Origin of the sequence: Sinorhizobium fredii USDA 257 (assembly GCF_000265205.3) — a bacterium.
In the GTDB taxonomy this organism is placed as follows: domain Bacteria; phylum Pseudomonadota; class Alphaproteobacteria; order Rhizobiales; family Rhizobiaceae; genus Sinorhizobium; species Sinorhizobium fredii_B.
The window spans coordinates 56,710-172,052 of record NT_187163.1; the positions used below are offsets into that span (position 1 = coordinate 56,710).

At 60.6% G+C, this 115,343-nt stretch carries 90 protein-coding genes and 11 pseudogenes (2 of these 101 only partly in view); 41 read left to right on the top strand and 60 right to left on the bottom strand.

Annotated elements, in window-relative coordinates; genetic code table 11:
• The 11 genes and pseudogenes from USDA257_RS38645 to USDA257_RS38135 form a co-directional block, all read right to left on the bottom strand.
• A protein-coding gene (locus USDA257_RS38645) for an HAD-IC family P-type ATPase (protein ID WP_332908283.1) crosses the window boundary here: on the bottom strand, positions 1 to 436 show its 5' portion. The gene continues 554 nt to the left of window position 1, outside the view; only the first 436 of its 990 coding nucleotides appear in the window; its start codon is at positions 434 to 436; its stop codon lies beyond the left edge, outside the window.
• Positions 372 to 821, bottom strand: a complete 450-nt coding sequence (locus USDA257_RS38650) for a cation-transporting P-type ATPase (RefSeq protein WP_014857875.1) — start codon at positions 819 to 821, stop codon at positions 372 to 374. The genes USDA257_RS38645 and USDA257_RS38650 overlap by 65 nt, the downstream gene beginning before the upstream one ends.
• Positions 822 to 1,087: 266 nt before the next feature.
• The gene (locus USDA257_RS30655; protein ID WP_014857877.1) at positions 1,088 to 1,336 is read right to left on the bottom strand and encodes a DUF5335 family protein; all 249 of its coding nucleotides are present in this window, start codon (positions 1,334 to 1,336) and stop codon (positions 1,088 to 1,090) included.
• Positions 1,337 to 1,355: 19 nt separating this feature from the next.
• Complete coding sequence (locus tag USDA257_RS30660; RefSeq protein ID WP_014857878.1) at positions 1,356 to 1,568, bottom strand: ChaB family protein; 213 nt, start codon at positions 1,566 to 1,568, stop codon at positions 1,356 to 1,358.
• A gap of 715 nt (positions 1,569 to 2,283) precedes the next feature.
• A complete protein-coding gene (locus USDA257_RS30665; RefSeq protein WP_014857880.1) occupies positions 2,284 to 2,766 on the bottom strand; it encodes a pyridoxamine 5'-phosphate oxidase family protein in 483 nt (160 codons plus the stop codon).
• Positions 2,767 to 2,846: 80 nt separating this feature from the next.
• A complete protein-coding gene (locus USDA257_RS30670) occupies positions 2,847 to 3,608 on the bottom strand; it encodes an NAD(+)/NADH kinase (RefSeq protein WP_014857881.1) in 762 nt (253 codons plus the stop codon).
• Positions 3,609 to 3,807: 199 nt separating this feature from the next.
• A complete protein-coding gene (locus USDA257_RS30675) occupies positions 3,808 to 12,081 on the bottom strand; it encodes a GH36-type glycosyl hydrolase domain-containing protein (protein ID WP_223843483.1) in 8,274 nt (2,757 codons plus the stop codon).
• Positions 12,082 to 12,260: 179 nt separating this feature from the next.
• On the bottom strand, positions 12,261 to 13,289 hold the full coding sequence (locus USDA257_RS30680) for a universal stress protein (protein ID WP_014857883.1): 1,029 nt from the start codon (positions 13,287 to 13,289) through the stop codon (positions 12,261 to 12,263).
• 305 nt (positions 13,290 to 13,594) lie between these two features.
• Positions 13,595 to 13,798: a hypothetical protein gene (locus USDA257_RS30685; protein WP_014857885.1), complete on the bottom strand. Its 204-nt coding sequence runs from the start codon at positions 13,796 to 13,798 to the stop codon at positions 13,595 to 13,597.
• 25 nt (positions 13,799 to 13,823) lie between these two features.
• A complete protein-coding gene (locus USDA257_RS30690) occupies positions 13,824 to 14,093 on the bottom strand; it encodes a hypothetical protein (protein ID WP_014857886.1) in 270 nt (89 codons plus the stop codon).
• 15 nt (positions 14,094 to 14,108) lie between these two features.
• A pseudogene (locus USDA257_RS38135) lies at positions 14,109 to 16,431 on the bottom strand (Orn/Lys/Arg family decarboxylase).
• 436 nt (positions 16,432 to 16,867) lie between these two features.
• Between USDA257_RS38135 and USDA257_RS30705 the strand changes: the two are divergent.
• On the top strand, positions 16,868 to 17,083 hold the full coding sequence (locus USDA257_RS30705; protein WP_014857891.1) for a hypothetical protein: 216 nt from the start codon (positions 16,868 to 16,870) through the stop codon (positions 17,081 to 17,083).
• 485 nt (positions 17,084 to 17,568) lie between these two features.
• Positions 17,569 to 18,363 carry a ZIP family metal transporter gene (locus USDA257_RS30710; protein ID WP_014857892.1) on the top strand — a complete coding sequence of 265 codons (795 nt, stop codon included), beginning with the start codon at positions 17,569 to 17,571 and terminating at the stop codon, positions 18,361 to 18,363.
• Between the two features lie 197 nt (positions 18,364 to 18,560).
• Here the strand turns inward: USDA257_RS30710 and tnpC are convergent.
• The 8 genes and pseudogenes from tnpC to USDA257_RS30745 form a co-directional block, all read right to left on the bottom strand.
• Positions 18,561 to 20,131: pseudogene (gene tnpC / locus USDA257_RS30715) on the bottom strand (IS66 family transposase).
• Positions 20,132 to 20,199: 68 nt separating this feature from the next.
• Entirely contained in the window at positions 20,200 to 20,523 is a 324-nt protein-coding gene (tnpB, locus tag USDA257_RS36380; RefSeq protein WP_037456730.1) for an IS66 family insertion sequence element accessory protein TnpB, read from the bottom strand.
• A gap of 167 nt (positions 20,524 to 20,690) precedes the next feature.
• Positions 20,691 to 20,948, bottom strand: coding sequence for a transposase (locus tag USDA257_RS37425; RefSeq protein ID WP_080579812.1), 258 nt, complete (start codon positions 20,946 to 20,948; stop codon positions 20,691 to 20,693).
• Between the two features lie 166 nt (positions 20,949 to 21,114).
• Positions 21,115 to 21,882 (bottom strand): ABC transporter permease, encoded by a 768-nt coding sequence (locus USDA257_RS30725; RefSeq protein ID WP_014857896.1) that lies wholly within the window; start codon positions 21,880 to 21,882, stop codon positions 21,115 to 21,117.
• Positions 21,879 to 22,700 carry an ABC transporter ATP-binding protein gene (locus USDA257_RS30730; RefSeq protein ID WP_014857897.1) on the bottom strand — a complete coding sequence of 274 codons (822 nt, stop codon included), beginning with the start codon at positions 22,698 to 22,700 and terminating at the stop codon, positions 21,879 to 21,881. The genes USDA257_RS30725 and USDA257_RS30730 overlap by 4 nt, the downstream gene beginning before the upstream one ends.
• Complete coding sequence (locus USDA257_RS30735) at positions 22,700 to 23,689, bottom strand: ABC transporter substrate-binding protein (protein WP_014857898.1); 990 nt, start codon at positions 23,687 to 23,689, stop codon at positions 22,700 to 22,702. Before USDA257_RS30735 ends, USDA257_RS30730 begins: the two co-directional genes overlap by 1 nt.
• Entirely contained in the window at positions 23,686 to 24,633 is a 948-nt protein-coding gene (locus tag USDA257_RS30740) for a 1-phosphofructokinase family hexose kinase (RefSeq protein WP_231698949.1), read from the bottom strand. Before USDA257_RS30740 ends, USDA257_RS30735 begins: the two co-directional genes overlap by 4 nt.
• A 36-nt stretch (positions 24,634 to 24,669) precedes the next feature.
• Entirely contained in the window at positions 24,670 to 25,350 is a 681-nt protein-coding gene (locus USDA257_RS30745) for a CBS domain-containing protein (RefSeq protein WP_014857900.1), read from the bottom strand.
• A gap of 615 nt (positions 25,351 to 25,965) precedes the next feature.
• On the opposite strand from USDA257_RS30745, the gene USDA257_RS30750 reads away from it, so the two are divergent.
• Positions 25,966 to 26,943: a ribose-phosphate diphosphokinase gene (locus tag USDA257_RS30750; protein ID WP_014857902.1), complete on the top strand. Its 978-nt coding sequence runs from the start codon at positions 25,966 to 25,968 to the stop codon at positions 26,941 to 26,943.
• Here the strand turns inward: USDA257_RS30750 and USDA257_RS30755 are convergent.
• Positions 26,926 to 27,837 (bottom strand): hypothetical protein, encoded by a 912-nt coding sequence (locus tag USDA257_RS30755; protein WP_100209357.1) that lies wholly within the window; start codon positions 27,835 to 27,837, stop codon positions 26,926 to 26,928. The genes USDA257_RS30750 and USDA257_RS30755 overlap by 18 nt on opposite strands.
• Before the next feature lie 161 nt (positions 27,838 to 27,998).
• Positions 27,999 to 28,826: a universal stress protein gene (locus tag USDA257_RS30760; protein ID WP_014857904.1), complete on the bottom strand. Its 828-nt coding sequence runs from the start codon at positions 28,824 to 28,826 to the stop codon at positions 27,999 to 28,001.
• A gap of 178 nt (positions 28,827 to 29,004) precedes the next feature.
• Here USDA257_RS30760 and groL point away from each other — a divergent pair, with 178 nt between their 5' ends.
• Together groL and USDA257_RS30770 are read left to right on the top strand one after the other, a co-directional pair.
• Complete coding sequence (gene groL, locus USDA257_RS30765; protein WP_014857905.1) at positions 29,005 to 30,627, top strand: chaperonin GroEL; 1,623 nt, start codon at positions 29,005 to 29,007, stop codon at positions 30,625 to 30,627.
• A 47-nt stretch (positions 30,628 to 30,674) separates the two neighbouring features.
• The gene (locus tag USDA257_RS30770; RefSeq protein ID WP_014857906.1) at positions 30,675 to 31,004 is read left to right on the top strand and encodes an ATPase inhibitor subunit zeta; all 330 of its coding nucleotides are present in this window, start codon (positions 30,675 to 30,677) and stop codon (positions 31,002 to 31,004) included.
• A 13-nt stretch (positions 31,005 to 31,017) separates the two neighbouring features.
• On the opposite strand, the pseudogene ppsA reads toward USDA257_RS30770, so the two are convergent.
• Positions 31,018 to 33,401: pseudogene (gene ppsA, locus USDA257_RS30775) on the bottom strand (phosphoenolpyruvate synthase).
• Between the two features lie 187 nt (positions 33,402 to 33,588).
• On the opposite strand from ppsA, the gene USDA257_RS30780 reads away from it, so the two are divergent.
• From USDA257_RS30780 to USDA257_RS30810, 7 genes are all read left to right on the top strand, one after another.
• Positions 33,589 to 34,263, top strand: coding sequence for a glucokinase (locus USDA257_RS30780; protein WP_157783891.1), 675 nt, complete (start codon positions 33,589 to 33,591; stop codon positions 34,261 to 34,263).
• A 464-nt stretch (positions 34,264 to 34,727) separates the two neighbouring features.
• Complete coding sequence (locus USDA257_RS30785) at positions 34,728 to 35,255, top strand: Hsp20/alpha crystallin family protein (protein ID WP_014857908.1); 528 nt, start codon at positions 34,728 to 34,730, stop codon at positions 35,253 to 35,255.
• An 88-nt stretch (positions 35,256 to 35,343) separates the two neighbouring features.
• Positions 35,344 to 36,174, top strand: coding sequence for a universal stress protein (locus USDA257_RS30790; protein ID WP_014857909.1), 831 nt, complete (start codon positions 35,344 to 35,346; stop codon positions 36,172 to 36,174).
• A 42-nt stretch (positions 36,175 to 36,216) separates the two neighbouring features.
• Entirely contained in the window at positions 36,217 to 36,663 is a 447-nt protein-coding gene (locus USDA257_RS30795; protein ID WP_014857910.1) for a baeRF12 domain-containing protein, read from the top strand.
• Positions 36,664 to 36,731: 68 nt separating this feature from the next.
• A complete protein-coding gene (locus USDA257_RS30800) occupies positions 36,732 to 37,451 on the top strand; it encodes an ABC transporter ATP-binding protein (protein ID WP_014857911.1) in 720 nt (239 codons plus the stop codon).
• Between the two features lie 5 nt (positions 37,452 to 37,456).
• A complete protein-coding gene (locus USDA257_RS30805) occupies positions 37,457 to 39,820 on the top strand; it encodes an ABC transporter permease (protein WP_014857912.1) in 2,364 nt (787 codons plus the stop codon).
• Positions 39,821 to 39,823: 3 nt separating this feature from the next.
• Complete coding sequence (locus tag USDA257_RS30810) at positions 39,824 to 41,023, top strand: efflux RND transporter periplasmic adaptor subunit (protein ID WP_014857913.1); 1,200 nt, start codon at positions 39,824 to 39,826, stop codon at positions 41,021 to 41,023.
• Positions 41,024 to 41,076: 53 nt separating this feature from the next.
• Here the strand turns inward: USDA257_RS30810 and USDA257_RS30815 are convergent, their stop codons facing one another.
• The 4 genes from USDA257_RS30815 to argF all read right to left on the bottom strand — a co-directional run bounded on the left by USDA257_RS30815 (position 41,077) and on the right by argF (position 45,937).
• Complete coding sequence (locus USDA257_RS30815; protein WP_014857914.1) at positions 41,077 to 42,408, bottom strand: trypsin-like peptidase domain-containing protein; 1,332 nt, start codon at positions 42,406 to 42,408, stop codon at positions 41,077 to 41,079.
• Positions 42,409 to 42,474: 66 nt separating this feature from the next.
• The gene (locus USDA257_RS30820) at positions 42,475 to 43,059 is read right to left on the bottom strand and encodes a hypothetical protein (protein ID WP_014857915.1); all 585 of its coding nucleotides are present in this window, start codon (positions 43,057 to 43,059) and stop codon (positions 42,475 to 42,477) included.
• Positions 43,060 to 43,108: 49 nt separating this feature from the next.
• On the bottom strand, positions 43,109 to 44,704 hold the full coding sequence (locus USDA257_RS30825; RefSeq protein ID WP_037456734.1) for an MBL fold metallo-hydrolase: 1,596 nt from the start codon (positions 44,702 to 44,704) through the stop codon (positions 43,109 to 43,111).
• A 207-nt stretch (positions 44,705 to 44,911) separates the two neighbouring features.
• Positions 44,912 to 45,937 carry an ornithine carbamoyltransferase gene (argF, locus tag USDA257_RS30830; RefSeq protein WP_014857917.1) on the bottom strand — a complete coding sequence of 342 codons (1,026 nt, stop codon included), beginning with the start codon at positions 45,935 to 45,937 and terminating at the stop codon, positions 44,912 to 44,914.
• Between the two features lie 376 nt (positions 45,938 to 46,313).
• Here argF and USDA257_RS30835 point away from each other — a divergent pair, with 376 nt between their 5' ends.
• Positions 46,314 to 46,757: a hypothetical protein gene (locus USDA257_RS30835; protein ID WP_014857918.1), complete on the top strand. Its 444-nt coding sequence runs from the start codon at positions 46,314 to 46,316 to the stop codon at positions 46,755 to 46,757.
• A gap of 107 nt (positions 46,758 to 46,864) precedes the next feature.
• Here USDA257_RS30835 and USDA257_RS30840 read toward each other — a convergent pair whose 3' ends face one another.
• Positions 46,865 to 47,605, bottom strand: a complete 741-nt coding sequence (locus USDA257_RS30840) for a response regulator (protein WP_014857919.1) — start codon at positions 47,603 to 47,605, stop codon at positions 46,865 to 46,867.
• 138 nt (positions 47,606 to 47,743) lie between these two features.
• On the opposite strand from USDA257_RS30840, the gene USDA257_RS30845 reads away from it, so the two are divergent.
• Together USDA257_RS30845 and USDA257_RS30850 are read left to right on the top strand one after the other, a co-directional pair.
• Positions 47,744 to 48,493, top strand: coding sequence for a Crp/Fnr family transcriptional regulator (locus USDA257_RS30845; protein ID WP_014857921.1), 750 nt, complete (start codon positions 47,744 to 47,746; stop codon positions 48,491 to 48,493).
• A gap of 10 nt (positions 48,494 to 48,503) precedes the next feature.
• On the top strand, positions 48,504 to 50,381 hold the full coding sequence (locus tag USDA257_RS30850) for a PAS domain S-box protein (protein ID WP_014857922.1): 1,878 nt from the start codon (positions 48,504 to 48,506) through the stop codon (positions 50,379 to 50,381).
• Between the two features lie 28 nt (positions 50,382 to 50,409).
• Here USDA257_RS30850 and mgtA read toward each other — a convergent pair whose 3' ends face one another.
• Complete coding sequence (gene mgtA, locus USDA257_RS30855) at positions 50,410 to 53,034, bottom strand: magnesium-translocating P-type ATPase (RefSeq protein ID WP_014857923.1); 2,625 nt, start codon at positions 53,032 to 53,034, stop codon at positions 50,410 to 50,412.
• Between the two features lie 172 nt (positions 53,035 to 53,206).
• Between mgtA and USDA257_RS30860 the strand changes: the two genes are divergently transcribed.
• The 3 genes from USDA257_RS30860 to USDA257_RS30870 all read left to right on the top strand — a co-directional run bounded on the left by USDA257_RS30860 (position 53,207) and on the right by USDA257_RS30870 (position 57,924).
• On the top strand, positions 53,207 to 55,906 hold the full coding sequence (locus USDA257_RS30860) for a bifunctional acetate--CoA ligase family protein/GNAT family N-acetyltransferase (RefSeq protein WP_014857924.1): 2,700 nt from the start codon (positions 53,207 to 53,209) through the stop codon (positions 55,904 to 55,906).
• Between the two features lie 76 nt (positions 55,907 to 55,982).
• Complete coding sequence (locus tag USDA257_RS30865) at positions 55,983 to 56,807, top strand: universal stress protein (protein ID WP_014857925.1); 825 nt, start codon at positions 55,983 to 55,985, stop codon at positions 56,805 to 56,807.
• A 283-nt stretch (positions 56,808 to 57,090) separates the two neighbouring features.
• Positions 57,091 to 57,924, top strand: a complete 834-nt coding sequence (locus USDA257_RS30870) for a universal stress protein (RefSeq protein WP_014857927.1) — start codon at positions 57,091 to 57,093, stop codon at positions 57,922 to 57,924.
• Positions 57,925 to 57,984: 60 nt separating this feature from the next.
• Here the strand turns inward: USDA257_RS30870 and USDA257_RS30875 are convergent, their stop codons facing one another.
• Entirely contained in the window at positions 57,985 to 58,440 is a 456-nt protein-coding gene (locus USDA257_RS30875; RefSeq protein ID WP_014857928.1) for a pyridoxamine 5'-phosphate oxidase family protein, read from the bottom strand.
• 148 nt (positions 58,441 to 58,588) lie between these two features.
• On the opposite strand from USDA257_RS30875, the gene USDA257_RS30880 reads away from it, so the two are divergent.
• Complete coding sequence (locus USDA257_RS30880) at positions 58,589 to 59,263, top strand: BON domain-containing protein (RefSeq protein WP_015633538.1); 675 nt, start codon at positions 58,589 to 58,591, stop codon at positions 59,261 to 59,263.
• A gap of 14 nt (positions 59,264 to 59,277) precedes the next feature.
• Positions 59,278 to 61,968, top strand: coding sequence for a cation-translocating P-type ATPase (locus tag USDA257_RS30885; RefSeq protein ID WP_014857930.1), 2,691 nt, complete (start codon positions 59,278 to 59,280; stop codon positions 61,966 to 61,968).
• A gap of 14 nt (positions 61,969 to 61,982) precedes the next feature.
• Here the strand turns inward: USDA257_RS30885 and USDA257_RS30890 are convergent, their stop codons facing one another.
• On the bottom strand, positions 61,983 to 63,503 hold the full coding sequence (locus tag USDA257_RS30890; RefSeq protein WP_037461162.1) for a bifunctional aminoglycoside phosphotransferase/ATP-binding protein: 1,521 nt from the start codon (positions 63,501 to 63,503) through the stop codon (positions 61,983 to 61,985).
• Between the two features lie 194 nt (positions 63,504 to 63,697).
• Here USDA257_RS30890 and USDA257_RS30895 point away from each other — a divergent pair, with 194 nt between their 5' ends.
• Positions 63,698 to 64,525, top strand: a complete 828-nt coding sequence (locus USDA257_RS30895; protein WP_037456727.1) for a 3'(2'),5'-bisphosphate nucleotidase CysQ family protein — start codon at positions 63,698 to 63,700, stop codon at positions 64,523 to 64,525.
• Positions 64,526 to 64,745: 220 nt separating this feature from the next.
• Here USDA257_RS30895 and USDA257_RS30900 read toward each other — a convergent pair whose 3' ends face one another.
• Complete coding sequence (locus USDA257_RS30900) at positions 64,746 to 65,996, bottom strand: MgtC/SapB family protein (protein WP_014857933.1); 1,251 nt, start codon at positions 65,994 to 65,996, stop codon at positions 64,746 to 64,748.
• A gap of 219 nt (positions 65,997 to 66,215) precedes the next feature.
• A complete protein-coding gene (locus USDA257_RS30905; protein ID WP_014857934.1) occupies positions 66,216 to 66,893 on the bottom strand; it encodes a YoaK family protein in 678 nt (225 codons plus the stop codon).
• A gap of 165 nt (positions 66,894 to 67,058) precedes the next feature.
• Here USDA257_RS30905 and USDA257_RS30910 point away from each other — a divergent pair, with 165 nt between their 5' ends.
• The 6 genes and pseudogenes from USDA257_RS30910 to USDA257_RS30940 all read left to right on the top strand — a co-directional run bounded on the left by USDA257_RS30910 (position 67,059) and on the right by USDA257_RS30940 (position 72,907).
• Complete coding sequence (locus USDA257_RS30910; protein ID WP_174900829.1) at positions 67,059 to 69,386, top strand: heavy metal translocating P-type ATPase; 2,328 nt, start codon at positions 67,059 to 67,061, stop codon at positions 69,384 to 69,386.
• A 114-nt stretch (positions 69,387 to 69,500) separates the two neighbouring features.
• Entirely contained in the window at positions 69,501 to 70,538 is a 1,038-nt protein-coding gene (locus USDA257_RS30915; protein WP_086018071.1) for an alpha/beta fold hydrolase, read from the top strand.
• A gap of 12 nt (positions 70,539 to 70,550) precedes the next feature.
• Positions 70,551 to 71,132: an NAD(P)H-dependent oxidoreductase gene (locus USDA257_RS30920; protein ID WP_014857937.1), complete on the top strand. Its 582-nt coding sequence runs from the start codon at positions 70,551 to 70,553 to the stop codon at positions 71,130 to 71,132.
• A gap of 282 nt (positions 71,133 to 71,414) precedes the next feature.
• Positions 71,415 to 71,705, top strand: coding sequence for a hypothetical protein (locus USDA257_RS30925; protein WP_015633543.1), 291 nt, complete (start codon positions 71,415 to 71,417; stop codon positions 71,703 to 71,705).
• A 454-nt stretch (positions 71,706 to 72,159) separates the two neighbouring features.
• Positions 72,160 to 72,591: a YeeE/YedE family protein gene (locus tag USDA257_RS30935; RefSeq protein WP_014764615.1), complete on the top strand. Its 432-nt coding sequence runs from the start codon at positions 72,160 to 72,162 to the stop codon at positions 72,589 to 72,591.
• Positions 72,588 to 72,907 (top strand): annotated as a pseudogene (locus USDA257_RS30940) (DUF6691 family protein). Before USDA257_RS30935 ends, USDA257_RS30940 begins: the two are co-directional and overlap by 4 nt.
• Positions 72,908 to 73,163: 256 nt before the next feature.
• Here USDA257_RS30940 and USDA257_RS30945 read toward each other — a convergent pair.
• The 7 genes and pseudogenes from USDA257_RS30945 to USDA257_RS30975 form a co-directional block, all read right to left on the bottom strand.
• Positions 73,164 to 74,405 carry an efflux RND transporter periplasmic adaptor subunit gene (locus USDA257_RS30945; protein WP_014857941.1) on the bottom strand — a complete coding sequence of 414 codons (1,242 nt, stop codon included), beginning with the start codon at positions 74,403 to 74,405 and terminating at the stop codon, positions 73,164 to 73,166.
• 4 nt (positions 74,406 to 74,409) lie between these two features.
• The gene (locus USDA257_RS30950) at positions 74,410 to 76,773 is read right to left on the bottom strand and encodes an ABC transporter permease (protein ID WP_014857942.1); all 2,364 of its coding nucleotides are present in this window, start codon (positions 76,771 to 76,773) and stop codon (positions 74,410 to 74,412) included.
• Between the two features lie 3 nt (positions 76,774 to 76,776).
• Positions 76,777 to 77,181, bottom strand: a pseudogene (locus tag USDA257_RS30955) (ATP-binding cassette domain-containing protein); the annotation flags it as partial.
• A gap of 147 nt (positions 77,182 to 77,328) precedes the next feature.
• Positions 77,329 to 77,583 carry a DUF2933 domain-containing protein gene (locus tag USDA257_RS30960; RefSeq protein ID WP_014857944.1) on the bottom strand — a complete coding sequence of 85 codons (255 nt, stop codon included), beginning with the start codon at positions 77,581 to 77,583 and terminating at the stop codon, positions 77,329 to 77,331.
• Positions 77,584 to 77,627: 44 nt separating this feature from the next.
• Positions 77,628 to 78,263, bottom strand: a complete 636-nt coding sequence (locus USDA257_RS30965; RefSeq protein ID WP_014857945.1) for a Spy/CpxP family protein refolding chaperone — start codon at positions 78,261 to 78,263, stop codon at positions 77,628 to 77,630.
• Positions 78,264 to 78,356: 93 nt separating this feature from the next.
• Positions 78,357 to 80,732 (bottom strand): phosphoketolase family protein, encoded by a 2,376-nt coding sequence (locus USDA257_RS30970; protein WP_014857946.1) that lies wholly within the window; start codon positions 80,730 to 80,732, stop codon positions 78,357 to 78,359.
• Positions 80,733 to 80,952: 220 nt separating this feature from the next.
• On the bottom strand, positions 80,953 to 81,609 hold the full coding sequence (locus USDA257_RS30975; protein WP_014857948.1) for a CBS domain-containing protein: 657 nt from the start codon (positions 81,607 to 81,609) through the stop codon (positions 80,953 to 80,955).
• A gap of 335 nt (positions 81,610 to 81,944) precedes the next feature.
• On the opposite strand from USDA257_RS30975, the gene USDA257_RS30980 reads away from it, so the two are divergent.
• The 3 genes and pseudogenes from USDA257_RS30980 to USDA257_RS38140 form a co-directional block, all read left to right on the top strand.
• Complete coding sequence (locus tag USDA257_RS30980) at positions 81,945 to 82,139, top strand: hypothetical protein (protein ID WP_014857951.1); 195 nt, start codon at positions 81,945 to 81,947, stop codon at positions 82,137 to 82,139.
• Between the two features lie 8 nt (positions 82,140 to 82,147).
• Entirely contained in the window at positions 82,148 to 83,746 is a 1,599-nt protein-coding gene (locus tag USDA257_RS30985) for an ABC1 kinase family protein (RefSeq protein WP_014857952.1), read from the top strand.
• Positions 83,747 to 83,808: 62 nt separating this feature from the next.
• Positions 83,809 to 83,985: pseudogene (locus tag USDA257_RS38140) on the top strand (methionine adenosyltransferase); the annotation flags it as partial.
• Between the two features lie 480 nt (positions 83,986 to 84,465).
• Here the strand turns inward: USDA257_RS38140 and virB11 are convergent.
• From virB11 to USDA257_RS31055, 13 genes are read right to left on the bottom strand one after another with little or no spacing between them, the layout of a single operon-like run.
• Positions 84,466 to 85,455 (bottom strand): P-type DNA transfer ATPase VirB11, encoded by a 990-nt coding sequence (gene virB11 / locus USDA257_RS30995; protein ID WP_014857954.1) that lies wholly within the window; start codon positions 85,453 to 85,455, stop codon positions 84,466 to 84,468.
• Positions 85,456 to 85,465: 10 nt separating this feature from the next.
• Positions 85,466 to 86,638 (bottom strand): type IV secretion system protein VirB10, encoded by a 1,173-nt coding sequence (gene virB10 / locus USDA257_RS31000; protein WP_037457198.1) that lies wholly within the window; start codon positions 86,636 to 86,638, stop codon positions 85,466 to 85,468.
• A gap of 9 nt (positions 86,639 to 86,647) precedes the next feature.
• Positions 86,648 to 87,502 (bottom strand): P-type conjugative transfer protein VirB9, encoded by an 855-nt coding sequence (gene virB9 / locus USDA257_RS31005; RefSeq protein WP_014857956.1) that lies wholly within the window; start codon positions 87,500 to 87,502, stop codon positions 86,648 to 86,650.
• A complete protein-coding gene (locus tag USDA257_RS31010; protein ID WP_014857957.1) occupies positions 87,502 to 88,173 on the bottom strand; it encodes a virB8 family protein in 672 nt (223 codons plus the stop codon). The genes virB9 and USDA257_RS31010 overlap by 1 nt, the downstream gene beginning before the upstream one ends.
• A gap of 4 nt (positions 88,174 to 88,177) precedes the next feature.
• Positions 88,178 to 88,453 (bottom strand): hypothetical protein, encoded by a 276-nt coding sequence (locus USDA257_RS31015; protein ID WP_014857958.1) that lies wholly within the window; start codon positions 88,451 to 88,453, stop codon positions 88,178 to 88,180.
• A gap of 36 nt (positions 88,454 to 88,489) precedes the next feature.
• Positions 88,490 to 89,425, bottom strand: a complete 936-nt coding sequence (locus USDA257_RS31020) for a type IV secretion system protein (protein WP_014857959.1) — start codon at positions 89,423 to 89,425, stop codon at positions 88,490 to 88,492.
• A gap of 5 nt (positions 89,426 to 89,430) precedes the next feature.
• Entirely contained in the window at positions 89,431 to 89,661 is a 231-nt protein-coding gene (locus tag USDA257_RS31025; protein WP_014857960.1) for an EexN family lipoprotein, read from the bottom strand.
• Positions 89,658 to 90,356, bottom strand: coding sequence for a P-type DNA transfer protein VirB5 (gene virB5, locus USDA257_RS31030; protein ID WP_014857961.1), 699 nt, complete (start codon positions 90,354 to 90,356; stop codon positions 89,658 to 89,660). Before virB5 ends, USDA257_RS31025 begins: the two co-directional genes overlap by 4 nt.
• Complete coding sequence (locus USDA257_RS31035; RefSeq protein WP_014857962.1) at positions 90,356 to 92,737, bottom strand: VirB4 family type IV secretion/conjugal transfer ATPase; 2,382 nt, start codon at positions 92,735 to 92,737, stop codon at positions 90,356 to 90,358. The genes virB5 and USDA257_RS31035 overlap by 1 nt, the downstream gene beginning before the upstream one ends.
• Entirely contained in the window at positions 92,730 to 93,071 is a 342-nt protein-coding gene (locus USDA257_RS31040) for a type IV secretion system protein VirB3 (RefSeq protein WP_014857963.1), read from the bottom strand. The genes USDA257_RS31035 and USDA257_RS31040 overlap by 8 nt, the downstream gene beginning before the upstream one ends.
• A gap of 4 nt (positions 93,072 to 93,075) precedes the next feature.
• Positions 93,076 to 93,375 carry a TrbC/VirB2 family protein gene (locus USDA257_RS31045; RefSeq protein WP_014857964.1) on the bottom strand — a complete coding sequence of 100 codons (300 nt, stop codon included), beginning with the start codon at positions 93,373 to 93,375 and terminating at the stop codon, positions 93,076 to 93,078.
• Positions 93,372 to 94,043 carry a lytic transglycosylase domain-containing protein gene (locus USDA257_RS31050; protein ID WP_014857965.1) on the bottom strand — a complete coding sequence of 224 codons (672 nt, stop codon included), beginning with the start codon at positions 94,041 to 94,043 and terminating at the stop codon, positions 93,372 to 93,374. The genes USDA257_RS31045 and USDA257_RS31050 overlap by 4 nt, the downstream gene beginning before the upstream one ends.
• Positions 94,044 to 94,046: 3 nt before the next feature.
• Entirely contained in the window at positions 94,047 to 94,565 is a 519-nt protein-coding gene (locus USDA257_RS31055; RefSeq protein WP_014857966.1) for a hypothetical protein, read from the bottom strand.
• 96 nt (positions 94,566 to 94,661) lie between these two features.
• Between USDA257_RS31055 and rctA the strand changes: the two genes are divergently transcribed.
• Positions 94,662 to 95,030 carry a conjugative transfer repressor RctA gene (gene rctA, locus USDA257_RS31060; protein ID WP_014857967.1) on the top strand — a complete coding sequence of 123 codons (369 nt, stop codon included), beginning with the start codon at positions 94,662 to 94,664 and terminating at the stop codon, positions 95,028 to 95,030.
• Between the two features lie 218 nt (positions 95,031 to 95,248).
• Here rctA and traI read toward each other — a convergent pair.
• Positions 95,249 to 95,927 (bottom strand): annotated as a pseudogene (traI, locus tag USDA257_RS34800) (acyl-homoserine-lactone synthase TraI).
• Between the two features lie 387 nt (positions 95,928 to 96,314).
• Between traI and repA the strand changes: the two are divergent.
• The 3 genes and pseudogenes from repA to repC (USDA257_RS31080) all read left to right on the top strand — a co-directional run.
• Positions 96,315 to 97,502, top strand: a complete 1,188-nt coding sequence (gene repA / locus USDA257_RS31070) for a plasmid partitioning protein RepA (protein WP_014857970.1) — start codon at positions 96,315 to 96,317, stop codon at positions 97,500 to 97,502.
• Between the two features lie 74 nt (positions 97,503 to 97,576).
• Positions 97,577 to 98,563: a plasmid partitioning protein RepB gene (gene repB, locus USDA257_RS31075; protein WP_014857971.1), complete on the top strand. Its 987-nt coding sequence runs from the start codon at positions 97,577 to 97,579 to the stop codon at positions 98,561 to 98,563.
• 155 nt (positions 98,564 to 98,718) lie between these two features.
• A pseudogene (gene repC / locus USDA257_RS31080) lies at positions 98,719 to 99,030 on the top strand (plasmid replication protein RepC); the annotation flags it as partial.
• Here repC (USDA257_RS31080) and USDA257_RS31085 read toward each other — a convergent pair.
• Positions 99,028 to 100,107: an IS630 family transposase gene (locus USDA257_RS31085; protein ID WP_037446536.1), complete on the bottom strand. Its 1,080-nt coding sequence runs from the start codon at positions 100,105 to 100,107 to the stop codon at positions 99,028 to 99,030. The pseudogene repC (USDA257_RS31080) and the gene USDA257_RS31085 overlap by 3 nt on opposite strands.
• Here USDA257_RS31085 and repC (USDA257_RS31090) point away from each other — a divergent pair.
• The 4 genes and pseudogenes from repC (USDA257_RS31090) to USDA257_RS31100 all read left to right on the top strand — a co-directional run bounded on the left by repC (USDA257_RS31090) (position 100,085) and on the right by USDA257_RS31100 (position 102,407).
• On the top strand, positions 100,085 to 101,080 hold the full coding sequence (repC, locus tag USDA257_RS31090; protein WP_223843484.1) for a plasmid replication protein RepC: 996 nt from the start codon (positions 100,085 to 100,087) through the stop codon (positions 101,078 to 101,080). The genes USDA257_RS31085 and repC (USDA257_RS31090) overlap by 23 nt on opposite strands.
• A gap of 229 nt (positions 101,081 to 101,309) precedes the next feature.
• Positions 101,310 to 101,674 (top strand): annotated as a pseudogene (locus USDA257_RS38885) (NYN domain-containing protein); the annotation flags it as partial.
• Positions 101,675 to 101,821: 147 nt separating this feature from the next.
• Positions 101,822 to 102,041: pseudogene (locus USDA257_RS38890) on the top strand (OST-HTH/LOTUS domain-containing protein); the annotation flags it as partial.
• A gap of 159 nt (positions 102,042 to 102,200) precedes the next feature.
• Positions 102,201 to 102,407, top strand: coding sequence for a cold-shock protein (locus USDA257_RS31100; protein ID WP_015633548.1), 207 nt, complete (start codon positions 102,201 to 102,203; stop codon positions 102,405 to 102,407).
• A gap of 503 nt (positions 102,408 to 102,910) precedes the next feature.
• On the opposite strand, the pseudogene USDA257_RS38145 reads toward USDA257_RS31100, so the two are convergent.
• Positions 102,911 to 103,282 (bottom strand): annotated as a pseudogene (locus USDA257_RS38145) (tyrosine-type recombinase/integrase); the annotation flags it as partial.
• A 542-nt stretch (positions 103,283 to 103,824) separates the two neighbouring features.
• Between USDA257_RS38145 and USDA257_RS31115 the strand changes: the two are divergent.
• On the top strand, positions 103,825 to 104,979 hold the full coding sequence (locus tag USDA257_RS31115) for an RHE_PE00001 family protein (RefSeq protein WP_014857976.1): 1,155 nt from the start codon (positions 103,825 to 103,827) through the stop codon (positions 104,977 to 104,979).
• Between the two features lie 149 nt (positions 104,980 to 105,128).
• Here the strand turns inward: USDA257_RS31115 and USDA257_RS31120 are convergent, their stop codons facing one another.
• From USDA257_RS31120 to USDA257_RS31140, 5 genes are read right to left on the bottom strand one after another with little or no spacing between them, the layout of a single operon-like run.
• On the bottom strand, positions 105,129 to 105,833 hold the full coding sequence (locus tag USDA257_RS31120; protein WP_014857977.1) for a competence protein CoiA: 705 nt from the start codon (positions 105,831 to 105,833) through the stop codon (positions 105,129 to 105,131).
• Between the two features lie 14 nt (positions 105,834 to 105,847).
• Complete coding sequence (locus USDA257_RS31125; RefSeq protein WP_014857978.1) at positions 105,848 to 109,351, bottom strand: DEAD/DEAH box helicase; 3,504 nt, start codon at positions 109,349 to 109,351, stop codon at positions 105,848 to 105,850.
• Complete coding sequence (locus USDA257_RS31130) at positions 109,338 to 110,120, bottom strand: HamA C-terminal domain-containing protein (RefSeq protein WP_014857979.1); 783 nt, start codon at positions 110,118 to 110,120, stop codon at positions 109,338 to 109,340. Before USDA257_RS31130 ends, USDA257_RS31125 begins: the two co-directional genes overlap by 14 nt.
• Positions 110,121 to 110,135: 15 nt before the next feature.
• Positions 110,136 to 111,155 carry a nucleotidyl transferase AbiEii/AbiGii toxin family protein gene (locus USDA257_RS31135; protein ID WP_014857980.1) on the bottom strand — a complete coding sequence of 340 codons (1,020 nt, stop codon included), beginning with the start codon at positions 111,153 to 111,155 and terminating at the stop codon, positions 110,136 to 110,138.
• On the bottom strand, positions 111,148 to 111,741 hold the full coding sequence (locus USDA257_RS31140) for a DUF6088 family protein (protein WP_014857981.1): 594 nt from the start codon (positions 111,739 to 111,741) through the stop codon (positions 111,148 to 111,150). Before USDA257_RS31140 ends, USDA257_RS31135 begins: the two co-directional genes overlap by 8 nt.
• 316 nt (positions 111,742 to 112,057) lie before the next feature.
• On the opposite strand from USDA257_RS31140, the gene USDA257_RS31145 reads away from it, so the two are divergent.
• Both USDA257_RS31145 and USDA257_RS31150 read left to right on the top strand, forming a co-directional pair.
• Positions 112,058 to 112,978, top strand: coding sequence for a hypothetical protein (locus USDA257_RS31145; protein WP_014857983.1), 921 nt, complete (start codon positions 112,058 to 112,060; stop codon positions 112,976 to 112,978).
• Positions 112,979 to 113,085: 107 nt separating this feature from the next.
• Positions 113,086 to 115,343, top strand: the 5' portion of a protein-coding gene (locus USDA257_RS31150; RefSeq protein ID WP_014857984.1) for a DEAD/DEAH box helicase. 1,183 nt of this gene lie beyond the right edge of the window; 2,258 of the gene's 3,441 nt are visible here — the first part of the coding sequence; its start codon is at positions 113,086 to 113,088; its stop codon lies off the right edge, out of view.

Genomic DNA, 115,343 nt, shown 5'->3' on the forward strand with positions numbered 1-115,343 from the left:
CCTGCCAGATCGACAGTCCTGCCTCAAATCCGATGGCGAAGAAAGCCAGGCCGAGACCGAAAGCAAGCACGGCGATGACGCGGCTGAGGGAGGCGACTTCGTTCAGCAGCGGCGAACGGACTTCTGTGCCGCTCTGCGCCAGTCGCGCGATCTTGCCGAACTCGGTGTGCGAGCCCGTGGCGAAGACGACGGCGACGCCGTCACCGGCAAGCACGGACGTGCCGGCAAGCAGGGCGTTGGTGCTGCGCAGGATATCCGATGCATCGGATGGGGCGGCGGAACGGTCGATCGGCATCGCCTCGCCGGTCACCGTGGCATTGCTGACACGCAGTGCGAACGCCTCGATCAGACGGCAATCTGCCGGCACCATGTCACCCTGCCCCAGCAGGATGACATCCCCCAGGCACCAGTTCATCGCCGGGGACAGTGGCGACACTTTCCCCGCGCACTACCTTGACCTGCGAGGGCAGCAGCTTCGCCAACTCGGCTAGAGTCCGCTCGGCTCGAAATTCTTGCCAAAAGGCAAAGAGCCCGTTCACGAGGATGACGCCAACGATCGCATAGCCCAGCGTCGCCATTCCGAGGTTTGGCTCGATCAGGTGCCCGATGAAAGCGATCGCCGCGGCAAACCACAGCAAAAGCGCCAACAGATGCGTGAGGGTTTCGATGGCACGCTTGTGGAGAGGTTTGCCGCGGATCCTTTCGACGGCGTTGGGCCCGTACTCCGCCAAGCGCCTCGCGGCCTCTTTCGAAGAAAGGCCGGCTCCGCTGGTCCCGAGGCTCTCGAGGACTTCTTCGCTAATGGCGCGAAACACATTCATCGGCAAGACTCCGGAAGGACCGGAGAGAGGACTCCCGCGAGCAAATCTATGGCCGGGCCTTAGCCCCACTTCGCCGCCCCGGCATGATGCCTCAGCAGCTCAAGGTTGAGACGCAGGTCGCTGACTTTGAGGCTTCTAGCTGGCCGGGCCTGTCGGCGGCCCTTCAACTGCGCTCAACGTCCGGCGCCGGAAGTCTCAGCGGGCTCGCCAATGTGACGATCTGGCGGTACTGATCGGCATCGACAATCTCCAGGCCATTCAGGCCGTCAGGCCACTTCGTCAACGGCTATGCTGTTCGGCTTGCGAACGAGATGATCGAGGCCCTCCAGAGCTATTTCCACGAGATCATTCTTCTGGTCATAGGTAATGCCAAGCAGCGGGACCCACTTCGCCTCGATCTGGTCGCCGAGCCGGAGCCCCGTCACTTCGACTTGCGCGCGCTTGCCTTCCAGGGCGCCCGCGATCCGTTCGAAGTAGAAATGCCATTCGGGCTTAGCCAAGAAACGACTTGCCATAGTTCACCACTCCTGTTGGTCAGCCATCCGAGGCAACCCATTCGTTCCCGATCTTCGAATAAGAGCGTTTCACCGCCGCCCAGGCGATCCGGCGCGATGCCTCTTCCTGACGCGGATCGCCGACATGGGCGGCAAATGCGTGATTGAACGCTTCACGGTAAATGTCCTGTGCGTGCCGGGGCAAGGATTGCCTGACGGCCGGCGGCAGGTCGGCGTTGGAAGTATAAGGCATTGGCTCCCCCCAATTTCGCTGCATGCGCTCTTAAAGCATTTCCCTTCTTGCATGACCTGACATTGATTTTGATCAAAGGGCCTGCTGTTGCGCAGGAGTTCAAATGCCGCCACCGCAAGTGGCAGGCGGCGTAAAGCCTTTGAATCCGAGCTTCGGACAATCGCAACGTTCATCAAATTGCGACGGCGGCTGGGTCCGCTCGCAGGCCGGATCGGTTTTGTACGCATAGCCCGGCAGACTGACATAGCGGCTGGTTTGGTGCATCCTGTCAGGGCGGCGCATGCAAGGATCAACAGGAGGGCAGTCTTCATAACCAGACCTTCGAACGCAGACTTAAATCAAGCTCGCTAATCATCGCGCATGAAGGCCGCTCCAGCTTTGTCCACGATCAAAGACCCGACATTGCTCCGATATTCCGCCGTTCACCTCGGTTTCGGTTAGCGGAACCCGTCGCCATCTGGAAAATCACGAAACATGCTGTCGGCGGCATATGCGTTCTGTGATCAGGCGTCCCACGAGCGTAAAACGCCGCGGCGCGGGGGCCGGAAAATCATCCCTTCATGCCATAAGGGGACGCATGCGCGCGACGCATAGACGCGCCCGTTCTCGTGCGGGCTGTATTCGGGGCGATTGCCCGCTCGGCAGGCGTGCCCCTGCCGTTGCGCATCATAGACCGGGCGGGAAAGATTGAGACTTGACCAGACAGGTGCAGATTTCAGAGAGGGCGCGGCGCGGGACCACCACCTGCGTCTTCTGCCACGGCGGCGCGCCCTGTCATCTCGTCGATACAGATACAGTAGAAGAGATGGGGGGAAGCCCCGACGATAGGTTGGGGCGCCGGTTTCAAGCCCCCCGGCTCCCACCAGTTAACGTGCTTCTCGAGAAGGGACCATGCATGAAGGCATTCACGATGCCATCGTGCCGTATCCGGAAGTTCCTGATAACGCCCATACGCCACCACGCTCCTCCACTGCTTTCCGGTGACAAGCCCGTCGACCTGCACACAAACGTGAGGATTGGCGCGCATCCATTCGATCTTCTGCCCGGGCATGGAAAAAGCGTAGAGGCATTTGCCGGCATATGCGTAGTAGACTGGGACGACATAGGGCTGGTTGTCTTTCGCACACGCGAGCCTCGCCAGCCGCTCTGCCGAAAGAAGCGCGATGCACTCCTCTTCGGTCATTTCCCTGATGAACATGGTTCAATTCCTTCATCGAAGAAGAGTTTGAGTTTAATGCTGGATCGGCGCGCCCGCCTTGACGCAACGCAAATGGGGCGTCAGCACGAGCGGCCAAAGGCCGTCCAAGAATCGTTCTGAGCCACGCGATCGAAGAGCAGCGTCGCCTCGCGTTCGCGATTGCAAAACAGCTGCGCACGACGAATGTCCGGGACGGCGTCAATGGCGGTCTCTATGCGAACAGGATGGTGAGAGGCCTCAACGACCTCTACATCCAGGATCGCGCGATCACTCAAGACAATGTGAGACCAGTCGGCGGGACGCCGGATGGCAATGCCTGTCAGCGTTAAAAGCGAAGACCTGAGCGGCAGACGCGGACCGCCGAGCGAGCGACTATAGGCCGTGCTGCCGAGTGGCGTCGCCAGCATCAAACCATCCCCCGAGATGATCATCGGGTTTGCTTGTCCGCCGAGGGCAACGTGCAATTTGGCCTCTTGGAGTCGTTGTCGGATAAGGACGATTTCGTTGATGCCGAAGAGGACCCGGCGGCCCCCTCCCGTCTCCTCGATCTCCGCTTGGAGCACAGGCAATTCCAGGCTGACAGCCGAGTGCAGCCGTTCGGCCAGGCCATTCGTCCGCAACGGATTGCAGAGAAATCCGACGGAACTTTCCGTGCGCATGGCGAATACGGGCTTTGCCGGCATTGGCAGCACCGCATGGAGCGCCTTCAGGACGGTACCGTCTCCACCGATGGTCACGATGCAGTCGGCATCTACCGCAGCGGTTTGGCCGTAGCGGCCCGTAAGTTCCTCGAGCGCGCCTTGAGCGGCTGGCCTCGGTGATGCCAGGAATGCGATCTTCATGGTCGAACCTTCAAGTCAAAACCGCTGGCTACCGCTTTCAAAAGAGCGATTGAGCAAAGGCAGCCGAGGGGGCCGAACATTGTCGCGCCAAGCCACGCTGAGACGCGACCATCCGGTCGCCGCTGCTTGCTCCGGCAACTCTTGGAGACGTTTCCATCGCACCACAATTCGATAGCCCGACACCGCACTTTAGTATGCCTTAGGACTTCGCCGCCGTAGAGGCTTTTTTCCGAAGGCGCACCCGGACCCGATGCGTCGAGCCATCGGTTGGAAGCGCCACGATAATGTCCATGTGTCGGATCCCATCAACTTCCACCTCAATCTGGCCCTTGCCGATCCGCTCCGGATCCTCGACGCGGATTGCAAGACTGCCCTTCGGGCCCTTGATTTCAGCCTCAAACGAACCCCAGTGCTTCGGCAGACAAGGGTCGATGAGAAGGTTCCCTTCGTGCAGCCTGAGGCCGAGGATCGCCTCGACGCCGAGCCGCAAGATCCAGGCGGCAGACCCCGTGTACCAGGTCCAGCCGCCGCAACCTGTGTGAGGAGCGACACTCGCGATATCGGCCGCCACCACGTATGGCTCCACACGATAGTGTTCCATGTCGGTCCGAGTGGATGCATTGCGGATCGGATTGAGCAGATCAAAAATATGCGCCGCCTGGTCACCGTCGCCGAGGCGGGCAAAGGCGTGTCCGAGCCATGCGGCAGCGTGCGTGTATTGCCCTCCATTTTCCCTGACGCCCGGCGGATAAGCCTTGATATAGCCAAGATCCTGAGGCGTGGCATCGAAGGGTGGCCAAAGGAGTCGGATAAGTCGCTGGTCCTCACGAATGAGCTCCCGAACAGCGTTCTCGACGGCTGTTTTGCCTCGCTCGGAAATGCCGTCGCTCGCGAGAACGGCCCAGGACTGGGCAATCGAGTCGATGCGGCACTCCTTGGCGCGCGCCGAGCCAATCGGAAGCCCATCATCGTCGAAGGCGCGTACATACCACTTCCCGTCCCATGCGATCGCCTCGATGGCCTGCTCGAGCTGTCCGACGCGATCACGCCAGAGCCCGGCCAAGTCGTCGCGTCCCATACGCAGAGATAGCGCTACAAATCGCTTGATCGTGGCGACGGCGAACCACGCAAGCCAGACGCTTTCTCCCCGACCCTTGCGCCCGACGCGGTTCATCCCGTCATTCCAATCGCCAGTTCCGATCAGCGGGAGGCCATGGGCGCCCTGCGTCACGCCGCGGGCCAGGGCCCGTTCGCAATGCTCGAAAAGCGAGCGCGGCTCCGAAACCATGTCGAAGCGTGCGTAGCGATCCTCTTCCTCGGGCGTGAGCGGCACCGCACGCAAGAATGGGACCTTTTCGTGCAGGATCGAAGCGTCACCGGTCGCCTCGACATAGCAGCCCGCAACATAGGGCAGCCACAGCAGGTCGTCGGAGCAGCGCGTGCGAACCCCGCGGCCATTAGGCGGGTGCCACCAGTGAAGCACGTCGCCTTCCTCGAATTGACGCGCAGCAGCAGTGAGGATGTGAGCCCGCACCCGCTCCGGCTCAGCGTGGAACAACGCGAGCACATCCTGTAGCTGATCACGGAAGCCGATGCCGCCGCCCGCCTGGTAGAAGCCGGCGCGCGCAAGGATGCGAGAAGCCAGGGTCTGGTAGAGAAGCCAGCGGTTTACCATCAGGTCGAAGGCGGGGTCAGGCGTCTTGACCTGAACGGCGCTGAGCCGCCTGTCCCAGTGTTGAGCAAGTTCCTCGAAAGCGTGATCCGCGCGCCCCGGCTCCTGCCAACGACGCGCAAGTTCGACTGCATGGGCCTGATCGTCTCCCTGTCCGAGCACGAAAACGACCTCGGTCCCGTCGCCGGCGCCGATATCGAGATGGACCTGAAACGCGGCGCAAGGGTCCGCGCCCGCCTCGACCCGCCCGCCGAGATCCCAGCGCTTGAGCCCCGTCGGGGCCCTGAGATTGCCCTCGCGGCCCAGAAAGTCCCGGCGATCCGTGGTCAGGCTATGAGGGGGACGGGTCGAGGTCAGGAACGCCACGCGCTCGCAAAAATCGGGATTCCAAGGATTGCGCGCAAGCAGCGCGTGGCAGGCGGGATTGTACTCGCACACGACGAAGGATCGTGCCTTGCCGCTGAGCGAACCGAGCAGCCACTCGGCATAATAGGTGGCGGTGATCCGCCGCGTTCGAATGCCGGGATTGCGAAGCTTGAGCCGCACGATCTTGGCTGGATCATCCGGAGGCACGAAGACAAGAAGCTCCTGCTCCACTCCGCAATCCACGCGCCGCCAGACCGTATAGCCCGCGCCATGGCGAATCTCACAGGCCGCCCCTTCTCCCGCCGGGCTTGGCGTCGGCGTCCAAATCTCGGCGGTCTCCTCATCCCTGAGATAGAGCGCCTCACTTGGTGGATCCGCAACTGGATCATTGGTCCAGGGGGTCAGCCGATTTTCGCCGCTGTTGATTGCCCAGGTGAATCCGAGACCGGTCTCGCTGACGATTGTGCCGAAGCGCTCGTTTGCAAGCACATTGCACCATGGCGCCGGTGTCTTCTCACCCGGCTGGAGGTGAATAACGTATTCACGGCCGTCACCAGTAATGCCACCGAGACCGTTGTCAAAAACAAGATCGGCGGGATGGGGCAGGATTGCCGCTGTCTCGACCGGTTCGCGACGTCCAGTCGGTTCAAGGCGCGGCGGCCGCGGGCGCGACTCCGTCGCGGAAGCGATCTGCCGAGCGAGTGGGCCCTTCGAAGCATCGAGAATGGCCTGCGCACTGGCTTCGACAAGGCGCCTTTCCTCGTCGTTCACCTCATCGGCGAGGATCAAATGGATTCCGCCGTTGCGGCCAAGAAGTTCAAGCGCGCTCATGTCCTGCAGGAGAGTGGTAAGTCGTTCCCTGAACGGCTCCAGATAGCCGGTCGCACCGCCGCGTAAGACTACAAGATCGACGTGAATTCCGCGCCTGCGCCAGAGCTGATGTCCTGCGACAAGCGTGTGCAGGAGATCCATCTCTTTGGGATCGCCCGCATGAACAAGCAGGACCGGATGATCGCCAGAGATGCCGAGAGCCCACAGCCGCGGCTGGCCGAGCTTGTTTGTGGCAAGCACTTCCGGAGCAGCACGTAGCGCGTGATGCCGATAGACGAGCAACGAAGCGAGCACCTGCAGGTCGGGCAGCCAAGCCCCATCGAGCCCGAGCTGCTGCGCCTCGCGCGCGGCTTCCGCCGCCGCATCGTTGAGCGCCCAGTCGACAGAGGCAAGCGTCGCATATCGCTGGGCCGTGGTGAGGAGCGTTTCCCGCGATCCGTCGGCCATAGTCAGGAAGGCGAACTGACGCCGCTCGTGCGGCTCCAGTGCGACCTGCACCTGAAGGGCCATCACCGGGTCAAGCGTCCAGCCTGCCGTCCTTGAAAGCCCCACTTTTACGGCATAAGGACGCCTGGCATCGCCCTGGCGCCCCAGGAAATGCCGGCGGTCGGTCTCGAAACCGGCGATTTCGACGCCGGCTTCGTCAAGAACGACCCAGTGGAGAAGCACCGGCGGATTTTCTTGCGGATGACGGCGACGGCGCGAGAAAAGCAGCCCGTTCAAGGCGGGCAGGTGCTCGCTCCCGACGAATAATTTGCTGAAACAGGGATGGCGCTCGTCCTCAAGGGGCGGGGCAAGCACCACCTCACCGTAGCTGGTAAAGCGAAGGCGCCTTGGCCGCTCGCCCTCATTGACCACGCGCATGCGCCGGATTTCCAGGTCATCGCCGGGAACGACGCCGACCTCCATACTGATGCCGACGCCATGGTCATGGCGATGGAACTCTGCCATATGGGGATGGAACATGACGCGTGCATCATCTGGCGCCACGCCGGTCGGTTGCCGTCCGACGGACCAGACAGACCCGTCCTCCTCATCGCGGACGTACATCCAGAGTCCGTGGTTGTCGCGGGTGGCATCGGGTAGCCAGCGCGTCAGTGCATGATCGTGCCAGCTCAAACGTCCGCCCCCAGCCTCGGTGATCCAGCTCGCCAATCGCCCATTTCCGAGCGCATGCATTTGCGGAAAGGCTTCTGCCGAACGCGGTTTCCAGGGTTGCGGGGCCGGTATGCTCGTCCGCCGCTTCGGTGATACCCGGCGCTTTTCGAGCGTGCGGACCGAAGGGGGCGTCTCCCAAGGTACCCGCTCGTGAACGAGGAGCTCGACCGCCCGGACGCGCGGGTCGGCATGGAACCGACGGATGAGAGCCTCATCGCATAGCGCATTGTCGAGCGCCGCCAGCGTCATGCCCTGGTGGTGCGCCATATAGGCGCGGACTGGCGATAAGCAGACGCCTCTCGCAACGCGCTCGGGCGTGAAGTCGGCCGCTTCGAAGAGGCCGTAGCTTCCGGCGAGCCCGAGGCGCGCCAACGCGCGCAGGTTCCTGACGGCCGCTTTGGCCGCGATCGGCAGTGCGAGCGCTGTTGCATAGGGGGCGACGACGAGATCGCGCGAAAGTCCGCGCCGCAAGCCAAGCTCGGCTATCCCGAAACCGCTATAGCGGTAATTGTGATTTGCGTCCCGCGAGGCAAAGGCCGATTCCGACGTCCCCCAGGGAATTCCCCTTTGGTCGGCATAACGGCGCTGCGCATCGACCGCTGCGCGTTCGCTCTGGCCAATCAGCGTCTTGATACCGCTCCGAAGAAGAAGGCCCGGCATAAGATACTCGAACATCGACCCGCCCCAGGAGACCAGGGAGAGCCCTGATTTCGCCCGAACCGTTAGCCGTCCGAGATGGAACCAGTGCTCGAAGGCGACATCGCCCTTGGCAATCGCAAAGAAGCTCGCCAGGCGGGCCTCGCTGGCGAGCAGATCGTAGTGGGAGGGATCGATCCGATCGGTACTGACGTTGTAACCGATGCGGAACAGCCGGGCCTCCACGTCGTACAGCGACCTGAAGTCCATCGCGAATGCCATTGCGCCGGACCTCTGCGAGACATCCAGCAATTCCCTGCGGAGCGCTGCCTGCGCCTGGGCACCCGCTTTCAGGGCCGCATCGACCTTGGCGAGCCATTGTGCTGCTGCCGCCGCCGACGGCATCGCTGCCTCCAGCACCGCATGTGCGCTGGCGCAGCGGGTCTCGACATCCGATATCGAAACAGGGACCGCTATCAGTTCCGCAATATCATGTGCCAGGCCTTCGCAGCCCGGAGCAGGTGTTTCGATGAGGGGAATCCACGGAGCCAGCGTCTCGATATCCCGCTTCATGCTTGAAAGGTGGTGACGGGTGCGCCCGAGCCAGCTCTGGATATCATGCAATGTCTCCGGTTGCGGCTCCGCTGGCTGCGCAACGATGCCCGCGATTGCGGCTTCGAGTTCGGGGAAAGTCCGTTCGCAAATCTCTGTCAACACGGAAGATGTCACCGAGACGTGGCTGCGGGCATGGTCGATGCGTTCCATCATCGCAGCCAGACAGGCTCGAAGCTCGTTGCTCGGCTTTTCCGGAAAACGTTCCGTCGCTTCTGCCAGCGCGCCGAGCGTGTCGGCAAGACCGTCCCATCGCCCGGGCCCTACTGCCGGAGCACAGGCCGCCTCTCGACACCCCTCCTTGAGCGCCAGCAGGGATACGGCGAGGTTGCCGCTGTCGACCGTCGAGACATAGCGCGGCTCAAGCGGCTTCAGGCGCTGCGTGTCGTACCAGTTGAGGAGGTGGCCACGATAGCGTTCGAGCCGGTCGAGCGTGTCGAGGCCATTTCGGATACGCACCGCGAGATCCGTCGATCCCACATAGCCGAGGTCCCAGGCGGCGAGGGAGGAAAGGAACATCATGCCGATATTGGTGGGTGACGTGCGGTGAGCGATGGCATAAGGCTCCATCTGGACATTGTCCGGCGGCAGCCAGTTGTCGGCGGGACCGACAAAGGTTTCGAAAAAGAGCCAGGTGCGCCGAGCCAACTGGCGCAGAAACGCGAGGTCGTCCCGACCAAGCTCCTCCGTGCGCCAATCACGAGGACGGCTGAGCCAGGCGGCGATCTCCGGCGCGGCGAACCACAGCAGCAGCAGGGGGGCCGCAGGCAGGAGGACCGATGGATTGAGCAAGGCGACGGCGGAAGCTGCAGCCGCGGATAAAGCCGAAGCGGGCCACATATATCGCCATGCTGCGGCACGAGGACTGCGGCTGTTGACGGCGTTTGCCAGTTGCGCAGCCGATGTCCATTCGAGAAGATGCCTGCGCGACACGATCAATCGCCAGAACGTCCTTGCGACGGCATCTAGCGCCACGATCGCATCGTTCGCCAAAAAGACGACGGCAAGCAGCCAACGTCCCGCGGGATCGCTCAATTGATGGAACGCCCCCCGCACGGCCTCGCGATACCGGCTACGGCCAACGGCCGTCAGCAAATCGGTAAGAAAGTGGCATCCCGGGGTGGCCACAGCGAATGCCATCCACACCCACGGTTCGCCTGGCAGGCCCAACCAGCCGGCTGCTGAGAGCAGCAAGAGGGAGGGCGGAACGAGGCTGCGCTGCAGATTGTCGAATACCTTCCAACGGTCAAGGAGGGTCAAGGGATTCTTGCGCCACTTGCCGCCGGCGCCGGGTACCCGTCTTGCAAGCCAGGGCAGCAGCTGCCAGTCACCGCGGACCCAGCGATGCCAACGGCGGGCATATTCGACATAGCTGATGGGAAAATCCTCATAGAGCACGATGTCGCTTGCGAGTGCTGCGCGCCCTTGAATGCCCTCGAAGAGATCATGGCTGAGAAGGGCGTTCTCGGGCACCCGTCCATCGAGGCTGCGATGGAAGGGAGCGACCTCGTAGATCCCCTTGCCTGTATACATGCCGGAACCGAAGAGATCCTGATACACGTCGGACACCGCCCGCGTGTAAATATCGATTGCGGTGTTGCCGGCATAGAGGCGTGCGAAGAGAGACCGGTTGCCGTTTTCAGGCGAGATCTCGACACGCGGCTGCAGGACCGTGTAGCCGGCTCGAACTCGGCCAGTCCGTTCATCGAAGCGGGCGCTGTTCAGCGGATGGGCAAGCGCCCCGACGAGACGGGATACGGAACCGGGCGGAAGGACCGTATCGGCATCGACGGTCACGACGAAACGAGTCCGGCCAAGCTCGGCTGCATTACCTTCGCGCAGGGAAAATCCGCCTGTGTCACCGTCGAGAATGAGGCGGTTGAGCGCTTCAAGCTTGCCGCGCTTGCGCTCCCACCCCATCCAGCGACCTTCCGAGGGGTTGAAGCGCCGCGGGCGATGCAAAAGATGGAAGGGACCGTCACGTGTCTGTCCGTACCGGCTGTTGAGCCTTTGAATGCCCGCCAACAGCACCTGTTCCGTCTCCTGGTCACCCGGCATATACCCGGCCGGGGCATCGGAAAGGTCGCTGAGAACCACGAAGCGCAACGATCGATCACGGTTGGACAGCCAATGCCGTTCCAGCCGCTCCATCACATGCGGAACTTCGTCGGCGCCATGAAGGATGACGGGAACAACCACTGCCGTGGCGCAATCGGCCGGGATCGCCTTTTCAAAATCCAGCTTCGGCAGTCCCTGGGGACGGACGACCAGTGCAAGGATCCCGTGCACGGCGGCGACCCCAAGGACTGAAGCCGGCAACAGCGTGAGGGCGATGCCGAGGATCCATCCGCCTGACCCCGCCCCAACAACCGAGAGATACGTCGCTGGAACGAGCAGCGCGGTGGCTGTGGCCGCAATCAGTGCAGCGGCGTAAAGTACCCCGGCGTGGCGACGGAGCCAATGGCTGCAGACGGTTAACCGCGGACGACGCAGGCCAATCAGGGTCTCGAATTCACCGCGCCCTTCGCCAACCAGCCAGTAGCCGACGTGATCATGCGGAGAACCTTTCGCCTGGCGCGCCCGAAAGACGGCGCACTCCGCGATTTCCATCTCTGGCCGGCCGGCGCATGCGGCGATTTCCTCAACCGCTTTGCGGTAGCGGTCGCGGGAATCGAAATCCATCAATTGGTAAGCTCTAGCCGGTTCATCGCGCAGAATCGCCTCGACAGAACTGGCCCGGTCAAAAAAGTCCTTCCACTGTATGGACGAGATCACGCCGAGATTGGCCAGCGCTCGCGATATGCATTCGGTATCGTCGAAACGGTCAAGTAGCGCCACAAGCTGCGTCGGTGCGAATGGAGGCTTCAGATCCGGAAAGAGCCTCGCGCAGCGACAGGCGAGGATTTCCAGGCAGGCAAGCCGCAACATCGTCGGAAGCGCCCACAATTCCGCGATCGTCAGCGGGGTACCTTCCTGGTAAGACCGAATGAACCTGACCACCGTCGTCAGCGAAAGCTGGAGGTGCGATGCCTGGAGGAGGCCATAGCCGATCGCAAAGATACGCGGCACGCCTTCACTCCCAGAATCCTCCAGGCTCGGCAGCCGCTCGTAAAACCCTACCGGCAAGTCCGGTTCGATCTGCAGCACCGCGCGCTGAACCTGGTAGTCGTTGTCGAGCAGCCACTCGGCGGCCCTCACAGCCCCCGACGGGGGGTCAGACGCGGCAGTCCGCGCCCGCTGGAGCCATCCCTCTATTCGATACAGCTCCGACCAAGGTGCAATCGGCCGAGGTTTCAGTCTGGATGTTGCGTGCCGCTTTTGCAATTGCCGCGCGGCTAACGTGAGAGTGTCCGATTCGGAGAACTCAACTTGTGCGCTCATAGCACCGCACGACCAGGAGGCCGCCCATCTGATTTTTCTGTAGAAGCACTGCTACCGGCCCCCGAACCGCGCAGCACAATCAGCAGCGGCGTCGCCGTATGCGTCACCAGAAAGGATGCAATGCTGCCGCACGAGACATCAGCACGATCGCCGCGACCGTGCGCGGACATGATGACAAGATCCGCCGCCTCCTCGACGGCAAGGCGAGAAAGGCTGCCGCGAACGTCCCCATCGCGGAGAATCACATTGACGGCAAGGCCTTGTTCCGCAATGCGGGCGCGGATGCGCTCGAGATATTGACGTGCAACCCGCTCGTTTCGGCGGATCACCGCATCCTTCAGCTTGATGTCCTCGACCTCGAGGGGACCAATCTCCGTCAGTTCGGGAACGGGAATGATGTGGGTCAGTAGCAGCTCGGCGTCTTGTTCCCTGGCAAGACGCGTTGCGAGGGCAAGAACGCTTTCCGCTCGAGATGAGCCGTCGAGTGGCACAAGCAGGCGCCGGTAATGCACGACATCCGCATCGGAAACCGAAGATGGGACAAGCAGAAGTGCGCCTGAACACGTCTCGACCAGTTTGCGGGCCGTCTCGCCCAATGCCCAGTCGGCCGCTCCGCTATCTCCATGTGTGCCCACCGCTATCAGACCTACCTTTTGGTTGCGTGCCCAAAGACAGATCTGTTCAGCCGGCTGTCCCTCGACGACGATCGTATCGATGTGGAAGGTTTCGTCGCCTCGTTCGCTTGCCAACCGCCTGATGTAGTCATGGGCCGAGCGGCGCCGAACGTCCCATTCAAATGGATCCAGGGGAACATCGGTCTTGGGCGCCACTTCCAGGACATGAAGCAGCGTGAGTGAGGCATGAAGGGCGTGTGCAATGGCTGCCGCATGCGGAATGACCTTGTGCGAAAGCCATGACGTATCCAAGCAGGCTACGACTCCGCCGTCGACAGGACTGGCCGGATGTTCCGACGCGCTGCGACGATGGTTTGCGTCACCGCCTGTTTCAGTGATAGATGCCGGCATGGTCACCTCCCTTCTCCCGTGCGAGGCGCTAGGTTCGCGGCCACTGCGAGCCGCGAGTCCCGACTGCGAGGATCGGCAACGGATACTTGTCAGTCATTAGGGCCAGGATAGCCTGTCGCATTGCGCCTATTATCAATTCCTCATGATCACCCATGCCGCTCGTACAGCGTCCGAAAGTTCGGTTGAATCGCCACGACTGACCTCTTCCTCCATCACGCGGCTGCAATGCCCATTTGCGAAACACTGCGGATGCACCCTTTTGTTCCGGCGCGGGAGCTTATGAGCAACCGCGCTAGTTACGGCCCTCAGGGGGTCATGGCCTTCTTCCTGCTGCGGATGAGCTCCTGTACGGCTTCGATCTCGTCCATACGGCCCATTTCGTAGGCCTGCTGGCAAATCCGCCGCATCTCATCAGCGAGGACATAGGGGTCGGAAGAGAAGCTCTCCGGCAGCTTGATCAGGGTCTTCGTGCCGCCACCGATCTGTTCAATCCAAATTTCGTGTGCCATGGTCCGTCTCCGGCCAACATTCTGCTCAACTCAGCCTGGGTGACGCCTCAATCGCGTCGAGCAGCGTATTTCCGATCTTTCGCGAGACCTCGAAATCGGTGCGATTGGCAGCGATCGCGAAGCGCAAGAGAACCGCTTCGAGATAGTCGACATACAACACGGCCCTTTGCCTATTGGCGATGCGGCTCGTCGCCCGCAGCACGAGTTGCTTACCGCTGTAGAGATCAATCTGCGCATCAACTGCCAGGAGCGCACGAAGCTCAATAACAGCTGCGGTTGATGAAACATCGTACATGGTTACATCCGCGGTTTATTGGTCGACTCGTGAAACCACCTTTAGCTGCTGCGAAGGCGACTGCGATGGGCAGGCGGTGACATCTGCTGTGTTCTCCTTAAGACAATCCACAAGGTACCGCCTTTCGCCTGGTTCTCTTACGAAACGGATCCCATGGATGTCAGTCTCAAAGCCTGGGAATTTTGGTCGAATTCACGGGCGTATACGAGATAATCCTGGATCGACTTCGTTGCCCTCGTGATCCGTTCGCCCGGCATGATGAGCGGAATGCCCGGCGGGTACGGCGCGATCATCACCGCCAGCGTCCGCCCCATCAACTCATCGATGTCGACGCTTTCCACACGTCCCTTGACCAGCTCGTTATAGGCATCCGCCGGCCGCAAGATCACGTCGGGCAAAACCGCGTACATTTCGCGCTCGGCCCGGGGCACGTCGTCTTTGCGGTACACCTCGTGAATCTGCCGGCAGAGATCTTTGAGGCCGAGCGTCCCGTATGCCTCCGTATGTCCCGTCACAAGGTCGGGAAGCACGCGTGTCAGAGGCGCATTGGCATCGTATAGATCCTTGAAGTTCAGAAGCTCGGTGATGAGCGTGCTCCACTTGCCCCGGGTTACTCCCATGGAGAAGAGGACCAGAAATGAGTAGAGGCCCGTCTTCTCGATTTCGATCCGGCGGGAGGAGAGAAATTTTGTCACGACAGCAGCGGGAATGCCGTGCTCGTCCATTGTGCCGCCAGCTGTCAGTCCAGGCGAAAGGATCGTGACCTTGATCGGATCGACCATCACGTGGTTCTCGGCAACCCCTTCGAAGCCGTGCCAGCTGTCGCCTGGCTTCAGCAGCCACTCCGCCCTCGTGTCGCTTGGCGTCTCATCCGCAATGGACGGCTCCCAGACCCGGAACCACCAGGAATCCTCCATCTGTTTCCTGACGTTGTTCATGGCTCTGCGGAAACTCATCGCCTCGTCGATGGTCTCCTGCACCAGGGCGCGCCCAGCGGGCTGCTCCATCATCGCTGCGGCGACGTCACAGGAAGCGATGATGCCGTACTGCGGAGAGGTCGAAGTGTGCATCATGAACGCCTCGTTGAAGCGCCGATATCGAGCTGCTTCGTCTCGGCGTGCTGCACATGAATCATCGACGCCTGCGAGAAGGCCGCCAGGAACTTGTGCGTCGATTGTGTGGCGACGGTTATCGCATGCGGCGACCGTGAGGGACGTGACGAGGAGATCGCGTGGTAGCCATCATAGAACTCGTGAAAATTGGCATAGGCATACCAGGCCTCATCGAAATGCAGGACATCCACTGTATCGCCAAGAGATTCTTTTATTCCGTCGACGTTGTAGCAGAGACCATCGTAGGTGGAGTTGGTCACCACCATTAGGCGCACCTTGCCATTCGCCTTCCCGGCGAACGGGCTGGCTGCAATCTTCTGAGCAATGGCTTCAGGCGTGAACTGATCCTGGGCGATCGGCCCGATGATGCCAAGACCGTTACGCGACGGCGTCAGGTAGATCGGTACCGCACCCGTCATGATGAGCGCGTGCAGGATGGATTTATGGCAGTTGCGGTCACAGAGAACCAGGTCGCCCCGGCTTACAGTGCCGTGCCAGACGATCTTGTTGGCAGCCGATGTACCGCCGACCACGAAGAAAGTTTGATCCGCGCCGAATATCCGGGTGGCGTTTCTCTCCCCCTCGGCAATGGGGCCAGTATGATCGAGCAAGGAGCCAAGACTGCCAACGGAAACGGAAATATCCGACCTCAGCGTATTCTCGCCGAAGAACGTATAGAACAGCTGACCGACCGGACTCTTGCGAAAGGCAACGCCTCCGCCGTGCCCGGGTGTATGCCATGAATAGGCGGCGTGAAGCGTGTATTCCATCAATGCCTTGAACATCGGAGGCGGCAGACGCTCGAGGTAATTCCGTGCGTGGCTCACGATAGCGCGCGCCATAAACTCGGCAGAATCTTCGAAGAGACGCATGAAGGCATCGGCGTGGTGCAATACGTTCGCTGGCACCATCTCAGCTGTCGTCCCGTCACCGAAAAGGAAGATCGGCAACCGGTCGTTCCTCGATCTTTTTGCGGCGAGCACCTCGGCGAGAATCTGCCATCGGGTTGTGCTGTCTTCCACGCCGTCTACTGAGATCACCCAGCAACACTCAGTATTGAAGACATTGACGAGGCGGCGAGCGTCCTCGTAGGTGACCCCGCCGACGACACGAAAGCCTTCCCCTTCGATCGCCTGCGCGAGGCTCCGCATTCCCCGCCCCGCCGCGTTCTTGCCTTCATAATCTTCGTCGATGACGACGATAGGGAATGCCTTGTAAAATTCCATAGTGCCACGCTCCCGAACTATCGGCGTCTGTTTGCGCGGGCTGCACCATCAAAACTATAGACACACCTCTCCGTTGTTTTGTTGATCCCGATCAAAACTGATCGCTTTGGACGGGAGGGCTTTTTGGACTGTCGGGGGCGATGCTTGCAAAACATCTCCCATTCAGCCCGAACCTGACACCCTGCTGCCGCTCACACGAGGCGCCATCGTGCGGCGGCTCGTCCTTGAGTTCAAGGATCGGGGCCACGGTTGTGCGCTGGGCGAATTCGCCATGCCAGGATTTGGGCGCAAGACCCAAATATTTGACCGCCGTCAAAGACTTTTTTGAGCCGCGATTGCCTAATGTTGTCGATGGTCGCGATTAGTCGAGGCGCGTTAGCAGGCCGGCCGTCGCAACGACGTGCTGTTCCAAACTGCGTTGTCCGGGAGGCTATCTATGTTGTTTGATGACAGAGAGTCTAAGTACGAAGAATCGAGCCTGCTGCTATATCGGCGGTTCGGACAACCTGATCTTCGACCGGTCGCACACGGCCAGACCTTTCAGATTGCCGAGACGGAAGATCGGCAACGCGCAGCAGTGCAGCGCATTCGCAAGTTGACTGGCAAAGATGGTTGCAGCAACGAGCTTACCGACGCGGGATGCTGGAAGTAGACAGATCGCAGGTCAAATCAGAGAAGGATTCTGCCGCGTCGGCCTTTGCGGCAAATCAAGTTCGCTGTGGTTGGGGTTTGGTCCAATCGTCGCACAAACTCCTTGAGCGCCGCCTGAGTGGCTAACCTCCGCCATGCCGGGAAAACAACGTAAGCGGTGTGCCACTCACACCTGGGCGAGATAATTCCGGGATTCGGTATCAAATGCCACGGGCCATGGAGCGCTATGGCAACTTTGCGCCAGCAGCGGAAGTCGTCCGTTCAGGCGTCGAACTCCCGGTGCTGGCCGTTGATCGCCTTCCGTGTCAGTAGCCGAAAGCGGACGCCTCAGATATATATTATCATCAAGCGGATCACCTATGGTCACGAGTTGATTTAACGAAACAGGCACTACGCGTGCTCATTAAAGCTGCGTAACTCCCTTCAACAGCGACCATTTTGCTTCACAGACGCAGAGATACTCCATCCCATGGGGGAAGAGTACTTATGTTCGGGGCGCGGCACATGGTCGAAGGCAACTTTGCCTTTTTATTGTTGGCCAGTGGGGCTGCCATTGCGTCGCCGGTAGGTGGTTGGCTGGGATCACATGGCAAGATCGGGACGCTATTTTTGTCGATCTCGGTAGGCATGGCTGCTGGCGTGCTATTGGGCACTTTTACCTTCGAAATGATACCCACGGCTGGAGCTGCCGCTGGTAAGATCCCAACCATCGCCGGTTTCGTTGTCGGCTTTCTGACAGTTTATATCTTCGACCTGTACATCAATCACGGATTCATCGCGGGGCACGAATCCGACGAATGGCACAAGCTTTCTCGCCTGCATCGTATCCAACGAGCGCGGGGATCCAAAGTTACCCTCCTTGCTGGCAGCACCGCAATTGAGGAACTGATCGAGGGGTTAAGCATCGGGGTCGGTCTGGCCGCTGATCCAAATCTAGGTGTCATGATCGGGGTAGCTATCATGCTGGACAACGTCGTCGAGGGGATGAGCATCGCTGAAATCATCCGGGCAGACGAGGGGGAGAATGCGTCTCGATCGATATATATCTGGACTTGGCTGATCGGCTTAGCCCTGTTCTCGTCTGCTACCGTTGGATGGACCTTTCTGAGCGACATCGCTCCGAGAATGCTGGGGGTTCTCTTGGCATTCGGCGCAGGGGGTATGTTTTATCTCACAATCGCAGATCTTTTGCCCAGGTCAGCAAAGACACAATACCAGCAGTCTGCCGCACTGGCCGTGGCCGCGGGGTTCTTGTTGATATTCGCGCTAACAAACCGATGATTGCGGGGAAAATATTGGAGGTTTACTCTTTGCGGACGGTCACGGCTTACCTCTTGCGCGGGGTCGGATGCCGCACACTATTGTGTCGCCACCTAGAGCATATGAATGCCTGCCGCTCCGAGACGACCAAGCGCAATCCAGTGATCGACTGACTGCACGAACTGACTTGCGACGACGCCTGCCGCCCCTTCGGGCCGTCAGCAGTCATTGGTGACTCTTGCGACATAAGACCCGATGATCCCACGGTCATCGATCCGGCTCTGCTTATGGCCGTTGACGACGGCGGTGAGCGTGCTGGTCAAGTAGGCCAGCGGATCGACGTCATTGAGCTTGCAGGTTTCGACGAGCGAGGCGATGGTCGCCCAGTTTTCGGCTCCGGCATCGTGCCCCGCAAAGAGTGCGTTCTTGCGATTGAGGGCTATCGGCCGGATGGTTCTTTCGACGCTGTTGTTGTCGAGTTCGATGCGGCCGTCGGTCAGGAAGAGGCGCAAGCCGTCCCAGTATTTGGCGATGTATTTCAGAGTCTCGCCCAGCGGTGATTTGGCAGCAACGCGGGCACGGTGATGTGCGAGCCATGTTTTCATGTCCGCGATCAGCGGTTTTGAACGCTCCTGTCTCGCAACCAGGCGAGTATCCGCATCAAGCCCGCGCAGATCGGCCTCGATCCGGTAAAGTTCACCAATCCGCTTTACGCCTTCCTCGGCAATCGGCGTGGGTCCAGTGCGGGTGATCTCCACCAACTTGCGACGCGCGTGTGCCCAGCAATAGGCTAGCCTGATGTCGGGACCGATACGGTCCGGTGCGACAAGGCGATTGTATCCGGCATAGCCGTCGACCTGCAGAACGCCTGAGAAGCCCTGCAATATCCGTTCGGCATGCAGTCCCCCGCGACCTGGCGCATAGGTGAAGGCGACACCGGGTGGAGCATTCCCATTCCATGGGCGATCATCACGTGCCAAGGCCCAGAAGTATCCAGTTTTGGTTTTACGGGAGCCGGGATCAAGCACTGGAGCATGGGTCTCGTCCATGAAGAGCTTGGTCGAGCGCTTCAGGTCGGTGATCAGGGCATCGAAGACGGGACGCAACTCATAGGCTGCCCGGCCGACCCAGTCGGCAAGGGTGGAGCGGTCGAGGGGTGGAGCGGTCGAGGTCTATACCCTGGCGGCTCATGATCTGCGCCTGCCGATACAGAGGAAGATGATCGGCGTATTTGGCGACCAGTACATGCGCGACCATGGCCTCCGTCGGCAAACCCGCCCTGGATCAGCCGAGCCGAAGCGGGGGCCTGAACGACGCCGTCCGTGCAGGCGCGGCACGCATATTTTGGGCGGCGGGTGACGATGACGCGGAACTGCGCCGGGATCACGTCCAGCCTCTCCGACACATCCTCACCGATGCAATGCAGGCAGCCGCCGCAGACGCAGATCAGGCTTTCCGGCTCGATGATTTCTTCGACACAGGGAAGATGAACGGGAAGCGAACCCCGATTGGTCGCTCGTGGTTTGGAGGAACGTTTGCCAGAAGGAGCATCGGCTTCGTCCTCGGCGTGGATCGCCGCGATGGCGGTTTCCAAATCCTCCAGCGCCAGATCAAATTGGTCGGGATCGCTCTTCTCGGATTTGCGCCCGAAGGCCGCCTGCTTGAATGCTGCAACAAGTTTTTCCAGCCGTTCGATCCGCTCGTCCTTGCGAACTTCACGCGCCTCCGCCGCGATTAGCATCGCCTTCAGGGCGGCAATATCGTCAGGAAGATCGGCGGCACCAAGCATGCGCAGGGTCTATCAAATCTCACCCCACTTTGCCTTTGGAATCCGCCACCCGAGTCATCGTGCCGCAGCTATTCGATCGCTTCCGGCGCTCTGGCCTCGACGGCGCGAACGCGACGCCAATCCAGGCCCGCAAACAAGGCTTCGAACTGCGCATGGCTCAATGTCATCAAGCCATCCTTGATACCAGGCCAGGTGAAGGTGTGTTCTTCGAGCCGCTTGTAGGCCATCACCACACCGCTGCCATCCCAATAGATCAGCTTCAACCGGTCCGCCTTGCGTGACCGGAACACGAAGACCGTTCCGGTGAACGGGTCTTTGCGCAGCTCGTTCTTCACCAGCGCCGCCAACCCGTCATGGCCCTTGCGAAAGTCCACTGGCTTTGTCGCCACCATGATCCGGGTTTGACGGAAAGGTCTTGCCGAGGCCGCCAATGCACGCGCAATGGCCACGATCCGGGCCACAGATGCGCCTTCCTCCAGGCGGATCGTGACAGGACCGACGATGATCTCGGGGCACGGAACTTCCTTAACCGCCGGCGCGGCCACAGTCGTCTCGACAATCATCGCCGCGAATTCAACCGCATCCTCCGGCGCGGGCAAAACCAGCTTGCCCTGCCGCGCCATCGTCGCCAAGACGATAGATGGTTCGGCTTCAGCCCATACCGCTCCGCCACCTCGTTCACCGTCACGTCCGGCCGCAGACTCTCCGACACGATCCCGCGCCTTGACCTCATCCGGCCAGTGGCGATGCCCCTCACGCCCGGCCTTGCCGCTCGTGAGAACCTCCAAGTCTCCATGGAGAAACTCCCTTCGATCATCCATGGAAAGCCGATCACAGATCACGCCAGACAGTGCAACGTGGGGGCTAAACACCGGTTACAAAACAACCTTCGTGGGCGAGCTTCAATTTGGCCCAGCCAAAGCCGCAGGGCGGCGCACTTCGTCAACAGCGATAAGATATGAGAGCACGTTCCGATAAGCCCTTCACCTGACGTTCGTGCCCCAGCGGCGATGGAGGAAGCGCTCCCAGGGCGCAAAGAGAATTCGATCCGCCAGGAGGCCGATCAGCACGATGACCACCATGGCGCCGATCACCTGGTCCATCGCGTTCAATTCGCGGCCGTAATGGAGCAATTGGCCGAGGCCAAAACCTGTAAGGATCGTGACGAAAATCTCCGCCGCCATCAGCGATCGCCAGGCGAATGCCCAACCCTGCTTCATGCCGCTAACCAGGAACGGCAAGGAAGCCGGCAACATCACCATGGTCCAGAGATGGATTCCTCGCGACCCCATGGTGCGTGCCGCACGGGCATAGATCGGCGGGATCGTGCGCGCGCCATGGTTGGTCGCGATGATCACCGACCATACGGTCCCCATCACGACGACGAAGAGCATCGCACCCTCTGTTTGCCCGAACCAAAGTACGGCGAAGGGCACCCAACAGACGCTCGGTAGTGTCTGCAGACCAAGTGCGAGAGAGCCGATTGTGTCTTCCAGGATCTGCGAGGAACTCGTGAGTACGCCGAGAGGCAGGCCGATCGCAACGCCGATTGCATAGCCAACCAGAAGCCGCTGCATGGTAACCCTGATCGCTTCAGAAAGCGTGCCATCCAGCATGGCACCCCAGAGATACCGGGCGACGCTCAAGACAGAGGGAAAGAGCACCGGTGACCAACGCCCGCTCTCAGACGCCAACTCCCAGGCGACCAGTAGCATGACCACGAAGCCCGACACGATCGCGAAACGCCTCATTCCGTCACCCCGCCGCCGATTGTGCCGCGAAGCGCATCAGCAACGCGTCCGGCGTGTCCAATGAGTTCCACATCGTAGATGCTTCGCGGGCGCGGCAGCGGAATCTCGAAGTGCTGGACGATCCTCCCCGGCGCCTTCGACATCAATAGCACGCGATCTCCCAGGCAGGCCGCCTCGCGCATATTGTGCGTGACGAACACAACGGTCTTGCGGCTGTCGCTCCAGATGCGCTGGATATCGTCGTAAAGGTGCTCGCGGGTCATCGCATCGAGTGCGCCAAAGGGTTCGTCCATCAGCAGCACCTGCGGATCGGGGGCCAGCGCCCGCGCCAGGGCTACCCGCTGCTTCATTCCACCCGATAGTTCATGCACGTGCGCGCCTTCAAATTTTTCGAGGCCGACCAAGGCGAGATATTGGTGCGCGATCTCGCGCCGTTCGCCGTTGCTGAGCTCGGGGCAAAGCCTCAGGCCGAACATGACGTTGCCGAAAACGTTGAGCCAGGGAAACAGCGACGGCTCCTGGAACACGACCAGACGCTGCCGACCCGGGCCGGTCACCGGCAGACCGTCGGCAAGCACATGACCGGCATCGGGCTTGCTCAACCCGGCTATGATGTCGAGGAGGCTCGACTTTCCGCAGCCGCTCGGGCCAACGACACAGACGACTTCGCCGGCCGCAACCTGCATCGAGACATTGTCGAGTGCATGTATGGTTGCTCGCGGCGTGCGGAACCACTTTGACACCCCCTCGACGACGAGCTTGCTCGTTGCCGTGGCAACCGGAGCCGATGTCGAAGGGTTGGTGACTTGATCGAGCATCAGGGCACCTCGATCAGTCTCGAAAGCTCCGGCATTTCCCGCAGGAAGCCGACCTGCTGAGCCTTGGTGACGAAGGTCTGCAATGCGGAGCGTGAAATCTCGCTGGTAACCGACATGCGCGCCCATGCGCGCGCAATGAGCTCCGGCGACATGCTGACGCGAAACGACGCCTTTAGTTCGTCGCGGATCATCCGCTGCGCGTCCAACGGGTGATGCTTGATCCAATCGCTGAGGTCGCGATGTGCCTCAACGAAGCGTCGAACGAGGTCGCGATGCTTCGCAAGAAACGCTGCGCGCGCAACGAGCACCGTCGTGATTGCATTCTTTTCTTCAACGAGGATTCTTCCACCCGCCTCCATTTCGAGCCGCGAAACCCAGGGTTCGACAGTCCAGACGGCATCGAGCTGTCCGGTTTTGAAAAGTGACAGTTGCTCCGGATTGGCAGTCGGAACAACCTGGGCGTCCCCGCCTGCCTGTGTTATCCGCAAGCCTCCCGCCAAGAGCCAGGCGCGTGCTGCGACGTCCTGAGTATTTCCGAATTGGGGAGTTGCGATCCGCTTACCGCGGAAATCCGCCGCACTCGCAAAGCTTTCATCCGGCTGCACGACAAGCGCAGAACCACCGTTGACCGAGCCGGCGACGATGCGGATCTCTCGTCCTCCCGAACGGGCATAGGCATTAATGGCCGGATTCGGTCCGACGTAGGTGAGGTCAATGCTCTCGGCAAAGATCGCTTCCATGGCACTCGGACCGGCATTATAGGCATACCATTCGACCTTGATCTTCGGACCGAGCCGATCGGCGTACCAATTCCGGCCCTGCCGTTCGAAGTTTCTGGCAACCAGCGCCTGCGCATGTGTCACGTTCGGGAAATGGCCAATCCGAATCCTAAGATCTTGCGCCCGAACGGCAGTCGTTCCAAACGCACAGAGTCCGACCGCAATCATCGTCACAAACAGCCGCCGCACTCTGGACAGAAACTCGTTCATGGACCGGAGCTTTCGATGGACGTCGACGGCACGCCTGGAGGCGGTTCGGTCCCGTTGTAAATCTTAAAGACGTCGTTGCGCCGGCACAGCTCGGTTCCGGATGCGATGACGGCGGCTGCTCCCGCGGCGACACCAAACCGGAACGCCTCCTCAATTGACCTGCCTTCCGCCAGCAACCAAGTGAGCGCGCCAATGAAGCTGTCGCCGGCACCCACGGTGGACTTGGCGACGACGTGCTTAGACGGGACGCGTAAAACGCCGAAGGCTCCAGCCAAGAGGGCACCCTCGCGGCCCATAGTGACTGCAACGAACTCTGCTGCAGTTTCCTTCACCAAAGCCGATGCGGCTTGCGCGACCCCATTCTCGTCCAGACGCCGGCCGGCCAGTGTTTCCAACTCTTCAATGCTCGGTTTGACGAGGAAAACCGGTGCCTTGCCCAAGGTGCTGCGCAATGTCGCCCCCGGGCAGTCGAGAATGAACCTGGCGCCGGTTTTCGCGGCTATGCGGCCAATGTCAGCATAGATGTCTTCGGGAGCGTTGCGCGGCAGACTCCCGCTGGCCACCACGAAGTCGCCCCTGAACCTCTCAACGATCGCAAGCGCCTTCGCGATGTCGCCCGGCGCGACTTCCGGCCCTTCGGGAACGAAGCGATATTCGAGCCCCGTTTCCTCTTCCCGAACCATAAAGGAAATTCGCGTCAGCCCTGCTATCTGCACGGCGTGAGTTCGAATGGCTGATGTCGCAAGGGCCTCTCTAAGCATGGCTCCAGTCGCTCCGCCCGCGAGGACGAGGAGCTCCGGCTCGCCGCCGAGCTCGGCGATGACGCGTGCGACATTGACGCCGCCGCCGCCCGGTCGTTGCCGCTCGCTGTGCGTACGGATCTTAACGGTCGGACGCACCCGCTCAGCCTGACTCCATACGTCGATGGTGGGGTTGAGAGCCACTGCAAGGATAGGCATGGTTCACTCCACCGAGGTGCTTCAAGATCGTTCTGATAAGCTCGCGCCCGCTCCGACACGCAGCTTGTTCCTGACGCGCCCAACGCCGCTCACGGCTTCTGCGGCAACGCGAGCCGCCTCGCGCTGGACCTCACTGGCGACCTCCCCCCATAGGCAAACTGTGCCATCCTCGATGGTCACGTCGATAGCCGCCTTGTCGAGCCCGACGTCGGAACAAGGCCTCGCCAGGACAGCGCGTCGCGTGGCCTCGTCGCCCGCAGCCGTTATGTCAGGCACTGCCGCAGCGATCACCCGCAGAATATCGCCGCGGCTGACGATGCCCACCATCTGGCCGGCGCGTACAACAGGGACACGTTTGATGTCGTGCGTCTTCATAGCTGCAGCAATACGGTCAACCGGAGTGTCTTCATCCACCGTCACGACACCTGGCGTCATGACATCACCAACACGCCAGCTGTTTCCCTTGATGAAAATCTCCGGCGCCTCTTCGTGCGTGCTGCCCGTACCCCGCCACGCGGCGGGTCCCAATTCTGCGCGCCGCAACAGATCTCCCTCAGTCAGAATACCGACAAGACTTTCATTGTCGTCAAGGACCGGCAGGCCGCTGATGTGGTTTTCCAGCATTACGCACGCGGCATGCTTTACGCTATGCTCGGGACTTATGGCGATGACCCTCCGGGTCATGATGTCCGCGGCTTTCATCTGAGGCTCCCCATGAAAATATGGTGCCTGAAACATAGCTCACTTGTCGACTGCGTAGATTGACTTCGGTCAATAAGGGGAGCGGCAGGGCCGCCATACTGCCCCGCGCCGCTACAACCGTGCAGCTTGGTGCGTCAGGCCGTGCTCACCTCAGTCTGGTCCGCGTCTTGTGTGCTCCGTGGGAGACCCGCAGCACTCTGCTGGCGCGATCGTGAAGGCCGCAACGCACACCTGGACCTCACCCACATCCTTGATTTGCGTCAATGCAGGCTATTCCAGGTAATACGACATTTGACGAATGGAGACAGATGGGGTTTCACATGTCACAGTTGATTGCAAGTCACCATAGCGACTATCGCGGCTACGGTTTGGAGGCCAGTCACTATGCTTCGGGATGGCGAGTGCACATAATACCCGGCCCGCGCTCCCTCCCAACTGACCCTGACCACGTCTTGGCAGATACTCAGGAGGAAGCGCTTACAAAGGCACGAGCAATCGTCGATCGCCACCTCCAAGGCTGAACAACTCACTTCGCTACAAAGTGCCGCGAGGGGGCATGTGCGGCCCTTCGATCAGCATCAAGGAACGAGTGCAGTTGCCCTTTAGGATGCCCCAATGCGCATCTTTGCACTGAATGCATCACGGGTTTTTGGCGGAAAGCTTGCTTTCGCTCTCGGTGTGCCGATCGACGAACACGAGGAACGCGATTTCGAGGATGGTGAGCACAAGGCCAGACCGCTTGTCAGCGTGCGTGGCGAGGATGTCTACGTCCTGCAGCAACTGAATGGAAGTGCCCGGGAGTCTGTCAACGATAAGCTTTGCAAATTGCTGTTTTTCATCGCTTGCTGTCGCGAAGGAGGCGCTTCACGCGTGACGGCCGTCGTTCCTTATCTCGCCTATGCACGCAAGGACCGGCAAACCAAGGCGCGGGATCCGGTGACCACGCGCTACGTGGCGCAGCTTTTCGAAGCAGCAGGCACCGATCAGGTGATGACGCTTGACGTGCATAACATTGCCGCTTTCCAGAACGCCTTCCGCTGCCGCACGATTCATCTGAGTGCAAAGGAGCTATTCGCCGACGTGATTGCCCGAAAAGCTGCAGGCGGGCCGGTCGCGATCTTGTCCCCGGATGGCGGCGGCATCAAGCGGGCCCAGCTTCTGAAGGAGGCCTATGAGCGCCTCTCTGGCGCCCCTGCAGGATTCGGCTTCATGGAGAAGCGCCGCAGCCGTGGCGTCGTTTCGGGCGAGCTCTTTGCGGGAGAGGTGGAAGACGCGACGGTCTTCATCCTCGACGACATGATCAGCACCGGCGGCACCATGCTGAGAGCAGCGGAAGCCTGCCGGCAGCGCGGCGCCAAGGCGGTCTATGCGATGGCGACGCACGGCCTTTTCAGCAAGGGCGCCGAAGCAATGCTCGCCCATCCCGCGGTCGACGGGACGATCGTAACGGACTCCATTGCGCCATTCCGGTTGCCTGAACAACGCTTGCGATCGTGCGTCGAGGTGGTCCCGAGTGCGCCGCTTGTTGCTGAAGCCATTCGTCGGCTCGCCTTCGGCGGCTCGATTACGGAGCTTCTAGGCGACGATGACTGACGGATGCCGCCGGGCTTGTGTCAGATAGGCAAGCGCCAAAGGACGCCATTTCTTCGGTTCCCGGACCGGATGCTCCAGGAGATGAACCAGGCACAGCCTTGCCCGCAGCAAGGCGCGAAAGCGGCCATAAAGCGCAAGCAAGCGGTCGTCGGGACGATCGCCAAGCTCCCTTTCCAGTGCAGACAAGAGCAGAGGCCTTATCCAATCGGCCCCCAGCACCTCGCATTCGAGCGCCAGGTAGCTGATTTCGTCGTAGGGATCGATGATCCGCATCGAGCGGTTGAATTCGAGACAATCGATAATCTGCGGTGGGGTGACCAGGCAGACATGCTCCGGCCGCAGGTCGCCGTGGCCCTCGACGATCCTTCCGCGTGCGATGCGGGATTCGATGACACCGCGCATTTCGTCCAGACGGACGCCGACACCGTCGAGCAAGGCGGCCACACCCGAGAGCTCGAATTCGGGGCGCGTCAGCAGGGCGCGGTTTATTTCGTGTTCCTCGAGAAGGTGTCGTATATAGGCCCCGCCACCGGCAATCTCCGGCGAACAGCCGATATAGAACCGGGCAAGCCGATCGACTATCGCGGAAATCTCGGCCGGGCTTACCCGGTTCGCAGCGATGCGGGCGTCCAGCATGTCGTCCGCCGGCAGCCGCCGCATCTCAACGAGCCAGTCGATGACGTGCGCGGATTGCTCAAACGTCAGCGCGCCCGCATCGTCACAATAGAGCGGCTTGACGGCGCGATAGGTCTCGCGTGCCAGCCGGCGGTTTAGGCGAAGCTCCTCCTCGCAGAAGAACTTCCGCGCCTCGACGGTACTGAAATCGAGGTGGGATCGCGAGACCGGCTTCTTGAGCTTGAGCACCCAATCGTCGGCTATGAAAACCCAGGACATATGGGTCTCCTTAGTCTCGATGTTGTCCGGCGGTTGCGGGTAGGAGGCGGGGTTGGAGAGGAATCGCACCTTCTGCGCCAGTGCCGCACTGAGATCGGGACAAGTCTCGTCATGCTGTTTTCCAGTGAGCAATCCCGGGGAGCGGCGATTGTGGGGCATCATCAGGCCGACATTAGGCGGTGGAGCGCCCCTTCGCGCAGCAGCGATCGGGTGACGCCGCCAAGCAGCCATTCGCGAAGGCGGCCATGGCCATAGCCGCCAGAGACGATCAGATCCGCTCCGATCTGCCTGGCGATGCCAACTAGCGCCTCCCCAGCCTCGCCTTCGCGATGGTCCACGATCTCTGCGCGGGCTTTTGCACCATGATTGATAAGATAGCGGACAACGTCGGTGGCACTGGCCATCGCCCGATCCGGTTCGTGCTCCGCGACGGTCGCTACCAGGACTTCGCGCGCATGGGCAAGGAAGGGCATCGCGTCTGCGACCGCCCGTCTTGCTTCACGGGCATCCTTCCAGGCAACGACCACGCTACTCGCCTTGAGAGGTGCGAGATCATCTCGCGGTATGAGGACCGGACGGCCCGCCGCATGTATCAGCGCGCCCAGGTCTATGGCGGTGTGGGCGTCGCGTCCGCCCTCCTCGCCACCTGATCCCGCGATTACAAGGTCCGCCGCTCTCGCGGCTATCGCCAACCCTTTTGTCGGATCGCCGACGGTAGTGCGCAACGAATCGGCCCCTCCCATCTCGCCGCTGGCATCAAGATCGCTTCTAAGCGCTTCCAGGCGGCGTTCGATCTCCCTCGCCTCAAGCCGCATGAACTCGGCGTCCACGACCACTCCGGGCGGAGGCGCCGCAATCGGGTGTATGTCGCCGGCGGCAAAGCCGATCAGATTTGCCTCAAAACGCGCGGCGAGGTTGCGCGCAAAACTTAACTGCGATCCTGCGCCATCTCCTATGTCCAAGTGCACCAGTATCGTGTTGTAAATCATAGCCGCGACCCTCTATTACCTCTCTTTCGAGAACTTAACCATCGATCGACCGCCCTCGCCTTGACCGGCATCAAAGATGATTGCGTGACGCTTGGGGGCTTGTGCAGATGCCGTTTGATGCGCGTCAAAGCGTCCCGTCCGGTCCGTGCTACAAAGGCAAGGAACGGAGGATGAAGCCATGGCTCACAAGCAGGTCCTTTTCCATTCGGCTGCCCGAGAGAAGATCTTGAGGGGCGCTTCGCAATTGGCCGATGCCGTTCGGGTCACGCTCGGGCCGCGGTCGAAAGCCGTTCTGATCGAAAGGAAATGGGGGCCCCCGATCGTCTGCAATGACGGGGTCACAATCGCCAAGGAATTCGACCTCAAAGATCCCGAAGAAAATCTCGGCGCGCGCATGCTGCGCCAGGCGGCGGAGAAGACAGGGGAAATCGTCGGCGACGGGACGACCACATCGACCATTCTTGCCCATGCGATTTTCGCCGATGGCCTGCGCAATGTCGTTGCGGGGGCAAGCGCGATCGACATCAAGCACGGGCTTGACCGCGGCGTCAAACGAGCGGTCGCCGAACTCAAGAAGAACTCACGGCCCGTCTCCGAGAAGCGTGAGAAAGAACAGGTGGCGACGATTTCGGCCCACAACGACGCACAGATCGGCACACTGGTCGGAGACGCAATGGAAAAGGTCGGCGACGAGGGAGTCATCAGCGTCGAGGAATCGAAAACGACCGAGACGGTCCTCGAAGTCGTGGAGGGCATGCAATTCGATCGCGGCTATCTTTCTCCCTATTTCGTCACCGATGCCGAGCGAATGGAGGTCGTTCTCGAAAGCGCCGCGATCCTCCTGTTCGACCGCAAGATCAATTCGCTCAAGGATTGCGTGGAACTCCTGGAGGCCGTCGCGAAAGCCGGGACACCGCTGCTCATCATCGCTGAAGATGTGGAAACCGAGGCCCTCGCGACCTTGATCGTCAACCAGATGCGCGGAACACTGCACAACTGCGCCGTCAAGGCGCCGGGGTTCGGAGACCGACGCAAAGCCCTGTTGCAGGACATCGCCATCCTCACGGGTGGACAGCTCATTTCCGAGGAGCTGGGCATCAAGCTCGAAACGGTTACACCCGAACAACTTGGCCGCGCCGAGCGGGTCGTCATTACAAAAGATACGACCACCATCATCGGTGGCGCGGGAGACAAGAAGGCCATCAGTGGCCGGGCGGAACAGATCCGCAAGGAAATCTCGACCACCAGCAGCGACTATGACCGTGAAAAACTCCAGGAGCGATTGGCGAAGCTTTCCGGCGGCGTGGCGGTGATCAAGGTGGGTGCGGCCACGGAGGCGGAACTCAAATCCAAGAAGGAAGCGCTTGATGACGCCATCAGTGCGACCAAGGCGGCCGTGGCCGAAGGCATCCTGCCGGGTGGCGGATTGGCTCTCCTGCGGTGCATCGCTGCCGTCGCAGAGGAGGAGGAAGCCTGCGAAGGCGACGAGCGCACCGGCGTTCAGATCCTCAAGCGGGCACTGGAAATCCCGGCACGGCAGATCGCGGAAAACTCCGCAACCGACGGCGGCGTCGTAGTCGCGAAGATGCTCGAGGGAGAGGGCAGTTTCGGATACGACGCCGGCCGAAAGGTCTATGCCGACCTGGTTTCGGCCGGCATCATCGACCCCACCAAAGTGATCCGCGTCGCGCTCGAAAACGCGGTTTCGGTCGCAAGCGTGCTGTTGTTGACCGAAGCCACGATGACGGAACTTCCCGAGACGCCGAAGGAGTCAATGGCCGAAGCCGCGATGCAACCATAGTTGCAACCTACCCCGCTCGAGCTCACTTACGATCGGAGCAAGAAATTATGGAACTGACGGAGCGAGAGAAAGCGCTCGAAGAAAGGTACATCCTCGATTTCGAGCGTTCCTTGAGAGTTCGCGAACGCCGAGACAGCCTGTTTGCCGGATGGGCGGCACGCGCGCTCGATAGAGCCGACGCGACCGCCTACGCGGACGAGATCGCTGACGCCGGACGGGCCGAAGCTGGCGACGACGACGTCCTGCGCAAGGTCCTGCGGGATTTCGAGAGCGCCGGAATCCCTGCGACCAGGGAGCAGCTACAAGAAAAGATGCGGGCGCTGTTGTTTGTCGCCGCCGAACAACTGGACGCCGAAAGCACAGAGGCGAGGCGGTAAATCCGCGCCTTCCCTATTTCGTTTTTCCACCCTTTTCCGCCGCCGCCACGGCCTGCTTCACCGCCACAAAACTGTCGGGTGTGACCGAGATCGAGTCGATGCCGCATTCGACAAGAAATGCCGCGAAATCGGGATGATCGCTTGGTGCCTGACCGCAAAGACCAATCTTGGCGCCGGCCCGCCGAGCTTCCGTGATGACCTTGGAGATCATCCATTTCACGGCTTCGTCCTGCTCGTCGAACAAGGAAGCGAGATCCTCCGAATCCCTGTCGACACCGAGCGTCAACTGGGTGAGATCATTCGAACCGATCGAGAAGCCATCGAATAGCCTCGCGAAATCCGCCGCAAGGATAACGTTCGACGGTATTTCGCACATGACATAGACCTGCAGCCCGTTGACGCCGCGCTGAAGGCCGTTTTCAGCCATGACCTGAAGGACTTTCTCAGCCTCATGAACCGACCGGCAGAACGGAATCATTACGATAACGTTCTTGAAGCCCATCGCCTCGCGCAACCGCTTGATAGCCCGACACTCAAGTGCAAAGCCGTCGCGATATTTCGGCGAGTAGTAGCGAGATGCGCCACGAAAGCCGATCATCGGGTTCTCTTCTTGCGGCTCGAATTCGGCGCCACCGCAAAGGCCCGCATATTCATTCGTCTTGAAATCGCTCATGCGCACGATGATCGGCTCGGGATAGGCAACTGCGGCGAGACGGGCCAGGCCGCGCGAAAGCTCGTCGACGAAATAGTGGGTCCGCTCCGTGTAGCCCGATGTCATTGCAGCGATCTTCTGCTTTGCCGATTGATCGCGCAGGCGATCGAAGTGCGCGAGGGCCATGGGATGGATCTGTATCGCATTGCTGATCACGAACTCCATGCGCGCAAGCCCAATGCCATCGGTCGGGAGTCTCCACCAGCGGGAAGCGGATTGCGGATCGGCAAGGTTCAACATGACCTTCGTCCGCGTTTCCGGAATATCGGCGAGGCTGATCGTCTCCGCCTTGAATTCGGCCTGCCCTTCATAGATGCGGCCCTCGTCGCCCTCGGCGCAGGACACGGTGACGATCGCGCCCGTGTGCAAGAGCCTTGTCGCGTTCTCTGCGCCGACGATTGCAGGAAGGCCAAGCTCGCGACTGACAATAGCTGCATGTGAGGTGCGTCCCCCATGATCGGTGACGTGGCGGAGGCGCGCTTCATGAGCGGCACCCAGTCCGGGTCTGTGGTTTTGGTAACCAGAATGGAGCCATCGGTGAATTTGCCGATGTCGTCGGGATGCTCGATGAGGCAGACGGGACCCGCCGCGATGGCACTGCCTATCGCGAGGCCCTTTGCCAGGACGCGCCCCTTCTTGCCGATCTGATAGGTTGGAAGTTGATCGGAGGCTGCTTTCGCCTGCACGGTTTCGGGCCGGGCCTGCACGATGTGGAGCTGGCCATCGCGGCCGTCTTTGGCCCATTCAATGTCCATGGGACAGCCATAATGCTCCTCGATCGCTATCGCCCAGCGGGCGAGCTTGAGGACTTCCTCATCGGTGAGTACGAGGGTGCTCTTTTCTTCTCGTGAGGTGGAGATACCCAGGGTGGGCTCGAAACTGTTGCCATAGGTGAGCTTCCTGCTCTTCGTGCCGCATCTCTTTTGAAGAATGGGCACAAGGGCAGTGTCGCCAAGCAGCGGTTTGAAGACGCGGTATTCGTCGGGATCGACGGTTCCTTTGACAACATACTCTCCGAGACCCCAGGCCGCATTGATCAGCACGACCTTATCAAAGCCGGTCTCGGTCTCGATCGAGAACATGACGCCTGCGCTGCCGAGGTCGGAACGAACCATTTCCTGGACGCCGACGGACAAGGCTACCTTCATGTGATCGAAGCCGTTTACCTTGCGGTAGCTTATGGCTCTATCGGTAAAGAGCGAGGCATAACAGCGGCTACAGGCGCTCATCAGTGCCCGCTCACCGACGACATTGAGAAAGCTTTCCTGCTGCCCGGCAAAGCTCGCCGTCGGGAGGTCCTCGGCGGTTGCGCTGGAGCGAACGGCAACAGAAGCCGCCTCGATGTCGAGCCTGCGCGACAGCGCACGATAGGCGGCCACTATTTCCGCTTCGATCTCGGCGGGCCAGCTACCCCGGAGAATGTTCTCGCGTATTGCGGCACCCGTCTCGGCGAGGGTGGCTCCGCCGGCCTCCCATTTCTCAAGCAGTGCAGTAATCGGTGCCCGCAAGTGATTGGCATCGATAAAGTTCCAATAGGCCTCCGCTGTCGTCGCAAAACCGCCCGGCACCTTGATGCCATGGGAGGAAAGGCCGGTGATCATCTCGCCGAGTGACGCATTCTTGCCTCCCACATTGGCGATATCGCGCCGCGTCACATCCTCGAACCAGATGATTGAAGCGGCCATTTCTTCCTCCTATCGCTGAGAGCGGCACGTGACGAGATACATGCTCTCCCTGTCCGCTCGAGGCCTCCGCATCGACACAGCGATACCCTATGCTTTCACGACATCGGTGACCTTGACGTCCATCAAAGTGCGAGAGGCTAGTCGGCCGCATACTCTCGGCATGCCGCGAATATGTTGGAGGCCGAGGGTGAACGAGTTCACACATGACGCTGTTGTGGCCGACATTGGCGAGACGCACATGCGCTTCGCCGTCGTCCATACTGACAGGCTGACGATCGAAGATTATGTGCAGTTCGGAAGAAACGTATTTGCGTCCGTGGTCGAGGCGCTGGCCGCTTACCGGCGCTCTCTACCAATTTGTCCACCTGCCTTGGGGATCGCAATCGCAAACAGCGAGTCGTTGCTCGTCAGTGATTTGGAACGCAGGCTCGCCGAAGGATATGCCGGCGAATGGCACCACGTTAAAATCATCGAGTCCATCGACGCGCTTTCGCTCATCTTGCCCGATCTCGCTCCGCATGACGTCGTCCGCCTCGGATGGGCAGAGGCCCGTCGCGACGCGACGAAGGCTGTCGCAAGCGTTGGCGACGCACTCGGCGTAGGGATACTCGCTCAAATCAATGGCTCTTGCACCCAGTTCCATACTCACGCCGGAAGCATGTCCTTTGCACCCCGAACGCACGGGGAACTTGACATCTTGGAGCGCGTTCGCGGCGAAGGGGAGACGATCGGACTGGTTGTCGCAAATACCCGTTTTGCTGATCAGAAGCGAAGACGCCATACTGCGCGGAGCAGCAAAGGCCCTCAATCAACCGATGGACTAACCCCTCCGTTCTCGGGGCCCGCCGGAAACGCGGCCTGACTGGTCAGCGTGGGGAAGTGCCGAAATCTCTGTCGTGTCTACTCTCTGCCTGCCTGCATTCGGGCAGCCTTTGATTGGCAGGACGCTGAACAGCGAGGCAATCATGAGTACGATGATGATCAGAAGCAGCCTGCTCGTAATGGCTGTCTGGATAGCGTGAAATAGGTTGTGCCTGGTCATTGTCGAATTCCGCTGACCTTCACCGTCACCCACGAAGAACGGCTACCGCGTACAAGCACATCACACATCCAAGGAGCGCGCCTTGTTCTCCGTCAAAAAGGAATGGGGGGCGGGTCCGTCTTTGACGCGCATCAATGAGGCTGGTGCCACATAGGGCTCTAATAAATACATCTGGCTGGACACCGGGCGAGAAACGCGGCAGGCCCAGCCAGGGTGGCTTTGCGGTCGTGCTTGCAACGAGCGGCCCGATGAGCCTGCAACCCTGCTTTGAAGGAGAACCAGCCATGGCTGAACCTGAGACCAAACTGCCCATCAAGTCGGAAGAGAAAGCCGTCGAGCATCGCGGCGAGTCGTGGCTCCCGTTCGAAAGCCTGCGATCCGAAATCGACCGCCTGTTCGACGACTTCGCTCCGTCCCTGTGGCATCGCCCCTTTGCGTCCGCATTCACGCGTCGGATGCCGCGGCAGTCGGAGTTCAAGATCGCGCCCGCCGTCGACGTCGCGGAGACAGAGAAGAGTTACGAAATTACCTGCGAACTGCCAGGGATGGAGGAAAAGGACATAGAGATAGCGGTCTCCAACGGAACCTTGACGATCCGGGGTGAGAAGCAGGAGCAGAAAGAAGAGAAGAACAAGGACTACGTCCTTTCGGAGCGTCGCTACGGCTCATTCCAGAGGGCCTTCCGATTGCCTGACGGCGTTGATGCCGACAACATCGCCGCCAATTTTTCGAAGGGCGTTCTCTCCGTGACCCTGCCAAAGACTCCCGAAGCGCAGCAGAGCGAGCGCAAGATCCAGATCAAACCAGCCTAGCATTTCGCCTGGGTGAGCAAGACGCGCCGCGGCGCGTCTTGCTGGGTTCATTCTCGCGTCACGCTTCGACGTTCCAACGGAGGAGAACATGTCATTCAAGACGATGCTTGCCGTAATTGGCGTTTCGCAGACCGACCGCGACCTGCAGGTGGCTACAGATATCTCCGATCAAGTCTCCGCGCACTTGAGCGCTCTTATCGTCGGCTTTGCGCCACAACCGACCGGGCGGTATGCAACGCTTGCGCCAGCGTGGCTCGAACAGCGCGAGCGAAATCTGCAAGCGCTTGGCGAAACCGCGAAGACGGTTCGCGACAAACTCTCGAAGCGGGGGATTTCATTTGATGTCGACAGCATCTACGCGGAGGTGGCAGGTGCCACCTACGACATAGGCGAACGCGCCCTCTATTCTGATCTCATCCTGATGGGTCCCGGTGCCTTTGAGAACGCCGACCTCAAGCAGCAGATCATCACCGGCGGCCTCTTTCAGTCCGGGCGCCCGGTGTTGCTGATCCCGCCCGGATCCATCCCGACGCTCAAGCCGAAAACCGTCCTGTTAGCATGGGACTCGCGTGCTCAGTCCGCACATGCGGCTCGAGAAGCACTCCAGCTGATGTCCAACGCCAAGTTCGTTCACGTGGCTATGGTCGATCCCACGGCAACGCCCAGGCAGAGCGGAGATGAACCCGGAGCAGATGTCGCCGCCTATCTGGCGCGCCACGGCATCGATGTGACGGTCGATGCGCTGCCGAGCGCGGGCCGGACCGTGGCGCAGGTCCTGCAGCGACATGCGAATGATGTGGCCGCCGACATGATCGTCATGGGCGCCTATGGTCACTCCCGGCTGCGCGAGCTCGTATTCGGTGGCGTCACGCGATCGATGCTCAACGAAGCCCGGCTCCCCGTGTTGATGGCGCGATGATGAGACAGAAGATTACGAACGTGTGCGATTGAGGCCAGCATTATGTCGACGATAAGAATTCCGCACGGCAGCGTCGTGCTGGTGTGTGACGGAGCCAAGGCGCTCATCCTGCGTAACCAAGGGGATGCAGAGCTCATCAATCTCATTCCGGTCGAGGTCGAAACGGAATACCAACCTCCGACGCGGGAACTCGGAACGGACCGTGAGGGGCGAGTTTATCAGTCGCAAGGCGACGCTCGAAGCGCAGTCCAGCAAACGGACTGGCACGACCGGGCGGAGGAAGCCTTCGTCTCCCACATTTGCGAGAAACTTGGCGCGCTCGCACGCGACGACGGCACCAGTAAACTGGTTCTCGTTGCACCGCCGCGCATTCTTGGCAATCTGCGCAAGCAATTGGATTCCCCGGTGCGTGCCTTGATCATCGCCGAAGTGGCCAAGGATCTCGTGAAGTTTCCAATCCCGGAGATCGAGCATTATCTTTCGCAATGATACCCACCTGAGACGGGGCGAGTTTCGCGGCGGTCGCGGCCACACGCCGACGACCCGAGGAGTGAGTGGTGGAGAACGAGGCATCGGCCATCGCCCTGGAGGCGCGCGAACTCACCAAGATCTATCGGATGGGTGCGGTAGAAGTTCACGCCCTGCGCGGAGTGGACGTGGCCCTTCGCGAGGGCGAAGTGGTGGTGTTATTGGGGCCATCCGGCAGCGGCAAGTCGACCCTGCTCAATATACTTGGCGGCCTCGATACGCCGACTGGTGGAACGGTTAGGTTTCGCGGAGAGCCCCTCACTCTAGATAGCGAACGCGCACTCAACCTTTACCGTCGCAATCACGTCGGTTTCGTTTTCCAATTCTACAATCTCATCCCCAGCCTGACGGCGCGCGAAAACGTCTCCCTCGTGACGGAGATCGCCAGAAACCCAATGTCGCCTGTTGAAGCGCTTTCGATTGTCGGGCTCGGCGACAGGCTTGATCACTTCCCCGCGCAACTTTCCGGCGGCGAGCAGCAGCGCGTTGCCATTGCCCGCGCAATCGCCAAGCGCCCCGACTTGCTTCTCTGCGATGAGCCGACAGGCGCACTCGACAGCAAGACCGGAATCCTCGTGCTCGACGCGATCCTCAGGATCAATCGGGAACTCGGCACAACGACGGCGCTGATTACGCACAACGCAGTGATTGCCGAGATTGCCAATCGCGTGCTCTACTTTGCCGACGGGCGCATCGTCGAAACGCGGACCAACGCCGCGCAGCGCGCCCCTGGCGAACTCGCCTGGTGAAAATGATGAGCAGTCTCGATCGCAAGCTCATCCGTGAACTCTGGAGACTGAAGGCGCAGGTTCTTGCCATCGCACTGGTGATCGCGTCCGGCACCGCCCTTCTCATCATGGCACTGACGACGATCGAAGCCCTCGAGGAAACGACCGCCGCCTATTACGAACGGACCCGTTTTGCCGATGTGTTTGCCCAGGCAAAACGGGCGCCCGAAAATCTCCAGCGTGAAATCGCGGATATTCCAGGCGTCCGCCTCGTGGAGACGCGTATCGTCGAAGGCGCGATTCTCGACATGCCGGGTTTTGCAGAGCCGGTCGTTGCCCAGTTGCTCTCGCTGCCCGAACGGGGGCCCCAGCTTCTGAACGCGTTGGTTGTCAGGTCCGGACGCCTGGCCGACCCGACCCGTCCCGACGAGGTGGTCGTCAGTGAGCCTTTCGCCGAGGCTCACGATTTGAAGCCCGGCGACAATTTCGATGCAGTCTTGAGGGGGCGTAAACGCACGTTGCAGGTCGTCGGCACCGCGCTTAGCCCCGAATTCGTCTACGCGATCGCCCCCGGCGGCCTGATGCCGGACGACGAGCGTTTCGGCATCCTATGGATGGGACATGACGCGCTGACGGCCGCCTTCGACCTCAAGGCTTCCTTCAACAACGTCACCCTCAGCCTGCTGCCGGGCGCTGACGAAAAAGACGTCATCCGCCGGCTTGACGGCCTCTTGGCTCCCTTCGGCGGCATCGGTGCCTATGGCCGCGCCGACCAGACCTCGAACTGGTTCCTGGAAAGCGAGATCGCCCAGCAAAAGAACATGTCGCGGATCATGCCGACCATCTTCCTCGCCGTCGCCGCCTTTCTGACCAACATGGTGATGGCACGGCTGATCGAGACCGAGCGCCGCGAGATCGGGCTCCTGAAGGCGTTCGGCTACGGCAATTGGGCGATCGGCTGGCACTACGCCAAGATGGTCCTCGTCATCGGCACGATCGGCATCCTGATCGGCTCGCTGATCGGTGCATGGCTCGGCCATTGGAACACCGAGCTCTACACCAAGTTCTACCGCTTTCCGTTCCTGCTCTACCGCCCCGGCCCCGCCGGCTTCGTGATCGCCGGCGCCATCAGCCTCGGTGCGGCGCTCGCCGGCAGCCTCGCCGCGGTACGGCGGGCCGTACGACTGCCGCCTGCGGAAGCCATGCTGCCCCCTTCCCCGCCGGTCTATCGGCGCATGTGGGCATCGCGGACGGCGCTCGCCGGCGCCTTGGACGAGCCGTCGCGCATGATCTTCCGGCGCATCATCCGATGGCCCGTCAGGGCCTTTCTCGCGAGCCTCGGCCTCGCCCTGTCGATCGCTGTGCTGATCATGGCCCTGCAATGGGTCGATGCCATAGATTCTCTTGCCGAGACCGCCTTCGAGCGTGGACAGCACCAGGACGCGACGGTTGCGTTCAACGACAAGCAGCCGATCGACACGGTCGCGGACTTCGAGAATCTGCCGGGCGTCCTGGCGGCGGAACCCTATCGTTTTGTCTCGGCACGCATCCGTCACGCGCATCTCTCCGAGCGACAAGGCATCATTGGCGCCCCGGCCGGCGCCATCCTCAGTCCCGTCTTCGACGTCGAGCGCGGGCGTATCGAGGTTCCTCCCGGCGGGCTCATGGTCTCACGCAAGCTCGCTGAGCTTCTCGATGTGAGCGCCGGCGAAACCGTCGACATCGAGCTCCTGGAAGGGCGCCAGACGCGACTGAGCCTGCCGGTGGTGCAGATCTTCGAAACGTATCTCGGCACGCCCGCCTATATGGACATGACCGCGCTCAACCGGATGGCCGGCGACGGCCGCGTCGTGAGTGGCCTGCACATGCGCGTCGATGCTCCGAGCCGCGCGACGTTGCTGGAGAGCCTCAAGGACATCCCCAACATCGCCGCTGTGCTTTTCCGGCAGGCCGCGATCGACACGTTCTACAAGACGATGGGAGAAACGATCTTTATCTTCATCGGCTTCTTCGTCGCCTTCTCGATGACGCTTTCAGTCGGCGTCACCTACAATTCGATCCGCATCGCGCTTTCCGAACGGGCGCGCGAATTGGCGACGCTCCGCGTACTCGGCTTCAGCCGCTGGGAAATCTCCTACATTCTGCTTGGCGAAGTCGGCATTCTGACATGGCTCGCGATCCCGCTCGGCGCAACCATCGGCTATGGCCTTGCATGGTACATGACGAGCGCCTTCGAGACGGAACTCTACCGCGTGCCGCTCGTCTTGAGGGATGCAACCTACGGCAAGGCGGCGCTGATCGCGCTCGCGGCCACGCTGGTCTGCGCCGCGGTCGTGCGTCGGCGGCTCGATCGTCTGGACCTGATCGCAGTGCTGAAGACAAGGGAGTAGTCCGTGAACGTCGTGAAACGCAGGTTGGTGATCTGGGGCGGCCTGTTGGCCTTGCTCGTAGCCGGCATCGCCTACGCATTGCGGCCGCAGCCGATCCCGGTTGACCTCGCCACGGCGGAAAAGGGCTTACTCCGCGTCACCATCGACGAGGAGGGCGAAACGCGCGTGCGCGACGTCTACACGCTTCATGCGCCGTTGCGTGGCCAGTTGCAGCGGATCACCGCCGAAGCCGGCGATCTCGTCGAGGCTGGAAAGACCCAGCTCGCACAAATCGAGCCCGCTCCGCCAGCCTTCCTGGACGTGCGGATAGAGGCGGAGCTGCAGGCGGCCGTCGAGGCGGCGCGGGCGGCTCATAACCTCGCCGCCGCCGAACTCAACAAGGCCAAAGCCGACTTGACGTTTGCCGAGGGAGAGCGCGCCCGAGCCCGACTGCTAATCGAACGCAGGACGATCTCTCAGCGCGCCCTTGAAGATGCCGAGCGTGCCCACAACGTCGCACAAGCCAATCTCGCTACCGCCGAAGCGGCGCTGAAAGTGCGAGAGCACGAGCTTCATCAGGCGCAATCACGCCTCCTGTCGCGGCAGGAGATCCGGAGCCTCCGCGACGACTGCGAATGCATGTCGGTAACCGCGCCGGTGAGCGGTGTGGTGCTGCAGATCATGCGCCGCAGTGAAGGCGTCGTGGAAGCCGGAACGCCGCTGCTCGATATCGGCGATCCTGCGGATCTGGAGATCGTCGCCAATTTTCTTTCGGAGGATGCGGTCCAGATCAGGCCCAACCAGAAGGCGATCATCACCGGCTGGGGCGGAGAGGATCTCAACGCGGTCGTGCGGCGCGTCGAGCCCTTCGGACAAACCGAGGTGTCGGCGCTCGGGATCGAGGAACAGCGCGTAGACGTCGTGCTGGATTTTGCCGATCCGCCGGAAGGTTGGCGTTCGCTGGGGCATGGTTATCGCGTAGACGTGCGCGTCATCCTGTTCGAAGGCGAAGTTCTAAACCTGCCGCTTGGCGCTCTGTTCCGGCAGGGCGACCAATGGGCCGTGTTTGTCTCAGCAGAGGGACGGGCGCAATTGCGCCGCGTTGCCGTCGGCCAGCGAAACACGCTCTCCGTGGAAATCCGAGAAGGGCTCGGTCCTGGAGACAGAGTTATTCTGTACCCGAGCGACCGGGTCAAGGACGGGGTCGCTATCGTGGAGCGTTAGCCCGCCTACAGCGCCGCGCGTCTCAGCAGACGCGGAAGGGACGCAATCCGCGCTTATTCGAGTTCCAGCCGGTACGCGGTCCCTGCGCGCAGGATGTCGACGGAAGCACTCCCTTGAGCACTTTCCAGAACGCCTCGGATCTGATCGACGGAGACGGGCGGCTCGCCATTGATGGCCGTCAGATAATCGCCTGTTCTCAACCCCATCGAATAGGCGACGCTGCCCGATGCAACGTCGACGAAGACCGCTCCCGCCGGCGCACAAGCCGGTGAACCATTGGCGGATGGAAATTCGACGACCACCGATTCCTGGCCCAAGTCCAAGTTGCGCCGAGCGGCCGCGTCAGAAAGCGTGACACTCAGCTTCTGCAACTTTTCTCCTCGACGAACATCAAGCGTGATGCGGGCGTTCGCCGGGAGCAGGCTAATCGCGTTCCTGAAAGCGGTGTCCGTCGGGAACGTCCGGCCATCCAGTGCGACGACAATGTCGCCGAGGCGCACGCCTTGTCGTTCCGCCGGCGAATTGCAGACGAGCTCGTTCACAACAAACCCTTGCGTCTCAGTGGCACCACCTACCCCCATATCCGCGGCGCCCGTGACCGAGAGGCCAAGCCACCCGCGCTTGTATTCGCCGTGGGCGATCAGCTCCCGCACGATTTGCACTGCGATGTCGGACGGAATCGCAAAGCCTATGCCGGTAGTCGCTTCGTCTGGCGCAGCAATCCCGCGTGCAATACCGATCAACTCGCCGGAGGCATTGACCAGCGCACCGCCTGAATTGCCTGGATTAATGGCCGCATCGGTCTGGATGTAGTCCTCGTACTCATCGGCACCCAAACCCGAGCGGCCCAAACCGCTGACGATGCCGAAGGTCGCCGTTTGTGTCAGACCAAAAGGACTGCCCACCGCGATGACGAAATCACCGACCTTCAGTTCGGATGAATGTCCCCACTTGACCGAGGAAAGGCTTGGTGCCTCGATTTTGACAACCGCGAGGTCGGTCGGCGCATCCTCCCCTACCCTGTCGGCCTGGAATACCCGTCCGTCCGCAAGCTTCACGGACACATCGTCGGCGTCGGCAACAAGGTGACGACTCGTGATGATGTACCCGTTCTCCCGATCGATGATCACTCCTGACCCCGTCGCAGTCACACCGGTTTGCAAGATAACCACATCATCGGGAAGACCCAGCACTCTCCGCACGTTCGGATCATCAAGCGCTTCGCTTCTGAAAATTCCGCTGCTGATCGTGCGGATACTGACGACCGCCGGCTGTACCCGCTGCAACACCGCGGACACGCCCGCTTCGATTTCGATCGCTCCGGCAGCCCCTCCCAAACTGTTGAGTAGAGCGGCCAAGGCTAGAACCGTTGAGATCTTGAGCATTTTTACGCTCCATGCAGCAATGCCCGAAATTTCAGCCGGATTTGCCCGGCGATGCATTGATGCGCATCAATTCGCGCTCTCGTCGGGGGAGGACGAGAAAGATCCGACCGACAAGACCTTGACCGTTGCTGCAGCGAGACGGCGATAGAGTCGGTGCCGGCGTACAATCGGCCACCAGCCGTAGAGGAAGATTTCCAGCGCGCGCCAGTTAGCCACCCAGCCGAAGATCAGCAGGCTTTCCCCGATCACCCGCGAATATGTTGCCGTTCCCGCGGCATCGCTGATCATTTGGCTGGCGATTAGGCTGAACGCGAGGATCGGGATGCCGATGAGCAGGACGCGTCGCCCTTCTCTCAGGAGTTCGCGCAATTCCCGGTGTGCCTGATTGGCGCGACTCTCGAAATTGTACCGCACCGCCTCCTGCAGAGCGTGGGTGTATTCCGGCTTTGCTTCCGTCGTCGGCAACTGGACGACAATCTCGATGGACGCGTTGCCGGGAGCTTCTTGAGCCCATTCGACGATAAACCGCTCGGCATCGTCATCCAAATCGCGCTCCCGAAATGGCGTCGGATCGAGAGAATTGAAAAGGCGCACAACTTGGTCAACACGGATCAGGATCGTGTAGCATCTATCAAGCGCGGGCACGCTCACGTGTGCTTCCCCTCTGATCTTGCGTCACAGTCCGTTCCAGACGCGCGTCTCATGCTTCTTCCTGCAAGGCGCGACGCAACCGGCGGATTACGACTCGACGCGCCTTGTCGTCCGCAGCCTTGGCCAGTTCGTCCTGCAGATCGAGGACGAGCGACTGGAAATCATTGTGCCAATCCGTCCGTCCGGCCAAAATCGGATCGATGCGCGGCGGAGGCATCACTTCGGAGATCTCGACCGCTCTTTGCCGGCTCAGACGAAAAGCGCTGTCCAGCCCCGGTCGGATCAGGTGATCCTGGGGTAGGAAGGTCACGAGGCGTTCCCTCAGCCCCTCAAGTGCGTCAGCCTCTCCATGGACGAGAAAGACACCAGCGCTGATCGGCTGCCGGGCCTGCACCCAGTCGGCAAGCTCTCCGCCATCGGCATGGCCGCTATAGATGTCCAGCTTCCTGATCCGGGCACGGACGCGGATATCGTCGCCCTGTATGCGCACCGTCGAGGCGCCGTCTTCGAGAAAGCGCCCGAGCGTGCCGGCCGCCTGATACCCGACCAACAACACTGTCGCCTCGTCTCGCCAGAGCCAATTCTTCAACCGGTGGCGAATGCGCCCGGCCTCGCACATGCCGCTCGCAGCGATGACGATGTGGAAGCCCCTGATGAAATCAATCGCCTTGGACTGCTCCGCCGTCTCGGTGAAGCGCACGTTCTTCGCCTCGATTGCCCTGACAAGAACATCGCCGTTTTCAAGCTCGCGCGCATGCCGGCGGAAGATCTCGCTCGCGCGTGTAGCAAGTGGAGAGTCGATGATGATCGGGCACTTGGGGACGCCACCAGTTTCCATCAGAAATACGAGGTCGGTAAGCAGCTCCTGCGTGCGTTCCACGGCAAAGGAAGGAATGATCAGTGCGCCGTTCGGATGCGCTGCCGTCAACACCTCGGAGCGCAGGATGTGACGTCGAGCGGCATCGTTCGTTTCGTCGCGCTCGACGTTGCCGTAGGTGCTCTCGCAGATGACATAATCCCAGCCACTCGGCGCTCTCGCATCGAACTGCAGGAGCTTGTGGCGCGGACCGATGTCGCCGGAAAACAACAAACGCAACGGCGACGGTGCGGCATCGATCTCCATCTCGACGGAGGCCGATCCGAGCAGATGTCCGGCATTCCAGAAACGGAAGCGAATTCCCTCGCCCGCCTTCTCCCAGGAGCCGAGGCGCACTTGCCGAAACAGTGTGATCGCGGAAGCGGCGTCGCGTGCGGTGTAAATCGGCGTCACGGTCTGCCGGCCCCGGCGCAGGTTGCGGCGATTGAGCTGGTCGACTTCGCTCTCCTGGATATGCGCAGAGTCCGGCAGCATGACGGAGCAGAGATCCGTAGTCGCGGGCGTCGCGAAGATCGGGCCATCATAGCCAAGCCTGACAAGCTTCGGCAGCAGGCCCGAATGGTCGATATGCGCATGCGTGAGTATGACGGCGTCGATCTTCCTGGGGTCGAAGGGAAAGGGGCGGTAATTCAGTTCCTTTTCTGTCTTCGACCCTTGGAACAGACCGCAGTCGATGAGGATCTTCGTCGTACCGAATTCGACGAGTTGGCAGGAACCGGTAACGGTTCCCGCGGCACCATGAAAACGGATGATCGGTTCAATCGCCACAGCACGGACCTCATCGAAGACAATGTCGAAGCATGCACGCTTGCATCGGCGGGCGACTTGATGCGGATCAAAGATGCAGACCGCCATGCGTCGGCATCAGGCCTGGGCGGCGGCAAGTGGAACGAAGTCCACTCAATCCGGGGGCCTGCTGCATGTTTCCTTAAGTCGTAGCCGATTTCAGGATAAAACATGCAGCGTTTCAAAGCGCTACAGCGTGCCTTGCGCGCTGACGTGGTGCGGGTCTCCAATGGTCGCGACAAGGATCGCCTTGATCGCGTGCATTCGGTTTTCCGCCTGATCGAAGACGAGAGAAGCTTTCGATTCAAAGATCGCGTCGGAGACCTCCATGCAGCCAAGACCGAACTGCTTTGCAACGCGGGCTCCTGCCTTTGTGCTGTTATCATGGAAAGCGGGCAAGCAATGCATGAACTTGCAATGCGGATTTTCGGTGGCCTCCATGACATTCGCCCTGACGCCGAACGGCGCTAGTAGTCTGATGCGCTCCGCCCAGCCCTCCTCCTGCTCTCCCAGCCAAGAAGCCGTGTAAATGAAATCAGCCGCCAGCACCCCGGCGCCCACATGTTCCAGGGCTGTAAACTTCCCACCATGCTTGCGCGCCTCCGACACCACGCCGTCAAGGAAGGACGGAGCGGGCCTGAATATCGGCGGCGAGACCATGCGGAAATCCATGCCGAGCTTGGCCGCGCCCATGGCGAGCGATCTGGCGATGGAGCTGCGACCGTCCCCCACAAAAGCGATCGTGACGTCGCGCAGCTCCTTGCCGGCAATTTCCCGCATCGTCAGAAAATCCGCCAACGCGTGAATTGGATGGGATTCGTCGGTGAAGCCGTTATGGACGGGCACATGAGCGTAGGCCGCCAGCTCCTCCACAACGCTTTGGGCATGACCACAATATTCGATGGCGTCGTAGATCCTGCCGAGCACCCGGGCCGTGTCCTTGATCGATCCGCATTGCCCCACATGGCTTGCGGAAAGCGTCAGGCTGACGACGCGTGCGCCTTGGTCGTAGGCTGCGACTTCGGACCCGAAGAAAGCGCCGGTCGAGTCCCCCTCGCTCACGAGCACAATATTCCTGCCACTGAGCCGGGGAGTTTCGTTGCCGTTTCGCCTCGCCGCCTTCAGCTCGGCGGCGAGCTGCAACAGAAATCGGATTTCCTCTGGTGCGAACTGCTCGAGCGTCAGTACGCTACGGCCGCGAAGATCGATGGACATGACACGCCCCGTCGCCTTAAGTCAGTGGATTGGAACGCGCGCGAAATCGCAACTGTCTGAACCGCGGCTGGTGCAGTTGCCCTTTCTTGCGCTAGAACCACGCCTCTCACGTAATCTAAACAGCAAATACGAGCCGGAAGCTTTGACTCTCATCAAACTCCTGCCGCTTTCACCTCTTTGATGAACGTCAAAGACGAGACCCGCAATTTTCCCGAAAATCTCCTCCAATGCATTGCTCGCGGCGCGAAGTGATGCCGGGGTCAGAGGTAATTTGCAGGGGCTGGGCTCGCTGAGGGTCGCGTCCTGCTGAGGGTCCGCCGTGTTGAGGACAAGGCTCAGCGGGCGCGGTTGAGAAGCGTGTCTTATGGAGAGAAACATGGCTGTCGGCTACTCCGTCGGTCCGGTCAAGCACCCTCAGGTCGACAAAACGTACCGGCTGATCGAGGCGGTCGGATACGACGTCGATTTGCAGGCCTGGCGCGACCTTTGCGCGACGGCATTCGCGCGAAAATGGCCGACGCCATATGCAGAAGAAGTAGTAACCGCAGAGAATCCGCTGGGTTATATCACCGGCGTCTGCATCATGCGCCTGGTGCACAACAAAACGTACGGCAGAATGCTCGACGTGCCGGTGTTCGTCGTCATAAGCGCAGGGGACACGCGCGGTGCGTCCAACGCCCTTCTCGGCTATTTGATGGCGGTCGCTCGCAACAAGCATTGCGGCTTCATTCGCGTCGCCGCACTTGAACCGGCCAACTGGCCTGGGTCGACGGATATGGGGCGGCGAAATGATCGCGGAATCCTCATACCTGTGCAATAAGTCCCAATGCCGGCTGGGAGCAATCTCAGTCGCCGTTGCTACTGCGTGTCTCCCTAAATCGGCGCCGATGTAAGGACAAAAGCATAAAACGATTCAAAGTGGTGAAACTACGCTTCATGCCGTGTCACCCTTGCGCTGAAGACATAGCCAACCCCTCTGACCGACTTGATAAGGCCGGGGAGGCTGGGGTTACGCTCGATTTTGCGCCGCAGCCGTGCAATCTGTGCGTCAATGGTGCGGTCGAAAGCTTCGAGGTTACGGCGCCGTGTCAGATCCATAAGCAATTCACGTTGAAGGACGCGACCCGCGTGCTTCACGAGCACACAGAGCATATCGAACTCACCGGTCGTCAGCAGGATCTCGCTCCCAGTTTCCGACAGCAGTTGGCGACGCCCGATATCAAGACGCAGCCCCTCGAAGCAGTAGATTTCTGACGACTGGTCGCCGAAGCTCGACGATGGCTGAGGTTGGCGGCGACGAAGAACGCCCCTGACTCGCGCCAGTACTTCCCGAAGGTGGAAGGGTTTGGCGATGTAGTCGTCCGCGCCGACCTCCAGCCCGACGACCCGGTCGACCACGTCATCGCGACCGGTCAGCATGATGAGCGGTACATCCGAGCGCGCGCGGAGGTCGCGCGCAAGCGTCAGCCCGTCCTCGCCAGGCAGCACCAGGTCGAGCAGGATGATGTCGATCGATTGTTTATCGAGGCAATCGCGCATCTCCTGTCCGTCGCCGGCGAGGGTTACGTGGTATCCTTCCTCCTCAAAATACCGCGACAGCATTTGTCGAATCCTCAAGTCGTCATCGACTACAAGGATGTGCTCGGGCAATGTCCGGGAACTCGTCATGAAACGCCCCCCACACACGCTGCTTTCTTCGGCGCGCTGTTACGATCTGTTGCAATATAGCACCAAACTTCACATGCGCGTCGTCGTAAGGTTACGGCCCGGCGTTCAACTCTTCCATCATGAATGATGGAGGGAGTCATGAGCGTTCAGGTCCTAAGCATCAAGGATGGTCACGCGGCGACCGCGGGTTCCGTGGGCTTGCCTTCGGCGGATCTTTCTTGCCTTTTCAGCCGACAAGCGCTCGAAAGATTCGAGCCCGGTGAAGCCATCTTTTGGGAGGGTGACGAAGCCACGCATATCTTCGAAGTCGAAGATGGAATGCTGCGAGCGCTGCGTCTGCTTGGCGACGGCCGTCGGATTATCGTGGGCTTCTTACGCACCGGAGATCTCCTGGGTGTGTCGCTCAAGGAGCGATATCTTTACACGGTCGAGGCAATTTCCCCGGTGCAACTTCGCCGCTTCCCTCGTCGCCGCTTTGAAGACGAAGTGGCCCGCGATCCACGCTTGCAGGAGCAGCTATTCTCCAAGCTTCGCGATGAGATGACTGCTGCGCAGGATCAAGCCGTCCTTCTTTCACGCAGGAGTGCCGAGGAGAAGCTTGCCAACTTCCTGCTGCTGATGAAGGAGAGAGGGAACTCGGAGCATCGTGCCATTGTTGACCTCCCCATGACCCGCCTCGATATCGCCAATTATCTTGGCATGACGATCGAGACCGTATCTCGCACTATAACAAAGCTTGCAAACGGCGGTATCATCGCGGCAGCAGGACGCCGCTCGATCAAGGTCTTGAAGATGGAACCGCTTCGACTGCTGGCCGAGGGCGACGAAGGCGAGCACTGGATGCCCCCTCTCGCTCGTCCTGGTCGGTACGCATCCGCAAACGCTTGAAAGACGCCAGATGGAGAAACGGGAATCCAAGATCATCAATGCTCTCGACGGCGCCAACGTGATTGTCCACGCGCCCGACGGAACGATCCGGCAATGGAGCAAAGGCTGTGAGCAGCTTTACGGCTGGTCGGGCGAGGAAGCGCAGGGCAAAATTGTTCATGATCTTCTGTCCACCAGATTTCCCGTGCCGCTCGAGGAAATCCGCAATCACTTGAGTTGTCATGGTGCATGGTCGGGCGAGTTGGTACACAGACACAGCAATGGAACACCTGTGTTCGTCACTAGCCGATGGGTGCAGACGGCCTCTGCAAGCGACCAGGTCGTCGTGCAAACTGATAGCGACATCACGAACCTTAGACGCGCTCAGGCCGATCTGGCGGCGCGAGAGGCACATCTCCGCTCCATCCTCGATACCGTCCCCGAGGCAATGGTGGTGATCGATGAAACAGGCACGATCACCTCCTTCAGCGTGGCGGCGGAACGGCTATTCGGACATGCCGAGAGCGAAGTGGTTGGATTGAACGTCAATATGCTGATGCCCTCTCCCCACCGAGAGGCGCATGACCACTATCTGGACAACTACCTACGCACAGGCGAGCGGCGCATCATCGGAATTGGGCGGGTCGTCACCGGCCTACGAAAGGACGGCACAACGTTCCCAATGGAGCTCTCAGTGGGGGAAGCGATGGCTAATGGCCGCCGCATATTCACCGGCTTCATCCGAGATCTGACCAGTCGCCAGCGCGTCGAGGAGGAGCTTAGGCAAGCCCAGAAAATGGAAGCCGTTGGTCAACTGACCGGCGGCTTGGCGCATGATTTCAACAATCTGCTGACTGTGATCACCGGCAATCTGGAGATGATAGAGGCCCGGCTGCAAGACGAGAAGCTCAGAGGACTCTTGCGAGAAGCTCAGGCGGCGGCCGACGATGGAGCAAAGTTGACAGCACAATTGCTGGCATTCGGTCGGCGTCAGCCTCTTAATCCGAAGCTCGTCGACGTTGGAGAACTTGTCGCTAACTTTTCGAAGCTTCTGTCCAGAACCCTGGGCGAGACCATAGAATTATCAACGATCGTAAAGGGCAGCAGTAATCTCGCCCTGATCGACGTCTCCCAACTTCAAAACGCCCTCCTGAACCTGGGGCTGAACGCGCGCGACGCAATGCCAAACGGTGGCCGCCTGACCATCGAGATTTCGACCACGGCCCTCGACCGTGACTACGCCCAGATGTACCCAGAGGTGCGAATGGGACACTATGTCCTGGTTGCCGTAACGGACACGGGCGTCGGCATGACCGAAGAGATCAAGCGTCGCGCTTTCGAGCCCTTCTTCACCACGAAAGGCACCGGTGCGGGAACAGGCCTTGGCCTCAGCATGGTCTACGGCTTCGTCAAGCAATCCGGAGGGCATATTCAGCTCTATAGTGAGCCCGGTCAGGGAGCGAGCGTCCGCCTCTTCCTACCCGCAACTCGAGGAGCAAGCCAGTCCGCCCAGGTTGGCGCAGGAGAAGATGCGGCCACAGAGCCGATTCCAAGGGGCCATGAGACGATACTTGTCGTCGAGGACGATGCACGGGTGCGCCGAGTCGTAGTCTCGCGACTGCGCGATGCCGGGTATTCCGTTATTGAGGCGGAAGCCGGTGCGCAGGCGCTTCAATTCCTGTCGGAGCATCCGGAAGTCTCTCTCGTTTTTGCCGACATGATAATGCCGGGCGGCATGAGTGGCGACGAGTTAGCCCAGCATGTGCGCGAACTCAGACCCAGTGTGAAAATGCTGTTCACGTCGGGCTACGCCGGGCCGAGCGCTGCCGGCAGGGCGGCAGGAAGTTGGCTGCAAAAGCCCTACACCGCCAGAGAGCTGGCGTTGCGGCTACGAGAGCTGCTCGATTGACGTGCGAGGTGGCAACTGACAAGGCTCGTCAAGCCGAGTCTGGCCTCCTCAGAGCTCTTCGTGAAGCACGAGCTGCAGGATCATACGACCTCCTGTGCAGCCGACTGTCCCACCGAGTGAACCAGTGTTTGGTGAGCTCGGAAGCCAGTAGGTACGTCACCGTGATCAGCAGCAGACCTGTCATTAGCGGCCAAGGCAACGGCACGAACCCGAAATAGCCCGCGAAAGGTGAATAGGGAAGTGCTACGGCCGCGATGGCGGTCGTCAGTGTCAGGAAGGGCAACATTCGGCCCGGCCTGCTCCGCCAGAAGAAGGACCGCGTGCGCACGATCAGCACGATTGCCAGCTCAGTGAGCAGGGACTCGATGAACCAGGCAGTTTGAAAGGTCGCTGGTTCCGCTTTTACCAGCAGAACAAGAGCGGCAAAGGTGACGAAGTCGAATAGCGAGCTCACCAGTCCGAAGCTCACCATGAATCGACGCACGTAGCGAATATCCCAACGGCGGGGGCTGCGCATTTCCTCGCGATCTACCCTGTCGCCTGCAATGGCGAGCGCCGGCACATCAGACAAGAGATTGTTGAGAAGGATCTGTTTGGCGAGCAGGGGCAGAAACGGCAGAAACATGGAGGCGAAGGCCATGCTGATCATGTTGCCGAAGTTTGCGCTGGTCGTGATGGAGATGTATTTCATTGTGTTGGCAAAGGACCTGCGCCCGTCGTCAATGCCACGAAGAAGAACATTCAAATCGCGTTTCAAGAGCACGATATCCGCGGCTTCTCTCGCGACGTCGACGGCCCCATCGACCGAGATGCCGACATCGGCTTCATGCAAAGCGGGCGCATCGTTGATTCCGTCCCCGAGATATCCGACCACATGACCGGCACGGCGCAGCGCCTCAATCACCCGTTCCTTCTGATTTGGGTCGATCTCGACGAAGAGGTCGATATCGGGCGCTCGTGCGAACAGCGAGTCTCTTGTCATTTTCGACAGCTCGCCGCCCGTCAGTATTCTCGACGAGCTCAGTCCGATGGTGTTCGCCAGGTGCACGGCGACATGGCGGTTGTCCCCCGTAATCATCTTTAAGCCAATGCCGCGCTTCGCAAGAACTTTGAGGCTCTCGCTGATGCCCGCCTTCGGTGGATCGAGAAAAAGCAGGAAGCCGGCGAAGCACAGTCCCTTTTCATCTTGCCGACCACATGCTTGCGAACGTGCTATTTTGCGAACGGCCAAACCAAGCACTCGGTAGCCCCCACCACTCCACGAGCGAAATTTCTCGTCGATCGCCTGCCTCGCCGCGTCCGTGAAAGCTGTGGGCGCGTCTCCGTCCAAAATCGAACTGCAAACGGCCAGCACGTTCTCGACAGCGCCCTTGCAAATCAACAGATCGCCATCAGGATCACCATCCTTCCGGACGACGACAGAAAGCCGTTTTCTGACGAAATCATACGGAATCTCGTCCACCTTCGAGTAAAGAGACGAGGAAGGCGGTGCATTTTCTGCCAAGACGATCGCTTCATCGAGTGGGTTCTGTAGCCCCGTTTGCATGGAAGCATTCAACCGCGCCCACAAATAAATTCTCGGGGAAGATTCTCCGCCGACGTCGAGGGAGGCGTCCAGGTGCACAACACCTTCGGTGAGCGTCCCCGTCTTATCGGTACACAGCATGTTCATGCTGCCGAGATTCTCGATTGACTCGAGACGCCGGACGAGGACGCCGCTTTGGGCCATTGTGCGCGCTCCTCGCGCGAGCGTAATGCTGATGATAGCCGGCAGGAGTTCGGGACTGAGCCCGACGGCCAGTGCGATGGAGAACAGCAACGAATCGATCGGTTCGCGTTGAAGAAGCAGATTAGCGAAGAAGACGAGAATAACGATTACCAGCATAATCTCGGTCATAAGATAACCGAAACGGCGAATTCCGCGCGCGAATTCGGTCTCTGGACTGCGCCGTGCAACCGCCGAGGCAATCGCTGCGAATTCTGTAGCGTCACCTGTCCTGATCACGACGACGCTTGCAGTGCCGCTGCGGACCGAGCTCCCGGTAAAGACCGAGTTCGACCTTCCCGACAACGAGGTTCCAGGGTCCACCGTTCCGGGAGACTTGGAGACTGGAAAAGCTTCCCCAGTGAGGACTGCTTCGCTCACGTTGAAGTCGCGTGCTTCGAGAATGATGCCGTCGGCGGGCACAAGGTTGCCCGCGGAAAGTCGAACAATGTCTCCAGGCACGACATCCAACGCCGAAATCACACTCGGCCCTCCGTCTCTGAGCACTGTCGCCTTTTGAGCGATGCGCCTGCGAAGCGCCTCTACGGCGCGCGACGCTCGGTATTCCTGCACGAAACTCAGGGCGCAGCTTACAAGAACGATGAGAATGATAATGAGCGCATCGGTTCGCTCACCCACCAGGGCGGACATGCCGGCTGCGAATACAAGGATAAGAATGAGCGGACTTCGGAATTGCCGGACCAGAACGGAAAGGGCCAGAAACCTCTCTCCCCGCGTCACGGAATTGCGCCCATAACGCTGCAGACGTTCGCGCGCGTCTGCGCTGCTCAAACCCGTTGCACGGGTGCCATACTCAGCCATCAGATCAGAGGCCGGGGCGGCCCAATAGGCGGTCCCTCCTCCATATTCGGATGCTAAGGATCCCATGGAGCCTTCCTGTCGGCATTCGTCTGGAGCAATTCGACAAGGATGAACCGTTGCGATGGCGAATGCATTGCGGAAGGTCAATTTCCAGAAAGGGTTGCGTGCTTTGAGCGCGATCAACGCACCATCGAAACACTACAATATCCTGGTGGGTCACGTAGTTTGAGGTGAAGCCATGACCATTCGCAACCTTCATCACGCCATCGATCCGAAGTCGCTTGCGATTATCGGCGCCTCAACGCGCAGCGGATCGCTTGGCCGGGTTATCATCGAAAACGTGATGGCGGCAGCATTCGAGGGCGAAATCTGGCCCGTGAACCCCAAATACGACGAGGTGGCAGGTCTTCGCTGCTATCGCCGTGTAGCGGACATTCCAAGTGTTCCCGACCTCGCGATTGTTGTCACGCCTCCGAAAACCGTGCCGGCGCTCATCCATGAGCTGGGCGTGAAGGGAACGCGCGCTGCGGTGGTCATCACGGCGGGCCTCAACGCTGACCAAGGTCTGAGACGAGCGATGCTCGATGCTGCGAAACCATTTCTCTTTCGCATCATCGGGCCGAACACCGTAGGCCTCATCGTCCCATCAGCGAAGCTCAATGCGAGCTTCGCGCACTTGCAGGCTCAGCCAGGCGACATCGCGTTGCTTTCACAATCCGGAGCAATCGCGACTTCATTGATCGACTGGGCGGCCGACAACAACGTCGGCTTTTCCAAAATCATTTCTCTCGGCGACATGGCCGATGCTGACGCCGGCGATTTCCTCGACCTGCTGGCTGGCGATCCCAAGACGCGGGCGATCGTCATGTATCTCGAGACCATCCCAAATCCCCGGAAGTTTCTGTCGGCGGCTCGTGCCGCCGCTCGGGTCAAGCCGGTTGTCGCGATCAAGTCGGGCCGGCACGTGGAGGCAGCCAAAGCGGCGGCCACGCATACCGGCGCGCTTTCAGGTGCCGATAAGGTCGTGGACGCGGCTCTGCACCGCGCCGGTATCTTGAGAATCGAAGGCCTTGGCGAATTGTTCGACGCGACGGAAACCATCGCGCGCTTTCCCTCTCTTGAGCGAAGCCGTGTCGCAATAGTCACCAATGGCGGCGGAGCCGGCGTCCTCGCCGTGGATCGGCTGGTGGACTTGGGGTGCGAGCTCGCGGATCTTTCTCCGGACACCATACGCTGCCTGGAGCGAATCCTGCCCGCCGATTGGTCGCGCGCCAATCCGGTCGATATAATCGGCGATGCGTCGCCCGAACGATACAGGGCGGCGGTCGAGATCGTCGCTCCCGGTCCGGGAGTGGACATCCTGATCGTCATGAATTGCCCGACAGCCCTTGCCTCGCCCGTTGATGCCGCTCGTGCCGTCGCCTCCCTTGCGCGGTCCGGGACAATCTCGGGCAAGCCCGTTCTGACATGCTGGTTGGGCGGCCTGACCGCTCGTGAGGGTCGTCATGTGCTGCAGCAGGCCGGGCTGGCAAGCTACGACACACCGTCCGATGCAGCCTTGGCGGTTTCCTATCTCGCCAGATGGTCGAAGGCACAGGAGGCGCTTCTGCGGGTGCCCTCTAGCCAGGCGGCCGAAGCGCCTGCGGACCGTGCAGTCGTCCAATCCATTTTGCAGCGGGTGGCTGGTGAAGGGCGCCATATGCTGAACGAACCCGAAGCCAAGATGGTCATTGCGGCTTATGGCATTCCAGTCCCTCGAACCGTCATCGCAAGCTCGCCGGAGGAGACGGAAAGGGTTGCCGCATCGCTTCTCGAGGACGCGACGAGGGTCGTCGTCAAATTGATCTCGATGTCGATCACGCACAAATCCGATGTGGGCGGCGTCGTCCTCGATATCTTAACCCCTATGGCCGCCCGAGAAGCCGCCGAGGCGATTGTCGCGCGGCTGAAGGCCCACGACCCAGATGCCGTTGTCGATGGCTTTGCCGTCCAGCCGATGATTGAACGCGGACACTCGCGGGAACTAATCCTGGGCATCAGCCGAGATCCAATCTTCGGTCCGGTCATTCTGTTTGGATCGGGAGGCGTTTCCGTCGAGGTGGTCGAAGACACCGCAGTGGCGCTTCCCCCGCTTGACACCATGCTCGCCGGCGACCTGATCGATCGGACACGGATCGGGAGGCTCCTCGCCGGTTTTCGCAACGAGCCGGCCGCAGACAGGGCAGCGATCTGCAAGGCGCTCACTGCGCTATCGCAGATGATCGTCGATTTTCCCTGCGTGCTCTCAATGGATTTGAATCCGATGGTCGCCAGCGCCGAGGGAGTCATCGCGCTCGACGCGCGCATCGAAATCGACCCGCAGGCTGTCGCGCGCCCCGGCCCCAATCGCGATCTCGCGATCCGCCCTTATCCGAGCGATTGGGAAAAGCAGGTCACGCTCGCTGACCGGCTTTACCAATTGCGACCGATCAGACCGGCAGACGCCGCACTCTACCCGGATTTTCTTGCCAAGACATCCGCGGCTGACATCCGGCTTCGCTTTCTGTCATCGCGCAAGCACTTCCAGGACAAGATGCTGGTGAGGCTCACGCAGGTGGACTATGAACGCGAGATGGCCTTCGTAGCTCTCGACAAGCAAAGCGGCACGCTTGCCGGGATTGCCAGACTTTACGCGGACCCCGATCACGAGGCCGCGGAATATGGCTTGCTGGTCAGGACCGACCTGCAGGGGCAAGGACTTGGCTGGGCTCTTCTGGCTCATCTGAGGGATTATGCTGCAGCCGACGGTCTGCAACGAATCGAAGGACTCATTCTGAGTGAGAATTCGAAAATGCTCAGAATGTGCCGCGAGTTTGGATTTGCGATTTTACCGCACCCGGCCGATTCAACCCTAAGGATTGCGACAATGGCGCTGCAGCCTCAGGCGGGAGCTTCTTGACCGGGATCAATGTAGCGGCCCCCATCTGGCGTAAATTGGCTTTCAGAATTCCACGCCGCCTGGGGAGACCAGAGCAATGACCTACAAGACAGTTCTTCTCGTGCTCGATGCCAACCAACATGAAGCTGATCTGACAGCGGCGGCGGATCTCTGCGCCGCGGCAAACGCACATCTCTCGGTCTTTCTGGTGAAGGTCGCTCCGCCTCAGTTCGGAGACTATACGGCTCTCTCGGTCGCATGGCTCGACATTCGGGCGGCCGAAATTGAACAGCTCGACAAGGCCATCGAGGCGTCACGAACGACGCTCAAGGACCTTGGAATATCGTCCGACGTAGCCGGCGAGTACATCGAAACTGCATGGGACGACGACCTGGTTGGAGAGCGGGCACGCTACGCTGACGTTACATTGATCGGGACCAGCATGGATCCCTCGTTGCGGACGCGCGCCATCGAGGGTGCGCTTTTCTATTCGGCGCGCCCAGTCCTGCTTGCAACAAACCGACAATCGGTAACTTTGCTTCCCAAGAGGATTCTCCTGGCCTGGAACTCAAGCTTCGAATCCACAAGGGCCGCTCGCGAAGCGCTCGATATGATGAGAAACGCCGAAAGCGTAAACGTCGTACTGGTTGACCCGACGGCAGCTTCTCGCAGGAACGGCGGAGAACCTGGCGCGGATGTCGCAACTTATCTCTCGCGACACGGCATACATGTGACCGTCGATCGGCTTCCCAGCGCCGGACGCCGGGTCGAGGAAATTCTCAATCAGCATGCGCTGGACACCGCCGCCGATCTGATCGTCATGGGTGCCTATGGGCGTTCGCGCCTTCGCGAAAAGGTGTTCGGTGGTGTAACCAAGGCGATGATCGAGGCACCCATTGTACCGGTGTTGATGGTCCGCTGACGTTCCTCGAGTCAGATTGAAAAAAGGTGCCCGTTCTATGCGATGCTCAGACTGCTGACAGCCCCGTCGGTTTTCAGCAGCGGTGTTTTGGCCCCGTCTGGGTTGGGAAAGGTAGAGGTCGTCTGGATGCGATTTCGCGGCACCCGACCCATTCAACCGCACGGACTCGCAACATTGGTGCCGCAGTCTCAGGCGGGAGCTTCTTGAGAGAGATCAATGTGGCCGTCGTCACGTGGGGTACATTGCTTATGAGAGTGTTAATCGGCTTCGGAGGAGCAAGGAAATGACCTACAAGACAGTTCTTTTGGTGATTGATGCGAACCAAAACGAGAATGATTTAACAGCGGCAGCAGATCTCTGCGCTCCCGCAAATGCCCATCTTTCGGTTCTCCTGGTCAAGCTCGCCGTTCCGCCTCCGCTCGGAGAGTATGCGGCCATGTCGGTCGCTTGGCTCGACGAACGGGCCGAGGATATGCAGCAACTAGATAAGGCGGTGGAGAGAGTCCGAGCAACGCTGAAGGGCCTCGGGATCTCATTCGATGCAAATGGCATCTACTGCGAGACCGCATGGGCCGACGACGATGTCGGCAACCGCGCGCGCTATGCGGACGTTACGTTGATCGGCGCCAGTCTGAAGACGGATTCTCCGTTGCGAGCGCGTGCCATCGACGGAGCGCTCTTCTATTCGGCGCGACCGGTTCTTCTCGCAACCAATCGCCAATCCGTCACCTTGCGTCCGAAGAAAATTGTTCTCGCATGGAACTCGACCATGGAAGCCGCGAGAGCGGCCCGCGAAGCTTTGGAAATCATGGAGAGCGCCGAGGAAGTGAATGTCGTTCTGGTCGACCCAAGCGCGGCTTCAACCAAAAGCGGCGACGAACCGGGTGCCGATGTCGCCACCTACCTCGCTCGCCACGGCATCAAAGTGACCGTCGATCGGCTTGCGAGCGGAGGGCGCCGAGTCGACGAGGTTCTCAACCAGCATGCAATTGATACCTCTGCCGATCTGATCGTCATGGGGGCGTACGGGCACACACGTCTTCGCGAAAGGATATTCGGAGGCGTTACCAAGGCGATGATCGAGGCACCCATTGTACCGGTGTTGATGGTGCACTGAACACTTGCCTGCCAAATCGAAAGGAAGGCCCCGCATTACGCTGCGCTTTCCTGCTTGCGGTCATGCTTCACCTTCGAATGCGGCTCGGCCAGTCATGTCTTCAATGTCGACACTGAAGAAAATATGCGGCGAAGCTGCTACGACGCCTTGTGGTGCGGGCTTCAATCCACCCGGCTCCCACCAATTTGGCCGCGACTCTAGCAGCGACCAAGCATGCATGTACTCTCTCTGCCAGCGCCCTTCGTGCGACAACTCCTGGTAACGACCAAAAACCAGGACGCTTTTCCATCGGCGCTCACCTGAAAACTCATCGACTTGAAGGCACACATGCGGGTTGGCGCGCATCCAGTCGATCTTCTGACCAGGCATCGAAAAGCAATAGAGGCAGTTGCCAGTGTAAGCATAAGTGACGGGCACGATATAAGGTCTTCCTTCCTTGCAGCAGGCAAGACGAGCCACGTGAGCGGCCTCGACCACGCTATTGCATTCGTGACGGGACAATTCCTTGATGAGCATGATCTCCCCTCCTTAAGACGTGGACCGATGAGTTGAGGTTAAATCTCCATCGGGCGTTCGTGCCTTGACGTCCCTCAAAGACCGTTGGTCGGGAATGGCCAATACTTATACCATCGTTTGGCTACTGGCTGAGAGGAAGGAGACGATCATGAGCGACATTCGCCTACGCCAGGATATTTTGGATGAACTCGAATATGAACCCAGCATAGACGCTGCGAACATCGGCGTGACGGTTGAAGACGGCATCGCCACTCTGACCGGCCACGTTCACAGCTTTGAGGAAAAACACACTGCCGAACGGGTTGCCCAAAGAGTGAAGGGCGTACGCGCGATCGCCGAGGAAATTGTCGTGCGTTTGCCAGAGAACAAGAAGGCTGCCGATGACGAGATCGCCAGCCGCGTGGTAAAAATCCTTGCTTGGGGAGCCGCAATCGCCGACCTCAAGGACATCCAAGTCAAGGTCGAAAACGGTTATGTGACCCTGGAGGGAACGGTCGACTTTCATTTCCAGCGCTCTGCAGCCGAGAGCTTGGTGCGTCGCTTGACGGGCATCACGGGTATCGACAACCGCCTCAGGATCCGTCCCATGCTGGATGTGCTCGACATCAGGCATGGCATCAGAGAGGCGCTCAAACGCAATGCTGAGATCGAAGCCGAAAACATCGACGTAGAAGTATCCGGCAGTCATGTCACCTTGCGGGGGAAGGTTCAAAGCCGGCGCGAAAGGATCATGGCGGAGCGAGCGGCCTGGTCGGCACGAGGCGTGACGGCGGTTGAGGATCACTTGACAATCGAAGAACCCAAGGGCCGATTCAATTCCTGAATGGAGCGCTTCGGATGACCTACGCGACCCTCCCCGATCTTACTTCGCGCAGGGAAGCCCTTGTCGGTAGCGAGGGTGTCGGACTTACAGAAGAGGAGGCTCGCCTTCGGCTTGCGCAATTTGGCCCGAACAGCCTTCCCGAACCGCGAGCCTCCTCGCTCGCGATCACTTTCGTGCGCCAGTTCCGCAGCCCTCTGATCTACATTCTGCTGGCTGCGGCACTGGTATCTCTCCTATTAAGCGATCTGCAAGATGCGCTGTTCATCGGCATCGTACTCATCGCGAACGGCATCATCGGGTCTCTGCAGGAGCACACCGCTACCAAAGCCGCCTTGGCGTTGCGCCGGCTTGAACAGCCGTATGCGAACGTCATCCGCGATGGACGCTTGCGGGAAATCGACGCTCGGCTCCTAGTGCCGGGCGACAGGGTGGCCATTGAGGCGGGCGGACGCGTGCCGGCCGACATCAGGCTCCTGTGGGCGACCGATCTCGTTTGTGACGAGTCCCTGCTCACCGGCGAATCAGCACCGGTGCACAAATCCGGTCCGGTCCAGGCTGCTCCCGGAGAGGGCGAGCGCCCCATGGCGTTCGCGGGCACGCTCGTCACGCGTGGTCGCGGACGCGGCGTCGTCGTCGCGACCGGTGCGACCACGGAGATGGGAAAGATTGCCGCCGAAATCGGCAAGGCATCCTTTGCCAAGCCTCCCTTGATGATCCGTTTGGAACGCTTCTCCCAGCTCATCGCCTGGATCGTCGCGGCTGCCATCGCTCTTCTCGTCCTTGTTGGAATTGCGCGCGCGATGACGCTCAACGAGCTGTTCATGATGTCCGTTGGCCTCGCGGTGAGCGCGATCCCTGAAGGCCTGCCGATAGCGATCTCGGTCGCGCTGGCAATCAGCATGCGCCGTATGGCCAAAGCACACGTCATCGTACGCCGAATGCCGGCAGTCGAAGCGCTTGGCTCCTGCACCATGATCGCCACCGATAAGACCGGCACATTGACGCTCAATGAGCTAACCGTGACCGATATCCGCTTGCCGGACGGCACCGATATCGTCTGCGATACGGGTGCTGATCTGGACGCCTGCACGATCCGGGGCGACGGAACCCCTCCCGCAGAGGCGCGGAAACGTGCCATTGCCTTGCTTAAGGCCGCGTCGCTGCCCAACGAAGGATCGCTCGTCAAGGAAGCGAACGGCTGGACCGCCGTCGGCGATACGGTCGATGTTGCATTGCTGGCAGCCGCCCACAAGGCAGGGCTGCCGCGCGAGGCGATCGAGGACGACTATCCTCTCGTCGCCCGCATTCCCTATGAGCCGGACCTCAAATATGCTGCCTCATTCCACCGCCACGCAGACAGTATTCGCATCTTCGTCAAAGGCGCCGCGGAAACCTTGATCGACATGGCCGACCGCATGGATATGGCTGGTCGTGCCGAACCGATCGATCGGGAGCTCCTCCTCAGGCAAAAGGTAGAGATGGCCGCGCGTGGCCTGCGGGTGCTGGCCTTCGCGGAGGGCGAGACGGCGATCGAGGCAGATGGAGGCTTCGGCCGGCATCTCCTCGTCGATCTGGTCTTCCTGGGCCTTGCCGGAATGCAGGATCCAGTGCGGCCGGAGGTACCGCAAGCAATTCGCGATTGCCACACAGCAGGCGTGGACGTGGCGATGGTCACCGGCGACGACCCGAGAACCGCGGCGGCAATTGCCTCAGAGGCCGGACTGATCTTCACCGATAATCAGGTGGTCACCGGCGAAGAAGTCCGCAGGGCCGAGGAAAAGGGACAGGAAAGTCTCGACGGGCTGACCCGCGATGGTCGCATCTATGCGCGTGTTGCCCCCTCGCAAAAGCTGGCGATCGTCCTCTCGCTGGCCCGCAACGGGCATTTCGTCGCCGTCACCGGCGACGGCGTCAATGATGCGCCGGCGCTGAAGCACGCGCATATCGGCGTGGCGATGGGGCGCAAGGGCACGGAGGTCGCCAAGGAAAGCGCCGACATCGTCATCACCGACGACAACTTCGCCTCGATCGTCAGCGGCATCCGGGAGGGCCGCGTCGCCTACGCCAACATTCGCAAAGTCATTTTCATGCTGATGTCGACAGGTGCTGCGGAACTGCTGCTGTTCCTGCTGGCGATTCCCCTCGGCATGCCTATGCCACTTCTTCCCGTGCAGTTGCTCTGGCTCAATCTCGTGACCAACGGCATCCAGGACATTGCGCTGGCCAGCGAAAACCCGGAGGGCGACGAGCTCAGCCGCGCGCCGCGCCGGCCGTCCGAACCGATTTTCGATCGGCTAATGATCCGGCGCATATGGCAATCCACGCTCGTTATGGGCGCGGGAGGTTTCGCGATGTTCTACGTTCTGCTGAAGCAGGGTTATGGCGAAACCGAAGCCCGCAATCTGCTGCTGTTGTTGTTCGTCCTTTTCGAGAACTTCCAGACCCTCACGAGCCGTTCCGAGCGCAAATCCATTTTCGCGCTAGGGTTCCTTGCCAATCCCCTTCTGCTTGCCTCTATTGTAGCGGCACAGGCACTCCACATCGCCGCCATGTATACCCCTTGGTTGCGAGAGGTCCTGCGACTGTCGCCCATATCGCTGCTGGAATGGGCGATGCTGCTCCTAGCCGCATCGTCAATCTTCTTCGTCATGGAATTCGACAAATGGCGGGTCCGCAGCAGGCCCGCCGACATGCGCGCCTCGTGAGTTCAGCACCACAGTCAATCACGGCTGAGCTTCAGGATATCCGCGACGATGTTGTCCGCCGAGCGATCGGCATCCATCCGGTGCCAATCAAGGTCCCCCACGTCGTAAGCCAGTTGCCGGCAAAGGACATTCAGATCCGCATCGGAGGGCCCTGCGGTCCTTTCGGCAACGCGGCCGCGAAGGACGGATGGGCTCGCGTCCAGCCAGATAGCTGTGTATGGCACATGTGCCTCGCTCGCTGCCGCCTCGATGCGCTGACGATTGGCGAACTTGTCGAAGACGGCTTCCGCGACCACGGATCCTCCTGCGCGCAGGATCGAGAATGTGCGGCACGCCATCTCGCCGTAGACCTTCTCGGAAATCTCCGGACGATAGGCGTCCGCAGAGAGTCGCGTTTCGGCCACAACTCCGTACATCGCCTTGCGGATACGATCGCTTTCGATAATTCTCGCGCCCGGAGGCGAACCGATTTGCGCAGCCAATATCTCTGACACAGTCGTTTTGCCGGAACCACTCAATCCGCCAATGACGATCAACCGGGGCGACCTCTTTTCCAGCAGGAAGAGCGCCAGGTCGAAATAGGATCGAGCCTCGACGGCGAGCGCGTCCGACCGCTCGCCGCTTTCTTCAATCTGGGTTGCTGTGACATGCGCCCTCACGGCAGCGCGGATCGCCATGAAGTAAGGCAGCAGCACGAAGCCATCCTCGTCGCCCGATTCGTCGAGATACCGGTTCATGACCAGATTGGCGAATTGCGGAAAACCGCGATGCCAAAGATCCATCAGCAGAAAGGCAAGGTCGTAGAGCGTATCGATAGTGGCAATCTGGTCGTTGAACTCGATGCAGTCGAACAGCCGCGGTTCGCCATTCAACAGGCAGATATTGCGCAGATGCAGGTCACCGTGGCATCGCCTGACCTTGCCTGCGGCCTCACGCGCATCGAGAAGCGGTGCATAAGCTACCAGGTTGCGCTCGAAAGCTTGTTCGAAATCGGCAAGCTCGACGGGGTCGAATAGCCGGCTCGTGGCAAAACCGGCGGCATTAATACGGAGCACGGCGGCAATGTTCGCGGAGCCGGGTCCCTGATGAACGATCTTGGCCCCCTTATGAAAGCGGGCGATCATGCGTGCCGTCCGGGCCATCAGTTCGGCATCAAGCTTGCCGCCAACGGCCATGCGATCGAACAACGCCGCCTGATCGAAACGGACCATTTCGATGGCCGCGTCGACAAGCTCGTCGCCCTTGTCGAAAGAAAGCCGGCCATCGCGGCCGCGCATGATCCGCCGCACGCCGAGGTACAAGCCCGGTGCAGTGGCGCTGTTCAGAGCCACCTCCTTTTCACAGGCTGCAAGCCTCAATTCCGCCGTCGAGAAATCTACATAGGGCAGCTTCACCGCTCGCTTCATCTTGTAAGCGCGATCGCCGGAAAGGAAGATGCAAGAGATGTGCGTCTCGATGATCTCCACCTTATCCGCGCCACGCACGTGAGGCGCGCTCAAAAAGGCGACGACCTCCGCCTGATCCTGGGTAATCATAAAAGGCGCCTTTCTGTCCGGCTGGGACTGTCTCGCCGATCTGTAATTCATCGTGACGGAGCGCGAACTCTCGTCGCGTCGCAGAATGAAACGATGATGAACGCCACAAGCCTGCGCCTCATTGATGAGAGTCAAGGAACCATGACGCAATGGCGGTACGATCAGGCTTTCGCGGCTCGGGAGGAAATACGACAGTGGATGAGAAGGCAAGAAAGGATCTCGTTGAGAGTCTTCTGCCGGTGGTCAGAGCGGCAGGCGCAGCTATCTTAGCGCATCGCAGGACGCCGCTCCCATTCCGCTTCAAAAACGACGCCTCACCCGTTACTGTTGCGGATCTTGAGAGTGAAGCGATCATACGGCGAACCTGCGCAGGCCTCTTTCCGGCCATTCGGCTCGTAAGTGAAGAAGACGCGTCGAGCTATGAAGCGGGTATTCCTTCCACTTGCCTCCTCGTCGACCCTTTGGACGGGACCAAGGAATTCATCTCAGGACGAGAGGATTTCACCGTCAATATCGCTCTGATAGAGAATGGGGCACCGTCTGCCGGAATCATCTTCGCGCCGGCGCTTGACCGAATGTTCTTCACCAGCGGCTCGGGGAAGCTCGTCGTCATGGATCACGAGGACACCCGCGAAATTCTCGGCGGTGTGGTGGCCGACCAACGCGCGCAGCCGCTGATTCTCACCAGTCGTTCTCACCTTGATCCGCACACAGCAGAGGTTGTTAAGCACTTGCAATCGACCAATGTTCGGCAGGTCGGTTCCTCGTTGAAGTTCGCTCTCATCGCCGCTGGCGAAGCAGATCTCTATCTCCGGCTTGCACCGACGATGGTTTGGGACAGCGCCGCCGGACAAGCATTGATCGAAGCTGCCGGTGGCGTCGTTCTGCGCCCGGACGGCATCCGGCTGCCCTATCTGGCTGAGATGAAGAATGAAGGATTCGTCGCCGCATGCACAATATCTCTCGCTGAGAGGGTCCTGATGCTCATACGCAGTCTTCGCAACACGGGGCCACCGGACTGATCCAGAGCTGCAGCGGCGATGTTTTAAATCGTAGCTGATTTAAGGACAAAACACGCAGGAATTCAAAGTGCTACAGCGTCCTTTGTGCGTTTGAATAGACGTAGGCGCTATTGCGCTGCGGCGCGCCGACCGCATAGAAGCTGGAGAGACTAAAATGAGTGAGACCCCGAACCTTCGATCTCGCTCTCCGCAACGGCAGCGGTGAAGACTGGACGCTCATTTAGCGGACAATGAAGAAATAAACCGCGACTCCGGTACCTGCGGCGAGAAGCGATACAGTGGCGAGCGATGCCCCATAGCGTAGTGTTCCAGACGTCATCGCAACCAATACCCTTCCGCCTGCGTTTGCGAGTACTGCGACGAGCACTGCGGCCGCGACAATCTGCAGCGGTGCCGCTCCGCCGCCGGCGCGAAGCGCCGTCAGTATCGCCACATCGACGTCGAATAACCCTGACACGGCCGAAATCGCGATCAAGCTATTATTGCCCATACCGGTCATCAAGGCCGCGCCGGTCGTAGCGGTCAGGGCAAACAGGCCTGCAAAGATAAGAAGCGGAACGAGCTCAAACGGATTCCGCGAATTGACCGGCTCGTCGGCGGTAGGTGGAGATTTGGTCATCAGAGCGGCACCACCGGCGGCGAAAATGGCCGCAGCCGCGATGATCGGTACGGCGACCACGGGCAAGACGCGCGGGGAGACGAGAAGGACGACCGCCAGCACCCGCAGTAGCGATACGACGGCTGCTATGCTTGCCGCTCCCGCCAATGCCGTAGGCTCCTCACCAGAGCGTGCTTTCTGACCGAAGCTAGCCGTCACGGCAGTCGACGAAACAACCGCGCCCACCAAGCCGCCCACCAACAATCCTCTTGACGAGCCAAGCAAGCGAACCGCGACGTAGCCGATAAATGAAATGGTGGCGCTCAGGACCGTGAAGAGCCAGATTTCACGTGGATTAAAACCGCCCCAGGGGTCAATGGCATGGTTTGGGAGAAGAGGCAGCCCGATCGCGGTCATCGCCGCCAGCACGAGAGCCGAACGCAGTTCGATCCATGACAGTTTCTTGAGAAGGTTGTGCATTAGCTCGCGGCTGGCGAGCACGCCAGCGAGTGCAGCCGCGCCCGCCGCCGCCACCCTGTAATCGCCAGTCACCGCCAATCCGCCGAGCGCGAAAACCGCTAATCCGGCAATGACGCCGGTGACGCTGAAATCCTCATCGTGTCGCGCCTCGCGCAGCTTGAACCAGGTAAAACTCAGCGCGAAGCTCATGAAACCTGCGGCAAAGATGAGGTCGCTCCGCTGCGCATCGGACAGTGCCGCCAAGATCCCCCCAAGCAGACCCGAAATACCATAGGTGCGGATGCCTGCCGTGCGGCTGCCTGCCGGCGCTTCCCTTTCCCGCCATCCTCGCTCAAGTCCCACGAGCAGGCCTATTGCCAGAGCAAGCCCTAAACGGAGAATAAGAGCTTCCATTCGCTTTCGGCTTCGCCCCCGTGCAACATGCAGCAATTCAAAGTGCTACAGGACCTTAGCGCGTCTGAAAAGACGCACGGCGCTGTATTGTCGCCGCCCCTGGAAGCGCAAGTCTTGAGGCATTTACTCCGGTGAATCAGGCCGGACAGCATATCCGATTTGGAGCGGCCGGCCAGCGCGCGTAAGTGGGCCCTCGGTAAGCTCACTTGCGCCAATACACTAACGGTGTTGAATGAACCTGCTTTGCCAGCGCCGGGGTATTTGGATCGCGACTGCTGTCAATGACAGGGCTGCAGCCGACGGTAACCATAGGGCAGGGTTGCCCACTTGTTGAACAAGGGCTGCCCCTGAAATGGCTCCTGCCATCATGCCGAGCCACGGCACGATTTGGATGACCCAATGCGTGTTGCGGATGCCCATCGCCCAGCGTCCCAAACCTCGTCCGAAGCGTGACAGTGCCCCGGTAACATATGTTAAGCCAACCGGCAGCCCTTCGATCTGCTCGACAGAGGCGTTGATCGCTCCCATCGCCAGAATAAGCAAAAGGAACCGGAGCTCTCTTTGATCGGATAACAGGGCTGCGCATGCGAGCAGAACGGATACAAACAGCAAAACAGCTTGCGGCCTGAACCTGATCGAGACCATCACTCCCGCGGCGTTCCCTATCACGAAGGTGATCAGGCCCCCGATGAGAAGCACTCCCCGCGCGACGTCGCCCTGGATCAGGGCGACGGATGCGCGAGTCGTGTTGCCACTCATGAACGACACAAAATCCCCGAGGGACATAAGCCCTATGGCATCCGTCATGCCTGCGAGGAACGATATTGCAGCGACAAGCGCCAAACCAACAGAACTCCTCTGACGCTTAATGATGCGCCGCCGCCGCTGTACCGTCATTTGTGATGATCCAAAATGAAACCCCTCCAAGCAAAGCAAACACCGCCCGCTGTTGCAAGCTCACGATACGCTCGGCCGCGGTTAGCATTCCTGCGGGGCATTGCGCGGGATCAAGGCAACGATCCTGTTATCTTATATCTTTCACGAGATCTGTCGGAGAGCACCTTGACTAGAAGCCGAGTTTTCGAGCCGTTTTGGCAAGGAGAAGCGCTGGGCAAGCGCCTTCTCCTTGCCGTCATCGCTGTAGCCTTGCTCTCCGGCACAGTCGCCTGGCTCGCGGACCGGCCCGATCTCAGCGCCTCGTCCTGGGCTGCCGGCACCGCGGTCATCCTTGCGAGCCTCCTTACCGAGATCGCGATCAGTCTCGGAAGGAAGGAATTCGGGCTGGATCTCATCGCAGCGCTGGCGATGGGCGGCGCCCTTCTTCTCGGCGAATACCTGACCGGCAGCATCGTCGCACTGATGTACACGGGTGGACAGGCGCTCGAGGATTTTGCTCAAAGGCGCGCACGCCGAGAACTGACGGCGCTACTCAATCGGGTACCGCGCATCGCCGCTCGCTACGCGGATGGGCAGTTGCAGGAGGTTTCCGTCGAAGAGTTGAAACCTGGCGACCGGATCCTGGTGCGCCGTGGCGAAGTCGTGCCGGTCGATGGAAACGTGATGGATGGCGTCGCCGTTCTGGACGAGGCGGCCTTGACGGGCGAAGCCCTGCCGGTCCGCCGCCGATCCGGCGAGCCGGTGACGAGCGGCACGACGAACGCTGGCGACGCCTTCGAAATGCTCGCCGCGAATTCGGCGAGCGATAGTACCTATGCGGCAATTGTCAGGCTGGTGGAGGAGGCAAGAGCCGCGAAGGCGCCGATGGTTCGGCTTGCCGACCGCTACGCGCTGGTGTTTCTCACGATCACGCTCCTTCTCGCCGGCGGCGCCTGGGCCGAGAGTGGCGAAGCGATCCGGGCGCTCGCGGTCCTGGTCGTTGCGACACCGTGCCCTCTCATTCTCGCGGTCCCGGTGGCGATTGTCTCCGGTGTCTCCCGCTGCGCCGCCAAAGGCGTGCTCGTGAAGGGCGGCGGCGCGCTCGAGATGCTTGCGCGCGTGAAGACGGTGATCCTCGACAAAACCGGGACAATTACCGATGGCCGGGCCCGTCTTATCGAGGTCAAGTCCCGCACCGATCTCGACCCTTTGGAAGTGCTGCGTCTGGCCGCATCGCTGGATCAGGGCTCGCACCACGTCATCGCCCGCGCGCTGGTCGCAGCCGCAAGAGAGCGGGGATTGCGGCTGGCCGCACCATCTGGATCCCGTGAAGAGGCGGGCTCCGGCGTGACCGGCTGCATCGACCGCCACGAGATCGCGGTAGGCGGCTGGGATTTCGTCAGCGCCAGGATCGAGGAGACCGCCTTCTCGCGAGACATCCGGGAGTGGATCAGGAGGGATGGCACCGTTTCGGTTCTCGCCGCGAAGGACGGAACTCTGGCGGGGGCGTTTCTGCTTGCGGACGAGGTCAGACCGGAGGCCGGCAGCGTGCTGAGGCGATTGCGCGAGGCCGGCGTCGATCGGATCGTGCTTGCGACCGGGGATCGCACCGAGCTCGCGGAAAGCCTTCAGTCCTTCCTCGGGTTGGACAGCGTTGTCGCCGAATTGAAGCCGGAGGACAAAACTCGGATTGTGGAAGCGGAAAGATCGGCAGGACCGGTGATGATGGTGGGCGATGGCGTCAACGATGCGCCGGCTCTCGCAGCCGCCGATGTTGGGGTGGCTATGGGCGCGCGCGGGGCGGCTGCCTCCTCGGAAGCGGCGGACGTCGTGATCCTGGTGGACAGGCTCGATCGCCTCGTCAGCGCCATCAGCATCGCGCACCGGTCACGCAGCATAGCCCTCCAGAGCGTCTATATGGGCATGGGCCTGTCCGTCGCTGGCATGTTTGCGGCTGCCTTCGGCTACCTGACACCGGTTCAGGGTGCACTGCTGCAAGAAGCGATCGACGTCGTCGCCATCTTGAACGCGCTGCGCGCTCTTGGAAACCCTAAGCGCGGCTGGCGGAAAACAACACAATTACCGCACGCGGAGCTCATACAGCTCGAAGCCGAGCATCGTGCCCTGATGGACGTGGTGGACGAGCTACGCCATACGACCGAACGCATTCAGAATCTGCCGAAAACGGAAGTCCGTAAGGAGCTTGCGGACCTGGACGCCCTGCTCCGTCGACGTCTTCTGCCGCACGAGCGGCAGGACGACGAGGAACTCTATCCGAGACTGCGCAGTCGGGCGGCCACGCCGGATGCCCTTGCCGGCATGAGTAGGGCTCACATGGAGATTCAGCGTCAGGTCCACAGCCTGACCTCCCTTCGAAAGGCCCTCGGCGCGCACGGGCCGAGCCCGGCGCAGCGCTACGAGATCCAGCGGCTGCTCCACGGGCTCGAAGCGATCACCCGGCTACACTTTGCCCAGGAGCAGGAAATCTATCGCTTGCTCGAGGACGAGCAGTAGGAAAGAGCGGATCGAAATCGGCCGATCGCTGTGCATCTCATCGGTCCGTTTGAGGGACATCAAAGTCCTTCGGGCTCAACCCGACTAGGATATCCGCAAGTTTGAATTCCAAGGATGGCGGCCATGGGTCGGATCGGGTGGGAGTTATCAGCGGTCTCTATCGCTGTCGTGGTCGCAGGCGGGCTGGTTTTCCTGTCCTACAGCAATGACATCGACCGCGCGCGTTTTGCGGTCGCCAGTGGCGCGCGAGTTGCGAATACGGCCGCAGGTCCGATCGAATATGCCGAGCGAGGTGAAGGCACTCCGCTCCTGTCCATCCACGGTGCAGGTGGCGGGTGGGATCAGGGGCTGACCAACGTTGCCGATCTTGTCGGAAACGGCTTTCGCGTCATCGCTCCGTCGCGCTTCGGGTATCTGGGGACGCCGATTCCGTCCGATGCGTCGCCCGCCGCCCAAGCGGACGCCCATAGGGCGCTGCTCTCCGAGCTTCAGATCGACAAAGCCGTGGTCGTCGGTGTCTCGGCGGGCGCACGCTCGGCAATCGAACTGGCGCTTCGCCATCCGGATAGGGTGTCAGCGCTCATTCTGATTGTCCCTGGAACCTACGCGCCCGAGAGTCCAGTGATGGTCGAGGGGAGTCGTGGCAGCGCGTTTGTCTTCTGGCTGGTCAATACCGGCGCCGATTTCGCCTGGTGGGCGACCGAAAAGCTTGCTCCGTCAATTCTCATCCGCTTCCTCGGGGTGCCCCCTGAAGTTGTTGAAGCGGCCCCCGAAAACGACCGAAATCGCGTGATGGCCATTATCCGCAGCGTCGAACCGCTTTCGCGGCGCTTCCCCGGCATTAACATCGATAGTGCGCCCGATCTCCACCGGCTGCCTCTCGAGAAGATCGCCGCTCCCACCTTGGTCGTCTCGGCCCAGGATGATCTTTTCAACACGCTCCCCGCAGCCAAATTCGCGGCCGGCAGCATTCCGGGCGCGAAGTTGGTCGTCTACGACACCGGCGGGCATCTGCTCGTTGGAGATGGGGAGGACGTTAAGAAGGCGGTCAGCGATTTCCTTGCTCAGACAGGCACAATGCAACCTTCCGGGTCCCGTGGCGGGCCGTCTGTTTGGCCAAATTCGCCCGCACCGTCGTCGACGCGGTCATGAGAGAGACAGCAGATGACCAGGCGCGTCACAATTGTCCAGGGCCATCCGGACCCAGCCGGGCAGCACCTCCTGCACGCCATGGCTGACGCTTATGCCGATGCTGCCACGGCAGCGGGACACCAGGTGCGCCGCATAGAGGTGGCCAAGCTCGAGTTCCCGCTGCTGCGAACCCAGGAGGATTTCGAGACCGGGGCATTGCCACCCGGCCTGGAGCAATCGCGTGAGGATATGCGCTGGGCAGAACACTGGGTCTTTCTGTTTCCTCTTTGGCATGGAACGATGCCCGCCCTGCTCAAGGGCTTTCTCGAGCACATCTTCAGGCCGGGCTTTGCAATGGAATACAAGAAGGGCGGCTTTCCGAAGCGGCTGCTGGCCGGACGCTCCGCCCGCATAATCGTCACAATGGGAATGCCGGTGCTTCTTTATCGGTGGTATTTCGGCGCCTATGGCGTGCGCAGTTTCGAGCGTAGTATGCTGGGCTTCGCCGGAATCAAGCCTATTCGCGAGAGCTTCTATGGCCTCTCGTTTGCCGACGAGAAGGAGCGCTCTCGCTGGATCAAAGACATGCGCGACTTCGGCAGACGGGCGCGCTGACTTCAACCTCAAAGCGGGGAAACTCATTCCTGCTGGTCAGATAGAAAGGTCGCCAGTTACCCAAGGCCGTTTGAACGCGGCGGCCCCTCAGCGCATTCTCCTCTGCTAACGACCCGGTCGCTTGAGTGCAACACGAACAGATCGCCCGATCTACCTTTACGAGAGGCTCGCGATTGGAGACCGACTTTGAGCTTGATCAAGGAGTTTCTGTGCGCGCGAAGCATAATGCTTGAGTGAACACAGATTGGTGGCTCCACTCGCACGCGTGCCGGGAGGACGAAAATGCCCTTGAAGTTGGTCAGTGGAATGATGAAGGCATCGGGTGACGAGGCGCTTCTGATCATGGGAAGAGACGTCGGAGGCGACGAGATCGTTCTTGTTACGAAGGAAGCGCTGCTCGACATCGCCGATCCGCCGCTGTGCAACGAGTGCCGCCTGCAGGAATATGTCTCAGTCTTCAGCGAAATCGCGTCTCACAAATTCGATGGCAAAGAGCTCACGTCTGCTGGGTGCGTGACAGTAACTGCGACTGATGTGTCTGCTTGGAAAGCTCTTCACCCGGACGCGGCTTGAGATGTGTTGCTTGCAACCCTGGCCGGTGACACGAACGCGAGTTGCAGGTGACCCCAATAGGACCTGGCTGCAATGAAGCGAATAAGCGGTTTTCAAAGCGCTGTCACCGTTGCTCTCCTTTCGATGGTCGTCGGCGAGAGCGCCGCGGCCGATCGACTCCGCGGCCGCGGCATCGCTCAACGCTGGTGCAGCGAATGTCACGTCGTTGCACCTGGACAAATGCGCGGCTCTGATACGGTTCCGACATTCGCTCAAATTGGTAAATCGGAGCCGTTTGATGAGGCGAAACTTTCGGATTTCTTGGCTGCTCCTCACCACTCCCGCATGCCCAATCTGTCGCTGACACGTTCCGAGATTGCCGATCTCGTCGCGTACATCAAGGCGAAACGACCTTAGTTGATTCTACTCCGGCCGAGGAGAACGACGTCCGACCTGAGAACGTAGTGTGAGCGCAATGACTGAAATAAACTATCTCTGGCCCCTGGCAGGCGGCCTCCTGATCGGCCTGTCGGCAGGCCTCTACCTTCTGCTGAACGGAAGGATAGCCGGGATTTCCGGCCTCGCGGCCGCCGCAGCCGGCTTGACCCATGACGGCGACAGCAAGTTGGGACTGGGTTTCCTCGCCGGCATCATCGCAGGCGCTTGGCTGACGGCCACGCTCGTCCGCCACCCCGACATCACGCTCACGTCTTCGCCAGCACTGCTGATTGCCGCCGGACTCATCGTTGGCTATGGCACCCGGCTCGGATCGGGCTGCACGAGCGGCCACGGCGTTTGCGGGCTTGCGCGGCTTTCGCCGCGTTCGCTTGCCGCCACAGCAATCTTCATAGCCGTTGCGGGCGCGACGGTCTTCGTCACCCGCCATCTCGTTGGAGTCCAGCCATGAGGGCCCAGATGTTAGCAGCGATCGTGTGCGGGCTCATCTTCGGGGCGGGTCTGGTAATCTCCGACATGATCAATCCCGGACGTGTGCTGGCGTTCCTCGATGTCGCGGGTAACTGGGACCCGACGCTGGCCTTTGTCATGGGTGGCGCGCTGATCCCTTCTGCCGTGGCCAACATCATCCGCAGCCGCGGCTCGGCTCCCTTGCTCGACAGCCGCTTCTATGGGAGGCCGTTCTCTTCGTTGCGGCAATGCTGATCGGCATGTTGGTTTACCGCTTATCACACCGCCAGCGTCTTCCGAACTACTCGGCAAATTGAAAGTGTATTCCCTCCGCTTGGGTGAAGCGTGATGTGGAGGCACTTTGTGGATGGGTAAAGCCGGCCGCCGGAGCGAACCGCAGCAGGTGAGCTGCACAGCAAAGCGATCAGCCATTCATGCCGCTTCCAGGAAGAGGCAATAAACGACTAACGAGGCTCCAGCATCAATGTCGGTTTCCTTGCGCGAACCGGACCTCAGCCGCGGGGCCTCCGACGATCTCCATGGCGAAGTGGTCCGGTCAAGGGTACGGCGGCGTCAAGCGCGATTGTGCCGCTCTGCCACCATCGTGCCGTCGGCCACACGGTCGCTCGGATGGAGCACGACCCGGTCCCCTGGCGAGAGCCCCGACAACACTTCCACCATCCTGCTGTTTCGCTGTCCAGTGCGGACGATCGTGGCTCGGGCGCGACCGTCGCTCACCGCAAAGACAGCCCAGTCGTCCCCCCGCCGAAACAGCGCACTCACGGGTATCGCGAGGGCGTCTTCCGATTCCCAAATGGATACGTGGACGATGACCCGGAAGTCATGGCCAAGCCGAGACCAGGAGTCGGGCGGATCGACGAGATCGACAACGGTGCCGACACGCTGCTCCTCGATTCCGAGAGCCGAAACCTTCACGAAGCCGGCGGGATCGATGCGCTTCACTCGGTCGCGCAGGGCCGGTCCACCCCAGCCGTCAACGATGACCGCAGCACCGGGGTCGATCTGGACGGCCTCGCTCGAGAGGAAATCCGCGACTATCTCGAGGTCCTTCGGATCACCGAGCTCGATGAGCGGCGCGCCAGCCTGAACGACCGCTTCGTCCTCCTGGACGATCCTGAGCACACGGCCGTTCACGGGTGCGCGGATTTGGACGCAGCAGCCTTCGCCGGTGCTTACATCCGCCTCGGGCGATCCGGTGAGGCGTGCCGACGCCACCGCCTGCTCTCGCCGCCGAACGTCAAGCTGTGCCTTGGCAGTCGCGAGTTGCGCTTCAATGGTATCGAGATCGAACCTGGCCCTTTGCAAGTCACGTGCAGAAATCGTGTTGGTGCGTGCAAGCCCCTCGGCGCGCGCAAGTTCGGCACGAGCGAACCTGACTGCCGCTTCGATACGGCGGATTTCTGCCTCCGCCAAGGTGATGATAGCATTCGCGGCGACGACGGCTGCCTGCAGTTCCGCCCTGGAGCGTACATCGAGCAGGCCTGGGGTCACCGGCTGCATGATCGCCACTACCGTCTTGCCCGCAATCACTTCATCGCCGACGTGAAGGGATGTTTCGTCATGGCCGTCCGGAAGGGAGATTCTGAGAACCTTTCCGGTCACGGGCGCGGTGACCGTGTAGACATGCCGGACGCGTGTTCTTGCCTCTTCGTCGATCGTCACCGCCATCGGCGCCCTCACAGCGGCGGCCATGTCCACGGGGATCGGCCGCGGCCAGGCGAACCAGACGGCGGCAGCCGCCGCCGCCCCGACAGTGGTGAGCCATCCGGCCCGTTTCAGCCATTTCGCTTGCATGGCCTTATTCCCTGGTTTTGAGCACGGACACCAGGTCCAGCTCGTAGACGCGACGCCCGACGACAAGCGCCGAAATCAGTGCCGCGAAGAAGATGACCGCGGTCGCCAGCACATAGGTGGCATTCTCGACGACGAGGGGCGCGCGCATGAGCTCCCCGGCAAGCTGCTTGTTCATCACCAATGAAAGGCCGTAACCGATCGCCCAACCCGGCGGCTGGGCAAGCGCGACGATAGCGGCCAGTTCGAGCAGAAGAATGCGCATCGTCTCGCCCTGGCTGAAGCCGAGGACGCGCAGGGTCGCCAGCTCTCGCGCATGCTCCGAAAGCGAGATGCGGGCGCTGTTGTAGACGACGCCGAAGGCGGTCACGACGGACAACCCCGTATAGATGCCCGCCATCGTCGTCACAATGATCGCCAGGCTCTGACGGAAATTCACGAGGGACACACGCTGCAGCGCTACCCCCGCAACCGTCGGCATCCGCTTTATGGCCCCGTAGAGCAGATCAAGCTTGCCGTCGTCCACGCTGAGATGGACGCCATTCACCGTCGGGGCCTCGCGCAACAAGCGGGAAAGAGCTTGGGCATCCATCATCGCGGCAATGCCGAAATAATCCTCCACCAGGGCGGCTACGGTCAGTTGAATCGTCCGTCGCCGGCCGTCGAGCAGGTCCACTTCGACGGTGTCGCCCACGCGCGCATCGAGAAGGCGTCCCAGATAGGCGGAAATCGCCACCCCTGCCTCCGGCAGACTGACAGTGCGCAGATCAACGTCGATGATCCGGCTCAAGTCCGCTCCGGCGGGCCTGCCGGAGAGCAGCGTCCTGCGCTCGCGGCTTCCCTTTCGGATGCGGATAGGAACCTGGCGATAGGGTTCGACCGCGAGCACGCCGGGCAGTCTGCTCACGTCGAACAGGACGGCCTCGGGCCGCTTCTCCACGAAGCTGATCGTGGCATCCTGGCGATCGGCCATGAAGTAGGTCACGTCGATCAGTTCCTCCATGGCATTCCCAACGAAGAGTGAAACGACGAGAATGCCAGTCGCAAAGGCCATGCCGAGCGTCGCAAGGGCCGCCCGGATCGGCTTCCTCGAAACGTTCCTGAGCATCATCATCGTACGCGGTGAGACGACGGAGCCAAGTGCGGGCCATCCGAACAGCAAGGGCCGGAATGACGGAGGAGTCGGAGGCTGCATCGCGACTGCAGCGGCCAACGAGACGATCTCGCGAAGGGACCGAAACGCCCCGCCGATCCCAGCAGCTATGCTGAGGACCGCGGCGAGGACATAGACATCGGGATTGTCGGCGAAGACGAGGAATGGGAACCGGTAGTACTCGCCGAAAAGCCGCGTCACGTAGACGCCGAGCCAGGTCCCCGCCGCGCTACCGATCGCGATGCCGATGAAGGCAATCGCGGCGACGAATTTCAGATAGTGGGCAACGATGCTGGTATTGAAGTACCCCAACGCCTTGAGCAGCCCGATCTGCTCCCGTTCGAGTGCGACCAGTCGGCTTAGCGTCAGGTTCACGAGGAAAGCGCTGACGATGAGGAAAATCGGCGGCAGCGTGCGGCTCATGTTCCGGAGCATATCGAGGCCGTGATCGAGATAGGCATGTGACGTCTGATCTTTGCGTCCGTAGGCGGCACCGCCGCCGTAGCGATCGAGCAGGTCGTCGAGTGCGCCGATGACCTCGGTCTCAACCGCATCCGGCATCAGCTTGAGGCTGACCGAGGAGAACGCGCCATCGAGACCGTAGGCTTCGGCCAGGGCGCGCTCCCACATCCAGATCACACCGAAGCGGCGATCGTCGGGCATCCGGTCGCCCGGTCCGATCGCGTAGACGTATTCCGGCGACAATGCGATACCGACGATGGTAAGCTCACGCCTGCGGCCGTTTAGCGTGGCCGAGAACCGGTCTCCCGGCTCAAAGGCGTGAGCTTTCGCAAAGCTCTCATTGACCATCACCTCATTAAACTGACTTGGGCCAGGCAGACGGCCGGCTCGCATATAGGGCCGATTGAGCTGCGGTGGACGATCCTCCGGAAGCGATATGAAACGGCCAGTCGCCGGCTCGCGAAAGTCCGGGATGTCGAGCAGCGCGAATTCGGCGATGCGGGCCTCGACCGCGGCGACGCCCGAGATCTCGGCAATCTGAGCGACAAGCGTATTCGGAGCCCCTGTCACCTCCGCGAAGACATCAGCGAACTCGTACCGTTCGTAGTAGGCGGTGCGCGTCTCATCCAGCGACCTGAACGATCCGATCGACAGCACGAGGGATGCGACACCGCCGGCTATCACTAGGGCAATGGCGAGGACCTGACCCCAGAGCCGCCTCAGATCCCGCTGCAATTTGGTGTCGAGCGTGGCCATGCATCACCAGGTCAATGCCTCGGCGGTGAGCCGCCGCTCATTCACTTGAATTCTCGAAATCGTTCTGTCAGCAAAGAAGAGCACACGATCGGCGACCGCCTGAATGCTTGCGTTGTGGGTAATGATGAGCGTCGTGGTGCCAAGCTGGGTGTTGACGTTGATCAGCGCGTCGATCACGCGGATCCCAGTCTTGGAATCCAGTGCGCCCGCCGGTTCGTCGTAGAGCAATACCTCCGGGCGTTTGGCTATCGCCCGCGCAATGGCCACCCGCTGCTGTTCTCCCCCCGAGAGCTGTGCGGGAAAGTGGTTTCGCCGGGCATCGAGTCCAACGGGCGCCAGCGCCTCGTGAGGCTGGATGGGGTTGGGCGAAATCTCGGTGACGAGGGCGACGCTTTCGTAAACGGTCAGGAGACTGAGATCACGCAGTGCCTGCACGGCAACTTCGCCGGTCAGGCAGGTTCTCGCGAGGGACCGCGCGCGAAATATCGTCTCCGTCATTGTCTCCTCCGCGGGCGCGCGGGACGCAGGAGCGGTCGCCTTAATCCCGCATGCGCCTCAGCGGACCTCGGGTGCACCGCGGTGCGACAGACCGCGCTTGTGTGCGCCATGGCCGCCATGACCATGATGAAAAATATGCAGCAGGGGACAGGCAAGGACGAGCAGATAAGGAAGAAAGCCGAGGGCGTGCACGCGATGCTCGGAGACGAGAAGAAATCCGCCGATCAGTAGAAAACCGATCAGCACGATCCCTGTCTTGGAGCGCCAGAAGCCTGCAGGCTCCGCAACATCTCTCTCATGTTCGCCGTGCAAACCGGCGTTGGCTGCCGCCGCTGCTCATACGAATGGTCTCCCTCTTACATCATGCCCATCATCGGAGGCACGAGCAGTCTGTCAGCCTTCTGTTTCTGCGCTCCATCGAACGACTGATAGAGAGGCGCGAGAACAGCCTTCAACTTGCGCACGCTTTCGAGGCGGCTGTTCAGAATGCCTTCCCTGACTTCGATGCGCTGCAGTGGGGTCGCGGCGGCACCGCCCTGGTCGCTCATAGCGCCCGGCATCTGCATCATGCCGTCCGGCAAGCCGCCGACATTGGCGCGCAGAACCTCGGTGAAGGCGTTCCAAGACGCCTCCTGCTGAGGCGTTACCTTGAGTTCCGTCTTCAGGAACGCGATACGTCCCTCAATGTGTTCGGGGGCCATCATCTGGGCCATCGCACTCATGCCGGTCTGCCCCGCAGATGCTTGGCCGCCCATCATGCCCATGGGGTCTTGTCCGCCGGCCATCATCCGCATCATGCCGGCCATCATGTCACCGCACATCATGCCACCTGGCATCCCGGCGACCGGATTTGCGGCGGGAACCGCCGGCTGCACAGCTTCTTCGCTGATCTGCCCGGCTGTGGCCTCGGGATGGTGCGCGTCTTTTGCAAAGCCTGGCGTGCCAAGCATAAGCATTGTGCTCGCCAGCAGGATCGTCCGCAGTGTCGCCATTTCGCCTCTCCTAACCTTCGGTAAAGGACTTCCTTCAAGGTACGACGTCTGGGACGATCTACATTGACGCAGATCAAGTTCTCCAAGCATCCGTCACTGCGCGTCAGCGGCGGATGCCAACCATCGCCAGCTCCGTATCTCCGGCAAGTCCTCGCCATTGTCGCGGATGTAGGCATCATGTTCCGCGAGCTTGCTTTCGACGAAACGGGCGAAGCCTTCTCGCGCCGCTGCGAGCGACGGCACGCGCTCGACCACCGCCTCGGCGAGATGGAAACGATCAAGCCTATTGAGAACGGCCATGTCGAACGGGGTCGTAGTCGTGCCTTCCTCCTGGTAGCCATGGACATGGAAGTTGGCGTGGTTGGCGCGGCGATAGGTCAACCGGTGAATGAGCGCGGGATAGCCGTGATAGGCGAAGATCACCGGCTTGTCGGTCGTGAACATCCGATCGAATGCATCGTCCGCAATGCCGTGAGGATGCTGGCTGGGCGCCTGCAGCGCCATCAGGTCGACGACGTTGACGACGCGCAGCCGCAGCGAAGGAAATGTTTCGCGCAGGATCATCACGGCCGCAAGCGCCTCCATGGTCGGCACATCGCCGGCGCAGGCGACCACCGCATCGGGGTCGTGTTCGTCATTGGACGCCCACTCCCACACGCCAAGGCCGGTCCGGCAATGCGCGACGGCCGCGTCGATGTCCATCCACTGCAACTGCGGCTGTTTGCCTGCGACGATCACGTTGACGTAGTCGCGGCTCCTCACGCAGTGATCGACCACCGAGAGAAGCGAGTTCGCATCCGGCGGCAGATAGATGCGGATGATGTCGGCCTTCTTGTTGGCCACATGATCGATGAAACCGGGATCCTGATGCGAAAAGCCATTGTGGTCCTGCCGCCAGACATGCGAGGTCAGCAGGTAGGTGAGCGACGCGATCGGCCTTCGCCAGGGAATCTCGCGGCAGACCTTCAGCCATTTTGCGTGCTGGTTGAACATCGAGTCGACGATATGGATGAAGGCTTCGTAGCAGGAGAAGAAGCCGTGCCGACCTGTCAGCAGATAGCCCTCCAGCCAGCCTTGGCAGAGATGTTCGCTCAGCACCTCCATGACACGGCCGTCGGGCGATAACTGCGTGTCGCTCTCGAGGATCTCGCCCATGAAGGCGCGATCTGTCGCCTCGAAGACGGACGACAGCCGGTTCGATTCGGTTTCGTCGGGCCCGAAGATGCGGAAGTTCCGGTCTTCCGCGTTGAGTTTCAGAACGTCGCGGAGGTAATGGCCGGCGACGCGGGTCGACTCCGCGGTCTGGGTGCCCGGAATGTCGATCTCCACCGCGTATCGACGGAAATCCGGCAGATCGAGGTCTTTGAGGAGAAGGCCGCCATTGGCGTTCGGATTGCCTCCCATGCGGCGTTCGCCCTTTGGCGCGAGGTCCTTTAGGTCGGGACGAAGCCTGCCATCCTCATTGAACAGTTCTGAGGGCCGATAGCTCTTCAGCCACCCTTCGAGGATGTCGAGATGTTCCGGCACGTCCGCGAGCTTTGCGAGCGGCACCTGATGCGAACGCCAGGAACCTTCGGTCTTGTTGCCGTCGACCTCGCGCGGCCCGGTCCAGCCCTTCGGCGATCGGAAGATGATCATGGGCCAGGCAGGGCGGTCGGAAAATCCGGCGCTGCGGGCTTGCCGCTGGATCTCGGCAATCTTTCCGTGGGCCTTGTCGAGCGCTGCCGCCATAAGCTGGTGCATCTGTCGCGGATCCGCGCCCTCGACGAACAGCGGTTTGTAGCCGTAGCCCCTGAACAGCGCCTCCAGTTCCTCATGGCTGATGCGGGCGAGAACGGTTGGATTGGCGATCTTGTAGCCGTTGAGATGCAGGATCGGGAGAACGGCTCCATCTCGTGCCGGGTTGAGGAATTTGTTCGAGTGCCAGCTCGTCGCGAGCGCTCCCGTCTCTGCCTCTCCGTCGCCGACGACGCAGGCAGCGATCAGGTCAGGATTGTCGAAGACCGCGCCGTAAGCATGCATAAGGCAGTAGCCGAGCTCGCCGCCTTCGTTGATCGAACCCGGCACCTCGGCCGCCACATGGCTCGGAATACCTCCCGGATAGGAGAATTGCGTGAAGAGCTTCCTAAGACCGGCCTCGTCCTCCCCAACGTCCGGATAGAGCTCGGAGTAGGTTCCCTCGAGATAGGTGTTCGCCACAAGGGCAGGGCCTCCGTGCCCCGGCCCGGTGACATAGATCATGTTGAGGTCATGCACCTGAATCAGCCGATTGAGGTGGACATAGAGGAAATTCAAGCCCGGTGTGGTCCCCCAGTGGCCGAGCAGGCGCGGCTTCACATGCGCAAGCGTGAGCTTCTGCTTCAGAAGCGGGTTGGCGCGAAGATAGATCTGGCCGACCGAAAGATAGTTTGCGGCGCGCCAATAGGCGTCGATCCGGTCCAGAAGGTCGGGCGAAAGGCTATCGGTCATCGGGAGAGCTCCTGGCTTGGGGTTTCGGTGACGGCGCCTGCAAAGATGATCGGTTCATCTGCCGCGGTCACTCGGACCTCGATCATCCTGAGTGGCGGCTCGCCCAGTATAAATCTTCGGATGACAAGCGGACGGATGACCTGCCGGGCGACGCAATTGCCATTTACTGTGGTGGGCAGTACCGGCTAAAACCACACCCGCAGCATCGTCGATTAGGCGCTCAGGTAGCGATAATACGCAACTTGTTCCTGACGCCCCCCGCACCGCTGATCGTCTGGGCAGCCACTCGGGCCGCCTCGCGTTCCGCTTCGCTTTCGACCTGCCCCCACAAGCTGACGGTTCCATTCTCGACAGTCACCTCGACTGCCCCTCCGTCGAGCCCGAGATCGGAACAAAGCCGCGCCAGGACGGCACGCCGCATCGCCTCGTCACCTCCGGCTATCGCATCAGGCACGGCGGCAGCGATCGCCCGAAGAATGTCGCTTCGGCTTATGATGCCGACCATCTCTTCAGCTCGCATGACTGGAATCCGCTTGATCTGGTTGGCAGCCATTATCGCGCCGATGCGGCCGAGAGGCGCGTCTTCATCAACCGTGACGACACGCTGGGTCATCACGTCACCGACGCGCCAGCTATGTGTCTTGGTGAAGGCCTCCGGTTCGGCTTTGTCTCGGATGGCGCTCGGCCATGCTGCCGATCCCAGCTCTGCACGCCGCAACAAATCGCCCTCCGACAAAATGCCAACCAACTTGCGGTCGTCGTCGCATACAGGCAGTCCGCTTATTCGATTTTCGAGCATAGTAAGTGCAGCATGGCTTATACTGTGCTCGGGACTTACCGAAAGCACCTTCTTGGTCATGATGTCTTTGGCCAGCATCGCATCAAACTCCCATGTCGCCTCGCAGCATACGCCTTCCGGCGCAGCGGGCGATTGATCCCGATCAAAGAATTGGCGGCCGTAATGATAAGATCAGCACCGTGCAGCGTTGTCCCGGCGCACCCCTCCTGACGAGGCATTATCAAACATAATTCGCCGCTGCGGGTTTGATCTCGCTCAATGACCGATCCGCTCAGATGGAGAGAATCCAATCATGACTCGATCGCGCCCAGCCGTCCGTATAGGCAGCTTCACGCGCCTTTCGAAAACGGATGCCGCGGGGCGGAAATAACAGAGGCGACGCCGCCAAAGCCGGATCTTTGAGGAGAACGGCCATGTTGCATTCGAGAGGTTGCAGGTCCGAAGCGACCGCAGTTGTTCTGGCGCGCGACTATCGGTCGGTATGGCGGCAATGCCTGCTGACGCTCCTCGCCATCGCCTTCATGACCGCGGTCACGACATCTTACGCCTCGGCAGCGTCCGAAGATGAGAACATCAGCATACGAGATGAGGCACGGGCAACCGTTTGATATGTTAGATGCCGATATTCCGTATCTTTCACATCGTCTACGTGGCCATGGCGTTCGCACTGGGAACCGCCCTGCGGGGTCTTCGCCTTCTCCCCTCGAGTCCGCCCTCCTCCGAACGATTTCGCCTCAGTCTCGAACGCCTGGGCACGACGTTTATCAAGTTCGGCCAGTCGCTCAGCATACGCCGGGACATAGTGCCAGATGACTACGTCGTCGCCTTGCAGAAATTGCAGGACCACGTCTCGGCCTTCCCGACGAGCGTCGCCGTGCAAGAGATCGAGCGCGGCCTTGGCCGGCCCGTAGCCAAGATGTTTGCCGAGTTCGAGGAGACACCGCTTGCTGCGGCGTCCGTCGCGCAGGTGCACGGCGCTCGCCTTCGGGACGGGCGGAGCGTCATCATCAAGGTTCGCCGACCCGGCCTGAAACGCCAGATCAATCAGGACATGCGTTCACTATTCTGGCTGGCGCGCGTGGCTGCGGTGATCATTTCTCGCCTGCGCCACTATCAGCCGCTGCGCATCGTCACGGAGATATGGACTAACCTCCTAAAGGAGATCGATTTTTGCCGCGAGGCAAGAAGCATCAGGCGCTTCGTGACGGCCTTCGCCGATTGGCCCACGCTCAAGATTCCGGACGTGGTCGACGATCTGGTCTCGGAGACGGTGATCGTCCAGGAGCGAAGCCACGGCTTACGGATCGACGACGCATCCTTGAGATCGGACGGCCCTCGCCTCGCGGGAATCTTCGTCGATGCTTACCTGCATCAGATTTTCGTGTTGGGGGTCTTTCACGGCGATCCTCATCCGGGCAATCTCTTCGTCACCGGAGACGGGCGGATCTGCCTTCACGATTTCGGAATCGTCGGATTTCTTGACCGGGCCATGCGCCGCAAGCTTGCCGCCTTTGCCATGGCCTTTGTTCGTCAGGACGCCGACTGGCTCCTCGAGGCTGCAATCGATCTCGGCATATTGGGCGGAGAACTGGACCGGAGCGAATTTCGCCGCGGCCTGGTGGAGATCATCGGCGACTATGCGGCGCTGCCGCTCAAGGACTGGTCGCTGGCAGAGGCGTTCCTGCGCGTGACGCGACTCGGACAGGCGCAAAACGTTTTTGTCCCGCTGGACCTCCTTATCCTGATGCGGGCGATGTTTCTCGCCGAGCATACCGTCCGCATCCTCGATCCTGATTTTCAGCTTCTGGAAGCCCTGCAGACCAAGGCCCCTGGCGTATTGGAAGCGGCGATGAAGCAGGCCGATTGGGCAACCACGCTCAATCGCCTGAGGCTCGATGCAGCGGACACTGCGCGCGACCTGCCGTCGATGCTCAGCACATGGGTCCAACAGCTCGCTCGGGAAGGCAGCGGCCTGGGGCTTACTCTGCATGTGCGCGAACTCAAGGGCCTGCATGAAAAGCTTGAAAGGAGCAGCAACCGGTTCGTGCTCGGCCTCATTGCCTCAGGTCTCTTCGTGTCGGGGGCGCTGCTCATGGAAACTGCGGGACCGCGTATTTTCGGCGAGGTTCCGGTATTCGCGGCGGTCGCCTTTGCGCTCGCGCTTTGGTTCACGCTTCGCCTTCTGCGCGCGATTGCCCGCTCCGGCAGGCTCTGAAGCCCAGGCGGCAAGCGGCAGTAGAATGCGTGACGTCGGTCTTAGGCGAAAGGAGATCAGCCATGCTTGCGCTGACGATATCGGACCTTATCGTAGTGGATAATCCGGTCGAGATCGTGGAACGGAAAGGCCTGGGCCACCCGGACACGATCTGCGACACCCTTGCCGAGACGCTTTCCCGCAATCTCTGCCGTCTCTACCAGCAGCGTTTCGGCCGCATTCTCCATCACAACGTAGAAGTCTGTTTTCGTCCGAGCGATAGACGGACTCAACAAAGCTGCCCTTATCTGCAGAGGCGCTCTGAACCTTTGGGCAAAGATCGGCCGTCTGGGATTTTCGCGATCCCCAGAACTCGCGGACGGAGCGTCCGATCTTGCTTCATTGCTAGCGACTGCCGTTCACAGCGGCATTTCCCCAACGTAACCATCCGTGACAGAACGCGAAGATCGCAGGTCGAGCTGAATGACTGCCTTCCTAACGTCCGTCGCCTTGAGTGGCTTCGAACCGCAGGCCCCAATTTGGATGCAGGTGGTTCGTTCGGTGCAATGGCGGCTGAATGTGGGCAATTGCTTAACGCAGTTCCGGCGCAGAGTTTCCGGTCAAAGCTTTAGGCGGGGTGCAGACCAAAACCCCATCGCCGTCATCTCGCAAGATCATCTACGCAGGCGTAGCTGTCTTCTGGTCGTGGGCGGTAGTTGCTGACGCCGACGGAAGATGTGTCAGGCTCGAAAGTAGATTTCTGTTGCTCGAAACCGACCGTCCATTCGCTTGCATTGGACAATGACGTCGATCGAGACCCTCAACAATCGATCGATGTCTTCGCGATCCAAGTTACGTCCTCCTTCGGATTCCTTCACAAGCAGCGTCAACTGTTGGAAGGCGAGCTTGGCGGAATCGGCATGCACGGTCGTTATCGATCCGGGATGGCCGGAGTTGACATTGCGGACATAGTAGAAGGCCGTGCCATCACGTAACTCTTGCAGCAAAATGCGGTCTGGCCGCATCCGGAGACAAGATTCCAGTAGTTCTTTGGGGCGGGCACTCGAAAGTCCTTGGGCGCCTTTCGAATAGAACAGGCGCACGTGGTTGGGCTGCGGAATAACCAGCTCGGGGGTGTCCTCGATCGAAATGATCCGCTCATGCTCCGGAATATGTTTGATCAGCGCTTTCGACAGCGTCGTCTTGGCCGATCCGGTTGCGCCTGAGATGATGATATTTTTCCGTGCGATGACGGCTTCCCGCAGAAAATCCTTGAAGCGACCGGTACGGTATAGTGCCAGCAAATTCTGTTCCTGCGTCGACGCCCGGTCGTTGGTCGCCCGCGTTTCGGAGAAAAACTCCCTCTGCTCCAAGTCGTCGAGCGTGAATTCGACCGAGGATGGCTTCCGGATGGTGATGCTGACCGTGTTTCTCGTGGTGGCCGGTGGAATGACGATCTGGATTCGTTCGTCCCCCGGCAGGGTCGCCGACAGGATCGGCCGCGTTTCATCGATGGATTGGTTGGAAAAACTGGCCACGGCTCGGGCAAGGCGCATCAGTTTTTCGAAGGAAAGCTCCGGCAGATCATGGGTCCGCCACCCGCCGGCACCCTCAGTCAACACCTGCCCGGGCCGATTGACGATCACTTCGTAGAGCGACTTGTCATCGAGGAACGGCGCGAACGGAGAGAGCAGTTCACGAACGACCGTCGCGTCGGAACCTTCGGTCATCGCCCTTACCCTACTTCGTCACGAGCGTTGATCGCGGGCCGAAGTCGCCGAGCACCGCCCGGTCGAGGACCTTGTTCCTCGGCTCGGTCGCCCGCAATCTATAAACACCGGAAAAGTCGAGATCGCGCGCCACGAAGATCGAGACGAGTTCACCCTGATGTTTGTTGAGCGTCGGCGGGATGTTGATCGATTGCTCGACAGCGATCGCCGCGGCCTGCTGGCCGGCGCTCGTCGTGTTCTGCGCGTCGACGTCGCTGTCCTGCAGCCGACTGTTCGCATAACTCGTGGCGTCGCCAACGATGGAAAGGAGAAGCGCACTTCCGAACCGCTCCCACCAATGCGTGTCGACATAGCCGTCTACGCCGGCGCGGCCGAGCGCATCCGTCGCCGGCGAGGCCAATGGGACGATGACGCCATTCGGGGTTTTCGCGCGGTTCCAGAGCACGAAGAGGCGCTTCTGTCCTCGCTGGAGGCCGCCGCGGTACTCGCCGAGAACTTGAGTGCCTTTTTCCATCAGCACGACCCGGCCATTATCCGAGAGGACATCCCGGTTGATAACGCAGCTGGTGAAGCCGGGCTGATCCGACGCTAGTGCCGTTTCCAGGACGCAGGGTATCGAGGTTCCCATCGCAACGATGAAATTCCGGTTGCCGAGCGTGCCGGCGCGCGAGCCCTCAAGCCTGGTCGGTCGTAGCAACCCGTTGAACCTCTGTTCATCGACATTGGCCGTATTCGGGCCCATCATGCTTCCATCGAACGGCACGAAATTGCTGTCCGCCGAAATGGGAGGATTTTCGGTGTCACGGTGCAATGTCGCGTTTTTCTGTCCGCCGCTATAGGCCATGACGGGCGCCCGCCGCGCCGAGTCGAGCAGTGGATCTTCCTCCTTGACCTCCTCGGTCACGATGGGGGTTGGTAGCTTCACTTCCGGCACTGGCTGAACGGGTTCCATTTTCTCCTTGGCCGGTTCGAAGTTCGTCGTTTGGCGGATGACCACCCGCTCCGGCTGGGCATTGTCCTGCCGTTTCCCTTCCCCGCTCATCGACCATAGGGCGAAGCCGACAAAGGCGACGACGGCAGCCGCAACCGCGCCGCGCTTCAGGACGGGATTGTTGTCGATCCTCCTGCCGGCAACCGTTTCGGCCCGCTCGCCGGGTATCCGGCTTTCGTCTTTCTGAACTATGACAGCCTCCTATTGCGCCGCGCTGGCGTCGGTCTTCACAACCCGCTCGACCGACGGCGAGGTCGTATTGGTGTCCGGATTGATGCCGACGCGGTCGTAGGCCTCGTTGAAGACGCAGAGCACGTCCCCTCCCCTGCGCAGGATGAACTTGCGGCTGATCGCGTGGACGAGAACCAGGTTGCCGTCGACAGACTTCGGAACCTGGCTCTCGCTGCCGTCCGAGTTCTCGATGTAGATGGCCGGCATTTCCTGGTTGCCAACGAAGGCAAAGGTCGTGACCTTGCCATTGTCGTAGACCGATTGTGGCTCCAGTGCCTGCGCCCCTTGCGCGGAGTAACGCCAGTTCCGAGGGCCATAAGCCTCGTGGATCGCCAGCACATTGTCGGCCTCCTTCGCCCCCGCGGCGATCGCTCGCGCCGCCGCCGCCTGGCGCCGGCGCTCGGCGTCGTCGGCGGGATAGCGGTACTTGACGTAGAAGTAGGTGTTTTGGCCGACCTCCACCTTGCCATCCCGCACCGTCAATTCCATCTGGTAGCTGCGGGTCGATCCGTCACGGCGGGTGGTCACGACGGAGATATTGGTGACCGGCTGATTTTCCCGCGGTTTGAGAAACAGGATGTTGCCCACCGGTGCGACCTCCCAGGCGACACTGTTGCCAAGCGCGACATGCGCGACCTCCTCGTCGGCCGCGAACTCGACCTGCACCGAGGAGCGCAGCGAACCGATGATGCGGGTGATGTTGTAGGGCTGGTAGTCGACGAAACGGATACGGTTGTCCTGCGACGCGCCGCGCGGAATTTCGAGGGCAGGCGCCGTGGAGGCGGAGACCGTAAGGAGGAGAGTGCAGATGAAAATAGTCCGCATCAGTTGATGGCCTCCGGATCGGCCCGGTATTCGCTGACCGCAAAACCGAGAGGGTTCACCAGCCGATCCGTCGATGACATCGGCGCGTTCACATAGGAGAAGGTGAGCGTCGCAACCCAATGGGTTGTCCGGACTTCTTCCCCGCGGGTGATCGTGCGCATAAATCGGACGGATACGACATTCGGATTGATCAGCGAGATCGAGGCAATGCTGATCCGCGCGGTGGCGCCGCGCCCATAGGTGTTCTGCGGCGACTCCGGATTGCTGCCGCGATAGAAGGCCGAAAACCGAGCCTGCTCCGGCTGCGTCGACAACAAGGCGACGGTGCGGAAATTTTCCTCCGCCTCGCTCCAGACATAGCCTTCGCGGCCCCGGACGTATTTCGCGGCGAAGTATTTGGTGACGGCTTCGTCGTAAGTGCCGGCCGTCGATGTCAGCGCCGAGACGACATCGACGATGCCCGTTGAATTGTCGACCCGCACGACAAACGGTTCCACCGTTTTCAGCGGCGTGAGGCCGGCGACGGCGAAGATCGAAGCACCGGCAAGAATGCCGGCTACGGTGGCAACGGACCAGGCGATGCGCGCCGAGCGTTCGACCTGGATCATGCGGTCCTGATCGAAGCGTCGCGCCTTCTCGAAATATGTCTTGAGTTCATCTCCGGAGACCATCGCGTCAACCCTCACAAGGACGATAGGATGCGTCGATGTCGAGATGGGCAAAGGTGGGAGGTTCCTTGCCCTCGTCGACATACGCGGTGGCGACGGACTGAGACGCCGCCGGTCGCGCATCGGACTGTTTCTGTTTGAGGTTGCTATTGTCTTCCCACTGCCACATCGAACGATTGAGAGGACGGCGCGAATAGCCGTCGCATTTCGGGAGCGGATAGGTCAGCGATGCGCAGCCGCTTAAGGCGGCCGCCATGCAGAGCAGCGGAAATGTTCTGATCATTCCTGGAGAGCCTTTTTCTTGTTCGTGCGAAAAGCGTCATGATCCGGAGCCTTTCGAGGTGAAGGTTCGACCAACGGCTCGGGCGCCACGTCCGGCCGCACGGACGGTATGGGACGCCGCCCAGGCGAGCGTGCTTTCGTGGGCGTCGCGTGCGGCGCCGTAGCCGTAGGTCAACGACGCCCCGCCGGCGGCAAGCGCCGAGGCGATGTTGGGAAGCTGATAGAAGACATAGAGAGCGGCGAGGCAGATGGCGCAAAGCGCGATCGGCCGCATCAGCACGTCGCTATATCCCTCGATCGCCGTGAAGGTGGTGTCGATGCAAGTGATCAGCAGGGAGCCGACGGCGACGACGAGAACCTGAAGGATCACGAAGTTCGCAAGCTGGCCGATCCAGGCCTCGGTGAAGCGTCGCGTCGACTGGAACATTGCGAGCGCCACGAAAATCGGGCCGATCGCGAGCACGATGGCAAGCGCCAGACGCGCGTAAAGCGAAACGATGTAGCCGATTGCGGCGACGATGAAGCTCGCGCCGATCACCATCATGCCGCCAACGCCGGTGACGATATCGACCGGCCAGGAGGCACGTGACCAGATATCGGTGGCTGAGGCCTGTCCCTTGTCGAGCAGGCTGTCGAAGGTCGATGCGCTCGGCGCCGTGCCGCTGTTCAGCGCCTGGGACACCTCGCGCGGAAGCACATCGAAGAAGATGTTGGTGACATAGGTCTGGTACTCGCCGGCGTTCTTCACCAGCATGACGATGATGGCGAGCTTGATCGCCCGAAATGCAAAGTCGAGGATCGGTTCCTGGACCGAGCCGCGAAGAACGAGATAGCCGTAGAGCACGATATAGAGGGTCACCGCTGCCGTCAGAGGGCCTGAGACCCACTCGGAGATGTTCGACGTTCCGGTGGAGATGAAGTTCTCCAGCGGTGTCTTGAACTGCTCGTCGACGAAGGCGAACACCTCATACATGGGCATCAACCTCCCAACGATTGCCGCATGCGCTGGAGCCGCAGCTTGCCGTCGGCGCTTTCCGCGTTTTGGCAAGTCGCGGTATCGCGGAGCTCTCCTGGATTGTTGCGGCACTTCGTGACGATGCTGGAAAGCAGCGCTTCGTCCGCCACCAGTTCTTCAACCGTGTAGGTCCGCTCCTGCTCCGAGCAGGCGGCCAGGCCAAACATCGTCAGAAGAAGCAGCGATCTTCTCATTGCAGGGCCGCCTTGATCGCATCCATGCGCTGGCGCCAGTCCTCGGCCTTGCGCTGTTCATCGACCTGAACCTGCGCCTGCTGCACCATGCGCAAGCCTTCCATCCGCAACACATCGGTCTGAAGGAAGGCCTGTTCGGCCTGAAGCCGAGCCTGCAGGTCGGCGATATCCTTGGCGTCGCCTGCCGTCGATATCTTCTCGCGCAGCTGGTCGATGCCGTCGATACGCTTGGTCGCGGCATCATAAATCTGTTGGCCGAGGCTCATCTGACCGGCGTTCTTGTTCTGGATGCGCGAAAGCTCCTGCGCGTAGAAGTCGTCGGCGTTGGTTCGATAGGTCGTATTACCTTCGAGGAATTTTGAGGCTGAGTCAGCGAAGACGCCCGTACCGTTGGCCTTGAACAGGCCCTCGATGGCGCTGAAGTCCGCCGGCAGCGCTTTGCGAATGGCCGGATCGTTCAAGACGCTGGCAACATCTGCCATGTCGGTGAGCTTGTTGAGCGAACCGTAGAGCTGCTGTGCCTGCTCGATCTGCTGATTGAGCGCATCGAGTTGCGACTTGAGCTCAGCGATCGTCTCAATGTGCTTGGCGATCGCCGTCTGGTCGATCACCGGGATCCCCTGCCCTGCCGCACCGCTGGCGGAAAGGATGAGCACGGAGGCAATCGAAGCACAATGAAGTCGATAGGAAGCCATCAACTTGCACTCCTTCTCTGCTGGAAAATCGGAAGCCAATCCTTGGCATCGTTGCCGACCTCGGCACGGATCGCATCGGCAAGTTCGACGTTGGCGGTTCGGCCGGAGAGGATGGCGAGTTCGTCGTCGAAGCCCTTGAGGTCTAGCTCGGCGACGACGCTGTTATGTCCCTGCTTCAACACGAACCGCCGGCTCTCGACCGAGAGCTCGCGCGCGACCAGCTCGTATTCGCGCTCCGTCAGCTTGAAGCCATCGACATAGTCGGCATGATTGCCGCGGGAGTTCGGCAGGAATATCTGCGTCGGGCATTGCTCGATGATGGTGTGAGCGATCGGCGAAACAATCGCATCCCGTGGACTCTGCGTGGCAAAGAGCATGAGTCCGTTCTGCTTTCGAATGGTCTTAAGCTTGTTCTGGGCGAGGTCCCGGAACCCCTCGTCCTGGAGCGCCTTCCAGAACTCATCGATCACGATGATGATCCGCCGGCCGTCGATCAATTGCTCGACGCGATGGAAGAGGTAGGCCATCAGCGGGGTCCGGATTTCCTCGTTGTCGAGGAAGTCGGTCATGTCGTAGCCGACGAACTTGCCGCCGATGCCGAATTCGCCGAAGCCGATATCCTCGATGACGTTGTCAAAGACCCAACCGAGTGGCCCTCCCCTCTCCCACCGCCGCAGCCTTGCCGCGATCCCTTCCGGATCGGTGTTGTTGAGAAAGGTCCTGAGCGCGCCGATCGTCCGACGCTCGACCGGCAGATCGGCAAGGCCGTCGATTGCGGCGGCGATGTCGCGGAGTTCGGTCACGCTCAGTTCCCGCGTGGTTGAGCCGACGAGCTTGCCGACCCAGCGCGTCAGGAACACCTTGTTCTCCGGCGTCAGTTCGAGCGCCTTTAAGGGGGCGCATCCGGTCGGAATGCCGTTCTTGAGGGGCAGATAGGTGCCGCCGGCGGCGCGCACGTAGAGGTCCGCCCCCCTGTCCTTGTCGAAGAACACTACATGCGGGTCGTGCTTCTCGAGTTGCGATAGCATGAAGTTGAGGAGCACGGTCTTGCCGGCGCCCGACGGTCCGCAGACGAAGGTGTTGCCGAGATCGCCGTAATGGAAATTGAAGTAGTACGGTGACCCGGACGCCGTCTTGAGCAGGGCGACGGCGGGCCCCCACTCGTTGGCGTCCTTCTGGCCGATCGGATAGGAGTGGAAGGGCGACAAGGCAGCGAAGTTCCGGGAGGTGATCGCGCCGGACCGGGCGCGATAGCGGAAGTTCCCCGGCAGCTGCGCCCACCAGGCCGCCTCAAGGCCAAGATCCTCGCGCGCGACGACTGCGCCGCCACTGGTCAGGCTGGCGCGTGCCTTGGCGAGGTTGTCGGTCAGTTCCTTCACCGATGGGGCGAAGACGGAAAGCGTCAGGTGGTGCTCGCCGAGCACGAACCGGTTGGACTCCAGATCGTCCATCGCCCCATCAAGCTCCTCGATCTGCGAGGCCGCCTTGTCGCCGCTGCTGACCATCTGGTTCTGCTTGCGGCCCATGATGACACGGGCGTCCGCCTTCGAGACGAAGGAGAAGGATTGCGCCAGGATCAGTTCGAAAGGACTGGTGAGCACGCCGTCGAGCATGCCGGTCCTGGTGCGGGCCGGATATTCCTTGAAACTCAGCATGCCGGCATAGCGGCTTTCTGCTTCGGGGCGGATCTCGACCGTCTCGCGGCCGACGATGACACGATCCGAGTAGATCGCCGACGCAATGCGGCCCTCGGTCAGGGGGATCGGCTCGCGTCGTCCGCCGACGAACTGATGCAGCACTTCGCTCGGCTCCGAGAACAACAGGCCGTCATGCTCGTAGAGGGACAGCACGCGGGGCTCGAAGCGTTTCAAAGCCGCCGTGACATCGACGACCTTGTCGCGAAGGTGCTTGAGGGCCTCCTCGTCGAGTTCCGCCCCTGCGCGACGGGCTCGGCGCAGGCGCGACAGCAGCTTTGCCGCCTTGTCTGCCGGATCGCGTGCCGGTGACCAGAGGATGGTCAGATAGAGGTCGTTGCGAAACAGGTCCTCGCCCACCATTCGCGCGCGATACTTGTCGTTGAGCGCCGCCGAGAACGGCGTAGTGAACGTGCCTTCCGGATAGCTGTTGTCGCGACGGCGGATGAGATGCGTCCATAAGGCAAGACGCTCGTCGGCGATGTTTCGGTAGAGCGTGTTGAGGTCGCGATGGAGGGCATTCAGGTCGAGAACATCCGCGGTCTCGAAGGAGACGCCTTCGAGCGCGATCATCACCATCAGCGCCCGGGAATCGAGCGCGATCGTCGACTCGTCGACGTGGCGGACATAGGGGATGAAGGTCTCCGGACCGAGTTCGCGAGATCTGAGTGTGGTCAGGCTAGGCAAGTCCGAGGTCCCTTTCGTCGTATTTGCGGGCGAGCTTCAGCGGTGCAAGCGTTGCCCCGCCCCAATAGGCGCTGTTGCGGGACCGGCCGCGTGTCTCCACCCAGGCCAGTAAGATGCGAAACATGTTGTGGTCGTGTTTGACGAGCGCGCGGAACACCAGGTGGAAGACGACGCCGACGAGCGCGTAAGCGATCGAGCCGGCGACGATGTAAAGGATGGTCGTCAGCATGACGTTCATGCCCATCGCTTCCATCGTCACGCCGGCGATCATCGCCGGGCGGGTGCAAGCAATGAACAGCGTGTCTTCCTCGAGCGCCGGCCGTGCGTTCGCCATGGCGTCAGCTTCCGACGATGGTGTTGACGAGTTCGGTGGCGCCGAAGATGCCGCCGATGCCGATGATCCAGAACCCTGCCCGTCTCAGATCCATGTAGCCGAACATCCAGGCAATGCAGATCACGATCACCGCGATCACAGCCAGCAGCTTGGCGATGTTGCCGGTCAACATGTCGACGATGTTCTGCAGCACGGTCTCGATGCCGGCGGCTTGCGCGAACGCCGGTTCGACCAGACTGACCACCATGGCGACGGCCATCAGGGTCGAGGCGGCGATCGGGCGGATACGGGAACTGAAGGTCATTCACTCTGCTCCATTTGACTGTTCTGAAACACGAGGACGGAAGATTGCCGTCGCGAATTGAAAACATCCCAGGACGCCGCCGATGCCGCCTCGTCGGCAGACCGGTCGTCCCTCGCCTTCTCCACCGCCACATCGACAGGGCTCTCTTCGGTGATCCCCCTCCCCTGCCCGCCATCTCCGATCATGAGAGCCGCGAGGGTTGTGCCGAGCCGCTTCACTTCCTGGCGGACCTGCTCGTCGTACTGGACCATGGCGCCGACGGAGGGATCGTCCCGTCCGTAGTAGGATTGCAGCATCACCTGTTCGGCTTGGTTCGGATCCGCGCCGGCCTTCATTGCGAGCCGGTAATATCCGTCGAGCAGTGTCGCGGTAGCCTGAAGGTTGAGGCAGGGATCGAAGGAGTCGGAGATCGAGAGCTTCAGCTTCCCGAGTTCTTCTGTGCCGATGCCGCCGAGACCGAGCTGGATGTCCTGCCGCTCGGCCGCCAGCGACGTGGCAATCTCGATCGCCTCCGCCTTGGTAGTGGGCTGCTCCGAGAGCGGAACGCCGCTGTTGATCCTGATGGCGAAGGGCTCGAATTGGCTTTCAAGGCTGACGACGCCGGCGAGTGTCTCGGCCGCAACTACGGGTGCGCAAGTTTGCGCCAGATCGAGGAAAGCAACAGGCATGGCTCAGTACCACACTCTTTGTTTGCCGACGCCGTCGATGGTCACGTCGATGTAATGAGGCTGCGGGCGGACGTTCGGCCGCGTCGTCACATAGCGTTGGCACTCTCTGCGGCCTTCGCTCCGCCGCCACGTTGCCGAGGTGATCCGATCATTGTTGGAATAGCATTCATCAGTTGAGACAGTCTGTGGCCCGGTCGAGATGCAGCTCGCCTCAAGCCCGCGATCACCATAGCGCGTTGTCAGGCGGTAGCCGTCGTTGCAGTAATAGGGCTCGTATCCGGGGCGCGAGGCGCGGAACCCAACGCCGCTGCAGGTGGGGAAAGAGTGTCCTTTTGCAAGCGCGCGCCAGAGCTTATGAATCGGCGGCCGGCACTCCGCATACTGCGTCGGACCGCCGGGATTGGAAAGGCACAGGATAACCTGGCATCCCCACTCATCCGCGCGCGCTTTGCCGTCGAAAACAAGATAGAATGACGCTAAGCTGGCTGCAGCGACGGCTGCCTGCACGAGAGACTTGTTCATGACCACCACCCTTCACCGACGCGATTGCGCGCAGAGGCCAGCAAGTTTTGCCACTTCGCGACTCGTTTTACGATCATATAACTGACAGTATAAAAGATGACAAGCGCACTCAACGCACATTGGCAAAGCCAGCTGTTTGCGGCTTACGCCTTGCAGGAAGTTCTCGACAAACCGATTGACGGAGAGACGCCACAATCGCGGCTGAAGCAGCTCGGGATGATGACGGTTCTCTACATGATGCATCAGAGCCACGAGAAGCTAACGCTTTCAAATATCGTCAAAATCACCGGATTGACGCGCAATGCCGTGGCGGAATCGATCGATCCACTCGTTGAGCGCGGCATACTTACAGAGACGATCGTAAAGAACTCCATGGGGCGCGGAACTGCCCGACAGTTTGAGTTCTGTCCGGAAGTTTTCGACCGTTTAAGGTTGGGAGCAGAGCAGGGAAAGTCAGGAGCGTAGTGACGGTTTTCTGACACGAACATCCTGTGTCGCTAGGTCTGTCAGGCGTTAGGTTACGAATCGAGGCGCAACCGTCGTTCTCGATACGCACAGCGTTCTTCTTGAGGTCATAGCGTTAGGTTTCCCGCTGAAGAACGCCGCCTTTTCCAACTAAAGACATTTGCGGCCGGTTTGACGCGATCCTCCATCCGAGCTTCCGCGAATCAGCCGCTCGCTCATCAGCGCGAGAGCCGTTCGGCAACTGCCGGGTTGACGCTATGCGCCACCAAAGGGTTCACACGAGTTCGCAGCTGGCCAAAAGCGGTGAGTTCAAAGCGGTAACTGAAAGGGCAAAGCCTCACAATGTCTCCGAATTGGCGGGCAGCGTGCCCGCCACGGCCATCGTAACGCCGATCTTCTTGGGCTCACCCAATCGCAGCAGTGGCCATCCGACTCGAGCGAGGATTCGCTCGAATCGAAGATCGGTCACGGTGACAATATCGGTGTAGTCATGCGCCATGCACCATTCGATGATGCCTGCGAACATCGTCAACGTCGTCTCATGGACCATACCGCCTCCCCTTCCCTCATCGAGACCCGTGTCGACGCAGAAGCGAGAGCTCTCGATCAGAAAGGGATGGGCCTTCAGTCCCTCGTTCGGAAGAAGCGAGGGAAAGACGTCATGGCCGGGCCAAGTGCTGGGAGAAGTCTGGCGCATCCTGCCACATGGCCGCTGTCCGACACGGTGATGATGTAGGTCGGTTGGAGACCATCGAAAGCATCCGATTCCCCACCGTCGAGAACGCTCACCTCCCAGCCTAGCCGATCGGAAAAGACTCGCGCTCGGCGCCTGTGGTGCTGTTCAAGAAGTTGCTTCCCGCGAAGATCTGGGTGCGCGGAAATCGCAATAACCTGCATGCTTGTCTTCGTCGTTGAAAATCGTCGCGGAGATGAGCACGGATCAGAATCGCTGGGCAGTTGTAGACTTCGACAAGGTTTTTGGTTGGGTGAGTCGCGAAGGTTGAACCCCAAACCAGCAGCACGGGCCGTCTCGTCAGGCGCGGTCGGGCTACTCCTGTAGGATTCACAGGAGAACAAACTAAGGACCATTTTTAAGGCGCCGCAACCTAACCCTTTGTTTCGTTGAAGAGAATTCGGTTTCGAGCCCGTGGGCTGCGCCGCTCGCAAGTGCGGTTGTTAAGTATTTGTTAACTCTATTTTTCTTGTCAGCAGGAGGGAATCGGGGCACAGTGACGATAATTTCTAATTTTCCGCAAAATATCGTGACTGAGGGCATCTGAAAAAATGAACGTGACAAAGCCAGTTTCAGAGCCATTACTGAGTTTTGCCGACACGATTCTGGATCAAGGCGGCGAAATTTCAAGCAAGCTCGACATGCTTCGAATCGAAAAATTCCCACCAAACGCGCAGAAGACCTTACGTCAATTCTCGCTAGCGGAGGTGGCGGATTTCGTCGGAGTCTCCCAGAGCTACTTGAAAAAGCTACACCTACAAGGAAAAGGTGTCGAGCCAACGGTCACTGCCACGGGCCGTCGATACTACAGTGCTGAACAGATGAACGAGCTGCGGTCGCTCCTGGATAGGGTCCCCCACCGCAACAAGGGCGAAAAGCTTCAAGTCATTGCGGTTGTGAATTTCAAGGGCGGTTCGGGAAAGACGACGACATCGGCTCACCTTGCACAGCACTTGGCACTCAAAGGCTATCGTGTCCTTGCGGTCGACCTCGATCCACAAGCCTCAATGACGGCTTTATATGGAATCCAGCCTGAGCTTGATGAGAAGCCGTCGTTTTATGAGTCCCTTCGATATGATGACAATCGCAGGTCGATCATCGAGATTATACAGCCCACAAACTTCCCAAACCTCGACATCGTGCCAGCGAATTTGGAATTGCAGGAGTACGAGTATGAAACACCGCTCGCAATGCAGCGGAAGGACTCGTCTGAAGGCAAGCTGTTTTATACGAGAATAGGCACCGCGCTGGCCGAGGTCGACGATCGCTACGACGTGGTGGTTGTGGACTGCCCTCCCCAGCTCGGCTACCTGACACTTACCGCGCTGACGGCTGCCACGTCGGTCCTCATAACTGTACATCCCCAAATGCTGGACATCATGTCGATGTCCCAGTTCCTGCTTATGCTAGGCGACATATTGAAGAGCATCGAGGGAGCGGGTGTAACGGTTAGTCTGGATTGGTTCCGGTACCTGATTACCCGGTACGAGCCTATGGACATTCCGCAGCAGCAGATGGTCGGCTTCATGCAGTCGATGTTTGCTCGGCAGATGATGAAAAACCACATGGTGAAGTCGACGGCCGTTTCGGACGCCGGACTAACAAAACAGACGCTCTACGAAGTGGAGCGCTCTCAATTTACCCCAGCTACCTATGACCGAGCGCGCGAGGCGATGGACCTGGTTAATTCGGAGGTTATCGAGTTGATGCATCAGGCTTGGGGGCGGCGACATGCGTAGAAAATTGTCAGCCGTACACATTGGTTTTTTTGCCAATGGTTTCACTGAGTTAGGCCAAGATCGGAGTGGACGTGATGGCTCGTAAGGATGTCTTCGCCAACATAACCAGTGGAGACGGAGCAAGGTCCGAGAGAAAAGCCACCCCTGGTTACGCAAGTCGAGGAGCCTCCCGGTCAATGATCAGTTCCCTCGGGGAGCTTGCACAGAAGGCGGCCAAGGCGGAACAGATCTTGCAGGGCGAGGCGGTTGTAGAACTCGACCCGAAAGAGATCGACAGCTCGTTTGTGTCTGACCGCATGGACGATGACGAGTTAGCGTTCAACGAACTCGTTGAGGCTATCCGGGAGCGGGGGCAGGATACACCGGTCCTTGTGCGGCCCCATCCAGTAGACGAAGGCCGTTATCAAATTGTCTTTGGACATCGACGCGTGCGAGCCGCCAAGCTCCTCAATCGAACAGTTAGAGCGGTTGTTAAAGAGGTCGCGGATGTCGACCACGTTGTTGCCCAAGGCCAGGAAAATTCGGCGCGCGAAAACTTGTCGTTCATCGAACGCGCTACTTTCGCCCAACAGCTCCTGGATCTCGGCTACGAGCGGCGAACCATAGAGCTGGCGCTGTCAATTGATCCCCCTATGCTGACGAGAATGCTGTCAGTCACCGGCAGGATCCCGGTGGAAGTCTCATCTGCCATTGGGGCTGCGAAAGGTGTGGGACGTGATCGATGGCTTGAGCTTGCCCAATTGATCGAGCGGCCTGAAAACTTGGCTACCGCACTTGCAGTGACGGCCGACGGGAGTTTCCCAGAAACGCCTTCCGATCGCCGCTTCGATCTGGTTCTCAATGAACTCAAGCGAGCAAGGAAGCCCGCAAAACGTGCTGTTGCGGCTACCACATGGCAGCCGAAGGACAAGAGCCTGTCCGCGGAATTCAAGAACACTGGCAAGAGCTTTTCGCTTTCATTGAAGGCGAAGGATGCCGGGAAATTTGGAAGGTTTCTCACTGAAAACCTGGAGCGCCTCTACGAGGAATTCAGGAAGGAAGAGAAAGTGCAAGGAGACTAAACCGTAAAAGAAAAAGGCCCCCAATCGACCCTCGTCGTGGAAGCCTCTCTCGTATTCTGAGCAAATCGAGAATCGCATTTCCACGAATCACTGTCAAGAGTCGTAGCCGTCGATAGGCGGGCGGATTTCTTTTGCCTCTTAGAAGGTGAAGAAAAATGCAGAGTGGGAATGTGACGACGCCCTTCGGGCGGCGGCCGATGACGCTTGCCTTGGTACGGCGACAGATTGCGACGACCGAGATCAAGCCCGGCAAATCGGCTGACAAGTGGAAAGTTTTTCGGGATGTATCAGAAGCACGGGAAGTGCTCGGATTACAGGACCGCAGCCTTGCAGTGCTTGACGCGTTGCTTACCTTCTATCCTGACAACGAGCTTCGCCAGGATGCGCAGTTGATTGTCTTTCCATCGAATGCCCAGCTGACACTCCGTGCGCATGGCATAGCCGGCGCCACGCTTCGAAGGCACCTAGTGGATGGAATCTAACACTTGGTGCCCCCGTTTGACGGCAGCGATGATTTTGTCGGGATCGGCGGTCCAGGTGAAGGGCTTGGGTTGTTGGTTGTGCTCTGTAAGGAAGCGGTTGATGGCGGCCTGGAGGTCAACGACCGAATGAAAGACGCCGCGCTTGAGGCGACGCTTCGACAGTTTGGCGAAGAAGCCCTCGACGGCGTTGAGCCACGAGCAGGACGTCGGCGTGAAGTGGAAGGTAAAGCGCTGATGGCGGTCGAGCCAGGCGCGCACCTTGGGATGCTTGTGGGCGGCATAGTTGTCGAGGATGACGTGGATCGCCTTGTCGGCCGGCACTTGGGCGTTGATGGCGTTGAGAAAACGGATGAACTCCTGATGCCTGTGACGCTGCATGTTCCTGCCGATGACGGTGCCGTCGAGCACGTTGAGGGCGGCAAACAACGTGGTCGTGCCATGCCGCTTGTAGTCGTGGGTCATGGTGCCGAGCCGGCCCTTCTTCAGGGGCAGGCCGGGCTGGGTGCGGTCGAGCGCCTGGATCTGGCTCTTCTCGTCGACCGACAGCACGATGGCATGGGCCGGCGGGTCGACGTAGAGGCCGACAACGTCTTTGAGCTTGGCGACGAACTGCGGGTCGTTGGAGAGCTTGAAGGCCCGCCAGCGGTGGGGCTGGAGACCGTGCGCCTTCCAGATGCGGCGCACCGCGCTGGCGCTGACGCCCACCTCGGCCGCCATCATGTCGGCAGTCCAGTGCGTCGTCTCGCCCGGCGGGTCGGCAAGCGAAAGCGCCACCACCTGCTCGCCGATCTCCGGCCCGAGCGGCGCAATGCGCGAGGGGCGCGTCTTGTCGCGCAAGAGACCCTCGAAGCCTTCCGTGGCGAAGCGCTCCTGCCAGCGCCACACGCAGGTCTTCGACTTGCCGGTCTGTCGCATGATCTCGACGGTGCCGACGCCATCGGCACTCAGCAGGATGATCTCGGCGCGCCAGACGTGCTTCTGCGGCGCATTGCGATCACTGATGAGGGCTCTCAGGCGTTGGCGATCGGTCGGCGAAACGGTGAAGGCTATTCCTGTGCGCATGCGCCACACTCGCATACGCACTCGCCAAAGGGAATCCCATACGGACTCTTATGTTAGGCGGATACCACTAGCCATTCTTGTCGAGGCAGGTCTGATCGTCCGGAAGGATAGTGCCAACGGCAAGCGCTACGCTAGAAAGGACAGGACAGGTGAGATCGAAAGTGCATTTGGCTTCGATATTTCACCACTCCTTTTGCGTGCCGAAGAGTTCGCACAGATGGCGCAGCAGGTCGCGGCCGATCGAGCGGCCTTGCGCCGAGCCAAGGAAAGTCTGACGATTTGCCGCCGTGACGTCCGAAAGCTCATTTCCGCTGCGATCGAGGAAGGCGCGTCGGGCGACTGGGAGACCATTGAGGAGATCTACATAGGCCTCGTGAGCAGGATTCCGCGCTCTCCGACGCTGGGCGACGTCACGTCAATCCTGGACGAGATGGAGCTCCTGCAGGGGGAGGTCGTCAACATCCTGGAAATGCAGAATAAAGACGAAAATATCAGCACCAATGATGCTCATGGTGAGCGCCACATACAGAATTCAAAATCCGACTCCATCCATGAATTTGAACCTAGCTCTGGAAAAGAGCAGGGGGCGAAGCCGGCGGATGATGATCCGCCCAAGCGGGAGCCGATCCGGAATTTCCCACTTGGCATGATACTGCGGGCCTGCCCCGAAATTACGATGTACGGACCAGGCGGCACGATCAGCAACTGGCGCGACATGATGGCCGCCGCGGTCGTCGTCCGGTCGATGCTGGGGGTCAGCCCGTCGGCCTACCAGGAGGCCTGCGAGGTCATGGGGCCCGACAATGCCGCCGCAGCGATCGCCTGTATCCTCGAGCGGGAAGGGCACATCAAGTCGCCCGGCGGATATCTCCGAGATCTGACGCGTAAGGCGGCGCGGGGCGAGTTTTCGTTGGGGCCCGTGCTCATGGCGCTTCTAAGGGCGAACGGGGCGGGAATGCAGAGGGCCTCATGATCATCGTTGTCGAGGCATCAGCGCGGCGGGTAAACCGACGTGGTGCGCGGAGATGCTTCCGAGTTCTTGATCAGTCAGAGCTACCCAACTGCGCGACACGACTCAAACACGGATCCCATGCTGGGCGCACACCAATGGACGGATTGGAAGGGCGTTTTCGGGCAGAACCTGACGAAGTTGTTTGGCTAGTCTGAATGGTCTCCTGGCGATTGGGCTGCGAGGAAGCGAAATGCCGTCTGAAACTCGGTCGCCCCGCCTCGCGGTCCTGATCGATGCCGACAACACTTCGGCCAAGATCGTCGACGGTCTGTTCGAAGAGGTCGCCAAGATCGGTGAGGCAAGCGTGCGGCGCATCTATGGCGATTTCTCCGGCACGCGCTCAAAGGGGTGGGCGGACGTGCTGGCAAAGCATGCCATCATTCCACAGCAACAGTTCGCTTATACGACGGGAAGAATGCCTCCGATATAACGTTGGTGATTGACGCAATGTACTTGCTGCACAGCGGCCGATTCGACGGCTTCTGCCTGGTTTCCTCTGACAGCGATTTCACACGACTGGCCGCTCGTATCCGCGAGCAAGGAGTCGATGTGTTCGGCTTCGGCGAGCAGAAGACGCCGGAGAGTTTTCGCCAGGCTTGCCGGTGGTTCGTCTACACCGAGAACCTGCTTCCCGGCGCGATCAAGGATGAGCAAAACACATCGTCTGTAGACAAGACGCTACAGTCAGCGAACGCCGACGTTCGGCTGATCAAGAAGGTGCTGTCGCAGGAGGACACCGAGGACGGCTGGGTCAATTTAGGCACCGTCGGCAAACAGCTTCTGAACCTGGCACCCGATTTCGACCCCCGCGCCTTCGGTTTCCGAAAACTCAGCGATCTGATCCGCGAGACGAACCAGTTCGAAGTTCGCCAGGCCGAGGGCGGTCCATCAGTATCGGGTGAAACAACGAAACAAAAAGTAGTGCCACCGCCCGGCGATTTGGAAGGGCTGGGAGTGTCGGGATGCGGCGACAGATCGTTCGGCTTTCCCCTGAGGCCAGAAGCGTCTATCAGTGCTGGCGCAAACAAAAGCTTCAGGCGAGCTCCGACGCTCGGCAAGACAATGATGAAAGGAAGACGTTATGGCGACCGGTACGGTAGAGTGGTTCAACGCAGCGAAGGGCTTCGGTTTCATCCAGCCGGACGACGGCAGCGCCGATGTCTTCGTTCACATTTCCGCGGTGGAGCGAGCAGGAATGCGTGGTCTGAACGACGGCCAGAAGATCACCTATGAGCTAGTGAAGGATCGCAAGTCTGGCAAGATGTCGGCTGACAACCTCCAGGCCTGAGCCGGATTGCGGAGGGCCGGGTTCGCCCGGCCTTTCCTGTTTGCAGCTGGAGGTGTGCGACATCGGTGCAGCGTCGCGGCTTGAAGCTGCTGCATCGCAACATTATCTTTTGAGTACCGAGGCGATTTCACCTCCTCCCGAGTCGTTGCGGTCCGACGGACAGCACTCCTCCTCCCAAGCTGTCAGTCACTTTTGAAGCCCGGCGCACCTCCTCCCGCGCCGGGCCTTTCGTTGCGCAAGCAGGTCATCATCGTAAGGATAGGCGGATCTCGATTTTCGACATTGTTGTCGATCACCGCCTCACATGAGAAATGCCGGGGAGGAATCATGGAAATCGGCGCCGGCGACCGCGAACTGATCGCGGTGACGAGACGGTTTTTGCGGCGAAGGCCGAGCTGGAAGTCCCGAGTGAGGCACAGGCGGCCCGTCCGAGAGCATAGCCGGTGCACCCTTCGGTGGCGACGCCTAGTCGCGGTCGGCCGCGGCAGCGCTGACGCACACGATAGCACTCTAGCGGCCCGCCCGCGTCGTCGCGTGGCGTTGTTATAGTAGCTGGATGCCTGTTGCACGGAGCGGTGACGGGATTGCTCCATCGCTTCGGGCAGGGGAACTCCGAGGTTCGCGGCTTCGGTGAGATATCAAGACCGCAATCCGTGTGCGGAAAACTCCTCCGCCTCCAGCCCGGCCATCGTCACCCGCCGCTTGACGACATCGTTGACCGCCTTCGGGTCGATCGCCCGAAACACGCTACCACTGTCGATCTTCGCGGCCGCCAGCCAGGCGTTCAGCGCGTCCACCGGCCGGCCGGTGAGATAGACAACCTCATCCTGGCTTGCGCCAGAATTCTTGCTGCGGCCGAGGTGGATGGAGAGCGAGCGCCCGCAGCTCGTCGACCTGCGCGTCATGGATCTGGTCTTCGGTGGAAACACGTGCGTCGCCAATCAGCCGGCGGGTGGGGGAGGGCATTGCTCTTCGGCGATTTTGCCATGGATTTTTGGCCCGATTCCGTATCGTTGCTCAGAATAGCAGCTCGCCAGCTCCAATTCGCTACCGGAGACGAGCAACGGAGCGTCCGCATAGGCAAACGCGCGCCAGCGGGCTTCTGTGGCGGAAATGCTGGAAAACTAGGGCTCCTGGAGAAGGCCGAAGAACGAAAAGCTCGCGACAGGTGTCTGCAGGGGCGTCCCGGTGACGAGATCATGTAAGTTGCGGCCGCTAAACTCTGCTGCGGCCAGTCCGGTCAACCTTGCCGAAACGGCCCAAAAGCCCGGAAACCCTACCGACAACCTCCATTTCCGTCGTCGAAAACCTCACTTCTGATAAGCATTACTTATCGGAAGTGAAAGGCCCAACCGGCAACCATACGAAGTGAAGAACCCTAACTTTGATATAGAGTTCGTTTAGCAAATCATTTACCATGATTTCAATGCGTTACGAAATCGCCGCCCTACCTATCCAGAGCCTGCTGAAACCGATTTCGGACGCCGGCATCGCGCTGGCCCGTCTCGACGAGCGCATCGCCCGGTCGGCGGTCGGCGAAGGCTTTATCGAGCGGATGCATTTTGCCGACGCCTGCGCTTCCCTCTGGATCGACGGCGAGCTCGTCCATCTCGAGGACCTCGTCCTCCATGACGCCACAAAAGATATTCGCACCCCGACCCACGAACTCACCATCGCCCGCGATGTTTTGAAAACCCGTCGGCGCATTGCCGCACAGCCGCCCGGCTGGGCACTGTCGACCGACGGCCTCCGCTCCGTAAGTGGGCGCGGCTTCGCCGCCGGCGCGTCGTTAGCTGCGGGTGAAATTGATGGCGCCAGCACGAAGGACGGTACAGAGCGGAATGTCGAAACGTTCGGAGGAGGGGAGGGGGAAGGTGCCGATGATGGCGCGAGCGCCGTCGACGCGGAGTTCGCCGCCATCGATGCTGTGCTCGCCCGCTCTGACGCTGCGATCGAGGAAGCGAAAAAGCCCGGCCGAGGAAGCACGCGCGAAAGGGATCCGCTGGTTTACGATCTCGACTGGGACGAGGACGAGCGGCTGGAAGAATGGCGCGGCGTGCTGCGGGAAGCCCAAAATCTGCCGGCGGTGCTGCAGGCGATCGTTGCCCTCGATGCCTGGAACGAGTTGTCAGTGTTGCAGTATGCGCCCTGGCTCGGTCGGCTGCTGGCGGCCTCGATCCTGCGCCAGGCCGGCGTCACATCAGCAGGGCATCTCGTTGCGTTCAATCTCGGTCTCAAAACCATCCCCGTCGACCGGCGCCGGCATCGCGATCGCGAGGTCCGGCTGCTCGCCATCGTCCACGGGTTGACCGCGGCCGCAGAGATCGGCCTCAAAGAGCATAACCGGCTGGCGCTGGCGCGACAGATGATGGAGCGGAAGCTGGAGGGGCGCCGCACCTCGTCGAGGTTGCCGGAACTGGTTGAGCTGGTCATGGCAAAACCGCTGGTGTCAGCTGGCGTGGTGGCCGAGACGCTCGATCTGACGCCGCAGGCGGCGCGGCGGATCGTTTTGGAGCTCGGGCTGCGGGAGATGACCAGGAGGGGGAGGTTTCGGGCATGGGGAATTCTATAAGACGCCGGTTACGCCTGGGTATCCTGCCCCTGCGCTCAAGATCTTCTTCAGCGTTGCTGATGCTCGCCATCACACCAATGAACATGGGCGGTGGGTATGACGCAAGCTCTTCAGAACGTTCGCGAAGCGTTTCGGCTGCGCGTAACGCATCAAGAAGATGCACTATCCTCCCAGCGGACGGCACGCAAAAACTCATCGCGGGTCAAGGCGCAGAGCGCGAACTCGCCGCGCTTCAAGGGGCCTCCCAGACGAGAGGCCACGGCGGGGCCTGCAAGGTAAAAGATATAAGGGCCTGCATTGAAGAAAACGTGGGCGGCCGCGCGCTTCCACTTCTCGATGAACTGCTTGTTCGGCCCCATCCAGCACATGATCGCGAAGTCCTTACCGTCAAGGTTTACGACCCGCGATCCGAAATCGAGCGACATGCTGAAATACGTGCCAAGGAACGAGCTTTCGCTGTGGATGTGGACCAGCCAAAACATTCTATGTTCGCGCCGATAGAATGCCTCTCGTGCATTGCGCTCGTCCTCGCTGATCGACGAGTGCTGCAACTCGAGAACGGTCGCGCGGGGAGTGCCACTGCCCACGAGAACGTCAGCGCGGTGCAACTCTTTCGTTACCGGGTCGCGCAAAGCGATCTCGCGGCATGACATATCGAAAAGTTCTTTCCATCCGAGATGCCAAGGTCCCTCGGGCTCGCTCCAGGGATCGCAGTCGCCGACCTTGTGCCGCCAATGCGGCGTATTCTCAGCCGGCATAACTGCGGTCAGCAAGCCACCGCAGTCACGGCAAATCGTCCGCTCTCCCTTCGCGATGGGCGCGCGCTTCTTGTGGCCGATCCAGGCGTAGAGCATGGCTACGGGTCCCTTTACTCATTCGCCGGCGGCCAGCGCAGCTTACCACGGCCGACGCGTAAGGCTTCCACAAGCCTGGTGTTGCCCGGCAACCGACCCCAGAAGAGGCTGGGCTTGGGATCGACAGCCGACTTTTTGAACGGGGCAAGCCGTTGGTAGTCTGGCGTCGCCAGCCAGGTGCGCCCATCACCTTCGTCGGTGACGATCCGATAGAGGCCGGCAGGAGGAGCGGCCGCGATGTCGAGCAGGCGTTTATAGTTTTCAACTGACCACTTCTGGATGCCGCCGCTGAGTGCTTCCGTTCGGAAGCGCGCCCATAATGCGGCGGTATCAGGTGTCGGCCAGTCGCCAGCGTCGGTGTAGGCCGTGATCTCGTCGGATTCCAGCCAGACCCGCATCTCAGCGGGTGTGACGAAGACAGGTTGGGCATCTTTGATCGCCGCCATAGCCGCACGCCGTGATGGAAGGCCCGCACGGATCAGCATCGCCATCATGAATTGCGGGACGCCGGTTTCAACCGCCGCGGCGCCGCCGCCGGCAACCGTCTCTGGCGACCAGCCGAGGGACATGCGGCGGGTGCGCACGGCTTCCAGCGCCCAGACCAGGCGATAGGTGAAGGCCTCTTCGACTGCGCGCATGTTCTGAGGTCCGATTTTGGCAACGTCCTCGCCTGACACCCAACTATGCAGGATGGCCTTCCAATTCGCCGGTAGCGCATTGGCCTTGTCGGGGATGAAGGGCCGCATGAACAGCAGCCGTTCGCCGAGACCGCAGAGGGCGTCGACGAGTTCGTCGATGTCGCCTCTCAGCGCCGCCTCGTCTGCCCGATCGAGCAGTGTAGCCAGTTCATCAGCCATCGCGTCGATTGAGAGACCGGCTTCAAGCCCAACGCCCATGGCGAAATGTCCGCGTCGCGTCTGTGCCGTGGTGCTTTTCCAGATGAGGTCGGCGCGTGCCTCAAACACCTTCTTGTGCAAAGGGGCGATGTCCTCGTCCTCGCGGGCGATCTGGCGGGCCCAGAGGGACCCCTTAAGCGCCTCGTCCAAGAGCTTCGGCAGATCCGCGCGATCGGCGTCCAGCGCTTCGATCAGGCCGAACACGGTCGCGTCGAGGCGTTCGACGATCTGCGAGAGCGGCTCCTCGTCGATGGTTTCTTCCTCGTCATCGCCGCCCTCTTCATCGTCGTCGCCATTGGCCTCATACTCCACGGCGGCGGCCAAGCGCTCTGCGACCGCAGCTTCTTCCTCGGGCGATCTCCAGGCTTCGCGGGCGTTGGCGAGATATTCCCAGGCGTCGTCACGATCCAGGACACCCTCGCGGGACAGGCGTTCGAGGATCTCGGCGACGATCTGGATGAGACCGCTTTTCAGTGTGCGGGCCTTGGCGGAGGCGACCAGCTTTCGCCATTCCCTTTTTCGCCAGTCGATTTTGTCGAACATGACATGAACGATCAGCCCCTCGACGTCGACGAAGGCACGCCCGGCGCGGCCCGCGACATTCGCGAACTCCTCGCCTTTGATCTTCTCGGAGGCGCGATACAGTGCGGGCACCAACAGTACGGCGGCGTTGAGATTGAGGCCCTGCGAGAGCGTCGGCGAAGCGACGATGACCTTCAGTACCCCCTCGGACAGCAGGACTTCCAACTCGCGCAAGAATGGACTTGGCAGCCGGCCGTGGTGGATGGCGACGCCCTGCTTGAGGCAGGCGACGGCGGGATGGTCTTCGCCCAGCCATTCTTTGCCGACCTCCAAGGCCCGGGCGATCGACGCTTCGTCCTCCAACAGGGAATGCAGATAGCCGCGCTTGCAGAGATCCATGGCCTGTTTGCCGTAGCTCTCGACCCAATTCGCCTGGGTGGAGAAGATCAGGGTCCGCTTGCCCTGGCTTGCAAATTCCCATGCCGCGAACAGGGCGAGGTGCGAATTCTTGCGCGGATAGGGCTTTTTCTCCTTTCCTCGTGCTGGTTTCTCCACGACAAATTTGTCGAGAAAGGGACCATCATCGTCGAGGTCGAGCCGGAGCAGTGCGTCCTTGCCTCGCCATGTGAGCGCGCCGAACCGCTGTCGTGTGGGACGCCAGTCGGAACGCACCGGCTTACCCGGTTCGTCGGAGCGTATCCAGGCGGTGAGATCGTCCAATTCGTCACCGCTCGGCAGGATGGCGGAGAGACAAACAATCCGGCGGTCTGCTGCATCCGCCCGCCGAAGCAGGCGCTGCACCAGCGTCTCGTAGCGGATTTCACGCTCGCTCGGGCCGATCATGTGACCTTCGTCGAGGACGATCAGACCGACGTCGTCGATCAGCGACGGGTCGCTTCTCAGCGCGAAGTCGAGCTTCTCGGGCGTTGCAATGATGATCTCGCGGGTGCGCAGGGCGTCTTCATCACCGACCGAAAGTCCGCTGGCGCCGTAAAGGGAGGAGACGCTGAAGCCGAGGGGCGCGAAGGTCTTTCTGAAGGAGCGCTCGGTCTGGGCCGACAAAGCGCGCAATGGCGTGACGATCAGCACCCGGCGCGCCGACGACAGGGTCATAAGCGCGGCAATCTCGGCCACCCGGGTCTTGCCCGCGCTGGTCGGCAAGGCGACGACCAAATCGTCGGTGACATCCGTGGAACGTCGGGCCGCTTCGCGCTGCGATGGCCATAGCTCCACCTCGGATGTCTTGCGCGCGTAGAGCGACGAGATGAACAGCCGGCGCAGGTCCGGATATTTTTCCTCTGTACCCTCTGGCGGTTCGGTTGGCAGGTTCTGGTGCAGTGAATGCTGCCAGAGGTCGTCGATCAGGTGGCGACAGAGGTTCGAGATCCACCACAGCGGAACGTTCTCGGCGTTGTCCGCAAGGCTGACCGCGGTGCGGAGCAAGGTCCGGGCGCTTTCGATCGGCTCAGGCTCGCCCGTCTCGAGTGCGAAGTCAAAATGCGCCAAAGCTCGGCAGATCGTTGTGTTGAGGATCGTCGACAGCACCTCGTCGACGTCCGGTTCTTCATCCCGCAGCGCCTCGGCGATCTGCTCATCGCCGTGAGCCTCGTCATCCAACCATCCGCGAACGAAGCCGCGCAGCTGACCCAGATCGCGCAAGATCAGGTGTCGAATCGCCGTTTCACCCGGCGAGGTGTTGAGGTCGTCCGTGGTCTCGTTGAAGAGGGAGTAAGCGACCGCAGAGAACCCGGCCAGGTGATAGGCCGCCGCGGCGATGGTGCGACGGAAACCGCGATCGGGTGACTCCGGATCGCCGTTGCGCACCAGGGCTTCGAAGGCATTGGCGGCGCGCTCGAAGGCCTTGCTGGTCAATTCCGACGAATCGGCCTGAGAACGCAGAGCCATCGCGCCCCGAAGCAGGGCGAAGCCGTGTTCAGCGAGATCGGTTTCGATTGTGGCGCCAAGGGGCGGTGCGTTCGGTGGGAGCACGCCCTTCTCGCGCATCAGCGACCACGCCGCACCGCGATAGAGCAGGCGCCCAAGGACGCCGTCGACGGTCGCGGTCGCCAGGAACGCGGTCAGTTCGTCAATCGTCTCCAAGGTCTTCAGCCTCCTTATACATGGCCGCGATGAAGTCTTGATGGTCTTCGACGTGTATGTTCACGACGTAGTGGTCCCGGTTGGTTCCCGTGGCGTCGAAGTCCTCCTTCAACGACGCGTGGGGGCCGTTACCCGACACGGTGAAGAGCATGTGGTCGATGCGATCGGAGCGAAGGGACTTCAGGCCCACCTCGTCACGGAGGCTGCGGCCTAGCGCGTTGTCATCTGGATCGTTGCTCTCCAGCAGGCGGTTGGCGACAAACAGCAGGGAATCGGGCGTGCAGCGGCCGTTGTCGCGGTTAAGCACCTTGCGGGCGCTCGTGACCGTGGCCTTGCCGAGCACCTTGTTGCTCTTAGCTTCGCCTTTCAGGAGCCAGAGCTTCTCGCCGGCCCCATCGTATCCGGCGCCGATGAAGTCGTCGCCGCGCATGGCCATGTTGCGGCCGTCCTTGTAGCGGAGGCGGCGCACCGGGACCCGCAGGCCGATCTCTTCCTCGACCAGCTCGGTCGCGAGAATCTCACCGAGATCGCCGGAGCGACCTTTGGGCGTCTGGGGCATCGCCTCCCTGAGGATATTGGCGGCCACCTTGTACCCGAGCCGCTTCACGTCTTCGGCGATCCGTTCAAGTCGGTCGTAATGCGAACGAATGGTCTCGGCGAGGTCATCACGAATCTCGTCGCGGCCGCCATCCTTCTCGACATAGATCCAGAAATGCCTGCGCTTGTCCTTTTCCTTGGCGGCGTGACACCACCGCTCGTATAGCCCCACGTTTTCCCCCAACTTTCATTTTACGGCCGCGCTGTTGGCACGCCCCGCGATGTCCCCGCACCGCTCTAGCAGCACCTCGAACGCCTCGGCGTCCTCAAGCAGCAACCCGTCCTCGACCATCCGGCTGTAGTCAGTGGCGAGCGCTGTGCGTGCTTCGCCAATTGGCACGAGTTGCAGTTTTCCGTTGACGGCGGCGTCATAGTCGATCGTCGCACCGTCGGCTGCCTTCTCCGCGAAGAACATGCTCTTGTGGCGGGCAACTGCATCGGCAAGGTCACGGTCGGACATTGCGTTAGCGGCTATGCCTGCTTCATCCAGGCGTACGACGTCATGCCAATGGCGGGCGAAGCGCTCGCCACGAAGCCGCTCCTGCAAGCAGAAAACATGCATCGCCGTTGCCTTCTCCCAGAAGGTCCGCTCGGCATGCATCACTCGTGGGCGCGCCATCGGAAAATCGACCCCTTCGATCATTCCCGCCGCATCGCAGATGACATCACGTGGGCTTGCCGGCTCGCCCGTCGACCGAGCCCCGAACTCCAGCATCACGCTCGGCGCCACATAGCCCGACCCGGCCGAGGTCGCCTCATAGTCGATGAACAGCTTATCTCCTTCGACCCTGATCGTTGCGGGAAGCGCTTGCGCATCGATCGCACCGGCGACAAGCGGCCGGACCGTCCCGTCGACCCATTCGGGCAGTCGATGCCGGACAGCCTTCGACCAACGCTTCTCCTCGCTGCGGTTTCTTGGCAGGGCCTCGCCGTTCTCGCCCACCAGATCGGGGGCGATGGCGCGAATGTCGTAGGTCAGATCCACGTCCTCGGAAAATCTCCGAATGACGCCATAGGCCTTGGACAGGGATGTGCCGCCCTTGAACACGAGATGCTCGCCGAGATCGGACCCGAACAGTGTCGCGAGGGTCCAGACGACCCACACGTCCTTTTCCAGGAGATGGGCGGGGCGCCCGGATCGATCGGCGGCGACGGCCAACGCCTCGCGCCGATCGTCGACCGACAATCTCAGGAACGCCTCAGCCATGCGCGACCTTGCCGACCGTTCTGGCGAGCCAACTCGGGAGTTGGGGCGCGGCCGCGACGAGTTCGCCGAAAGTGGAAGATGGCAGCTTGCGCTTCAATGTCTTCAAGGCCGCTTCCGCCTTCTCAGGTCCCAGCCAGGCGAGCGCGCGCACAGCCTGGCCGGCAGGTCGATCGGCCAAAGCCAATTGCCAGCGCGGTGCGTGCCGCAACTCGACGACCTGCTGGCCCAAATTCATTGTCCGGCTGCGACCGGATGTCAGATAGACCGACCGAACCGGCACCTGAGTTGTGAGACCCAGCGCGTTGGCCGCCGACGCTCCATTTGACACGATGACCTCGCCACGCTGGAGCGCGAGTGCTTCGACGGTTTTCTCAACCGAAGGCGCGCGGACGCCGAACCGGCTCGAAACCGGGCGCAAATATACGCCGCGCCCGGCACGCATCAGTCGGCCACGCTCAGCCAGGCGCGATAGAGCCTGGTCCACCGCAGCTCGATTGCCGAGATGAAGCAGGCCTTTTGCTGCGATCGGTGCGCCCTCGGGCAAGCTTTCGGTATATGTCAGTATCTGTTCAGCGAGTCGTTTCACGATGAATCTCCTGTCAGAAATATATGCAGTTTTCTGACAGTTTTCAATCTCTGCTGGAGCTGCCGTTAACGACGTCGCATCTTGTCGCTTAGATCCAACGTGTTGTAGCTTCTTTTAAGCTCGCACGGTGATGCTGCCGTCCTCTCATTGGCGATGAGCATCGAATCACCTACATTGGACGTATGGATCATCCGGCCATGCCGTCCACAGTGGCGAAGCCTCAGGGCAGGAACGACTGAATCAACCCGCAAGAACCTCTTTCCAAGGTGCACGGGCCGAGTGGACACGCCATAGATTGCACCGCTGGAGTGGTTCCATGCGAATCCAGCTTCCCAATCTCGATCGGCCAAAACAGGCCGCCAAATATCTTGTTCGTGCTGCGACCAATCTGAAGCTCTCGTATGCGCATGAAGCGCTTGCCAGTGTGCTGGGCTACCGCGATTGGCACGATCTTTCCGGCAGCTGCCATCATGATCGACAAACATCACCCGGCGATTTGTGTCTCGAAGATGCGCTGCGTGTCATTCTCGAGCTAGCCGATGCTCTCCGTCTCCCTTACGCCGAGGTTCAGTACGCCGTGTCCAAGGCACGCCTTTTGCGTGAAACACCTTGGTCGCTTGACGAGCAGATGACGTTGCGCGCCTGGATCTGGCGGCGACGTCTTTTTGGTCCCCCGGGGCGGGGGAGGCCGGGGACAGTCGTGAAAGACAAGGCATATGGCGCCAACACGCCGGCTTATCTTCGCCGCGCTGGCCGTCCCACATATCTGTTCTTTGACACGGGGTTTGGTGAACGCGCAGACTTTGAGGTCGTGACTCCGCGCAGGACCCTCTCTGATTTCGTCCCGTCCCGCCTTTGGCTCCCCTACGGTGTCTGGAAACTGAAGGACGGCTCTGAAGTCATTTTCTCCCGGGACTATTTTCCGACGTGGGGAATTTGGGATGATCGTGTTCAGCGGCTCGCCCCTTGGCTTTGGATCAATGGCATCGTCGACCAAAGTCATTTTTGGAAGGCGGGAATCGGCGGCTGGACGAGCAGTTCGGCACGAGAGATGGCGATCGCCCACTTGGCTGTTCACCGCATCTTCGAACTTCCCAGGCTAACCGATGCAATGCCGCATCTTTTTGAAGCCGCTGTCGATTCCATGGAAGATGGTGTCAGGAGGCTTTATGCCGCGGGACGTCGCGACACCACGCTCCCATCCTATGCCGAATTGAACAAGCGCATTCTTAGATAAGGCTACGCGGCATGATGTTTGGGAAGATACTAGTTTCAGATCGGATTCTGGACGCAACCACTAGACGAATCTGCTATGTCAAAAGCAAATCGGCAGGCTGGAACTGAATGACGACAGTCAATACGGTCAAACAACATAAAAAACTCTCACTGGAATCCCGGTTCACATTTGCCGAGGACTCTCTCGCCCGTGTGAGCGGCGGTTGGGATTCCGACCTGCGGCCAGCAGTCGGGCTCGAGGATGGTGAGCGATACTTGCTGCGGCTCTTCCGGAAGACTGGCACTGCGCTGGACGACGACTTGAAGGCAATTGTTAATCGAGGGCTGCGGCGAATTCGACGTGTTCTATCTTCACGACGGGCTCGTGAAGTTCTGGTCGAAGTGCTCGAGGTCGTCGAGGATGCGCAGGAAATCGCGATCGTTATGGCTGATCCCGGTAGCCCGATTTCCGGAACGTCGCATAGAAGGAGAGCAAGACAGGGCCGCTTTCTCACGAGCACGAGCCGAGCTATTTTCTGGCGCAATATCGTCCGGATCGCGGAGGCGCTTACTCTGTGCCATGATGCGGGCATCGTGCATGGCGGTGTGAGCACCCACACCATCTTCTCGCACTCAGACGATAGCGATGACTGTCGTCTCGGGGGATTCGAAGCATGCGTCCACATTGCTGACGGCGACCTTGGAGCCTCCGGACATCTCCTTCGCTCTTCTGGAGCGATTTCATTTCGACAGGATTGGATCGATCTTGCCGAAGTGGCCGCAGCTATACTCGGCCTGGATGGAGATACCCCTCCTTCGTTGCTATCGATCGAACGCCGAATGCTGGATCGTTTGGCGAACCCGCCGCAGTTTCAGCTTTTTGACGGCAGCATCGTGCTTGGCGAATTAAGGGAAGTCATCGCCGAGCTCGACAGGGTCGGGTCGAGCTCTGACGGAGAACTCATCCTATATCCTTCACGGAACGTCCTTCAGAGCGATTTACCGGCTCTGTCGTCCGGGACGATACCGGCGCATGATGTCGCTGCCCTTATGCAGTTCGTCGCGGAAGATCTGCTTACAGCCGGGGTTCGTCTCATTCCGGCAGGTCAAGATAGCATACGCATCCTCACCGATCTGGCGATCTACAACGTGAAGATCGTCAACGACGCAGTTGGAATGATCGAGGCGGCGCACAAAAGACGCCCGAACGACTGGATACAAGGCGCGGAGGATGTTGTTCACCGTTTACATTTGGCCAGGAATCGCGCGAGTGCCGAAGAGCGCGTGCGGAACCTTGGTCCAGGTGCACGACGATGGCGAGACTTCTCAGAGCGTGTGCGAGCAATTGGGGTGACGAATGATGTTCCTATGTGGTTCGCTCTTCTCCTCCTTGAGGCTTTTACCCTACTAAGGGAGCAGTTTCGCCTGTATCCCGTCGAAGTCCTTGCGTCGCCCGATAGCGAGCAAAATGTGGTGATGCTCGCACCTCGCGATGACTCGATGCGGGACGATCAGCGTGAAATAATGGGATTGCGGCCTGCGGCGGAGGCAATGTGGCGCGAACTCAAATACGACGACGGAAAGGTGAATTGGACCGTATCGAAGTCTGCCAAACTGGCAACCGGCCGTGAACGATTGCCGGAACTCAGTTATGAGGGAAGCAACCTTGTTAACGGGAAACTTGCGTTCGCCTTTGCAACGAACCTGACTGTACCGCCAGGACAGTTGCTCTTTCTCCGGCCTCGCAAGGATAACGGAACCGAGCGAGCCATCAGGCGGCGGCTGCAGAACATTGTCGCGGCCAGGGCCAACGTGGAGCTCCTCAGAGCTTTGGACGACCCGGCGCAGGTGGCAATGGATGACATGCTGCGTGATATCGCTGTTCCGGGTTCGCCGCCGGCAGATGCAGATATGGAGCCATCGAAGATTGAGGCATGGCAGTCGATCGTCGCGGGGAGGTCGATTAACGTCGTCGTCGGCCCACCTGGGGTGGGAAAGACGTTTTTGATTTCACACCTCGTGAAAAGCATCCTCGACCAAACGCCCGATGCTCGCATTCTGGTGTCTGCCCAGAACCATGAGACGCTCATTCATATGGAGGACGAGCTTCGGAAGTTCCTGCCCGAGCAGTCGACAATTGTCGTTCGCGTCGAACGGTCTCGGGTCAGCGAAGAAGAGAGCACCCTGCGGCAAAGCTCGGTCGCGTTGTTACGCTCCATCTCCAAGCCTGACACTGAACGCGCGGCCGTCATGGCAAACCAGCTCCATCAGATCACTCAGGCGCTAAATCCTGTCGACAGGTCGGAAAAGTCAACCGCCGAACGTGCTTTGCGCGACACCGACAATCTGACGCTTCGCTCGTCTGACGTCACCTTAGCCACGACCTC

Bases quoted from the DNA above. Each gene is read 5' to 3' on its own strand.
- USDA257_RS30655 (WP_014857877.1), bottom strand. From the start codon at position 1,336: ATGGCAAGTCGTTTCTTGGCTAAGCCCGAATGGCATTTCTACTTCGAA.
- USDA257_RS30985 (WP_014857952.1), top strand. From the start codon at position 82,148: ATGCCGATATTCCGTATCTTTCACATCGTCTACGTGGCCATGGCGTTC.
- USDA257_RS38650 (WP_014857875.1), bottom strand. From the start codon at position 821: ATGAATGTGTTTCGCGCCATTAGCGAAGAAGTCCTCGAGAGCCTCGGG.
- USDA257_RS30705 (WP_014857891.1), top strand. From the start codon at position 16,868: ATGTTGTTTGATGACAGAGAGTCTAAGTACGAAGAATCGAGCCTGCTG.
- USDA257_RS30725 (WP_014857896.1), bottom strand. From the start codon at position 21,882: ATGAGGCGTTTCGCGATCGTGTCGGGCTTCGTGGTCATGCTACTGGTC.
- USDA257_RS30970 (WP_014857946.1), bottom strand. From the start codon at position 80,732: ATGACCGATAGCCTTTCGCCCGACCTTCTGGACCGGATCGACGCCTAT.
- USDA257_RS30685 (WP_014857885.1), bottom strand. From the start codon at position 13,798: ATGGCACACGAAATTTGGATTGAACAGATCGGTGGCGGCACGAAGACC.
- repB (WP_014857971.1), top strand. From the start codon at position 97,577: ATGGCTCGTAAGGATGTCTTCGCCAACATAACCAGTGGAGACGGAGCA.
- virB9 (WP_014857956.1), bottom strand. From the start codon at position 87,502: ATGCGGACTATTTTCATCTGCACTCTCCTCCTTACGGTCTCCGCCTCC.
- USDA257_RS30870 (WP_014857927.1), top strand. From the start codon at position 57,091: ATGACCTACAAGACAGTTCTTTTGGTGATTGATGCGAACCAAAACGAG.
- USDA257_RS30950 (WP_014857942.1), bottom strand. From the start codon at position 76,773: ATGGCCACGCTCGACACCAAATTGCAGCGGGATCTGAGGCGGCTCTGG.
- USDA257_RS30925 (WP_015633543.1), top strand. From the start codon at position 71,415: ATGCCCTTGAAGTTGGTCAGTGGAATGATGAAGGCATCGGGTGACGAG.
- USDA257_RS30920 (WP_014857937.1), top strand. From the start codon at position 70,551: ATGACCAGGCGCGTCACAATTGTCCAGGGCCATCCGGACCCAGCCGGG.
- USDA257_RS30850 (WP_014857922.1), top strand. From the start codon at position 48,504: ATGGAGAAACGGGAATCCAAGATCATCAATGCTCTCGACGGCGCCAAC.
- USDA257_RS31025 (WP_014857960.1), bottom strand. From the start codon at position 89,661: ATGAGAAGATCGCTGCTTCTTCTGACGATGTTTGGCCTGGCCGCCTGC.
- USDA257_RS30795 (WP_014857910.1), top strand. From the start codon at position 36,217: ATGTCGACGATAAGAATTCCGCACGGCAGCGTCGTGCTGGTGTGTGAC.
- USDA257_RS30975 (WP_014857948.1), bottom strand. From the start codon at position 81,609: ATGCTGGCCAAAGACATCATGACCAAGAAGGTGCTTTCGGTAAGTCCC.
- USDA257_RS31100 (WP_015633548.1), top strand. From the start codon at position 102,201: ATGGCGACCGGTACGGTAGAGTGGTTCAACGCAGCGAAGGGCTTCGGT.
- USDA257_RS30790 (WP_014857909.1), top strand. From the start codon at position 35,344: ATGTCATTCAAGACGATGCTTGCCGTAATTGGCGTTTCGCAGACCGAC.
- USDA257_RS30770 (WP_014857906.1), top strand. From the start codon at position 30,675: ATGGAACTGACGGAGCGAGAGAAAGCGCTCGAAGAAAGGTACATCCTC.
- USDA257_RS31145 (WP_014857983.1), top strand. From the start codon at position 112,058: ATGCGAATCCAGCTTCCCAATCTCGATCGGCCAAAACAGGCCGCCAAA.
- USDA257_RS30660 (WP_014857878.1), bottom strand. From the start codon at position 1,568: ATGCCTTATACTTCCAACGCCGACCTGCCGCCGGCCGTCAGGCAATCC.
- USDA257_RS30670 (WP_014857881.1), bottom strand. From the start codon at position 3,608: ATGAAGATCGCATTCCTGGCATCACCGAGGCCAGCCGCTCAAGGCGCG.
- USDA257_RS31085 (WP_037446536.1), bottom strand. From the start codon at position 100,107: ATGCGCACAGGAATAGCCTTCACCGTTTCGCCGACCGATCGCCAACGC.
- USDA257_RS31135 (WP_014857980.1), bottom strand. From the start codon at position 111,155: ATGGCTGAGGCGTTCCTGAGATTGTCGGTCGACGATCGGCGCGAGGCG.
- USDA257_RS30710 (WP_014857892.1), top strand. From the start codon at position 17,569: ATGTTCGGGGCGCGGCACATGGTCGAAGGCAACTTTGCCTTTTTATTG.
- USDA257_RS31045 (WP_014857964.1), bottom strand. From the start codon at position 93,375: ATGACCTTCAGTTCCCGTATCCGCCCGATCGCCGCCTCGACCCTGATG.
- USDA257_RS30735 (WP_014857898.1), bottom strand. From the start codon at position 23,689: ATGAACGAGTTTCTGTCCAGAGTGCGGCGGCTGTTTGTGACGATGATT.
- USDA257_RS30750 (WP_014857902.1), top strand. From the start codon at position 25,966: ATGCGCATCTTTGCACTGAATGCATCACGGGTTTTTGGCGGAAAGCTT.
- groL (WP_014857905.1), top strand. From the start codon at position 29,005: ATGGCTCACAAGCAGGTCCTTTTCCATTCGGCTGCCCGAGAGAAGATC.
- USDA257_RS30690 (WP_014857886.1), bottom strand. From the start codon at position 14,093: ATGTACGATGTTTCATCAACCGCAGCTGTTATTGAGCTTCGTGCGCTC.
- repA (WP_014857970.1), top strand. From the start codon at position 96,315: ATGAACGTGACAAAGCCAGTTTCAGAGCCATTACTGAGTTTTGCCGAC.
- argF (WP_014857917.1), bottom strand. From the start codon at position 45,937: ATGTCCATCGATCTTCGCGGCCGTAGCGTACTGACGCTCGAGCAGTTC.
- tnpB (WP_037456730.1), bottom strand. From the start codon at position 20,523: ATGGTGGCGACAAAGCCAGTGGACTTTCGCAAGGGCCATGACGGGTTG.
- USDA257_RS30865 (WP_014857925.1), top strand. From the start codon at position 55,983: ATGACCTACAAGACAGTTCTTCTCGTGCTCGATGCCAACCAACATGAA.
- USDA257_RS30965 (WP_014857945.1), bottom strand. From the start codon at position 78,263: ATGGCGACACTGCGGACGATCCTGCTGGCGAGCACAATGCTTATGCTT.
- USDA257_RS30860 (WP_014857924.1), top strand. From the start codon at position 53,207: ATGACCATTCGCAACCTTCATCACGCCATCGATCCGAAGTCGCTTGCG.
- USDA257_RS30785 (WP_014857908.1), top strand. From the start codon at position 34,728: ATGGCTGAACCTGAGACCAAACTGCCCATCAAGTCGGAAGAGAAAGCC.
- USDA257_RS30815 (WP_014857914.1), bottom strand. From the start codon at position 42,408: ATGCTCAAGATCTCAACGGTTCTAGCCTTGGCCGCTCTACTCAACAGT.
- virB11 (WP_014857954.1), bottom strand. From the start codon at position 85,455: ATGACCGAAGGTTCCGACGCGACGGTCGTTCGTGAACTGCTCTCTCCG.
- USDA257_RS30805 (WP_014857912.1), top strand. From the start codon at position 37,457: ATGAGCAGTCTCGATCGCAAGCTCATCCGTGAACTCTGGAGACTGAAG.
- USDA257_RS30880 (WP_015633538.1), top strand. From the start codon at position 58,589: ATGAGCGACATTCGCCTACGCCAGGATATTTTGGATGAACTCGAATAT.
- USDA257_RS30900 (WP_014857933.1), bottom strand. From the start codon at position 65,996: ATGGAAGCTCTTATTCTCCGTTTAGGGCTTGCTCTGGCAATAGGCCTG.
- virB5 (WP_014857961.1), bottom strand. From the start codon at position 90,356: ATGGCTTCCTATCGACTTCATTGTGCTTCGATTGCCTCCGTGCTCATC.
- USDA257_RS30915 (WP_086018071.1), top strand. From the start codon at position 69,501: ATGGCGGCCATGGGTCGGATCGGGTGGGAGTTATCAGCGGTCTCTATC.
- USDA257_RS30905 (WP_014857934.1), bottom strand. From the start codon at position 66,893: ATGACGGTACAGCGGCGGCGGCGCATCATTAAGCGTCAGAGGAGTTCT.
- USDA257_RS30840 (WP_014857919.1), bottom strand. From the start codon at position 47,605: ATGACGAGTTCCCGGACATTGCCCGAGCACATCCTTGTAGTCGATGAC.
- USDA257_RS31010 (WP_014857957.1), bottom strand. From the start codon at position 88,173: ATGGTCTCCGGAGATGAACTCAAGACATATTTCGAGAAGGCGCGACGC.
- USDA257_RS31050 (WP_014857965.1), bottom strand. From the start codon at position 94,043: ATGCCTGTTGCTTTCCTCGATCTGGCGCAAACTTGCGCACCCGTAGTT.
- USDA257_RS30665 (WP_014857880.1), bottom strand. From the start codon at position 2,766: ATGTTCATCAGGGAAATGACCGAAGAGGAGTGCATCGCGCTTCTTTCG.
- USDA257_RS30935 (WP_014764615.1), top strand. From the start codon at position 72,160: ATGACTGAAATAAACTATCTCTGGCCCCTGGCAGGCGGCCTCCTGATC.
- USDA257_RS30980 (WP_014857951.1), top strand. From the start codon at position 81,945: ATGTTGCATTCGAGAGGTTGCAGGTCCGAAGCGACCGCAGTTGTTCTG.
- mgtA (WP_014857923.1), bottom strand. From the start codon at position 53,034: ATGGGATCCTTAGCATCCGAATATGGAGGAGGGACCGCCTATTGGGCC.
- USDA257_RS30745 (WP_014857900.1), bottom strand. From the start codon at position 25,350: ATGAAAGCCGCGGACATCATGACCCGGAGGGTCATCGCCATAAGTCCC.
- USDA257_RS37425 (WP_080579812.1), bottom strand. From the start codon at position 20,948: ATGATCGAAGGGAGTTTCTCCATGGAGACTTGGAGGTTCTCACGAGCG.
- USDA257_RS31055 (WP_014857966.1), bottom strand. From the start codon at position 94,565: ATGAACAAGTCTCTCGTGCAGGCAGCCGTCGCTGCAGCCAGCTTAGCG.
- USDA257_RS31040 (WP_014857963.1), bottom strand. From the start codon at position 93,071: ATGGCGAACGCACGGCCGGCGCTCGAGGAAGACACGCTGTTCATTGCT.
- USDA257_RS30890 (WP_037461162.1), bottom strand. From the start codon at position 63,503: ATGATTACCCAGGATCAGGCGGAGGTCGTCGCCTTTTTGAGCGCGCCT.
- USDA257_RS30755 (WP_100209357.1), bottom strand. From the start codon at position 27,837: ATGTCCTGGGTTTTCATAGCCGACGATTGGGTGCTCAAGCTCAAGAAG.
- USDA257_RS31020 (WP_014857959.1), bottom strand. From the start codon at position 89,425: ATGTATGAGGTGTTCGCCTTCGTCGACGAGCAGTTCAAGACACCGCTG.
- USDA257_RS31120 (WP_014857977.1), bottom strand. From the start codon at position 105,833: ATGCTCTACGCCTGGATCGGCCACAAGAAGCGCGCGCCCATCGCGAAG.
- USDA257_RS30680 (WP_014857883.1), bottom strand. From the start codon at position 13,289: ATGCCGGCATCTATCACTGAAACAGGCGGTGACGCAAACCATCGTCGC.
- USDA257_RS31115 (WP_014857976.1), top strand. From the start codon at position 103,825: ATGATTTCAATGCGTTACGAAATCGCCGCCCTACCTATCCAGAGCCTG.
- USDA257_RS30760 (WP_014857904.1), bottom strand. From the start codon at position 28,826: ATGATTTACAACACGATACTGGTGCACTTGGACATAGGAGATGGCGCA.
- USDA257_RS30835 (WP_014857918.1), top strand. From the start codon at position 46,314: ATGGCTGTCGGCTACTCCGTCGGTCCGGTCAAGCACCCTCAGGTCGAC.
- USDA257_RS30730 (WP_014857897.1), bottom strand. From the start codon at position 22,700: ATGCTCGATCAAGTCACCAACCCTTCGACATCGGCTCCGGTTGCCACG.
- rctA (WP_014857967.1), top strand. From the start codon at position 94,662: ATGACAAGCGCACTCAACGCACATTGGCAAAGCCAGCTGTTTGCGGCT.
- USDA257_RS30885 (WP_014857930.1), top strand. From the start codon at position 59,278: ATGACCTACGCGACCCTCCCCGATCTTACTTCGCGCAGGGAAGCCCTT.
- USDA257_RS30845 (WP_014857921.1), top strand. From the start codon at position 47,744: ATGAGCGTTCAGGTCCTAAGCATCAAGGATGGTCACGCGGCGACCGCG.
- USDA257_RS31015 (WP_014857958.1), bottom strand. From the start codon at position 88,453: ATGATCAGAACATTTCCGCTGCTCTGCATGGCGGCCGCCTTAAGCGGC.
- USDA257_RS30875 (WP_014857928.1), bottom strand. From the start codon at position 58,440: ATGCTCATCAAGGAATTGTCCCGTCACGAATGCAATAGCGTGGTCGAG.
- USDA257_RS30945 (WP_014857941.1), bottom strand. From the start codon at position 74,405: ATGCAAGCGAAATGGCTGAAACGGGCCGGATGGCTCACCACTGTCGGG.